Source organism: Streptomyces sp. I05A-00742 (genome assembly GCF_013055795.1).
Taxonomy (GTDB): domain Bacteria; phylum Actinomycetota; class Actinomycetes; order Streptomycetales; family Streptomycetaceae; genus Streptomyces.
Window position 1 is genome coordinate 1 of sequence record NZ_JABETO010000009.1, and the last position, 111,057, is coordinate 111,057.

General features: G+C 71.1%; 103 protein-coding genes, 1 tRNA gene and 14 pseudogenes (1 of these 118 only partly in view). 47 read left to right on the top strand and 71 right to left on the bottom strand.

Annotation, left to right across the window (positions count from 1 at the left end; translation table 11 throughout):
* Nucleotides 1-725: SbcC/MukB-like Walker B domain-containing protein (locus HN013_RS11145; protein ID WP_283247545.1), on the top strand; the 725-nt coding region annotated here is incomplete at its 5' end.
* Here the strand turns inward: HN013_RS11145 and HN013_RS11150 are convergent.
* The gene (locus HN013_RS11150; protein WP_171165758.1) at nt 670-1,161 is read right to left on the bottom strand and encodes an Lrp/AsnC family transcriptional regulator; all 492 of its coding nucleotides are present in this window, start codon (nt 1,159-1,161) and stop codon (nt 670-672) included. The genes HN013_RS11145 and HN013_RS11150 overlap by 56 nt on opposite strands.
* 234 nt (nt 1,162-1,395) lie before the next feature.
* On the opposite strand from HN013_RS11150, the gene HN013_RS11155 reads away from it, so the two are divergent.
* Nucleotides 1,396-1,872, top strand: a complete 477-nt coding sequence (locus HN013_RS11155; protein WP_171166073.1) for a rhodanese-like domain-containing protein — start codon at nt 1,396-1,398, stop codon at nt 1,870-1,872.
* Nucleotides 1,873-1,923: 51 nt separating this feature from the next.
* Here the strand turns inward: HN013_RS11155 and HN013_RS11160 are convergent.
* From HN013_RS11160 to HN013_RS11170, 3 genes and pseudogenes are all read right to left on the bottom strand, one after another.
* A pseudogene (locus HN013_RS11160) lies at nt 1,924-2,766 on the bottom strand (ATP-grasp domain-containing protein); the annotation flags it as partial.
* Nucleotides 2,767-2,781: 15 nt separating this feature from the next.
* Nucleotides 2,782-4,467, bottom strand: a complete 1,686-nt coding sequence (locus HN013_RS11165; protein ID WP_171165760.1) for a DUF885 domain-containing protein — start codon at nt 4,465-4,467, stop codon at nt 2,782-2,784.
* Nucleotides 4,468-4,513: 46 nt separating this feature from the next.
* On the bottom strand, nt 4,514-5,884 hold the full coding sequence (locus HN013_RS11170) for a GNAT family N-acetyltransferase (protein WP_171165762.1): 1,371 nt from the start codon (nt 5,882-5,884) through the stop codon (nt 4,514-4,516).
* A gap of 196 nt (nt 5,885-6,080) precedes the next feature.
* Between HN013_RS11170 and HN013_RS11175 the strand changes: the two genes are divergently transcribed.
* On the top strand, nt 6,081-6,698 hold the full coding sequence (locus tag HN013_RS11175; protein WP_171165764.1) for a flavin reductase family protein: 618 nt from the start codon (nt 6,081-6,083) through the stop codon (nt 6,696-6,698).
* Nucleotides 6,699-6,719: 21 nt separating this feature from the next.
* Here the strand turns inward: HN013_RS11175 and HN013_RS11180 are convergent, their stop codons facing one another.
* Nucleotides 6,720-8,096 carry an NAD(P)/FAD-dependent oxidoreductase gene (locus HN013_RS11180; RefSeq protein WP_171165767.1) on the bottom strand — a complete coding sequence of 459 codons (1,377 nt, stop codon included), beginning with the start codon at nt 8,094-8,096 and terminating at the stop codon, nt 6,720-6,722.
* 132 nt (nt 8,097-8,228) lie between these two features.
* Here HN013_RS11180 and HN013_RS11185 point away from each other — a divergent pair, with 132 nt between their 5' ends.
* Both HN013_RS11185 and HN013_RS11190 read left to right on the top strand, forming a co-directional pair.
* The gene (locus HN013_RS11185; protein ID WP_171165769.1) at nt 8,229-8,774 is read left to right on the top strand and encodes an AAA family ATPase; all 546 of its coding nucleotides are present in this window, start codon (nt 8,229-8,231) and stop codon (nt 8,772-8,774) included.
* A 128-nt stretch (nt 8,775-8,902) separates the two neighbouring features.
* Nucleotides 8,903-9,439, top strand: coding sequence for a hypothetical protein (locus HN013_RS11190; protein ID WP_212764231.1), 537 nt, complete (start codon nt 8,903-8,905; stop codon nt 9,437-9,439).
* Between the two features lie 47 nt (nt 9,440-9,486).
* On the opposite strand, the gene HN013_RS11195 is transcribed toward HN013_RS11190, so the two are convergent.
* Entirely contained in the window at nt 9,487-10,890 is a 1,404-nt protein-coding gene (locus HN013_RS11195) for a hypothetical protein (protein WP_171165771.1), read from the bottom strand.
* Nucleotides 10,891-10,983: 93 nt separating this feature from the next.
* The gene (locus tag HN013_RS11200; RefSeq protein ID WP_171165773.1) at nt 10,984-11,823 is read right to left on the bottom strand and encodes an alpha/beta fold hydrolase; all 840 of its coding nucleotides are present in this window, start codon (nt 11,821-11,823) and stop codon (nt 10,984-10,986) included.
* Between the two features lie 368 nt (nt 11,824-12,191).
* Between HN013_RS11200 and HN013_RS11205 the strand changes: the two genes are divergently transcribed.
* Nucleotides 12,192-12,932, top strand: coding sequence for a GntR family transcriptional regulator (locus HN013_RS11205; protein WP_171165775.1), 741 nt, complete (start codon nt 12,192-12,194; stop codon nt 12,930-12,932).
* A gap of 18 nt (nt 12,933-12,950) precedes the next feature.
* On the opposite strand, the gene HN013_RS11210 is transcribed toward HN013_RS11205, so the two are convergent.
* Nucleotides 12,951-14,114, bottom strand: a complete 1,164-nt coding sequence (locus tag HN013_RS11210) for an ROK family protein (protein WP_171165777.1) — start codon at nt 14,112-14,114, stop codon at nt 12,951-12,953.
* 217 nt (nt 14,115-14,331) lie between these two features.
* On the opposite strand from HN013_RS11210, the gene HN013_RS11215 reads away from it, so the two are divergent.
* The gene (locus tag HN013_RS11215; RefSeq protein ID WP_171165779.1) at nt 14,332-14,871 is read left to right on the top strand and encodes an EF-hand domain-containing protein; all 540 of its coding nucleotides are present in this window, start codon (nt 14,332-14,334) and stop codon (nt 14,869-14,871) included.
* Between the two features lie 22 nt (nt 14,872-14,893).
* Here the strand turns inward: HN013_RS11215 and mug are convergent, their stop codons facing one another.
* The 5 genes from mug to HN013_RS11240 form a co-directional block, all read right to left on the bottom strand.
* On the bottom strand, nt 14,894-15,433 hold the full coding sequence (mug, locus tag HN013_RS11220) for a G/U mismatch-specific DNA glycosylase (protein ID WP_171165781.1): 540 nt from the start codon (nt 15,431-15,433) through the stop codon (nt 14,894-14,896).
* A 26-nt stretch (nt 15,434-15,459) separates the two neighbouring features.
* Nucleotides 15,460-16,893 (bottom strand): adenylosuccinate lyase, encoded by a 1,434-nt coding sequence (gene purB / locus HN013_RS11225; RefSeq protein ID WP_171166078.1) that lies wholly within the window; start codon nt 16,891-16,893, stop codon nt 15,460-15,462.
* A gap of 71 nt (nt 16,894-16,964) precedes the next feature.
* On the bottom strand, nt 16,965-17,852 hold the full coding sequence (locus HN013_RS11230; RefSeq protein ID WP_171165783.1) for an SGNH/GDSL hydrolase family protein: 888 nt from the start codon (nt 17,850-17,852) through the stop codon (nt 16,965-16,967).
* A gap of 56 nt (nt 17,853-17,908) precedes the next feature.
* Complete coding sequence (locus HN013_RS11235) at nt 17,909-18,922, bottom strand: hemolysin family protein (RefSeq protein ID WP_171165785.1); 1,014 nt, start codon at nt 18,920-18,922, stop codon at nt 17,909-17,911.
* Nucleotides 18,919-20,262, bottom strand: a complete 1,344-nt coding sequence (locus HN013_RS11240) for a hemolysin family protein (RefSeq protein WP_171165787.1) — start codon at nt 20,260-20,262, stop codon at nt 18,919-18,921. Before HN013_RS11240 ends, HN013_RS11235 begins: the two co-directional genes overlap by 4 nt.
* A gap of 268 nt (nt 20,263-20,530) precedes the next feature.
* Between HN013_RS11240 and HN013_RS11245 the strand changes: the two genes are divergently transcribed.
* Nucleotides 20,531-20,602, top strand: a tRNA-Gln gene (locus tag HN013_RS11245).
* Between the two features lie 3 nt (nt 20,603-20,605).
* The gene (locus HN013_RS11250) at nt 20,606-22,885 is read left to right on the top strand and encodes a hypothetical protein (protein WP_171165789.1); all 2,280 of its coding nucleotides are present in this window, start codon (nt 20,606-20,608) and stop codon (nt 22,883-22,885) included.
* Between the two features lie 18 nt (nt 22,886-22,903).
* On the opposite strand, the pseudogene HN013_RS11255 reads toward HN013_RS11250, so the two are convergent.
* Nucleotides 22,904-23,258: pseudogene (locus HN013_RS11255) on the bottom strand (GNAT family N-acetyltransferase).
* 133 nt (nt 23,259-23,391) lie between these two features.
* Complete coding sequence (locus HN013_RS11260; protein ID WP_171165791.1) at nt 23,392-24,549, bottom strand: FAD-dependent monooxygenase; 1,158 nt, start codon at nt 24,547-24,549, stop codon at nt 23,392-23,394.
* A gap of 96 nt (nt 24,550-24,645) precedes the next feature.
* On the opposite strand from HN013_RS11260, the gene HN013_RS11265 reads away from it, so the two are divergent.
* Nucleotides 24,646-25,218, top strand: coding sequence for a TetR/AcrR family transcriptional regulator (locus HN013_RS11265; protein ID WP_171165793.1), 573 nt, complete (start codon nt 24,646-24,648; stop codon nt 25,216-25,218).
* Between the two features lie 18 nt (nt 25,219-25,236).
* Here the strand turns inward: HN013_RS11265 and HN013_RS11270 are convergent, their stop codons facing one another.
* The 4 genes from HN013_RS11270 to bioB all read right to left on the bottom strand — a co-directional run bounded on the left by HN013_RS11270 (nt 25,237) and on the right by bioB (nt 29,370).
* Entirely contained in the window at nt 25,237-25,899 is a 663-nt protein-coding gene (locus tag HN013_RS11270; RefSeq protein WP_171165795.1) for a class I SAM-dependent methyltransferase, read from the bottom strand.
* Nucleotides 25,900-26,170: 271 nt separating this feature from the next.
* Nucleotides 26,171-26,872 (bottom strand): dethiobiotin synthase, encoded by a 702-nt coding sequence (gene bioD, locus HN013_RS11275; protein ID WP_171165797.1) that lies wholly within the window; start codon nt 26,870-26,872, stop codon nt 26,171-26,173.
* Between the two features lie 10 nt (nt 26,873-26,882).
* Nucleotides 26,883-28,208: an adenosylmethionine--8-amino-7-oxononanoate transaminase gene (locus HN013_RS11280; protein WP_171165799.1), complete on the bottom strand. Its 1,326-nt coding sequence runs from the start codon at nt 28,206-28,208 to the stop codon at nt 26,883-26,885.
* Nucleotides 28,201-29,370 carry a biotin synthase BioB gene (gene bioB, locus HN013_RS11285; protein ID WP_171165802.1) on the bottom strand — a complete coding sequence of 390 codons (1,170 nt, stop codon included), beginning with the start codon at nt 29,368-29,370 and terminating at the stop codon, nt 28,201-28,203. Before bioB ends, HN013_RS11280 begins: the two co-directional genes overlap by 8 nt.
* A 250-nt stretch (nt 29,371-29,620) precedes the next feature.
* Between bioB and HN013_RS11290 the strand changes: the two genes are divergently transcribed.
* Complete coding sequence (locus HN013_RS11290) at nt 29,621-30,829, top strand: 8-amino-7-oxononanoate synthase (RefSeq protein WP_171165803.1); 1,209 nt, start codon at nt 29,621-29,623, stop codon at nt 30,827-30,829.
* On the opposite strand, the gene HN013_RS11295 is transcribed toward HN013_RS11290, so the two are convergent.
* Both HN013_RS11295 and HN013_RS11300 read right to left on the bottom strand, forming a co-directional pair.
* Nucleotides 30,816-31,061, bottom strand: a complete 246-nt coding sequence (locus tag HN013_RS11295) for a DUF397 domain-containing protein (protein WP_171165806.1) — start codon at nt 31,059-31,061, stop codon at nt 30,816-30,818. The two genes, HN013_RS11290 and HN013_RS11295, sit on opposite strands and share 14 nt — an antisense overlap.
* 39 nt (nt 31,062-31,100) lie before the next feature.
* Nucleotides 31,101-31,991: a helix-turn-helix transcriptional regulator gene (locus HN013_RS11300; RefSeq protein WP_171165807.1), complete on the bottom strand. Its 891-nt coding sequence runs from the start codon at nt 31,989-31,991 to the stop codon at nt 31,101-31,103.
* A 308-nt stretch (nt 31,992-32,299) separates the two neighbouring features.
* Here HN013_RS11300 and HN013_RS11305 point away from each other — a divergent pair, with 308 nt between their 5' ends.
* Complete coding sequence (locus tag HN013_RS11305) at nt 32,300-32,728, top strand: ATP-binding protein (RefSeq protein ID WP_171165809.1); 429 nt, start codon at nt 32,300-32,302, stop codon at nt 32,726-32,728.
* Between the two features lie 93 nt (nt 32,729-32,821).
* On the opposite strand, the gene HN013_RS11310 is transcribed toward HN013_RS11305, so the two are convergent.
* The 5 genes from HN013_RS11310 to HN013_RS11330 all read right to left on the bottom strand — a co-directional run bounded on the left by HN013_RS11310 (nt 32,822) and on the right by HN013_RS11330 (nt 35,492).
* Nucleotides 32,822-33,295 (bottom strand): C40 family peptidase, encoded by a 474-nt coding sequence (locus HN013_RS11310; protein WP_171165811.1) that lies wholly within the window; start codon nt 33,293-33,295, stop codon nt 32,822-32,824.
* A 482-nt stretch (nt 33,296-33,777) separates the two neighbouring features.
* Nucleotides 33,778-34,083, bottom strand: coding sequence for a hypothetical protein (locus tag HN013_RS11315; protein WP_171166080.1), 306 nt, complete (start codon nt 34,081-34,083; stop codon nt 33,778-33,780).
* Between the two features lie 5 nt (nt 34,084-34,088).
* Entirely contained in the window at nt 34,089-34,724 is a 636-nt protein-coding gene (locus tag HN013_RS11320) for an ATP-dependent Clp protease proteolytic subunit (RefSeq protein ID WP_312018568.1), read from the bottom strand.
* Nucleotides 34,725-34,926: 202 nt separating this feature from the next.
* Nucleotides 34,927-35,238, bottom strand: a complete 312-nt coding sequence (locus HN013_RS11325; RefSeq protein WP_171165815.1) for a hypothetical protein — start codon at nt 35,236-35,238, stop codon at nt 34,927-34,929.
* Entirely contained in the window at nt 35,235-35,492 is a 258-nt protein-coding gene (locus tag HN013_RS11330) for a hypothetical protein (protein WP_249374941.1), read from the bottom strand. The genes HN013_RS11325 and HN013_RS11330 overlap by 4 nt, the downstream gene beginning before the upstream one ends.
* Here HN013_RS11330 and HN013_RS11335 point away from each other — a divergent pair.
* A pseudogene (locus HN013_RS11335) lies at nt 35,455-35,886 on the top strand (transposase family protein); the annotation flags it as partial. The gene HN013_RS11330 and the pseudogene HN013_RS11335 sit on opposite strands and share 38 nt — an antisense overlap.
* Nucleotides 35,887-36,451: 565 nt before the next feature.
* On the opposite strand, the gene HN013_RS11340 reads toward HN013_RS11335, so the two are convergent.
* Nucleotides 36,452-37,738, bottom strand: coding sequence for a hypothetical protein (locus HN013_RS11340; RefSeq protein ID WP_171165820.1), 1,287 nt, complete (start codon nt 37,736-37,738; stop codon nt 36,452-36,454).
* A 222-nt stretch (nt 37,739-37,960) separates the two neighbouring features.
* Here HN013_RS11340 and HN013_RS11345 point away from each other — a divergent pair, with 222 nt between their 5' ends.
* Nucleotides 37,961-38,674: a hypothetical protein gene (locus HN013_RS11345; RefSeq protein ID WP_171165822.1), complete on the top strand. Its 714-nt coding sequence runs from the start codon at nt 37,961-37,963 to the stop codon at nt 38,672-38,674.
* A 14-nt stretch (nt 38,675-38,688) separates the two neighbouring features.
* Here the strand turns inward: HN013_RS11345 and HN013_RS11350 are convergent, their stop codons facing one another.
* The 8 genes from HN013_RS11350 to HN013_RS11385 all read right to left on the bottom strand — a co-directional run bounded on the left by HN013_RS11350 (nt 38,689) and on the right by HN013_RS11385 (nt 54,077).
* Nucleotides 38,689-39,819 carry a hypothetical protein gene (locus HN013_RS11350; RefSeq protein ID WP_171165824.1) on the bottom strand — a complete coding sequence of 377 codons (1,131 nt, stop codon included), beginning with the start codon at nt 39,817-39,819 and terminating at the stop codon, nt 38,689-38,691.
* A gap of 30 nt (nt 39,820-39,849) precedes the next feature.
* Nucleotides 39,850-40,875, bottom strand: coding sequence for a hypothetical protein (locus HN013_RS11355; RefSeq protein WP_171165825.1), 1,026 nt, complete (start codon nt 40,873-40,875; stop codon nt 39,850-39,852).
* Entirely contained in the window at nt 40,872-44,660 is a 3,789-nt protein-coding gene (locus HN013_RS11360; RefSeq protein WP_171165828.1) for a hypothetical protein, read from the bottom strand. Before HN013_RS11360 ends, HN013_RS11355 begins: the two co-directional genes overlap by 4 nt.
* Nucleotides 44,661-44,820: 160 nt before the next feature.
* Entirely contained in the window at nt 44,821-47,079 is a 2,259-nt protein-coding gene (locus tag HN013_RS11365) for a hypothetical protein (RefSeq protein ID WP_171165830.1), read from the bottom strand.
* Between the two features lie 25 nt (nt 47,080-47,104).
* A complete protein-coding gene (locus tag HN013_RS11370; RefSeq protein ID WP_171165832.1) occupies nt 47,105-49,831 on the bottom strand; it encodes a DUF6603 domain-containing protein in 2,727 nt (908 codons plus the stop codon).
* Between the two features lie 44 nt (nt 49,832-49,875).
* On the bottom strand, nt 49,876-50,955 hold the full coding sequence (locus tag HN013_RS11375) for a hypothetical protein (RefSeq protein ID WP_171165834.1): 1,080 nt from the start codon (nt 50,953-50,955) through the stop codon (nt 49,876-49,878).
* A 205-nt stretch (nt 50,956-51,160) separates the two neighbouring features.
* The gene (locus tag HN013_RS33900; RefSeq protein WP_171165836.1) at nt 51,161-52,918 is read right to left on the bottom strand and encodes a DUF11 domain-containing protein; all 1,758 of its coding nucleotides are present in this window, start codon (nt 52,916-52,918) and stop codon (nt 51,161-51,163) included.
* Between the two features lie 622 nt (nt 52,919-53,540).
* Complete coding sequence (locus HN013_RS11385; RefSeq protein WP_171165837.1) at nt 53,541-54,077, bottom strand: helix-turn-helix domain-containing protein; 537 nt, start codon at nt 54,075-54,077, stop codon at nt 53,541-53,543.
* Between the two features lie 69 nt (nt 54,078-54,146).
* Between HN013_RS11385 and HN013_RS11390 the strand changes: the two genes are divergently transcribed.
* Entirely contained in the window at nt 54,147-55,571 is a 1,425-nt protein-coding gene (locus tag HN013_RS11390) for an MFS transporter (protein ID WP_171165839.1), read from the top strand.
* Between the two features lie 183 nt (nt 55,572-55,754).
* A complete protein-coding gene (locus HN013_RS11395; protein WP_312018569.1) occupies nt 55,755-56,174 on the top strand; it encodes an MFS transporter in 420 nt (139 codons plus the stop codon).
* A gap of 834 nt (nt 56,175-57,008) precedes the next feature.
* On the opposite strand, the pseudogene HN013_RS34105 reads toward HN013_RS11395, so the two are convergent.
* Nucleotides 57,009-57,140, bottom strand: a pseudogene (locus HN013_RS34105) (hypothetical protein); the annotation flags it as partial.
* A gap of 145 nt (nt 57,141-57,285) precedes the next feature.
* Complete coding sequence (locus HN013_RS11405) at nt 57,286-58,245, bottom strand: heme o synthase (RefSeq protein WP_171165843.1); 960 nt, start codon at nt 58,243-58,245, stop codon at nt 57,286-57,288.
* 654 nt (nt 58,246-58,899) lie between these two features.
* Between HN013_RS11405 and HN013_RS11410 the strand changes: the two genes are divergently transcribed.
* Nucleotides 58,900-59,100 (top strand): transposase, encoded by a 201-nt coding sequence (locus HN013_RS11410; RefSeq protein WP_171165844.1) that lies wholly within the window; start codon nt 58,900-58,902, stop codon nt 59,098-59,100.
* Between the two features lie 257 nt (nt 59,101-59,357).
* Here the strand turns inward: HN013_RS11410 and HN013_RS11415 are convergent.
* Nucleotides 59,358-59,719, bottom strand: a pseudogene (locus HN013_RS11415) (hypothetical protein).
* A gap of 372 nt (nt 59,720-60,091) precedes the next feature.
* On the opposite strand from HN013_RS11415, the gene HN013_RS11420 reads away from it, so the two are divergent.
* Entirely contained in the window at nt 60,092-60,292 is a 201-nt protein-coding gene (locus HN013_RS11420) for a ferredoxin (RefSeq protein ID WP_171166082.1), read from the top strand.
* A gap of 48 nt (nt 60,293-60,340) precedes the next feature.
* Nucleotides 60,341-60,478, top strand: coding sequence for a hypothetical protein (locus tag HN013_RS32330; RefSeq protein ID WP_212764233.1), 138 nt, complete (start codon nt 60,341-60,343; stop codon nt 60,476-60,478).
* A gap of 153 nt (nt 60,479-60,631) precedes the next feature.
* Here the strand turns inward: HN013_RS32330 and HN013_RS11425 are convergent, their stop codons facing one another.
* From HN013_RS11425 to vanH, 7 genes are all read right to left on the bottom strand, one after another.
* The gene (locus tag HN013_RS11425) at nt 60,632-61,798 is read right to left on the bottom strand and encodes a peptidoglycan bridge formation glycyltransferase FemA/FemB family protein (protein ID WP_171165846.1); all 1,167 of its coding nucleotides are present in this window, start codon (nt 61,796-61,798) and stop codon (nt 60,632-60,634) included.
* A gap of 8 nt (nt 61,799-61,806) precedes the next feature.
* The gene (locus tag HN013_RS32335; RefSeq protein ID WP_212764234.1) at nt 61,807-62,196 is read right to left on the bottom strand and encodes a hypothetical protein; all 390 of its coding nucleotides are present in this window, start codon (nt 62,194-62,196) and stop codon (nt 61,807-61,809) included.
* Nucleotides 62,193-62,939 carry a hypothetical protein gene (locus HN013_RS11430; RefSeq protein ID WP_212764235.1) on the bottom strand — a complete coding sequence of 249 codons (747 nt, stop codon included), beginning with the start codon at nt 62,937-62,939 and terminating at the stop codon, nt 62,193-62,195. The genes HN013_RS32335 and HN013_RS11430 overlap by 4 nt, the downstream gene beginning before the upstream one ends.
* A gap of 351 nt (nt 62,940-63,290) precedes the next feature.
* Nucleotides 63,291-63,962: a hypothetical protein gene (locus HN013_RS11435; protein ID WP_171165848.1), complete on the bottom strand. Its 672-nt coding sequence runs from the start codon at nt 63,960-63,962 to the stop codon at nt 63,291-63,293.
* Nucleotides 63,934-64,542: a D-Ala-D-Ala dipeptidase VanX gene (gene vanX, locus HN013_RS11440; protein ID WP_171165849.1), complete on the bottom strand. Its 609-nt coding sequence runs from the start codon at nt 64,540-64,542 to the stop codon at nt 63,934-63,936. The genes HN013_RS11435 and vanX overlap by 29 nt, the downstream gene beginning before the upstream one ends.
* Entirely contained in the window at nt 64,539-65,579 is a 1,041-nt protein-coding gene (vanA, locus tag HN013_RS11445; protein WP_171165852.1) for a D-alanine--(R)-lactate ligase, read from the bottom strand. Before vanA ends, vanX begins: the two co-directional genes overlap by 4 nt.
* On the bottom strand, nt 65,576-66,607 hold the full coding sequence (gene vanH / locus HN013_RS11450) for a D-lactate dehydrogenase VanH (RefSeq protein WP_171165854.1): 1,032 nt from the start codon (nt 66,605-66,607) through the stop codon (nt 65,576-65,578). Before vanH ends, vanA begins: the two co-directional genes overlap by 4 nt.
* 459 nt (nt 66,608-67,066) lie before the next feature.
* On the opposite strand from vanH, the gene murF reads away from it, so the two are divergent.
* Complete coding sequence (gene murF, locus HN013_RS11455; RefSeq protein WP_171165856.1) at nt 67,067-68,422, top strand: UDP-N-acetylmuramoyl-tripeptide--D-alanyl-D-alanine ligase; 1,356 nt, start codon at nt 67,067-67,069, stop codon at nt 68,420-68,422.
* A 151-nt stretch (nt 68,423-68,573) separates the two neighbouring features.
* Here murF and HN013_RS11460 read toward each other — a convergent pair whose 3' ends face one another.
* Both HN013_RS11460 and HN013_RS11465 read right to left on the bottom strand, forming a co-directional pair.
* Complete coding sequence (locus HN013_RS11460; protein WP_171166084.1) at nt 68,574-69,695, bottom strand: HAMP domain-containing sensor histidine kinase; 1,122 nt, start codon at nt 69,693-69,695, stop codon at nt 68,574-68,576.
* The gene (locus HN013_RS11465; protein WP_171165857.1) at nt 69,688-70,383 is read right to left on the bottom strand and encodes a response regulator transcription factor; all 696 of its coding nucleotides are present in this window, start codon (nt 70,381-70,383) and stop codon (nt 69,688-69,690) included. Before HN013_RS11465 ends, HN013_RS11460 begins: the two co-directional genes overlap by 8 nt.
* A gap of 86 nt (nt 70,384-70,469) precedes the next feature.
* Here HN013_RS11465 and HN013_RS11470 point away from each other — a divergent pair, with 86 nt between their 5' ends.
* The 4 genes from HN013_RS11470 to HN013_RS11480 all read left to right on the top strand — a co-directional run bounded on the left by HN013_RS11470 (nt 70,470) and on the right by HN013_RS11480 (nt 72,756).
* Nucleotides 70,470-70,688, top strand: a complete 219-nt coding sequence (locus tag HN013_RS11470; protein ID WP_212764237.1) for a hypothetical protein — start codon at nt 70,470-70,472, stop codon at nt 70,686-70,688.
* Nucleotides 70,689-70,758: 70 nt separating this feature from the next.
* Nucleotides 70,759-71,361, top strand: coding sequence for a hypothetical protein (locus HN013_RS32340; RefSeq protein ID WP_212764238.1), 603 nt, complete (start codon nt 70,759-70,761; stop codon nt 71,359-71,361).
* An 11-nt stretch (nt 71,362-71,372) separates the two neighbouring features.
* Nucleotides 71,373-71,681, top strand: a complete 309-nt coding sequence (locus tag HN013_RS11475) for a hypothetical protein (protein WP_249374943.1) — start codon at nt 71,373-71,375, stop codon at nt 71,679-71,681.
* Nucleotides 71,682-72,456: 775 nt separating this feature from the next.
* Nucleotides 72,457-72,756 carry a type II toxin-antitoxin system Phd/YefM family antitoxin gene (locus HN013_RS11480; protein ID WP_171165859.1) on the top strand — a complete coding sequence of 100 codons (300 nt, stop codon included), beginning with the start codon at nt 72,457-72,459 and terminating at the stop codon, nt 72,754-72,756.
* Nucleotides 72,757-73,556: 800 nt separating this feature from the next.
* Here the strand turns inward: HN013_RS11480 and HN013_RS11485 are convergent.
* Both HN013_RS11485 and HN013_RS11490 read right to left on the bottom strand, forming a co-directional pair.
* A complete protein-coding gene (locus tag HN013_RS11485; RefSeq protein ID WP_171165861.1) occupies nt 73,557-73,889 on the bottom strand; it encodes a branched-chain amino acid transporter permease in 333 nt (110 codons plus the stop codon).
* A complete protein-coding gene (locus tag HN013_RS11490) occupies nt 73,882-74,628 on the bottom strand; it encodes an AzlC family ABC transporter permease (protein ID WP_171165862.1) in 747 nt (248 codons plus the stop codon). The genes HN013_RS11485 and HN013_RS11490 overlap by 8 nt, the downstream gene beginning before the upstream one ends.
* A gap of 63 nt (nt 74,629-74,691) precedes the next feature.
* On the opposite strand from HN013_RS11490, the gene HN013_RS11495 reads away from it, so the two are divergent.
* From HN013_RS11495 to HN013_RS32910, 10 genes and pseudogenes are all read left to right on the top strand, one after another.
* Complete coding sequence (locus HN013_RS11495) at nt 74,692-75,150, top strand: Lrp/AsnC family transcriptional regulator (protein ID WP_171165864.1); 459 nt, start codon at nt 74,692-74,694, stop codon at nt 75,148-75,150.
* A 187-nt stretch (nt 75,151-75,337) separates the two neighbouring features.
* Nucleotides 75,338-75,640: an urease subunit gamma gene (locus HN013_RS11500; RefSeq protein WP_171165866.1), complete on the top strand. Its 303-nt coding sequence runs from the start codon at nt 75,338-75,340 to the stop codon at nt 75,638-75,640.
* A gap of 14 nt (nt 75,641-75,654) precedes the next feature.
* Nucleotides 75,655-75,981, top strand: coding sequence for an urease subunit beta (locus HN013_RS11505; protein ID WP_171165868.1), 327 nt, complete (start codon nt 75,655-75,657; stop codon nt 75,979-75,981).
* Nucleotides 75,974-77,752 (top strand): urease subunit alpha, encoded by a 1,779-nt coding sequence (locus tag HN013_RS11510; protein ID WP_249374944.1) that lies wholly within the window; start codon nt 75,974-75,976, stop codon nt 77,750-77,752. The genes HN013_RS11505 and HN013_RS11510 overlap by 8 nt, the downstream gene beginning before the upstream one ends.
* Nucleotides 77,752-78,426 carry an urease accessory protein UreF gene (locus HN013_RS11515; RefSeq protein WP_171165870.1) on the top strand — a complete coding sequence of 225 codons (675 nt, stop codon included), beginning with the start codon at nt 77,752-77,754 and terminating at the stop codon, nt 78,424-78,426. The genes HN013_RS11510 and HN013_RS11515 overlap by 1 nt, the downstream gene beginning before the upstream one ends.
* Nucleotides 78,427-78,677: 251 nt before the next feature.
* Nucleotides 78,678-79,382, top strand: coding sequence for an urease accessory protein UreG (gene ureG, locus HN013_RS11520; protein WP_171165872.1), 705 nt, complete (start codon nt 78,678-78,680; stop codon nt 79,380-79,382).
* A complete protein-coding gene (locus HN013_RS11525) occupies nt 79,349-80,209 on the top strand; it encodes an urease accessory protein UreD (protein WP_171165874.1) in 861 nt (286 codons plus the stop codon). Before ureG ends, HN013_RS11525 begins: the two co-directional genes overlap by 34 nt.
* Before the next feature lie 162 nt (nt 80,210-80,371).
* A complete protein-coding gene (locus tag HN013_RS11530) occupies nt 80,372-81,916 on the top strand; it encodes an alpha/beta hydrolase (RefSeq protein ID WP_171166089.1) in 1,545 nt (514 codons plus the stop codon).
* Nucleotides 81,917-82,004: 88 nt separating this feature from the next.
* The gene (locus HN013_RS11535; RefSeq protein ID WP_171165876.1) at nt 82,005-82,877 is read left to right on the top strand and encodes an MOSC N-terminal beta barrel domain-containing protein; all 873 of its coding nucleotides are present in this window, start codon (nt 82,005-82,007) and stop codon (nt 82,875-82,877) included.
* Between the two features lie 97 nt (nt 82,878-82,974).
* Nucleotides 82,975-83,309, top strand: a pseudogene (locus HN013_RS32910) (glycosyltransferase family 2 protein); the annotation flags it as partial.
* 8 nt (nt 83,310-83,317) lie between these two features.
* Here HN013_RS32910 and HN013_RS33905 read toward each other — a convergent pair.
* From HN013_RS33905 to HN013_RS11565, 7 genes and pseudogenes are all read right to left on the bottom strand, one after another.
* Nucleotides 83,318-83,612, bottom strand: a pseudogene (locus HN013_RS33905) (helix-turn-helix domain-containing protein); the annotation flags it as partial.
* Nucleotides 83,613-83,698: 86 nt separating this feature from the next.
* A complete protein-coding gene (locus HN013_RS11545) occupies nt 83,699-84,340 on the bottom strand; it encodes a gamma carbonic anhydrase family protein (protein ID WP_171165877.1) in 642 nt (213 codons plus the stop codon).
* A gap of 252 nt (nt 84,341-84,592) precedes the next feature.
* The gene (locus tag HN013_RS11550; RefSeq protein ID WP_171165879.1) at nt 84,593-85,048 is read right to left on the bottom strand and encodes a GNAT family N-acetyltransferase; all 456 of its coding nucleotides are present in this window, start codon (nt 85,046-85,048) and stop codon (nt 84,593-84,595) included.
* A gap of 142 nt (nt 85,049-85,190) precedes the next feature.
* Nucleotides 85,191-85,514, bottom strand: a complete 324-nt coding sequence (locus tag HN013_RS11555; protein WP_249374945.1) for an MFS transporter — start codon at nt 85,512-85,514, stop codon at nt 85,191-85,193.
* Nucleotides 85,515-85,704: 190 nt separating this feature from the next.
* Nucleotides 85,705-86,172, bottom strand: a pseudogene (locus tag HN013_RS34110) (MFS transporter); the annotation flags it as partial.
* A pseudogene (locus HN013_RS34115) lies at nt 86,157-86,450 on the bottom strand (MFS transporter); the annotation flags it as partial. The pseudogenes HN013_RS34115 and HN013_RS34110, both read right to left, overlap by 16 nt.
* Nucleotides 86,451-86,605: 155 nt before the next feature.
* A complete protein-coding gene (locus HN013_RS11565; protein ID WP_171165883.1) occupies nt 86,606-87,187 on the bottom strand; it encodes a TetR/AcrR family transcriptional regulator in 582 nt (193 codons plus the stop codon).
* Nucleotides 87,188-87,352: 165 nt separating this feature from the next.
* On the opposite strand from HN013_RS11565, the gene HN013_RS11570 reads away from it, so the two are divergent.
* Together HN013_RS11570 and HN013_RS11575 are read left to right on the top strand one after the other, a co-directional pair.
* Nucleotides 87,353-88,279 carry an alpha/beta hydrolase gene (locus HN013_RS11570; protein ID WP_249374955.1) on the top strand — a complete coding sequence of 309 codons (927 nt, stop codon included), beginning with the start codon at nt 87,353-87,355 and terminating at the stop codon, nt 88,277-88,279.
* A 283-nt stretch (nt 88,280-88,562) separates the two neighbouring features.
* Nucleotides 88,563-88,868, top strand: a complete 306-nt coding sequence (locus HN013_RS11575; RefSeq protein WP_171165754.1) for a hypothetical protein — start codon at nt 88,563-88,565, stop codon at nt 88,866-88,868.
* Between the two features lie 21 nt (nt 88,869-88,889).
* Here the strand turns inward: HN013_RS11575 and HN013_RS32345 are convergent.
* Nucleotides 88,890-89,257, bottom strand: a pseudogene (locus tag HN013_RS32345) (IS630 family transposase); the annotation flags it as partial.
* A 46-nt stretch (nt 89,258-89,303) separates the two neighbouring features.
* Nucleotides 89,304-90,230 carry a class A beta-lactamase gene (gene bla, locus HN013_RS11580; RefSeq protein ID WP_171165887.1) on the bottom strand — a complete coding sequence of 309 codons (927 nt, stop codon included), beginning with the start codon at nt 90,228-90,230 and terminating at the stop codon, nt 89,304-89,306.
* A gap of 103 nt (nt 90,231-90,333) precedes the next feature.
* Between bla and HN013_RS11585 the strand changes: the two genes are divergently transcribed.
* Nucleotides 90,334-91,317: a BtrH N-terminal domain-containing protein gene (locus HN013_RS11585; RefSeq protein ID WP_171165889.1), complete on the top strand. Its 984-nt coding sequence runs from the start codon at nt 90,334-90,336 to the stop codon at nt 91,315-91,317.
* Between the two features lie 91 nt (nt 91,318-91,408).
* Nucleotides 91,409-91,756 carry a VOC family protein gene (locus tag HN013_RS11590; RefSeq protein ID WP_171165891.1) on the top strand — a complete coding sequence of 116 codons (348 nt, stop codon included), beginning with the start codon at nt 91,409-91,411 and terminating at the stop codon, nt 91,754-91,756.
* A gap of 156 nt (nt 91,757-91,912) precedes the next feature.
* Here HN013_RS11590 and HN013_RS11595 read toward each other — a convergent pair.
* Together HN013_RS11595 and HN013_RS11600 are read right to left on the bottom strand one after the other, a co-directional pair.
* A pseudogene (locus tag HN013_RS11595) lies at nt 91,913-92,326 on the bottom strand (TIGR02452 family protein); the annotation flags it as partial.
* Nucleotides 92,236-93,645: a transposase gene (locus HN013_RS11600; protein ID WP_312018572.1), complete on the bottom strand. Its 1,410-nt coding sequence runs from the start codon at nt 93,643-93,645 to the stop codon at nt 92,236-92,238. The gene HN013_RS11600 and the pseudogene HN013_RS11595, both read right to left, overlap by 91 nt.
* Before the next feature lie 23 nt (nt 93,646-93,668).
* Between HN013_RS11600 and HN013_RS33910 the strand changes: the two are divergent.
* Nucleotides 93,669-93,833 (top strand): annotated as a pseudogene (locus tag HN013_RS33910) (transposase); the annotation flags it as partial.
* A gap of 362 nt (nt 93,834-94,195) precedes the next feature.
* Nucleotides 94,196-94,585: an SSI family serine proteinase inhibitor gene (locus tag HN013_RS11610; protein WP_171165893.1), complete on the top strand. Its 390-nt coding sequence runs from the start codon at nt 94,196-94,198 to the stop codon at nt 94,583-94,585.
* A gap of 159 nt (nt 94,586-94,744) precedes the next feature.
* Here the strand turns inward: HN013_RS11610 and HN013_RS11615 are convergent, their stop codons facing one another.
* The 5 genes from HN013_RS11615 to HN013_RS11635 all read right to left on the bottom strand — a co-directional run bounded on the left by HN013_RS11615 (nt 94,745) and on the right by HN013_RS11635 (nt 99,299).
* A complete protein-coding gene (locus HN013_RS11615) occupies nt 94,745-94,882 on the bottom strand; it encodes a hypothetical protein (RefSeq protein ID WP_171165756.1) in 138 nt (45 codons plus the stop codon).
* 161 nt (nt 94,883-95,043) lie between these two features.
* The gene (locus HN013_RS11620; RefSeq protein WP_171165895.1) at nt 95,044-95,997 is read right to left on the bottom strand and encodes a cytochrome c oxidase assembly protein; all 954 of its coding nucleotides are present in this window, start codon (nt 95,995-95,997) and stop codon (nt 95,044-95,046) included.
* Between the two features lie 138 nt (nt 95,998-96,135).
* On the bottom strand, nt 96,136-97,161 hold the full coding sequence (locus tag HN013_RS11625; protein WP_171165898.1) for a 6-phosphofructokinase: 1,026 nt from the start codon (nt 97,159-97,161) through the stop codon (nt 96,136-96,138).
* Nucleotides 97,162-97,312: 151 nt separating this feature from the next.
* Nucleotides 97,313-98,041 carry a type 1 glutamine amidotransferase gene (locus HN013_RS11630; RefSeq protein ID WP_171165900.1) on the bottom strand — a complete coding sequence of 243 codons (729 nt, stop codon included), beginning with the start codon at nt 98,039-98,041 and terminating at the stop codon, nt 97,313-97,315.
* A gap of 19 nt (nt 98,042-98,060) precedes the next feature.
* Complete coding sequence (locus HN013_RS11635) at nt 98,061-99,299, bottom strand: MurT ligase domain-containing protein (RefSeq protein WP_171165901.1); 1,239 nt, start codon at nt 99,297-99,299, stop codon at nt 98,061-98,063.
* Between the two features lie 166 nt (nt 99,300-99,465).
* Between HN013_RS11635 and def the strand changes: the two genes are divergently transcribed.
* Nucleotides 99,466-100,053, top strand: coding sequence for a peptide deformylase (gene def, locus HN013_RS11640; RefSeq protein ID WP_171165903.1), 588 nt, complete (start codon nt 99,466-99,468; stop codon nt 100,051-100,053).
* Between the two features lie 29 nt (nt 100,054-100,082).
* Here the strand turns inward: def and HN013_RS11645 are convergent, their stop codons facing one another.
* The gene (locus HN013_RS11645; protein ID WP_171165905.1) at nt 100,083-100,721 is read right to left on the bottom strand and encodes a GNAT family N-acetyltransferase; all 639 of its coding nucleotides are present in this window, start codon (nt 100,719-100,721) and stop codon (nt 100,083-100,085) included.
* Nucleotides 100,722-100,869: 148 nt separating this feature from the next.
* Nucleotides 100,870-101,514, bottom strand: coding sequence for a TetR family transcriptional regulator (locus HN013_RS11650; RefSeq protein WP_171165907.1), 645 nt, complete (start codon nt 101,512-101,514; stop codon nt 100,870-100,872).
* Nucleotides 101,515-101,666: 152 nt separating this feature from the next.
* On the opposite strand from HN013_RS11650, the gene HN013_RS11655 reads away from it, so the two are divergent.
* Nucleotides 101,667-102,893, top strand: a complete 1,227-nt coding sequence (locus tag HN013_RS11655; RefSeq protein WP_171165909.1) for an acyl-CoA dehydrogenase family protein — start codon at nt 101,667-101,669, stop codon at nt 102,891-102,893.
* A gap of 1,113 nt (nt 102,894-104,006) precedes the next feature.
* Here HN013_RS11655 and HN013_RS11660 read toward each other — a convergent pair.
* Nucleotides 104,007-104,360, bottom strand: a complete 354-nt coding sequence (locus tag HN013_RS11660; RefSeq protein ID WP_171165910.1) for a hypothetical protein — start codon at nt 104,358-104,360, stop codon at nt 104,007-104,009.
* 110 nt (nt 104,361-104,470) lie between these two features.
* Between HN013_RS11660 and HN013_RS11665 the strand changes: the two are divergent.
* A pseudogene (locus HN013_RS11665) lies at nt 104,471-105,065 on the top strand (hypothetical protein).
* A 170-nt stretch (nt 105,066-105,235) separates the two neighbouring features.
* Here the strand turns inward: HN013_RS11665 and HN013_RS11670 are convergent.
* Complete coding sequence (locus HN013_RS11670; RefSeq protein ID WP_171165913.1) at nt 105,236-105,838, bottom strand: GNAT family N-acetyltransferase; 603 nt, start codon at nt 105,836-105,838, stop codon at nt 105,236-105,238.
* Nucleotides 105,839-106,076: 238 nt separating this feature from the next.
* On the opposite strand from HN013_RS11670, the pseudogene HN013_RS32925 reads away from it, so the two are divergent.
* Nucleotides 106,077-106,277, top strand: a pseudogene (locus HN013_RS32925) (transposase); the annotation flags it as partial.
* A gap of 506 nt (nt 106,278-106,783) precedes the next feature.
* The gene (locus HN013_RS11680) at nt 106,784-106,978 is read left to right on the top strand and encodes a hypothetical protein (protein WP_171165914.1); all 195 of its coding nucleotides are present in this window, start codon (nt 106,784-106,786) and stop codon (nt 106,976-106,978) included.
* A gap of 101 nt (nt 106,979-107,079) precedes the next feature.
* Here the strand turns inward: HN013_RS11680 and HN013_RS11685 are convergent, their stop codons facing one another.
* Complete coding sequence (locus HN013_RS11685) at nt 107,080-107,817, bottom strand: IS5 family transposase (RefSeq protein WP_312018582.1); 738 nt, start codon at nt 107,815-107,817, stop codon at nt 107,080-107,082.
* Nucleotides 107,818-107,903: 86 nt separating this feature from the next.
* Complete coding sequence (locus tag HN013_RS11690) at nt 107,904-109,211, bottom strand: ankyrin repeat domain-containing protein (RefSeq protein WP_171165916.1); 1,308 nt, start codon at nt 109,209-109,211, stop codon at nt 107,904-107,906.
* A 163-nt stretch (nt 109,212-109,374) separates the two neighbouring features.
* Between HN013_RS11690 and HN013_RS11695 the strand changes: the two genes are divergently transcribed.
* Nucleotides 109,375-109,866: a hypothetical protein gene (locus tag HN013_RS11695; RefSeq protein WP_171165919.1), complete on the top strand. Its 492-nt coding sequence runs from the start codon at nt 109,375-109,377 to the stop codon at nt 109,864-109,866.
* A gap of 449 nt (nt 109,867-110,315) precedes the next feature.
* Nucleotides 110,316-111,057: the 5' portion of an MFS transporter gene (locus HN013_RS11700; protein WP_171165921.1), read on the top strand. Its footprint extends 602 nt past the window's final position; the window shows 742 of its 1,344 coding nt (coding positions 1-742); its start codon is at nt 110,316-110,318; the stop codon falls past the right edge of the window.

Consider the following 111,057-nt stretch of genomic DNA (forward strand, 5'->3'; position numbering starts at 1 on the left):
CCGACCCGGAGGCGGCCGACGCCGCGGCGGACGCGGCGGTCCGCAGGCTGCGGGCCGCGTCGGCCCGCGACGCCGACGCCCGGCAGCGCCGCGACGCCCTCGCCCGGCTCTCCGCCGAGGCCGCGGCCGACGCGCTCCGGCTCGCCCCGCTGCGCGAGGAGTACCACCGGGTGGCGGACCTCGCCGCCCTCGCCGCGGGCACCTCCGCCCACAACGAGCGGAAGATGCGCCTGGAGTCGTACGTCCTCGCCGCCCGGCTGGAGCAGGTCGCCGCCGCCGCGACCGTCCGCCTGCGGCGTATGTCCGGCGGCCGCTACACCCTCGTCCACTCCGACGCCCGGGGTACCGGACGCGGCCGTTCCGGCCTGGGGCTGCACGTCATCGATGCCTGGACCGGCAGCGAACGCGACACCGCGACGCTCTCCGGCGGAGAGACCTTCTTCGCCTCCCTCGCCCTCGCCCTCGGCCTCGCGGACGTCGTCACCGAGGAGGCCGGCGGCACCCGCCTGGACACCCTCTTCATCGACGAGGGTTTCGGCAGCCTGGACGAGCAGACCCTCGACGAGGTCCTCGACGTCCTGGACTCCCTGCGCGAACGCGACCGCACCGTCGGCATCGTCAGCCACGTCGCCGACCTGCGGCAGCGCATCCCCGCGCAGCTCCGGGTCGTCAAGGAGCGGTCGGGCTCGGCCGTCCGGCACCGGACGGCGGCTCCGACGGGCTGAACGCCCGGCGGCTCAGCGGCGACGAGTACACGACGCTCGTGGTGACGGAGCCCAGCGCCCCGATCCGGCCCGCCACCTCCTCCAGGTGGCGCATCGACCGCGCGGCGACCTTGATGACGAAGCAGTCGTCACCGGTGACGTGGTGCGCCTCCAGGATCTCCGGCGTCGAGTCCACCAGGTCGTGGAAGGGCTTGTAGTTGCCGTTCGGATAGCGCAGCCGGACGAAGGCGAGCACGCTCAGGCCCAGCCGCTCGGGCCGTACCACCGCCGTGTACCCGTCGATCACCCCCGCCTCCTCCAGCCGCCGGACGCGCTCGGTCACCGCGCTGGAGGACATGTTCACGATCCGCGCCAACTCCGCGTACCCGACGCGGCCGTTGCTCTGCAGGGCGTCGAGTATGCGCCAGTCCGTGGCGTCGGGGGAATGATCGGTCATGAGCGGTGTCTAGCAGGTGGATCGCCGGTTGTTCAAGGGTCTTTGCCGGGGATCACACGCTTCGCTCCAGGCCGGATGCCCGAAATGTCACGCCTGTGGCCGCCCCTCGCTCCGCCCCGCCGGTCGTTCCGGGGAAAGGGCGGCCGTAGGGTGCTCATACCGGCGATTCACCGGTAGGGCGGCGTGACCCCCGTGGATCACGGGTTCGCACAGGCTTTTGGGCGCCGTAGATTCATGGTCATGACAGCGACTCCTTCCTCCGTCCTCGCCACCCCGCCGGCCGAACCCGCCGATGCCGCCGCCTACTTCGCCGCCCGCCTCGCCTTCCACACGGACGTCGCCGACGTCCACGCCGCGCTGGCCGCCGGGGCCGCCGACTTCACGGTCGTCGACTCGCGGACGACGCCCGGCTGGGACCAGGGGCACGTACCGGGCGCCGTCCACCTGCCCACGGCCCGGATCCCCCGGTCGGCCGCGGAACTCCTCGACCCGGCCCGGCCGGTCGTCGTCCACTGCTGGGGCCCCGGGTGCGACGGCGCGACCCGGGCGGCGCTGGCGCTCGCGCGCCTCGGGTACCGGGTGAAGGAGATGCTCGGCGGGATCGAGTACTGGATCCGCGAGGGGTACGAGGTGGAGACGTGGGAGGGGAAGCGGCGGCTTCCGCCGGACCCGCTGACCGCGCCCGAGGACGGCGGGGCCTGCGGTTGCTGAACAGCGGCAACGCCGGTCAGGGGGACGGAGTTCAGGCCCCGGCGAGCCCCCGAGCAGCGCCGCCGGATCCGCGCTCCGCGGCAGGCCGCTCACCTGGCCGTCCCCCACCTCCACCACCCGCCACACACCGTCCTCCCGGAGCGCCATGTCCGTGGTGACGAACCGGCAGCCCAGCGCGGCGACACACGGCGCCACCGCGTCGAGCACCGGTGCGGGGAGCCGGTCCGGGGTGTCCGGGTGCGCGGTCACCAGGACCGGACGGCCGTCCACCCACCACACCCGCGCCTCGCCCGCCGCCGTGAAGCGCTCGAAGGAGCGCAGCACCACACCGCCTGCCAGGAATGCGCCCTGGAGCTCCACGAACCGGCCGGCCACCGCCGCCAGCCGGTCCGTGTCCGCGAGGTCGGGCACGTAACATGCCTCGTCCCATTCGTGCTTGCGGGACTTCACATAGTCCTTGACGACCGCGGGGCCGACGCCGAGCCGGGCGGCCCCCGCCGCCAGCCGCGCCGCACCGGGAACCTGCCCCGGCTCGGCGGGGAACCAGACGCTCCGCGGGGTGACGTCGGCGAACGCCCCGTACCAGCCGGGCAGTTCATGGGCCCGCCGGTAGTCCCCGGCCGGGGTCAGCAGCGTCACACCGCGCCCGGCGAGGACGCCCGCCAGCTCCGCGTAGCGGCCGGCGGGCACCATCCAGCCCCGGTACCACGCCGTTCCCGCGTCCCGGGGCACGCCGGCGACCGCCCCCGCCGTGTCCCCGGCGAGGAGCGCGTCGTGGTCGATCCGGGCGACCCGCAGGCCCTGTTCACCGGCGGCCCGCGCCTCGGCGGCGAAGTGCGGGTCCGTGCGGCGGGGGGAGAGCGGGTCGCGGCAGAAGAGGATCACAGGTCCCATCCGGGGACCCTGACCTCACAGTGCCGACAGCTCCGCCACCAGGTCGTCCAGGCCCAGCGACCCCTGGGAGAGCGCCGCCATGTGCCACGCCTTGGCGTCGAACGCGTCGCCGTGGGCCTTGCGCGCCGCCTCGCGGCCGGTCAGCCAGGCGCGTTCGCCGAGCTTGTAGCCGATCGCCTGGCCCGGCATGCCCAGGTAGCGGACCAGCTCGCTCTCCACGAAGTCCGCCGGACGGCTGCTGTGCAGACCGAAGAACTCCTGGGCCAGCTCCGGCGTCCAGCGCTCCCCGGGGTGGTAGGGGGAGTCCGCGGGGATCACCAGCTCCAGGTGCATGCCGATGTCGACGATCACGCGGGCGGCCCGCATCATCTGGGCGTCCAGGTAGCCCAGCCGCCGCTCGGCGTCGGTCAGGTAGCCCAGTTCGTCCATGAGCCGCTCGGCGTACAGCGCCCAGCCCTCGCAGTTGGCGCTGACCTGGCCCAGGGTGGCCTGGTAGCGGGAGAGCCGGTCGGCCACGTGCACCCACTGGGCGAGCTGGAGGTGGTGGCCGGGCACGCCCTCGTGGTACCAGGTGGACACCAGGTCGTACACCGGGAAGCGGGTCAGGCCCATGGTCGGCAGCCAGGTGCGGCCCGGGCGGGAGAAGTCCTCCGACGGCGCCGTGTAGTACGGGGCCGCCGCGCCGCCGGGCGGGGCGATCCGGGACTCGACGCGCTTGACCCGCTCGGCCAGCTCGAAGTGGGTGCCGTCCAGCGCCTCGACGGCCTCGTCCATCAGATCCTGCAGCCACTTCCTGACCTCGTCCACGCCCTCGATGTGCGTGCCGTGCTCGTCGAGGTGGGCCAGCGCCTCCCAGGGCGTCCGGGCGTCCGGGAGGATCTTCTCGGCCTCGGTCCGCATCTCCGCCAGCAGGCGGTGGAACTCGGACCAGCCGTAGGCGTAGGCCTCCTCCAGGTCGAGGTCCGTGCCGTTCCAGTAGCGCGCCCAGCGGGCGTACCGCTCGCGGCCCACCACATCCGGGGCGCCCTCGACGCCGGGGGCGTAGACGTCGCGCAGCCAGTCGCGGACGTCGGTCAGGCCGCCGGTCGCCACCGCCGCCGCGGCGTCGAGCTCCGCCCGCAGCTCCTCGGGACCGGCGGCCGTGAAGTCGGCGAACCACCCTCCGTCGGTGCCGATCCACTCCGCGAGCTGCTCCAGCACGGTGGCCACCTGCCGCGGTCCGCCCGGCATCCCGCGCTTCAGCCCCTCCGCGAGCGAGGCCCGCCAGCCGTCCAGCGCCGCGGGCACGGCCCGCAGCCGCTCGGCGACCGCGGACCAGTCGTCCGCGGTCTCCACCGGCATGAGGGTGAAGACCTCGCGCACCGAGTGCAGCGGCGAGTGGAGGTTGCTGATCGCCCGCAGCGGCTCGCCCGCGTCGTGCACCGCGAGTTCGGCGGTCAGCCGCTCGCGCAGCAGCCGCCCGCACCGCCGCTCGGCGTCGCTGTCCGCGCCGGGCAGCTTCTCCGCCTCCGCCAGCCGCTCCAGCGTCGTACGGGCCAGACCGGCCAGGGCCTCCTGGCCCTCGGGCGAGAAGTCGGGCAGCCGGCGGGCGCTGGAGGCCACGCCGAGGTAGGTACCGGTGATCGGGTCGAGCTCGATGTAGGCGTCGACGTAGGCGTCGGCGACCTGGCGGGGCAGCTGGGTGCTGGTGGTGTTCGGCATGGGAGCATCCTCGTACGCCGGGGGCCTCCGCGTCACGGCGGTTTTGTCAGACGCCCGGGGTGGTGCGGGAGGCGAGGCCGGGCGCGCGGGGCACGGGAGCCCGGTCGAGCCGGGCCGTGACCACGAGCGTCCCCTCCTCGACCTGGTAGTCCAGCGGCAGGCCCAGCCCGCGCATCGCCGCCACCATGCCGGTGTTGGACGCCTGCGTGACCGCGTACACGCTCTCGCAGCCCGCCCCGGCCGCCATCGCCACCAGCCGGCCCAGCAGCTCACCGCCGATGCCGCGCCGCTGCCACGCGTCCTCGACGAGCAGCGCCACCTCCGTCTCCTCGCCGTCCCACAGCAGATGCCCGAGGGCGACGAGCCGGCCGGACGACGTGTACGCGCCCAGGGTCCGCCCGAACCGCGGGCCGAGCAGGTGGCCCAGATAGCGGTCGGCGGCCGCGACGTCCCGCACGGGGCCGTGGTAGCGCAGGGCGAGCGTCGCCGGGGAGCAGCGCTCGTGCATCGCCCGGGCCGCCGCGAGGTCGCCAGGACCGGCCCGCCGGACGGTCACCTCGTCCCCGGCGGGCAGCGTCAGCACGTCGCTGCGCTCCGGGACCCGCGGCCCCAGCCGTGCCTCCAGCTCGACGAGCGCGCGGGCGCGGGCGAACTCCGCCGGGGTGAACGGCAGGTACGGCCGTTCGACGGTGATGGTGCCGCCCGACGGGTCGCGCAGCCGCAGCACGGTCTCCTGCCACTCGCCCTCCGTCGGCACCGCCGGGGCGTCCGCCGTACCGGCCGGCACCGAGCGGATCGTGCACCGGCCGAGCAACTGCCGGAGCGCGAGCGGCAGTTCCGCGGTGTCCAGCGCGGTGCGGGTCGCCAGGCGCAGCACCCGGGTCGGGGCGTCCACCAGGTCGTGGGCGTCCGCCCGCTCCAGCCACGTCCCGCTGCCGCCGCCCTCGACGGCGGCCCGGACGAGCTCGTCGGAGGCGGTCGCGGCCGGGGCGCGCAGCAGCAGCTCGTCCACCGTCCCCTCGGCCAGCGGATGCGTCTGGAGGGCGAGGATGTCGACGCCCCGCCCCGCCAGGGCCAGGCAGAGGGCCGCCAGGCTGCCCGGCTCGTCCCGGACGGTCGTGCGCATGCGCCACAGCGCGGTGTCGTCGCCCCCGGGCGACGCGGCCGGGGCGACGGGGACGGGGGACGCGGCGCGGCGCCGCCGCCGGTGCCACCAGGTGTGGAACGCCGCCGTGGCCAGCAGCGCGGCGGCCGACCCGACCAGCAGGACCGGCCCGTCGGGGCCGTGCGCCACGGTGTCGGCCACGCAGTCCGCGGCGGCCACCGCGGTGAACAGGGCGGCCACTTCCGCCAGGTCGCGCCGCCAGTGGTGCGGGCGGCCGGGGCCGCTGCCGGGACTCGCGTCGGTGTCGGTCATGCCGTCCACAGTGCCGAACCGGTGTTGCGTGATCACGAACGCCTTGTGTCCGACGGGTAAAAGACGCGTCTGGTGAATTAAGGACGCTTTTGCTCCACTTGCCCCTCAAAAAGGTGTTCGAGAGGTTTGTCAACAGCGATCCGGGGAACAGGACCTGGCCGCCACCGCATGCGTCCCGGGCAGGGATACTGGCGGTATGCGCGTCGACTACGACATCGAGACCACCGACCCGGCCTCCGTCTACCGGCTCCTGACGGCGGTGGTGGTGCCCCGGCCGATCGCCTGGGTGTCCACGGTGTCCGCGAACGGCGAGGTGGCCAACCTCGCCCCGCACTCCTTCTTCACCATCGCCTGTGTGGAGCCGCCGATCGTGCAGTTCACCTCGGTCGGCCGCAAGGACACGCTCCGCAATGTCGAGGCGACCCGGGAGTTCGTCGTCAACCTGGCTCCGGAGGGGTCCTTCGGGCAGATCAACGACACGGCCACCGACTTCCCGCCCGGCATCGGCGAGTTCGAGGCCGTCGGCGTGGCCCCGGAGCCCAGCCTCCGGGTGAAGGCCCCCCGGGTCGCGGACTCGCCGGTCGCCCTCGAATGCGAGCTGCACAGCACCCTGTGCCTCGGCAACTCCACCGTCGTCCTCGGCCGGGTCGTGCACGCCGCGATCAGCGAGTCCGTCCTGGTCGACGGGCACCCGGAGATCACCCGTATGCGCCCGCTCTCCCGGCTCGGCAAGAACGAGTGGGGCACGCTCGGCGACGTGCGCGACCTCGCGCGCGTCCGGTACGCCGACCGGACGGCGCGCGAGGAGGGCTGAGGCACCCGGAGCCTCGCGCCCCTACCCGTCCGTCCGCAGCGCGCGCAGCGCGTCCTCGATGCCCCGGTGGAACGTCGGGTACGCGTAGATCATGTGCCGCAGTGTGTCGACCGGCACCTGCGCCTGGACCGCCACCGCCAGCCCGTACAGCATCTCGCCGCCCGCAGGACCGGCCGTCGTGGCCCCGACGAGGACACCGCGGTCCGCGTCCGCCACGAGCTTGACCAGCCCCTGGTTGCCGGCCTTGTGGATCCAGCCGCGTGCCGAGGACGGCAGTTGCGCGAGGCCGGTCCGCACCCGCAGGCCCCGGTCGCGGGCCTGCCGTTCGGTCAGCCCGACGGCGCCGATCTCGGGGTCGGTGAAGGTGACGCGGGGCAGCGCCCGGTAGTCGGCCTCGGGGCCGGGTTCCCCCAGCAGGTCCCGGGCGACGATCTCGCCCTCGTACATGGCCACATGGGTGAACGCGCCGTGCCCCGTCACGTCCCCCGCCGCCCACAGGTTGTCCCCGGCCCGCATCCGGCCGTCCGTCCGCAGCGACCGTGCCGTCGGGTCGAGGCCGACGGTGTCCAGGCCGAGGTCCGACAGGTCCGCCCGGCGGCCGGTCGCCACCAGCAGCCGTTCGCCCGTCAGTTCCTCGCCGTCCTCCAGGGTCAGCGTGAACTCCTCGCCGTCGTGCCGGGCCGCGGTCACCCGCGCGCCCGTCCGCACGGTCAGGCCCTCGGCCTCCAGCACCTCGGCGAGCAGCCCCGCGGACTCCGGCTCGTCCGCCGGGACGAGGGAGTCCATCGCCTCCACCACGGTGACGCGGGTCCCGAAACGGGCGTACACCTGGGCGAGTTCGACACCGATCGAGCCGCCGCCCAGCACCAGCAGCGACCGCGGCGGCTCCTTGGCGGCGACGGCATCCCGGTTGGTCCAGTACGGCACGCCGTCCAGCCCGGGAACCGGCGGGATCTGCGGTGTGGTGCCGGTGGCGATCACCACACCGCGCGCGGCCTCGAAGACACCGCCCCGCGGCCCGTCCACCTCCACCCGCCCGGGCCCGGCGAGCCGCCCCCGGCCGCGCGCCAGCCTGCCGCCCTTGTCCGTGAACCGGTCGGCGGCGACCTGGTCGTTCCAGTCGTCGGTGGCCTCGTCGCGGATCCGCGAGGCGACCGGCGCCCAGTCGGGGACCACTTGGGCCGTGCCCGCCATGCCGGGGATCCGGCGGCCCTCGGCCAGCAGGTTGCCGGCCCGGATCATCATCTTGCTGGGCACACAGCCCCAGTACGGGCACTCGCCGCCGACGAGCTCCGCCTCCACCCCCACCACCCGCAGCCCCGCGTCCGCCAGCCGGCCCGCGATGTGCTCACCGCCCGGGCCCATGCCGATGACGACGACGTCCACCTGCTCGGCCATGACACCGCACCCCACTTCCGTCGAGTCCGTCGAGGTCCGTCCACCCTGCCAGCCGCGGGGGTGCCCGTCACGGGCGACGCGCCCCGGGGGTACGGTCGGACGGACTGTGATCGGCAGGGGAGGCGGGGGCGGATGGATTCCGGACGTTTCGTCGTGGTGACCGGAGGGCCGGGCGCCGGCAAGAGCACACTGATCGACGCCCTGGAGAACGTGGGCTTCGACCGCTCCCGGGAGGCTGGGCGGGGCGTCATCCAGGACCAGGTCGCCATCGGAGGCCGGGGCCTGCCCTGGACGGACCCCGGCCTCTTCGCGGAACTGATGCTCTGCTGGGAACTGCGCTCGTACCACGACGCGGCGGCCCGCCCCGGCACCGTCCTCTTCGACCGGGGCGTCCCCGACATCGTGGGCTACCTCCGCCTGGAGGGCCGCCCCGTGCCCGGCCACATGGTCACCGCCGCGCACCGCCACCGGTACCACCACCGCGTCTTCGTCGCGCCACCCTGGCCCGAGATTTACGAGCGCGACACGGAACGGAAGCAGTCCTACGAGGAGGCGGTCCGCACTCACGAGGCGATGGTGACCGCGTACGCGGAGTTCGGCTACGAGACGGTCGAACTGCCCCGGACGACGGTGGGGGAGCGGGCACGGTTCGTGACCCGCGCCCTGGGACGGCTCTGACGCCCGGCTGTTCCGCGGGGAGCGGGCGGGGTGGTGTCCGGTTCTCCCCTTGGAGGTTCTGTGAAGGGCGTGGAGAATTCCCGACCGTACCGCCATGCGTCTCATGTCACGGCAGTGAAGGAGAAGTCATGCGCTCGGTGAAGACGGTCCTTGCCCTCGGAGCGGCGGCCCTGGCCGCGGCCGGGGCACTGGCGGGCCCCGCGACGGCCGCCCCGCCCGCCCCCGCCTCCAACGGCAAGGCCATGACCTGGACCCTGCTCGCCGACGGCCCCGGCGGCACGGTCCAGGTGGGCGGCGGCCCCCTGAGCAACCCGTACCAGGGCGACACCGCCACGACCTCCGCGCTCCCGCTCCTGTGCCTCAAGGTCGACGGCCGTCCCGTCCCCGCCGGCATCACCCCCGGCTTCTACGCGGGCTGGGCCCGCGGCACCGTCGCGGCCACAGGACCGATCCGCGGCACCCGCCTGACCAGCCGCGCGGTCGCCGACGGCGTCTGCGCGAACAACTTCGGGGCCGGCTGGCGCATGGCCGAGTTCCACGACGGGAGATACGGAACCAACTTGGAGAACTCCGGCGGCTGGAGCTACTGGGCCGCCGGGGACGTACCCGCCGGCACCCGCTTCTGGACGGCGATCAACGACCAGCCGGCCAATCCCTGGAACTGACCCGGTGAGATCCGGGGCGCGGGACCCGGCCCCGCGCCCCGCCCGGTTCAGGCGCGCGGGAAGACGAACACGCCCCGCTCCACGGAGACCGCGCCGTGCCCGTCGGTGCTGAAGACCGGGACCTGGTTGTTGTCGAGCGTCTTCGCCAGGACCTTCTTGGTCTTCACGTCGACGGCGATCGGGTCCGAGTACGGCCCTGGGCCGACGTCGGTGTAGCCGTAGACGACGCCGTCGCCGGAGGTCAGGATCGCGAAGGTCTTCTCGTCCTTCGCCTGGGACCAGAGCCGCCGGCCGCTGTTGAGGTCCCAGGCGGTGGCCAGCCACGGCTGTCCCATCCCCGACTGGCCCGCTGTGACGACGGTGCCGGTGGACGTGTCGTGGGTGACCAGGAAGGTGGGGTTGGTGACGGGGTCGCCGAAGTCCCGCATGGAGCCGGGGGCGTCCGCCTCGACGACCGGGCCGGTGGTCAGCAGGCGGCCGGACTTGAGGTCGTTCACCGACATGACCCAGGGCTCGAAGGAGGAGCGATCCTCGCCCTTGGTCTGCCAGGCCAGGACGATCCGGTCGCCGACGACCGTCACCGGGACGACGTTGACGTCGTGGGACTTGTTCTCCGGGATGGCCTGGTCCGGGCGGCCGGCCTCGCTGGACGTCCACGCCTTCTTGCCGGTCGCCAGGTCGGTGACCACCAGGCGCTTCATGTGGTTGAAGGTGCCGCGCTCCACCTCCTCGTAGGAGAAGGCGTGGTCGCCCCCGAACGTCCGCTGCCGCTGGGCGAAGTGGAAGAGGTCCTTGGACGGCGCGGCTCCCTGGAGGGCACGGGGCTCACCGGGCGCGTCGAGCTTGTTCGTCGCGCCGCTTCCGATCCGTCCGACGGTGTCGCCCTTGACGGCCCAGCCGTCCGAGACCGGGGCGCCGGTGACGGGGGTGCTGCCGAGCTTCTTGCCCTGCCCGTCGTAGATCTCGGCGACCGTGGTGCTCTTGTCCGAGGTCATCCCGTCGGAGGCGGTCTTCGAGGTGGTGTCCACGCGGAGGGCCGGGGCGCCGTGCCAGGTGTCCGCCGAGACCCGGGCGTCGGGCACCTTGACGGTCCGGCGGACGGCGCCGTTCTTCGCGTCCCGGAATGTGATGGTCTTGGCGCCCTCCCGCTGCGACGGGGACTCGTCGTCCTTGCCCCGCGCCCCGGCGTTGTCGGTCACCACGGCGAAGGCGTCGCCGACGGCGAACACCGACGCGCCGCCCGGCGCCGGCGGAACGGTCCACGCCGGCTTCGCCGCCAGGCCCGGTATCGCCGCCCCCTGCCAGGCGATCTGCTCGGACTTCTCCGCCTTCTTCTTCGTCTGCTCGTCGTCCTTGCCGGAACCGGAATCGGAGCCGCAGGCCGTGAGGCCGGCGATCAGCGTCACGGCCACGGCGGCCGGGACGAGGACGGTGCGCGCGGTGGAAGCCACTGCGAATCCCCCAAGTTCGTGCTGTGCTGGTCCGGAGATCCTATGACGCAACGGAAAGGGCTTCCCGTCCGGCTCCCGCCCCGGCCCGCCGCGTCAGCGCGCGGTGTCCAGCACGACGCGTGCCACGAGCGCCGGGTCGTCGCTCATCGGCACATGACCGCAGTCCGGCAGCCGCACCAGCCGGGCGCCGGGGATCACCTGCCGGGCGCGGATCCCCTGGCGGCGCAGCAGCACCCGGTCGCGGGTGCCCCAGGCGATGGTGACCGGCAGGTCCGGGACCTCGTGTGTGAACAGGACCGTACGTCCCGCGGCGAGGGTGGCCTCGAAGCCCACGGCGTCCCGCAGCGCGCTCGCCTCGGCGATCACGGCGTCGACCGGACGGCGGCCGGGGTGCGCGTACACCAGGCTGACGAGCGCCGCCCGCCCGGCCGAGGTGGCGGCCAGCCGGGCGAGGCGCTCGGGCGGCAGCCGCCGGGCGCCGTTGCGCAGCCCGCCGAGCACGCCGAAGGCGTAGCGGCGCTCGGACTCCGTCCAGAACCCGGCGGGGGAGAGGGCCGTGACGGTCCGTACGAGCTTCTCGTGCCCGAGTTGCAGGGCGATCAGGCCGCCCAGGGAGTTGCCGGCGACGTGCGGCCGGTCCAGGCCGAGGGTTTCGAAGAACGCGCGCAGGACCGCGGCCGTGCTCGGCAGGTCGTACGGCACGCCCGCGGGGAGGGCGGGGGAGCGGCCGAAGCCGGGCAGGTCCAGGGCGACGACGTCGTGTTCGGCCGCGAGGATGTCGAACACCGGGTCCCAGGCCTGGAGGTGGTGCCCGATGCCGTGCAGCAGGACGAGGGGGTCGCCCTCGCCGGCGCGCCGGTAGACCACCTCGGCTCCGCGCTGCCCGGAGGGGGTGTCGAGGGAGAACGTCGCGGTCTGCAAGGGTGCGCCCATGAGGTCGGCTCCTGCTGCTCCTCGGGAATCTTTTAGACAGGATGTCAGCAACGGTTACTCCGGGGTAGACCCGTGCATGCACCACCGTGCTGCCGGAACCGCCCCGGCGCCCCGGCCGGCCCGCGTGCGCCCCCCGCGCGCCGCTCACACCCCTTTCTTCCCGCCTTCGACGACTGTTCGTCACCGGACTTCCGTACGCGGCCGGGCGCGGCCCGCCGACGGTCACCGAGGGTGCCCAAAGGTCCGCACCAGCTCCGACGGGACATCGCATTGGTCTTGACCAAGTTCGCACACCGTCCTATGGTCACAGGCATACTGCAACAACCTTTAATAAAGAAGCGCGCGAAAAGCCTTTGCGGAGGATGAGGGTGGGGACGACGCAGCTGGAAACGGCGCCCGAGCCGAAGTACTGGCACCTGAAAACGGTGCTCAGCGACGCGCTCGACTCGGAGTTCGCGGTGGGGGAGATCCTGCCCAACGAGCGTGATCTGGCCGCCCGTTTCGGGGTCGCCCGCGCCACCCTCCGCCAGGCGCTCGAACAACTGGAGCTGGAAGGACGCCTCCAGCGCCGCCGCGGCGTCGGCACCACCGTCGCCCCGCCGCGCGTGGGCGTCGCCGCCGACGCAGAGCACGCCTGGCCCGGCACCACCGCCGACGACTGGCAGCCGGTGGGCAGCGCCGAGGCCGTCCCGCCCGCGGCCGTCGCCCTGCTCCTGGGCACCGGCCGCGACGAGGTGGTGCACACCGTCCGCCGCACCCGCAGCAGCAACGGCCAGCCCGTCGCCGCGGAACTGCTCTACGTCCCCGCCGCCGGCGTCCCCGGACTCGACCTCCCCGAGACGGCCTCCGGGCCGGCCCGCGCCCTCGCCGTCCTGGGCGCGCTCCAGGAGCTCCGGCTGGAGGGCCACGACCGCGCCGTCGAGCTCGGCTCGGCCCGCGCCGAGGACGCCAAGCAGCTCGACCGGCTGCCGGGCGCGCCCGTCCTCGTGGTCACCACCCGCTACTTCGCGGACGGCCGCACCGCCGCCGTGTCCGTCGCCACCTACCGGGCCGACACCTGCCGGCTCACCTTCGGCGAGGGGGACCCGGTCGGCCTGCTGGCGAGCTGACGCCCGCCGGCTCCCGGATCAGCGCGCGGTGGCCGTCCGCTCGACCGCGAAGAGCTCGCCCTCGACATGGTCGAGCGCCAGCCGCAGCGCGCCCGTCGCCACCGCCGAGTCGCCCAGCAGCGACAGCGCCACCCGCGGCGGACGGAGGCAGTAGCGCGCCAGCTCGGTGCGCAGCGGGTCCAGGACCCCGCCGACCCCCGCGGCCCAGCCGCCCACCACCACCAGCTCCGGGTCGAGCGCCAGCACCAGCGCCGCCACGTCGTGCACCAGCCGGCGCAGATAGCGCTCCACCGCGGCCCGCGCCCGCTCGTCACCATCCCTGGCCAGCGCGAACACCCGGACCACCTGGGCCTCGTCCAGCGGGTGCAGCGGCTCGTCCGTCGGCGAGAGCACCTCCTCCGGCGTCGCCTCGCGGCCCAGCAGGTGCAGCGCCCCGATCTCCCCGGCCGCGCCCCCGAACCCGCGGTGCAGCCGGCCGCCGATCAGCGAACCGGCGCCCGGACTGAGCCCCGCCAGCACGAAGACGACGTCGTCCACACCCCGCGCCGCGCCCTTCCAGTGCTCCGCCACGGCGGCCGCGTTCGCGTCGTTCTCCACCAGCACCGGACAGCGGAACGACCGGCGCAGCCGCTCCCCGAGCGGCAGACCCGTCCACTCCGGCAGCGCCGTCCCCAGCCGGACCGTCCCGTCCGCCTCCACAATGCCCGGACTGGCCACCCCCACCGCCCGCAGCGCACCGCGCGGCACACCCGAGCTCCGCAGCAGCTCGGCGACGGAGGTCCGTACCCGCTCCAGCCGCTCGTCGGCCGACGCCGTCTCCGTGACCTCCGCCGACGCGGACCCGGTCACCCGGCCGCTCAGGTCGGACAGCACCACGGCCACCCGGTGCGCCCCGATCTCGATGCCCAGCAGGTGCCCGGCCTCCACCCGGAACCGGAACCGCCGCGCGGGACGCCCCTGGCGCCGCGCCTCACCCTCCGCCGCGGCGGCCTCCGCCACCAGACCCGACTCGATCAGCCCCTCGACCACGCCCTCCACCGTCGGCCGGGACAGGCCCGTGGCCTTGACGAGGTCCGTGAACGTGGGGGACGCGGCGGGCGCGGCGGCCCGGAGGGCGTGCAGGACCACGGCCGAATTGATCCGACGCAGCAGGGACGGGTCCCCGCCGGTGAGCCGCCCCAACGTCGCCGCCTCCTGCCCTTCGTTCTTTTGCTCGCCCTTTGCCGCACCGGATCGTAGCCGGTGCGCCCGGGGGCGGCGAGGTCCGGTGCCGCCCGGCCGTGCTCCACCCGGGCACCTTTGACGGCGGTTCACGCGGCCGCGCCCCCGTCGGTCCGGGGCCGCGCCCCCACAGTGGAGGCAGGTCAGGACCCCGGCCCGCGAGAGGGAGGCACGCGACGTGAGTGATGTGCTGAGACAGAAGTACGAGCACCGGTTCCGTCAGCTCGACGTGGACGATGACGGGTTCATCAGCCAGGACGACGTCCGGGGCCGGGCCAGACAGCTGGCCGACGCCTTCGGCGTACCGGCGCACGACCCGCTGACCCGGAACGCCGAGGACGCCGCCGACGTCTACTGGAAGGGCATCGTCTCGCACACGCCCGACGGCGGGGTCCGCCGGGTGGACTGCCCGGCGTTCGTGGCCGCGCTGGACGCCGCGCGGGAGGACGGCACGCTGCGGTCGATGGTGAAACCGGCGGTCAGGGCACATCTGGCCGTCACCGACCAGGACGGCGACGGCACCGTGGACGCCGACGAGTTCACCGCGGCCCAGCAGGCGGTCGGCATCCCGCAGGACCAGGCGCTGGCCGCGTTCTCCCTGCTGGACGTGGACGGCGACGGCCGGCTGACGCTGGCCGAGTGGGAGAACGCCGTCTGGGAGTTCTACACCAGCACCGATCCCGAGGCCCCGGGCAACCGGGTCCTCGGCCACGGCTGAGGGATCCCGTCCGCCCGGCGGCTCACCGGCCGTCGGCCGCCGCCCGCAACCGCCCGTACTCCTCGGCCATCGTCGTGAGCGACCAGTGCGCGTTGAGACCGCTGGGATTGGGCAGGGCCCAGATCCTGGTGGTGCCTATGGTCCGGTCCTGCGGCCCTATCCGGGCCCGCTTGTCGCCGAACGCCGTCCGGTAGGCGGTGACCCCGGCGACTGCCAGCCAGCGGGGCCGCAGCCGCTCCACCTTCTCGACGAGCAGCCGGCCGCCCTCGCGGAACTCCTCGTCGCTCAGCTCGTCGGCCCGTGCCGTCGCCCTGGCCACCACGTTGGTGATGCCCAGGCCGTACTCGGGCAGCAGGTGCTGCTCCGACGGGTGCAGCCGGCGCGGCGTGAAGCCGGAGGTGTGCAGCACGGGCCAGAACCGGTTGCCCGGCCGGGCGAAGTGATGGCCGGTGGCGGCGGACATCAGCCCGGGGTTGATGCCGCAGAAGAGGACGTGGAGACCGTCCGCGACCACATCGGGGACGAGGCGGTCGCGGGCGGCTTCGAGCTCTTCGGGTGTCATGCGTCGGAGTTCTCAGGTTTCGTGTGTCAGAGGATGGAGCCCGGCGCGTACGCCGCGGCCTCCGGGCGGGCCTTGACGATCTCCTCGACGCGGGCGACCACGGACGCCACCTGATCGGCGGCGGCACCGGTGAACGACAGCTTGTCCGCCATCAGCGCGTCCAGCGCGGCCCGGTCCAGCGGGATCCGCTCGTCGGCGGCCAGCTTGTCCAGCAGCTCGTTCCGCTCGGCCCCCCGCTCGCGCATGGCCAGTGCGGAGGCCACCGCGTGCTCCTTGATCGCCTCGTGGGCGACCTCGCGGCCGACCCCCGCGCGCACCGCGCCCATCAGCACCTTGGTGGTGGCGAGGAACGGCAGATAACGGTCCAGCTCCCGGGCGACGACGGCGGGGAACGCGCCGAACTCGTCGAGGACGGTCAGGAACGTCTCCAGCAGGCCGTCGAGCGCGAAGAACGCGTCCGGCAGCGCGACGCGGCGCACCACCGAGCACGAGACGTCGCCCTCGTTCCACTGGTCGCCCGCCAGCTCACCGGTCATCGAGGCGTAGCCGCGCAGGATGACCATGAGGCCGTTGACGCGCTCGCAGGAGCGGGTGTTCATCTTGTGCGGCATCGCCGACGAGCCGACCTGGCCCGGCTTGAAGCCCTCGGTGACCAGCTCGTGCCCGGCCATCAGCCGGATGGTTTTGGCGAGCGAGGACGGCGCGGCGGCCAGCTGCACCAGCGCGGTGACCACGTCGTAGTCCAGTGACCGCGGGTAGACCTGCCCGACGGAGGTGAAGGCGTGCCCGAAGCCGAGGTGCCCCGCGATCCGCCGCTCCAGCTCCGCCAGCTTCCCGGCGTCGCCGCCGAGGAGGTCCAGCATGTCCTGGGCGGTGCCGACCGGGCCCTTGATCCCGCGCAGCGGGTAGCGGGCCAGCAGGTCCTCGACCCGGCCGAAGGCGACGAGGAGTTCGTCGGCGGTGGTGGCGAAGCGCTTGCCCAGCGTGGTGGCCTGGGCGGCGACGTTGTGCGAGCGGCCGGCCATGACGAGCTCGGCGTGGCCGGCGGCCAGCTTCCCGAGCCGGGCCAGGACCGCGACCGTGCGGTCGCGCATCAGCTCCAGGGAGAGCCGGACCTGCAGCTGCTCGACGTTCTCGGTGAGGTCGCGCGAGGTCATGCCCTTGTGCACGTGCTCGTGCCCGGCGAGGGCGTTGAACTCCTCGATGCGGGCCTTGACGTCGTGCCGGGTGACCTTCTCCCGCTCGGCGATCGAGGCGAGGTCGACCTGGTCGAGCACCCGCTCGTAGTCGGCGAGGGCGGCGTCCGGCACCTCGATCCCCAGGTCCTTCTGGGCGCGGAGCACGGCGAGCCACAGCTTCCGCTCCAGGGTCACCTTGTACTCGGGGGACCACAGGACGGCGAGCTCGGCGGAGGCGTAGCGGCCGGCGAGCACGTTCGGGATGCGGGGCTTAGAAGACACAGGAGCAGTCACGTGACGTAAGTCTACTGGCGGAACGCGCAGACCCATGCGGTGGTCCGGGTGGTGCGTTCCTACGAGGGCCGGCCGGTACGGGGCGTCGTGTCCGCCGACGGCATCCAGCGCTGCCACCCGGTGACACAGCCCGGCGGGTCCGCGGCGGGCGTGACGAAGAACGCCTCCCCGAGCTCGGTGCCGAAGTGCGCCCCCGCCCGGCCGTCCCCCGACGAACGGCCGGTGAGCCGGCGGCCGATCCACGGCCCCAGGTGCTCGCGGGCGAAGCGCAGGTCGGCACCGCGGCGCGTGGTCCAGCCGGGGCGGACGGCCGGCGGCAGGGGCTCCCGCCAGTCGGTCTCCGCCGGGTGGCCGAGCGCCTGCCAGACGGCCTCGGCGACCCGGCGGTGCCCCTCGGCGTTCAGATGGAGGCGGTCCTCGGCCCACAGCCGCGGATCGCCCAGCACCTCGGCGCCGAAGAGGTCGACGACCACGGCACCGTGCCGCCCGGCCAGCTCGTCGATGAAGCCGAACAGCCGCTCCATGCGGGGGCGGAACCGCTCCAGGACCGGGCCGCGCCGCCCCGGGCTGCGCATCAGCACCAGCTGCCGGCAGCTCGGCGCGAGCCGTTCCACCGCCTCGGCCAGCCGGGCGCAGACGAGGTCGACGTCGCACTTGGGCCGCAGGACGTCGTTGAGCCCGCCGACCAGCGTCACCAGGTCGGCGCCCAGCGCCGCGGCGGGCGCCGCCTGCTCGTCGGCGATCTGCCCGATGAGCTTCCCGCGCACCGCGAGGTTCGCGTACCGGAAACCGGGGGTGCGAGCGGCGAGCCGGCCGGCGAGCAGGTCGGCCCAGCCCCGGTAGGAACCGTCCGGCAGCACGTCCGACATGCCCTCGGTGAAGGAGTCGCCGACCGCGACGAAACTGGTGAACTCGGGGGGCTCGGTGTACATGGCATTCGTCCGCATCGCGCGGTGATCCTACGCTGTGTCCTTCTCCGCCCGCACCCCTCTTCCCGCCCGTCTCAGACCCGGCGGCCCACCAACTGGCGGAGCACGTCCTCCAGCGTGACCAGCCCGGCCAGCCGGTCGTCGGCGCCGAGCACGGCCGCGAGGTGGGCGCCGGTGCCGCTCATCGCGGTGATGACGTCGTCGAGCGGGGTGTCCGCCCGTACCTGGGCGATGGTCCGCATCCGCCGCAGCGGGAACGGGACGTCGCGGGGCGTCGCGTCCAGGGCGTCCTTCACATGCAGGTAGCCGAGGATCCGGCCGCTGTCGTCGATCACCGGGAAACGGGAGAAACCGGACCGCGCGGCCAGCTGTTCCAGCTGTTCCGGGGTCACCCCGAAGCGGGCCGCGACCACCCGCTCGACCGGCAGCACCACATCGGCGACCGGCCGCTTGCCCAGCTCCAGCGCGTCCCGCAGCCGTTCCGTGGACCGCTCGTCCAGCAGCCCGGCCGCGCTCGCGTCGGCCACCATGCGGGCCAGCTGGTCGTCCGAGAAGACCGCCGCCACCTCGTCCTTCGGCTCCACCCTGAGCAGCTTCAGGGCGCCGTTGGCCAGCTGGTTGATGGCGAAGACCACCGGCCGCAGCGTTCGCGACAGTGCCACCAGCTGAGGGCCCAGGAAGAGGGCCGTGCGCACCGGCTCGGCGAGCGCGATGTTCTTGGGCACCATCTCGCCGAAGAGCATGTGGAGATAGGTCGAGACCGCCAGCGCGATCACGAACGACACCGCGTGGATGCCCCCGGACGGCAGTCCCGCCGCGTGCAGGACCGGCTCCAGCAGGGTGGCGATGGCCGGTTCGGCGACCACGCCGAGGACCAGCGTGCACAGCGTGATGCCCAGCTGCGCCGCCGCCATCAGGGCCGAGATGTGCTCCAGCCCCCACAGGACCCGGCGGGCCCGGCGGTCGCCCCGGTCGGCGTACGGCTCGATCTGGCCGCGGCGCACCGAGATCAGGGCGAACTCGGCGCCCACGAAGAAGGCGTTGGCGACCAGCGTCGCCAGGCCGATCAGCAACTGCACCCCGGTCATCGGCCGGCCTCCGCGCCGCCCGTTTTACCGTCGGGCGGTGGGGCGGTCAGCCGCACCCGGGCCGCGCGCCGGCCCGACGCGTCGGTCACCTCGATCCGCCAGCCGGCCACCTCCAGGGTGTCCCCGACGGCCGGGATCCGGCCGAGCTCGGTGGCGATCAGCCCGGCCAGCGTCTCGTACGGGCCCTCGGGCACCCGCAGTCCGATGGCGTCCAGCTGATCGTCGGTACGGGTCGCTCCGTCGGCGTCGTACCGCGTCCTGCCCTCCGGATCGGTGCCGGCCGGGGCCAGGTCGGGCCGTTCGACGGGGTCGTGCTCGTCGCGCACCTCGCCCACGACCTCCTCGACGATGTCCTCCAGCGTCACCACGCCGGCCGTGCCGCCGTACTCGTCGATCACCACGGCCATGCTCCGCTTGGCCGACAGCCGGTCCAGCAGCCGGTCCACGGTCAGCGACGCCGGGACGAGCAGCGGCTCGCGCAGGAGGGCGGCCACCGGGCGCTGGGGGCGCTGGTCGGCCGGGACGGCGAGCACGTCCTTGATGTGCGCGACGCCGACGACGGCGTCGAGGCTGCCCCGGTAGACGGGGAAGCGGGACAGGCCGGTCGCCCGGGTGGCGTTCGCCACGTCCTCGACGGTGGCGCGCTCGTCCAGCGCCGTGACCTGCACCCGCGGGGTCATCACGTTCTCCGCCGTCAGGTCGGCGAGGTTGAGGGTGCGGATGAACAGCTCGGCGGTGTCCGGCTCCAGTACACCCTCGCGGGCCGAGTGGCGGGCGAGGGCGGCGAGCTCCCGGGGGCCGCGCGCGGTGGCCAGTTCCTCGGCGGGCTCCACGCCCATCCGGCGCAGCACCCGGTTCGCGGACTCGTTCAGGTGCCGGATCAGCGGCCGGAAGAGGGCGGAGAAGGCGCGCTGCGGCCCGGCCACGGTCCGGGCCACCGGCAGCGGACGGGAGATCGCCCAGTTCTTGGGGATCAGCTCGCCGACGACCATCAGCACCACGGTGGAGAGCAGGGTCCCGAGGGCCAGCGCCACCGAGGACGCCACCGAGCGCGACAGCCCGAGCGCCTCGACCGGGCCGGTCAGCAGGGTCGCCAGGGACGGCTTGGAGATCATGCCGATGACCAGACCGGTGACGGTGATGCCGAGCTGGGCGCCCGACAGCTGGAAGGTGAGGCCCCGGACGGCCCGCAGCGCACCCTGCGCGCGCCGGTCCCCGCCCTCGGCGGCCCGCTCCAGTTCACCGCGCTCGACCGTGGTGAGCGAGAACTCGGCGGCGACGAAGACGGCGCAGGCGAGGGTCAGCACCACGGTGAGCACCAGCAGGAGCACTTCGGTCATCGGGTCACCTCCGTCCCATGATCATGCACAGGCCGGACGGGCGCGCGATGTCGGACGCCGGAACCACTGGGAGGCTCGCCCATGGGAGGACGCTCACACCTTTCACGTTTCACGAGGAGACGGGCACTGCGGGTCACGGGGAAGCGGATTCCCCGAAAAGCAGATGAACCGCCCATGGTAAAGGAAAGGCAAAGCATTCGATGATGGTCCGATGTCCCGGGGAAAGCGTTTGTTCCCGCCCCGCACGGACGTCTAATCTGCCGCCTGACGACGTGTAGCTCAGCAGGAGAGCACCGGGCTCTGGTCCCGGAGGGCACGGGGGCAGAACCCGTCACGTCGGCTTATGAACGACGACGTCGAACAGCAGCTTTCCCCGGCCTATCCGCGGGCACGGCTCGCCGAGGCCCTGCTCACCTCGCGGACGCACGGCGACGCCGACACCCGGCGCCGTGCCGCGCACCGCGCCGACCGCTGGCGGGCGGTGATCGCCGGGATGACCGACGGCAGCCTGACCGTAGGCTCCCGCACGCCGGTGGCCGGGCTGCCCGCCTGGGTGACTCCCGAGGTCGTCCGGGGCGGGTTCGCCACCTCCGCCGCGAGTGCGGAGGGCCCGCTCCAGCCGTACGAGCGCGAGGCGGCGGACCTGGCGGGGGTGCCCGCGGAGCGCGGGGCGCTCTTCGCGCACGGCCTGACCGAGCCGGGCCTCGCCCGCCTGTACGCGCTGCTCGACAGCGGCCGGTACGAGATCGCCGTCCCCGAGGAGGCCGCGCTGCTGACCGTGGCGTGGCTGGTCCGGGCCGGGGACACGGCCGGGGCGCTCGAACTCGTCGAGACTCTGGCGCCGTTCGCCGGCCGGCTGCGCTTCACGCCCCGCCCGTCCGCCCTGCCCGCACCGGACGTCCGGGCGGTCCACCGGCGCACGGTCGGCGACGCCGGAGCGTCCCTGGCCCGGCGCAAGCCCCACGCCGCCGTCGAGACCCAGCGCGAGGCGCTCACCGTCTGGCAGCCGTTCGGCGACGAACTGCTCACCCACTGGCTGGAGGCCGCCGGATCCGGCCGTGTCCCGGAGCACGTGCCCGACGACGCCTGGCGGGAGCGCGGCGCCGAACTCCTGCGCCGCTACCGGGAACTCGCCGCCGCCCACACCCGCTGCACCAAGCACCGCGACCCGAAGGAGAACCTGGGCATCCTGCTCGGCGCCCTGGAGGAGGCCGCGGCCGGACGGCCGCTGGACGCCCGGCGGCTGGGTCTGCTGCGACACGCGGTGGAGTCCATGGTGCGCCGGCGCGGCCGCCCGGGTTCCGTACCGCACACGCGGCTGCGCGCCCGGCAGGCGGCGGAGGCGGCCGTGCCCTCGCACCACGCCCTCGCCCAGCTCGTGCTGCGCCGGCTGTCCGCGCTCCCGCAGGAGTCGGGGGCGGCCGACGTGGCACCCCTGGTCGCCGACGTCTCCGCCGCCGAGGCACGGGAAAGCGGGCTGCCGGCCGGAGCGGCGATACCCCCGGCCGTCCGGCTCGTCGTGGAGACCGCCCTGAGCGCCCCCGTCGGCACGCTCGTCGAACGCGGCGTCGTGCCCTCGGCCGAGGTCCTGGCCGAACTGGTGCCGCAACTGGTCGCCGTCACCTCCGCGCAGGCGTACCCCGACGAGGCGCTGCGCACCCTGATGGCCGCCAACTACCGGGCGTTCCGCAGGCGCCGCTCGCTCCTCCTGCGCAACCTCGCGGGACAGGTGCGGGCCGACGAACTGCCCTGGGTGGCGGCGGTCGCCCGGCACCGCGTCGAAGGAGTGGGCCAGGAGCCGGCGCACGCCGTGCTGCGCCAGCTCGGTGAGCTGGCCGTGCAGGCGTTCCCCGGCACGATCCTGCCCAACCCGCTGGTCCGTGAACTCGGCGTGCTGGCCCGGCAGGCCGACCTGGGCGCGCCGTTCGTGGCGGAGCTGGCCGCCGACATCTTCGAGGGCACCTTCTCGCCCACGTACCTGGTGGCGGCGAGGATCGCCGCGGAACTGCTCGCCGGCTCGCTGTACGAGCGTTACTACGGCATCGACTACGCGGCGGTCCGTGACCTCGCGATCGCCGAGGCGGCCGAGGCGCAGGGCTGCTCCCGGCCGCCGCGCAGCTCACCCGGATTCATGAAGCTGTGCTTCGAGCGGGTCGGCGACGGGGGCGACGCCTGGTCGACGGCGGCCAACGGCAGGGTCATCGAGCAGGCCCAGATCCTCACCACCCACAACCTGGCCACCCTGGCCGGCCCGGTCGGCATCCGCCCCGAGCCCGGCTGGGAGGACCTGGCCCGGCGCTCCTTCACCACCGTGTGCCGGCTGGCGGCCCGCGTGCACGGCAATCCCAGGCCGGCGCCCACGATCAAGGACGCGGCGTACGCGTGGCGTCAGATGGTGTTCTTCCTGTCCCTCTGCTCTCCGGCCGCGCAGGCGAGGACGATCGCGTGGCTGGAGGACGAGGCGGACCGCCACCCCCGCCACGTCGCCCCCCGCCTGGCCCCGGCCCTGACCGGCCTGCGCCGGGCCGCGGACGGCGGACCGGCGGACTCGGACGGCGGGCGGCGCTTCCTCGGTTGGACCTCGCGGGGCTCCCACTGGCTGCTGGCAGATTCCGATAAGTGACGGTCTCGGGCCCGGGTTTCACAGGTGCTTGACCCAGCGGCTCCACTGCGGCTCGGGCGCGTGGCCCGCGGCGCGCCACGCCGGGTGGGCCGACTCGTTGCGGGCTGGCACCATCACGTCGCCTCGCCTTCCGCCGAGTGCGGCGAACCGCTCCTCGGCGGCCGTCAGCAAGGCCCTCGCCACATTCCGGCGGGTGGACGGCGAGCCGGTAGAGATGGCAGCGGCAGCCGGCGAAGCCCGCGCTGGGCGTGCCCACCAGCTCGCCGCCGGAGTGGGCCGGCAGCAGGGCGTCCGGGTCGCGGGTGACCGGGCGGGCGATCCCGTTGTGGTCGTGCCTCCTTCCAGAAGTGCAGGACGTCGTCGCGGGGCGTATGCGGAGGTCGATCAGGGTGGCCGTCCCACCGTTTCCGTTGCCGGTCCGGTAACGGGTGGTCTGGACGGAACAGTTGAGTCCGGGCTTCGGGTGCTCCGGTGGTCAGCCCTGCCGCAGGAGAGCCCTCGGGTCGTCAGCCCAGCCGCGGCGGCGTCCAGGCGGCGTGCCGCAGCACCGCGCGCACCGCGGTGCCCGACGGGGCCAGCCGGAACGCCGTGTTGCGCAGGGCGATCGCGAGCGGCCGGTCCAGCTGCTGTCCGAGGCGTCCGGCCTGCCGGGCGGCGCGGGCCACGGCCTGGCTCCGGGGGCGCCGCGCGGCGTCGTAACGGGTCAGCGCGGAGACGACCGTGGGCGCGTCGCCCAGGGCGGCGGCCAGGGTGACCGCGTCCTCCAGCGCCTGGCAGGCGCCCTGTCCGAGGTGGGGCGTCATTGCGTGGGCGGCGTCGCCGAGGAGGGCGACGCGGCCCGCGGTGTACGAGGGGAGCGGGGACGCGATCTCGTGGATGTCGTGGTGCAGGACGTCGTCCGGCCGGGTGGCGTCCAGCAGGGCGGGGACCGGGTCGTGCCAGCCGCCGAACCGCCGCCGCAGCGCCGCGAGGGGGTCCGCGGGGCGCAGGCCCGCGGGGGAGTTGAGCACCGCGTGCCACTCGGCCCGGCCGTCGGCGAACGCGATATGGCCGAACTCGGCGCCCCGGCCCCAGGTCAGCTCGAAGTCGGTCCGGAGGCCGACCGGACGCTCGGTGATCGCGCGCAGCACCGTCGACCCGCTGTAGGCGGGGCCGGGGTGGGAGGGGAACAGCAGGCCGCGCAGGCGGCTGCCGACGCCGTCGGCGGCCACGACCACGTCCGCCTCCAGGACCTCGTCCCCGTACGTGACCCGCGCGCGGGACGGGCCGGACCCGTCGACGCCCGTCACCTCGGCGCCGATGACCAGGCACTCGCGCGGCAGCGCGGAGCGCAGGATCTCGTGCAGCGCGGCGCGGGGAATGCCGACGATCGGCGTGCCCAGCTCGCGTTCCAGCGCCGCGCCGTCCATCCGGGCCAGCCACCTCCCGTCGGGGGTGCGCGTCCCGCCGGTGTACTGGAAGCGGGCCGCGGCGCGCACCGCTTCGCCGACGCCGAGGGCGTCCAGGGCGCGTATGCCGTTGGCCGCCAGGGAGATGCCCGCGCCCGCGTCGCCGAGGACGGGGGCGCGTTCGACGACCGTCACCTCCCAGCCGACGCGGCGCAGTCCGACGGCCGCCGCCAGCCCGCCGATTCCCCCGCCGACGACCACCGCGCTGCTGCCCATGTCCGTCCCCTTCCGTACCCGAATGCGATCCGGCTGTGTTTTCTACAGCTGTAGAAGGATCATAGGGCAGGGCTTCACCTGCGGTAGAAAGGGGTGGTGGCCACCGAACGACGCACCGTCCTCGCCGACGCGGCCCTCGCCGTCCTGGCCGACGAGGGGATGCGCGGCCTCACCCACCGCGCCGTCGACCGGGCCGCGGACCTCCCGCTCGGCACCACCTCGGCGTACTTCCGTACCCGCCGGGCGCTGCTCGACGCCCTGGTCCGCCGGCTCGTCGCCCTCGACCAGGCGGAACTGCAGGAGCTCGGCGCAGCCCTGCCGACGGTCCGGGACGACGGTGAACTGACCGACGCCATCGCCGCGTTCACCGCACTCCGCCTCACCGGCCCGGGACGGCGGCGCACCCTCGCGCGGTACACCTGCGCCGTCGAGAGCGTGCGCCACCCCGAACTGCGGGAGATCCTCGTGCCCCGCGACAACGCGGCGCGGGAAGCGGTACGCGCATTCCTGGCCGCCCGTGGCGTCCCGGACCCCGAGGGACGCACCCTCACCCTGCTGGCCTGCGTCGACGGGCTGGTCTTCGACGGGCTGGTCTCCGGGCGGAGCGTGCGGCGCGAGCACATCCTGGGCGTGGTGGCCGCGGCGGTCCGGGGGCCCGACGAAGGCTGACGGCGCGCCCGGGCCGCCTCAGTCCGTCCCGGCGCCGGGACGGACGGCGACTCCCGTGACGCACGAGGACGTCGGCAGCCGCAGGCCCTTTGGGGGAACCCGCAGCCGGTGCCAGGAGCGGACGGTGAAGCCGGCCCCGGCCATCGCGCCCAGCGGGTCCCGGGCGGTGCGGCAGCCGCCGAACAGCAGGGGCCAGAGCGTGCGGTCGGCGGCGTGCTGGATGGCGGCCATGGTCCGTTCCTCGGCGCGGCCGTGCTCGAAGAAGCGCAGTTCCGCGCCCGGGCGCAGCACCCGGCGGAGCTCGCCGAGGGCGCGTGACACGTCCCGCACCGAGCAGAGGACGAGACACACGACCGCCGCGTCGAACGCCTCGCTCTTCAGCGGCAGCGCCTCGGCCGTGGCCGGGACCACGTCCACCGGCACCCCCGCCCGCACCGCGGCCTCCGCCGCGAGCCGGCGCAGCTGCCGCTCCGGCTCGATCGCCACCACCTCCGAGACGGCGTCCGGGTAGTGCGGGAAGTTGAGGCCCTGTCCGGCGCCGATCTCGACGACCCGCCCGGAGAGGCCGGCCAGCAACTCCTGGCGGTGGGCGGTCATGCCCGCCCGGCGTTCCAGGGTGGGGGCGGTGCGGGCGTAGAAGCGGGCGAAGAGGGGGTGGTGGACGGGGTCGTGCGGTGGCATGGCATACCCCTTTCCGGGGACACGTCGGCTAACGCGATTGTTCCCCGTGACGGGGGGAGTGAGCCCCGGTCCCGCCCTTTCACCGTTTCTTGCGGGGGCAGGCCCCCGCACCCCCTGAGCGCGCCTGCGGCGCGCGTCCTCAAACGCCGGACGGGCTGTTCAGCCCGTCCGGCGTTTGAGGACAACCGCGCGGAGCGCGGTTTCAAAGGGGGCGCGGGGCACCCCCCGCAGAAACGGTGAAAGGGAGGGACCGGGGCACACCCCCCCCGGATCAGCCGAGCACCCCCGGCGACCACGTCCCCGCCAGCTCCGGCCCCAGCCAACCCCCCGCCCGCGTCCGGAAGGCGTCCGGCGGCAGCCCCCCCGCCCCGGCGGGCACCGCCCCCACCAGCGGCACCCCGGCCGACTCCGGAAAGTCGGACACATTGCACCGCATCGCGAGATCCGGCTCCGCCGGCCAGCTGCCGATCACCACCCCCGCGCACTTGAGGCCCCGCGCGCGCAGCGCCTCCGCGGTGAGCGCGGTGACGTTCAGCGTGCCGAGCCCGGCCGCGGCCACCACCAGCACGGGCGCGTCCAGCAGCCGGGCCGCGTCGGCGAGCGTGCTGCCCTCGTCGTCGAGGCGGACGAGGAGGCCGCCCGCGCCCTCGACGAGGACGAGGTCGTGCTCCCGGGCCAGCCGTTCCGCCGCCGCCGCGATCTCCGGCGGTCGCACGGGTGCCCGCCCGGAGCGCCGGGCGGCCGTCGCGGGTGCCAACGGCTCGGGGAAGCGCGCGAGTTCGACTCCGGTGACCGGCCCGGCGAGCCGCTGTACCTCGGCCACGTCGCCCGGCTCGCCCTCGGCGACGCCGGTCTGTGCCGGCTTGAGGACGGCCACCGACCGGCCCCGCGCCAGCGCGACCGCGGCGATCGCCGCGGTGGTCACCGTCTTGCCCAGCTCGGTACCCGTGCCCGAGACGAACAGCACTGTCATATCGGCTCCTTCACGCCGTCCGCCCGGCGGCAGCCGCCGCGGCGCACGCCGCACGGCAGATCCGGGCCAGGTCCGCGTCACCGGTGATGTAGGGCGGCATGGTGTAGACGAGGTCGCCGAACGGCCGCAGCCAGACGCCCTCGCGCACCGCGGCCTCGGTGGCCGCCGCCATCCCCGCCGCGTCGAGCGGCGCGGCGAGCTGGACGACGCCGATGGCGCCCAGGACGCGTACGTCACTCACCCCCGGCAGCCCGGCCGCCTCCGCGAGACCGTCCCGCAGGCCGGACTCGATCCGCTTGACCTCCGCCTGCCAGTCCTGACCCAGCAACAGGTCCACCGAAGCGCACGCGATGGCCGCTGCCAGCGGGTTGCCCATGAACGTCGGGCCGTGCGCGAGCACCGGGACCTCGCCGCGCGAGATCCCGTCGGCCATCCGGGGCGTGCACAGCGTCGCGGCCATCGTCACATAACCGCCGGTCAGTGCCTTGCCCACACAGAGCACATCGGGGGTGACCCCCGCGTGGTCCGCCGCGAACAGCGCGCCCGTGCGGCCGAACCCGGTGGCGATCTCGTCGAAGACCAGCAGTACGCCGTGCTCGTCGCACAGCCGGCGCAGCAGCCGCAGATAGGCGGGGGAGTGGAAGCGCATCCCGCCCGCGTTCTGCACCACCGGCTCGACGATCACCGCGGCCACCTCGTGCGCGTGCCGCTCCACCAGCTCCCGCAGGTGCGCCTCGTACGCGGGGTCGGGCTCCGCGTCGAAGCCGGTCGGCGGCGCGTCCGCGAACACCTGCTCGGGGAGCACCCCCGACCAGAGGCTGTGCATCCCGCCGTCCGGGTCGCAGACGGACATCGGCGTCCAGGTGTCCCCGTGGTAGCCGCCGCGCCAGGTCAGCAGCCGGTGCTTCTCCGGGCGGCCGGACGAACGCCAGTACTGGAGGCACATCTTGACCGCGACCTCGACCGAGACCGAGCCGGAGTCGGAGAGGAAGACGTGTTCCAGACCGTCCGGCGTGATCTCCACCAGCCGGGCGGCCAGTCGGACGGCGGGCTCGTGGGTGAGCCCGCCGAACATGACATGGCTCATCCGGTCGAGCTGGGCGTGCGCGGCCTCGTTGAGCACCGGGTGGTTGTAGCCGTGCAGCGCCGACCACCAGGACGCCATGCCGTCCACGAGTTCGCGCGAGCCGTGCGCCGGCCGGGCCAGCCGCAGCCGGACGCCGGACGCCGACTCGACGACCAGCGGCTCCTGGCGGCCGGGCATCGGACCGTAGGGGTGCCAGACGTGCTGCCGGTCGAGGGCCAGCAGCCGGTCCGGGGCCATGGGCTCAGGCATTGGGCGGCAGGTCCGTTCCCGCGCCCCGGCGGCGCACGGCGACCAGGTCCGTCCTGGCCTCGCCGTCACCGGCGGCCTCCACCGCCCCGGCGTCCCCCGTCCCCGCGTCCCCGCACGGGCCGCAGCCCCCGCCGGAGCTGCCGCAGCCGGCGGACTCCACCCGGTGCGCGGGCAGCGTCGTGGTGTCCGCGCCCTCCACCTCGAACCCCGCGTCCGCGATCATGTCGAGGTCGGCCCGGCCCTCCTGGCCCTCACTGGTCAGATAGTCGCCCAGGAAGATCGAGTTGGCCAGGTGCAGCGCCAGCGGCTGGAGCGTGCGCAGATGGATCTCCCGGCCGCCCGCCAGCCGCACCTCCACGTCCGGGTGGACGAAACGCACCATCGCCAGGATGCGCAGGGCGCGCTGCGGGGTGAGGTTCCACTCCTTGGCCAGCGGCGTCCCCTCGAACGGGATGAGGAAGTTGACCGGCACCGAGTCCACGTTCAGCTCGCGCAGCGAGAAGACCACGTCGACCAGGTCCTCGTCGCTCTCGCCCATGCCCGAGATCAGCCCGGAGCACGCCGAAAGACCGGCTCCCTGCGCCTGTCGCACGGTGTCCTCGCGGTCGGCGAAGGTGTGCGTGGTGGTGATGTCGCCGTACGTGGCCTCGGAGGTGTTGAGGTTGTGGTTGTACGCGTGGACGCCCGCCGCGCGCAGCCGCTCCGCCTGGCCCTCGGAGAGCAGTCCGAGGCAGGCGCACACCTCCACCTGCTCGTTCTGCTCCTTGATCGCCTCGATGGTCCGGGAGACCCGGTCGATGTCCCGGTCCGTCGGGCCGCGGCCGCTGGCGACCAGGCAGACCCGCTTGGCGCCGCCCGCGACCCCCGCGGCCGCCGCCTTCGACGCCTCCTCCGGCTTCAGCCAGGTGTACTTGAGGATCCCGGTGTCGGATCCGAGCCGCTGCGAGCAGTACGAACAGTCCTCGGGGCAGAGCCCGGACTTGAGGTTGACGAGATAGTTGAGCTTCACCCGCCGCCCGAACCACTTCCGGCGTACCCGGCCCGCCGCGGCCACCACATCCAACAGCTCGTCGTCGGAGGTCGCCAGCACGGCCAGCGCCTCGTCACGGGTCGGCGATTCGCGCCGCAACCCCTTCTCCACCAACGTGTTGAGCAGGTCCATGGCCAATGATCCTCGCCCACCGGACCGCTTGCGGCCAAGGTAGGGATCTCACAACACGAGCTCTCCGACGTGGGTGGATCACGACATGCTGATCATGTGGCCGAGAAGGCTAGTTTGAGGGTCGGCCGTCCATGGCCCGGTGAACGGCCCTCACGGCGATTTATGCGATTCCCACAGATGGGCCCCGGGACCGGTCCTGAACGGCCGCGGACAGACCCACCCAGGGAACCACAGGAACCGGGACGGCCCGATGCCCCACGACAGCGTCCACGACAGCGTCTTCGACTGGATCGACGAGCAGCACCGGGTGCGCCGGGAGGCCGGTCTCGTCCGGACCCTGCGCCCACGCCCCGACCGACCCGTCGGAGACACCTCCGTCACCGATCTGGCGGGCAACGACTACCTGGGGCTCTGCCGCGACCCGCGGGTCACCGGGGCCGCGGCGGAGGCCGCGCACCGCTGGGGCGCCGGCGCCACCGGCTCCCGCCTGGTCAGCGGCAGTACGGAGCTCCACACCGAGCTGGAACGGAGCCTCGCCGCGTTCTGCGGATTCGAGGCCGCGCTCGTCCTCGCCTCCGGGTACGCCGCCAACCTGGCCGCCGTCACCGCGCTGGCCGCGCCGCCGGACCCGTCCGGGACGCCCTCCCTGCTGGTCTCCGACGAGGGCAACCACGCCTCGCTGATCGACGGCTGCCGGCTCGCGCGCGCCGGCCGGGCCGTCGTCCCGCACACCGACCCGGAGGCCGTCCGGAAGGCCCTGGCCACCCACTCGGGCCGGGCCCTGGTCATCACCGACTCCGTGTTCTCCGTCGACGGCGACGCCGCGCCGCTCGGGGAACTCGCACGGGTGTGCCGCGAGAGCGGGGCGGGGCTGCTGGTGGACGATGCGCACGGGCTCGGGGTGCTGGGCGCGGGCGGCCGCGGCGCGGTGCACGCCGCGGGGCTCGCGGGGGACGCCGACGTGGTCGCCACCGTCACCCTCTCCAAGTCCCTGGGCAGCCAGGGCGGTGCCGTGCTCGGCCCCGCACGGGTCATCGACCACCTCCTCAACACCGCCCGCACCTTTATCTTCGACACCGGGCTCGCCCCCGCCGCCGCGGCGGCGGCCCTGGCGAGCCTGGAGGTGCTGCGCGCCGAGCCGGACCGCGCCGACCGCGTCCGCGCGGTGGCCGCCGGCCTCCACCGGCGGCTGACCGGCGCGGGGTTCACGGCCGCACGCCCCGACGCGGCCGTCGTCTCGGTCCGCGCCCCCTCGCCGGAGGCGGCGGTGCGCTGGCAGGCCGCCTGCCGGGCGGAGGGTCTCGCGGTGGGCTGCTTCCGCCCGCCGTCCGTACCGGACGGCGTCTCGCGGCTGCGGCTCACCGCCCGCGCGGACCTCTCGGACCGCGAGGTCGAGCGGGCGGTCGCCACAATCGTCAGGACCGCCCCGGAGGAGGCCCGCGGGCTCACCCCGTCCTGACGGGAGGGGCCTCGCCCGTCGCCCGGACCAGAGTGACGAACGGGGCCCAGGAGGCGGGTCGGAACAGCAGGACGGGGCCCGTCGTCCGTTTGGAGTCGCGCACGGCCAGCCATCCGGGGGCCGGCGCGGCCGTCTCGACGCAATTGTTCATTCCGGTGCTGTGGCTGCTGCGTCGCCACTCGGCCTCACGCAGAGCCGAACGAGAAGGTACGTACCGCGGCCGTGCGGACATGGCGCCTCCTGCGCGTCATCGCGTGTCGGGGGGTGTTCATCAGGTGCGGCGGCGGATCCCCGCGATTCCCGCGATGTAGTCCAGGGACTGCTCGTGCGGGAGGGCGTGCGCCCGGAGCGTGGTGAAAGCGGCTCCGTACGCCCGGAGGTCTTCTTTCCGCTCCAGATAGAGGCTACTCGTCAAGTGGTCGAGAACAACCACGTCCAGATCGGCAATGCGCGGAAAAGAGAAAATAACAAAAGGCCCCGTGATGCCGATGTGGTTGCCATGGGAAAAAGGCAGAACATGAAGTCTCACCTGCGGCAGTGACCCCGTGGCCAGCAGATGCCGCAGCTGCCCGGCCATCACCTCGGGCCCGCCCACTTCATGGCGCAGCACCGCCTCGTCCAGGATCGCGCAGAGCTCCAGCGGACGCTGCCGGTGCAGCACCGACTGCCGTGCCATGCGCACCAGTACGAGCTCCTCGACCTGGTGGTCGGGCGGGTCGCCCAGGGCGGCCCGGGTCACCGCCCGGGCGTACTCCGGGGTCTGGAGCAGGCCGGGCACCACCGTGGTCTCCAGGGTGCGCGAGCGCGAGGCCTCCGACTCCAGGCTGATGAAGTCCAGATAGGCGGAGGGCAGCAGATCGCGGTAGGCGTACCACCAGCCGCGCCGCGAGCCGGACCGGCCGTCGCCCGGCCCCGCGGAGTCCGCCCCGCACAACGCCCCGAGCAGGGCCCGGAGCTCGGGGTCCGAGACCTGGTAGGCGTCCAGCAGCCGGGCCACGTCGGCGGGTTTGGCCCCGCTGCTGCCGGTCTCGATACGGCTCACCTTCGACTGGTGCCAGCCGACCACGTCGGCCGCCTGCCGGCTCGTCATCCCCGTCAGCTCGCGCTGGCGGCGCAGCTCGGCCCCGAGTTTGCGGCGGCGTACCGCCGGTCCGTACCGCAACGGCGGTCCCTCCCTCGTGCGTCGTACGTCCCGGGGCGCGCGGGCGGCCGCGTTCCGTACGTCCTCATCCGCGTACGTCAGAGTCAATAGACCATGGAGCTGCTCAAATACGGTCTACCGTCGCAGAGTTCACCGCTTCGAGCGACAGATATATGCATATCTCGGTGGATCGCTCCCATCCCGGGCGTTATCAGTGGCACTCTGACGTGAAGAGCCGCCCGTGGGCCTCTCCCGACCGGTCTTGTGTACGCCGCGTTCCTTCGCGCACCGCTCAGGGAGCCCCGCCCCGGTGGGAAAGGTGCAGCGTCATGGCAGACCTCCAGGCAGCATCCGTCACTCTGCCGAGCGCCCCGGCCTCGGTGTCCTCGGCCCGCCGCTACGTCACGTCCGTGCTGGCGGAGTGGGGCCTGCCGGACGGTACGGAGGCCGCCGAGACGGTGCGGCTGATCGTCTCCGAACTCGCCACCAACGCCGTGCAGCACACCCGCGGCCAGTCGCCCACCTTCACCGTGGATGTGCTGCTCGAACGGGACGAGGAGCTGCGCATCGGGGTCACCGACAGTCACCCTCGTCACCCCCGACGGCTGCCGGCCGCGGTCCAGCAGGACAACGGGCGGGGGTTGGTGATCATCCGCTGGCTCACCGCGGAGTGCGGCGGCCGGTTCGCCGTCACACCGACCCCGGAGGGCGGCAAGACGGTGTGGATCTGTCTGCCGTGGACGGTGCCGGTGCGCTGAGCGCACGGGCACGGGCGGGCCCCGATGGTCCGCCGGGCGGTGGGATCCGCACCGCCCGGTCGTCGCACCCGTAGGAGGCCGTGAGTCGGTCGCTCAGTCGGTCACTCGGCCGTACCAGACGCTGTTCGTCCAGATCCGCTCCAGGCGGACGACGGAACCGGTCTTGGGAGCGTGCCACATCTTGCCGTTCCCGGCGTATATCCCGACGTGGTAGACGCCGCGCCCGGAGTGGAAGAACACCAGGTCGCCGCGTTCGCGGGAGGAGCGGGAGATGTGGTGGGTGCGGTTGTACTGGGCCGCGGCGGTGCGGGGCAGCTGCTTGCCGGCCCGCTTGAAGGAGTAGAGAGTCAGCCCCGAGCAGTCGAAGCGGTACGGGCCCGTGGCGCCCCATTGATAGGGCGAGCCCTGCTTGGATGCGGCGATCTGCAGTGCCCTGACCGAGACGGATGCCGCCTCCGCCTTGGAGGTGCCGCCCGGCGTCAGGAACGAGACGCCGACGGCGGCGAGGGTCAGGGCCGATGCGGCCTTGGCTTTGGACAGCCTTGCGGGACGTTTGTGCGCGCCCATGCGCATACCCTTCGTCAGCCGCCTGTGAAGGATTGCCTGTCGGGTTCGGGCAGGCGAAGAATGCCCGGCCGCCTGGGCGGCTTCACCCCAAGGGGCGGCTCCGTGGGGCCGCCCCGCCGTGCTCGGGTCCTCCATCCCTGCCGGTGCACTCCTCGTCGGACCAGTCCCGGCGGCGGCAGGGTTCGGCGTCCGCCAGGACCGCCCCACCGTGTGGCGGGGTCTTGTCGTCCCGAGGATCTTGACGCAGTCACGGCATCGTTTCCGAGCGGAACCAGGGTTATGTGAGCCTCGTCACCTGTGGGCAATTCGGGTGGACGCAGGGCGGTTTGACCCTCATGGAGATCGCGTGCTGAGGCCGCCACCTGCACGGGTCGTGGATCACTCAAGCGCGGAGTGCGCGCGCCGCTGAGAGTGATCACTGCGTGCCGTCTACGATCGCGTCCGCTGTCTGGAGGAATCTTGTTGAAAAGCGTTTCCGCTTCTCAACTCGCGGATGGCGGCGGCAACATCAGCCGCCGTGTGCGACGCTCCCCGTCGAGGACCCGCATCGCACGCGCCATTGTCCCCGTGTACACCTCGCGTTCACCCCGCTCGAACATGACCGCCAGTGCGTCGCGCAGCCCCGTGCTCGCGACCACCAGAGCCTGCGCGGCTCGTAGCCCTCCGTACGTGCCCTGTACGCGCGCCGGATTGATCCTGCCGAGGAGATCCAGTACTTCGAGGTACCGGTCCACCACCTCGCCCTCGGCCCGCGTCAGGGCGGGCAGCGGCGGGAGTTCGGGCAGCATGCCGGTCATCGCCCGTCCGTCCGGGTCAGGGCCTGGCCGCGGCTGCCGATGACCTGGTCGGCCAGGCCGTAGGCCACGGCCGCCTCGGCCTCGAAGATCGCGTCCCGGTCCGTGTCCGCCAGGATCCGTTCGGTGTCCCGGCCGGTGTACCGGGCCAGCAGCCCGGCCTGGACCGTCCGCCGGCGCAGCAGCTCCTCGGCGTGAAGGGCCAGGTCGGAGGGCTGCCCCCGCATCGGTTCCGCCAGGTACGGCTGCCCGATGAGCACCCGCGCGTGCGGCAGCACCGACCGCTTCCCCGGGGTTCCGGCCGCGAGCAGCACGGCCGCGGCCGAGGCGGCCTGGCCCAGACAGACCGTCTCGATGTCGCAGGAGATGAAGCGCATCGTGTCGTGGACGGCGCACAGGGCGGGGAAGGAGCCGCCGGGGGAGTTGATGTAGAGCGAGATGTCCTGATCGGGCGCCGTGTACTCCAAGTGCATCAGCTGTGCGATCACATCGGTCGCGGCGGTGTCGTCCACCGGCGAGCCCAGCATGACGATCCGCCCCGAGAGGAGCTTGGAGTAGGGGTCCAGGGTGCGGTGGCCGTAGCTGGTGCGCTCGGTGAACTCCGGCAGGACATAACGGGCCGTGTGCGGGCTCACGACTGACCTCCATGGGCTGCGGGTGCGGCGACGGGACGGCCGCCCAAGGGCGAGCCATCTGTAAAAAATGTACAGGACGTACGTCCCGACCATCGCGGGTGCCGGGACGACACCGGGACGACCCGCCCTGCGCCGTCCGCCCGCTCGGAGGTCTCCGACGACACGCCTCCGATGCCGCCGCGCTGTGTTCGGGAGCGGTGATTCACGACTCGGTGAGGGGCCCCGGCGCGTGCCGGGTGGCCGCCGCCTGGAAGAGGGACAGCTCGCCCCGGCCCGTCATGGGGCTCGCCCGGGCGACTTCGCACGCCAGGACAGCGGCGAGTACGTGGTAGGTGCGATCCCGCCCGGTGGCGGCGCCTCGTGCCAGGAAGCTGCCGCCGGCGCGCACGCCGTCCGCCAGTTCCGCCAGGGTGACAGGGCGGTGAAGAGCGGTGTCGTGGAGGGAACCGTCATGGTGCCGCCTCAGGTCGCGTGCCGCCGGCGTGCGGCTGGCAGGACGGTCTTCGGCCGTCACCCGACGGCTCGTCCGGGCTTCCCGGCGCCTGGCCGCCCGGTGGCCGTGCGGCCGGCCGGGACGGTGGTGGCGGCCTTGTTGCCAGTGTTCTTCTCCGGTCGGACGGCGTCGCTCACTGCCCTGCGGAGGTCGTGTTCCAGACCCGCCGCGCGGTCCAGGCAGTCGTCGGTGAAGAGTTTCACGTCGTCCATCACGTCACCGATCAACCGGAAGAGTCCGGTGCGGTGGCGGCAGATCGGCGCCTCGAGCCGCAACTACCGGTTGTCCGCGAACGTGAAGGTCATCATCGATGCCGACACTCGTCCGGTCGCAGCCGCCGCTCGGCCTGCCGCCGGCAACAGGGCTGACGCCCAGGTCTGGCGGAGCTCCGGTCCGGCGGAGCAATGCCAAGGAGCCACCGTGCTCGGCGACGGTGCCTGCATCAACACCGGCCTGGCCGCCCCGCACCGAAAACGCACCGGCCGACCCCTCCTGGCGGGCGAGGGGGAAGACAACACCGAGCACCGCAGGTTCCGTGCCGGCGTCGGGCACGCCTTCGCCCGCATGAAGAACTACAAGATCCTCCGCGACTGCCGACAGCGAGGCGTCGGTCTCCACCATGCCGTCCAAGCAGCCGCCCACTTGCACAACCTCACCATGGCTGTATGAGCAGAAGTGCTGGAAGCAGCTCTGACCTGCCCACTCACAGCCTTCTGCAACACGCTTTGGGCGGCGGCTCGTCGAGATCCGGCCGGAGGAGAGGCATCCGAACACTTCCGCCGGAGTCCTTTGGGGCGCAGGGCGTGGCCGATGCGCGACGATCCGTCGTCGAGTTGGCAGCGGATTGGCTCACGTGGCTGTGCCTGGCCGACGACCAGCTCGAGGAAGGCAACTACGGCACCAAGGACCAGTGGACGAGCGTGGCCAACGCCGTACGTGCGGTCGTGGAACACGGCGATACCGCAGGTCCGATGGGGCCGGACGCCGCTGATCCGTGCGCCGGCCGACCTTGTCCGCCGCCTCGACATCCTTTCCCCGCCTGCCTGGAATAGGCGCTTCACTACCCGCCTCATGGATGCGATGATCGAGGCGTTGCGCGAAATTCACTGGCGGGAGAACGGGGTACGAGGAGCCGAGGACGGCGTAGGGGCGGTCGCCGAGGTGCTTGCGCACGGTGCCGGCGTGCAGGTCCACGAGGGTCTCCCAGTCGCCCGGGGAACCCGGCTGTTCCTGCTCAAACGCCGGGAAGGTTCCCGCTTGAGAGACCCAGCGCGGTGGCGAGTTGGGGAAAGGTGATTCCTTGGCTGTCCGACCAAGTGGCCTGGAACTCCCAGCCGTTCCCTGCGGGATTCTTGGCGATGGACCCGGTGAACCACACGCGTGTGGGCTTGCCGTCGGCGACGGTATTGAAGCCGGCTTCGCCCGCGAGGGAGAAGTTCTTCCCGCCCGGGCCCTTTGAGTAGGCGAAGTGGACGATCCAGTTGACGGTCGCGCTGCCGATCTGCAGCTTGCTGGAGACGGAGAATTCCAGTTCCGTGGTGTCCTGGGTCGAGAGCGCTTCGAGCGCGATGGCGTCGATGGTGAGCTTTTCGACCTCTTCGGGGATCTCGCAGCCGGGCCAGTTCTTCCTGACCCAGCCGACCAGCTCCGTCATGCTGATGTTCTCGGCCCGGCCCCACTCGCGAACGTAGCCGTCGCCTTCCGCGGTAACGCCCAGGGCCAGGGTCTTCCCAGGAGATATCTCCAGGGAGCCGATCGGGTGGACGGACTGCACAGTACTCGTGGTGAATGCCTCGGAGGAGGGCCGCGAGGGCGGTTTGATGAAGTACTTGTACTTGTACTTCGGTTCGTCGGATTCCTTGTCCCATTTGAGTGCGTCGGCAGAGGTTTCAAGAGGCGTCGGCGATGCTTTGGAGCAGAGCGCCATGAGTGCGGCGAGTGCCCGCTCAGCCTCCTGCCGGAAGATGGTCGGGGAGAGCAAGTACGCCCTGATGAACAGGTATGTCTCCGCCCGTTTACCGAACTCGTTGCCGATGATGGGTTCGCATTCTACTTCGAATCCCTCCTTGGGATCGTCCCTGCGATGCTTGCCGCTGGGCCCTTCGAAGAGATTCCCGGGCAGCCAGGAGTACACCCTGCCGAGGTTGGCGAAACCGTTGGGTACTGGCGTCCCTTCGGCGTCCGACTGATGAAATTCTGTAGCGCTGCAGAATTTTGTGACGAAAGCTCCGATCGGCTTGAGAACCGCCTGGCTCATGTGGTAACCAGCCATGTTGGCGACCACTGTCTTGACCAGATCGCACAGCAACTTTCGAAGCTCTGAGCCGTGATCGTTGTACTCCCTCTCGATCAGAGAGTTCCAGAATTCCTTGAGCTTGTTCTTGGGAATGGTATGGTGCCGTGCCATCTCCACGCCATTGTTGTCGATCGTTTGCAGTGCGTCCCAGTTGCGTTTTGCGACGTCATTGAGGAATGGATGTTTGGGGCTGCTGGAGATCTTGAGATTTGCGTCGACTGCCACGAGATCCTCCATGTGACGGGTGGGAAGGCGTGGGTCTGGCGGCCCGGCTGGAGTCAGGCACCCTGGCCAGATCCTGCGCGTTCGGGGATGCTGCTGTCGGGCAGGGAGAGCTTGCGGCCGAATTCCTGCCGGACAGGGGAGCCCGGAAAGCCGTTGGGGGTAATGAGGGATTTGCTTCGCGTGCTCCGCAGTACGGCGTGACCGGAGACTTGAGGGGGAACGATGAAGGAAGCACCCACGGCCATGACGGCCGGCGAGGGGCCTGACGGGGAGCCATTGGTCTATGTGTTCTACGGCTCTCTGGTGCGGAGGATCTTGCAGGACGACGACGGCCGACCGATCGAGGAATGGTGTAACAAGGGCAACCGGTACCGCTATCCGTTCAAGGACGCACCAGCCCCTTACACCACTCTGTGGCCCAAGCTCGTGGGAACGCTCGGCAAGGACGGACCCTCGGGCGTCTTCAGCCGGGATGAGCAGGACCCGAGGCTGGACTACACCTTCCACGCGGTGATGTCGGCGGACGGGACGTACCGGAAGGTCAGTTGGAACCACCTGGACGGGATGCAGAAGCCGAAGCTGTCGGATGTTCCCCCGTTGCCGGCCGGCTTCACGGTGACAGCGTGCTGCGAGTTCCCCGACGCGGGCCTGGTTCTGTTGTTCGGAACCGGCGGAGGCAAGTCCGGGTACTGCGCGTGGAACCCGGTCGATGCGACGGTGGACGCGAAGATGACGGTCGGTCCGCTGGACACGGCGGTGACAGCGGCGTTCCTGGGATGGGACAGGGTGGACGGCCGGCGGGTGATGCGGCTGTACGCCGGTGCGGACGGGAAGCAGGAGACGGCCTACGTGGTGACGAGGAAGGGCTCGCAGCTGATCCTCACCGTGAAGGCGGTACCGAAGTTCCTGGAGGGCGCAGAACCCGGGGCCCGGTGATCGCCGGGGCGGGTTCATCGGTGGACCTGGGCGGTGCCGCTCGGCCGCAAGTGGCCGCGGCCGAGCGGGCGCCAGTCCAGAACGAGCAAGTACCAGGGGTCGGTGGGTGGTTCGGCGCCGGCGAATGTGGTGATGGTGACGGTGCTGTGGGCGGGGACGGGCAGGGTCAGCGTCTCGGGATGATGGCCGGCCGTCATGGTGAGGGGGTGATCGGTGCCGCCGGCGGTGAGGGTGAGCCGTACCGTCAAGGTGGGGGAACCGCCCTGGGTGAGTGCGGTCGCCAGCAGCAGCCCGTCGGTGTCGGCGGTGTACGGGTTCCCGTGGATGAGGTGGGCCCGCCAGTCCAGGGTGGTGTGGCCGGCCAGGGGGCCTCCGCCGGTCCGGGGGCGGTTGAGGAGGCGGACGGAGCCGCTCGCGGTGAGTTTCACGGCGTCGACGGCGGGCCGGGCCAGGAGCACGAGGGTGCTCAGGGCGGCTCGGGTGGTCGGTCCCTTCTCCGGTCGGAGGGTCGCCGTCAGGACGCAGACGGTGTCCTTGAAGGGACGGAAGAGGAAGCTGGTGTCCGTGACTTCCTTGGGCCGTGCGGCGCCGTAGTCGAGCAGGTAGGTGACCGTGGTCGCGGGGGGTTCCTGGGCCGTCCAGGTGAGGATGGCCTCGGGGTGGTCCGGGTCGACCATGTAGGGGTCGGGCCTGAAGTCCCGGAAGACGAAGCCGGGGGGATTCTTGTCGAGGGGCAACAGCGTGGTGCGGGTGGTCTCGTCGCCCTCCTCGCGGACGGTGAGGGTGACCGTTCCGATGTCCCCGTTCACGGTCAGACCGCTGAGGCGGAAGGCCGCTTCGCCGTTGTCGGGGATCACGGTTCCGCCGGCGTACTCCATTCCCAGTTCCAGGCGGTCGGGATGGGTCAGGTCGCCATGGCAGGGCTGCCAGTCGGGCTCGACGGCGAGGGTGATGTCGTCGCTGTGCTGAGTGGTGAGCTGTTCCGCCCCCTTGCCCTGGGGTACGAGCAGGGTGATGCGTGAACAGGAGACGTCCGTGCCGGTGCGGTTCGTCGCGGTGAGAGTGAGGACGGCGTCCTGTTCGGTGGCGCCGAGATGGCCGGGTGTGAGGGTGTAGGACAGCAGCGTGTTGTTGGATCCGGACATGGTGGCCACTTTTCTCCGCGTTCGCGGTCGCTACGATCCGGCCTTGCCGAGGTTCCCGCCGCCGAGCGGGAACCAGGTGGCGGTGGCGATGGGTTGGGCGCCGTCGCAGCGCAGGGTGAGAAGAGATCCGGCGGGCAGGGGGAGCTGGGCGGTGACGGGCCTGCCGGCCAGGGTGGCGGTGACGGAGCGTCGGATGGTGGGCTGGGCGTCGGCCCCCTGGGGAGCGATGGTGAGGGTCAGGGTGGCGGTGGACGACGAGGAGCCGGTGGTGACGGTGGCGGACAGGAAGCCGTCCGTGTCCGCCCGGTAGGTGCCGGGGATGTCCGGGACCTCCTGCGGGGCGTGCAGCAGTCGTGCGGTGCCGTCGACGGAGAGGGCGCCGGCGAGTACGTCCCCCTTGGTGGCGATCACGTAGGTGACCGCGCGGTCCTCCTGGTGATCGCGGCCGTTGACGACGAGGAGGAAGGCGGTGATGTCGCGCGTGAGGTCGTGGACGGTATACCGGCAGGCGCCGCCCTGGTCGTCGACGGTGATGGGGTGGCCGGTGGACGGTTCCTCGTCGGAGCGCCACAGGGTGTAGAAAGGCTTGCCGTCGGGTCCCTTCCAGGTCAGGTCGGCCGAACCGTGGTACTCCACATGGGACTTGGTGGGTGCGAGCCGGGTGATGGCGAACAGTTCGTCCTGTTGGAACAGCCGGTGCGTGGTGAGGTGTTCGCCGTCGTCGAGGGCGACACCGACGGCCAGGTCGACCGGGCCGGTGCGGGGGCTGGTGCGCAGCCCGGTCAGGTCCAGGTCGAACGGCGCACCGGCGGGTGGTGGTTCGGCGGGCTGCGCGTGCCAGGTGCCCGGTGCGGTCCCGCGTACGGTCCAGCCGGGGGCGGTCGCGTCCGCCGGTGTCGTGGACGGCCCGGGCGGGAGGGTGAGGTGGACGCCGTTCACGACGGCGTCGGGCCCGTGGGTGCCGATGGTGACGCGAAGGGTGGTGGTGATCTCCCCGGTGGGTGTGTACCGCAGAACGCGCGGGTGGACGCGGACTTGGGGGGCCTCGTGGGTCATCGGTCGGTCTCCGGTTGCTCGGGGGGCGGCGCGGGGCGGGAGCCGAGGGTGAGGTAGCCGCTGCGGGCGTCAGGGGTGGCCGGTTCCAGGCGGGCCTCGAACGTGCCTGCCGCCAGGGCGTAGTGGTCCCAGCCGTTCGGATCCGGTACGTCAGGTGTGGGGCGGGCGGGGGTGGCGAAACCCCAGTCCCCGGTGGCGTCGGGGGTGGGAAGGGTCAGCCGGGGCGGCCCGGGCACGGTGGTGGGGCCCGTCGAAGCCGGCAGGGTCCGGGCGAGGACGGGTCCGAGGGGGACGGCGAGGGTGAGCCGGGCGAGGTGTTCCTCCACGGTGGCCGGGGGCAGGGACCAGCGCAGGACGGGCTGGATGTCGGTGTGGGCGGACAGGGAGACACGGGGGTCGAGCAGGGCGGTGAAGTAGGCCGCGTCGTGCGGGTCGACCGTCGTGGCGGCGGGGCGGGCCGGAACGGCGAGGTCGCTGCCGTCGAGGATGGGGGTGGTGTAGTGGCCTGCGGGTGAGTGCGGGGAGTGGACGGCGTGGAAGGTCGCGTAGTCGGTGTCGCCGGGCCGGTCCGCCGGGCCGGTGTAGTAGCCGACGAGGCCGTCGGTGCGGTCGCCTCCGGTGCCCAGCCGTACCGGCCAGCGGCGGTCCCGGTAGTGGGGGTCGGTCGTGTCGATGGAGTCGAAGACGCTGTTCCAGTGGGGGTCGGTGAGCGGGGTGCCGTCGAGTTCGAGGTGCAGGCGCAGCCTGACCAGGGCGAGGGCCCGTCCGGCCGCCAGACCGGCCCCGATCGCGGCGGTGCCCGCGTGATGGGCGGTGGCCATCAGGGCGGTGTCGACGCTGGAGGCCAGATCGTCGAGGCGGGCGGGGCGGTCCGTACCGGGGGCGGTCCCGGCGGCGATGGCGTCGGGATCCTCGTCGACGAGGGCGGCGAGGAACCCCGCGAGCGCGGGGTGGGTGGCGGCGAAGGCGGCCTCCCGCAGGGAACGGGGTGTGGGGCAAGGCGAGTCGGGCAACGGGAGCCAGGTGACGGCGTCCCGGCTGCCGTCGGCGGCGGGCCCGGCGAGACGGCGCACCTCGCCCAGGGCGCGGCCCTCCGGGCCGTAGACCGCCAGGGCCCAGTGCGCGCTGGGGTGTTGGCCGGTTCCGGTACGGCGGACGACGAGCCATCCGGCGACCGGGGTGTCCTGTGTCAGGTACGGGTCGCTGTCGGTGTCGACGACCTTGTCCAGGCCGGTCGTGGTGGCGGTGCGGGACAGCGGGGTCAGGCACAGGGCCGCCGGCAGGCCGAGCCGGGGGCCGAGCTCGACGTACCGGTAGGCGTCCCGCTCCTGGCCCAGGACAGGGTGGTCGGGGGTCACGCTGTCGGCGCGGTGCGTGCGGTAGTTGTGCTCGTTGCCTTCGTCGACGACGAGGACGCCGCGCCCGAAGGAGTCGACGATGTTCAGCCGCCGGAGCCGGAAATGGACCGCCGGCACCGGCTGATACGCGCCCGAGCCCGGATCCGGGGCGGTCGGGGGCAACGGTGCGAGCCACGCGGGCGGGCCGGCTGTGGTCGACGCGGGGCAGCGGCGGGCGAGGGCGGCACGCAGCCCGGTCAGCCGCTGCGAGGCGAGGTTCCAGGTGCCGGCGAGCCGGCGGAACTCCTCGAAGTCGGGGCCGGGACGGTCGGGATAGGTGTCCAGGTGGGCATCGATACGGCGCTGGAGCGTCGTGACGGGGACGGCACTGATCAGGCTGCGCCCCTGGAACTGGAAGTGACCGGTGGCGGCCGTGACACCGTGCAGGTGCCTGCGGCTGCCGTCGAAGTCCCACACCGGCCCCGGGCCGTCGAACGGCAGGGTGTGGCACTCGGCCTGCCAGGCCAGGGTCAGGGGCCGCCAGGGCTGCTCCCAGACGACATCGGTGACCGGCCAGCGCTCCTTGGGCGGCGAGGCGACGCGGTCGCTGTCCGACAGCCGGGTGCCGCGCTTCAGCCGCGCCTCGTCGGTCTGCTGGAGGTGATGGACGATGGCGTGCAGGACGTACAGTTCGCCGGCGAGGCCCTTCAGTGCCGAACGGACCGGCTCCGGCAGACCGTCCGTGGCCTTGTCCCACTGCGGCGGGAGCGGTGGTGGTGCGGGGGCGGTGGCGGTGAAGCCGGGAGAGGATCCCTGGGCCCGGACCGAGGCGGTGGTGAGCAGGGCGAGCGGGGCCCGGCAGGGCAGGGCCGCGTTCTTGCCGAGGGAGTCACTGAGCGGCGTACCCGCCCCCCGGATCAGGAGCGTGGGATCGGCGGGCTCGTGGAACGGCGCGGCCGCGCCGCCGGTGAGCGTGTACCCCTTCGGGAGGACCGCTTCGACGGCCACCCTGGCCCGGTCGACGGCCCCACGCAGACCGGCGGCGGTGGCGACGGCGGCGCGCAGGTCCTGGGCGGGGCCGGACCGCTCCGGGTCGATGGCCTCCGCGCAGCGCGCGTCGTCGAAGACGGGCTTGTCGCGGGCCTCGGCGTACAGGCCGTGGAGCCACCACAGTTCGGCGGTGTGCCGCAGCAGGGAGGTGATGACGCACTGCTGGACGTCCAGGGCGTGCTGGGCGGTGTTGAGGCCGGCCAGCCGGGTCACCAGGTCCTCGTCCCGCTCGGGTGAGGGGGCCTCGTCGAGGCGAGGAGGGGAGGCGTCCTGGACGCGTGTGACCTTCCAGCGGGTGCCGCGTGGGGTGGGCGCGAACCAGTTCTCATGAGTGGCCGCTCGCAGGAGCTCGGCCTCGTGGTGTTCGTCGACGGCACGGTCGAGCGTGGACAGGTGACCGGTGTGGAAGGCGTGGAACGGCACTGTGGCGGTGTTGTCGGGGTGACCGGCGGTGACGTCCGCGTCAGGGTGATCGGCGGTGGCGTCTCCGTCAGGGCGACCGGCGGTGGCGTCCCCGAGCCCTGGAGCGGGGAGGGAGTCGCGGACGAGGGCGGCCATCGCGTCGGCCATGTCGTGGCCCACGGCGAGCTTGACGTCCTGATGCCCGTCGGGCTTGCGCGAACGCGGCGGCCGATCGGCGTCCTTGTCCCAGAACAGACCGAGGACGGTGCCCGCGTACACCGAGCGCTCGCCTCCGGTGAGGGGCGGGGGATCGGCCAGGTGCCAGCCCAGTCGGTTCAGGGCGTGCCGGGCCCGTTCCTCCGCGGTGGTGCGGGGGTCGCCGAAGAAGTCCAGCAGCCGATCGACCTGGTGCGTGTCGAGCGGGTCGTCGGCCGGGGCGGTGTGCCAGCCGGCGAGGAGGTAGCCGAGGTTGCCCCTGCCCAGAGCCGCCGGCGTTCCTCCGCTGTCGGTGAGGGGATCGTGGAAGGAGAACACGTCCTCGCAGTAGGGCTGGAACGCGGCGAAGGACGGCAGCCCGGGCCCGAGAGCCGTCAGGGGGCTGCACCACGGCCCCGTCTGCTCACTCCACACGGTGCCGTCCAGGGAGACGCTGCGCCCCATCCACCGGTCCTTGGCGACCCGCGAAGTGCCGCCGCCCTTGGCCTTGTTCCGGTCGGAGCAGTAGTCGCTGTACACCAGCCATCCCGTCGTCTGCGGAGCGGCGCCGGCGGGGGTCCCGTCGGGACGGAAGTGGCGCAGGACGAGCCACCGGTTGGGCACGGGCGGATACCACAGGGGGGCGGCGCGTCCGGCCGAGAGATCGGCCCGGCCCCTTCCCAGGGCGGCGGGCAGGTGCCAGTGCAGATACACGCCCTGCTGCTTGGCCTGGGTGCCGAAACCCTGGGTGAAGTCCAGGGGGAACGGCTCGGGGTCCCGGTAGCGGCTCGGGAACGCCAACGGAAGCCTCCAGAAAGCCTCGTTGGCGACCACTCGGGGAACGGACAGGGCATCGACGGCCAGGGGAACGACGACGGGAGGAGGGCCATTCACCGGTCAGGTCCTTCGGGTACGCACCTCGGTGGCCGACGGGCCCGGCAGGTGCAGCGGCGGAAGGGGGTCAGGGGATGTCCAGTTCCAGACATCCGGCGGAGTTGAGCAGTTGCAGGGCCAGGCCCGCCGGGGTCAGCCGGTAGGACGGATCGCCCAGGGCCTCGCGCAGGGCGTTCTCGACGGCGCCGGTCAGCGGGTGGGCACCCTCGGCGACGGTGAGGACTTCCGCGGCGCGGCCGGTGGAGCCGCGTACACAGGCGTTGAGCCCCGTCGCCTGCCGGCCCAGGGGACAGCCGGTCCCGGTCCCGGCCGGGGCCCGCAGATTCAACGCGCCGCCGCCGTCCGTGGTGTCGATGCCCATGCTCAGCCCGTGGGACGGCTCGCGCAGAACCACTCGTGCCGGCTGGACGTCCCAGAGCATCAGCAGCACATCCGGCAGGGGGCGGGCGACGTACGTGGGCGTCGGCTTGTCCTTCGCCGTGGCGGAGGCTGTGGAGGAGTACGCGTTCACGATCAGGTCGGGCCAATGGCGCACCAGCGGGGAGCGGACCAGACCGCCGAAGACCGGCAGCCGGGGATCGGAGATCTCGTCCACCCGCTGTCCCAGCAGATCGGCGAGGTGGGTGTCCAGGCGGCTGGCCGCACCCGTGGCGCGGACACCGGCGAACAGCGCGCTCATCCACTGCGCGTCGACGTGGAAGAACCGGGCGCCGCGCTCCGGGAGCATCGCCGCGTGCGGTACCAGATGGTCGAAGGGGACCCGCAACAGCCATTGGACCGCCGGGCCTTGCGCAAGGGCGAACAGCGGCGCGTGGCGGGCGGCGACCTGCCGCAGGGCGGCGGTGAGCGCCACGGCCCCGGGATCCCGGCCGCCGCCTTCCCCTTCGAGAAGGCCGTCCACGGCTCGTGCCAGTGACCCGGCGCCGCGCGCCTCGGCCAGGCGTGCCGTGTCCGGGGGTCGGATGGGGTCCGGCGCACCGGGCGGAGGGGTGTCCCTGGTGCGGAGACCGTCATCGATCTCCCGCGCCAACTGGTCGCCGACCAGGGCCTGGAAACGGGTCCGGGCGTCGGGTGGGGTGTCCGGCCCGGCCGGCCGTGAGGAGAGCCGATGGGTGCGCTGGGCAACAACCAGCGCGTCGGAGCGATAGTCCCGCAAGGCCTTCAGCAGGGCGGGGTCGGAGGCGGCGAGAAGCCGGCCGAAGGTGTGGGCGCAGGCATAGCCGACGTCCCAGATCCCTTCCCGCTCCAGGTAGATCAGCGCCGCGTCCGCGCCGGACGGCGGATTGCGGCTCTCGGGCAGGGGGCGGGCCGGGCGGGCCGTGAAGGGGCCCCGGTACCACGCCGGGGTCCATTCACCCGTGGGCAGCTGGTAGGAGACCGGAACGTGTCCGCCCTCCAGCCGGGTACGGAGGTCGCCGTCCGCCTTTCCGCAGCCGGTGGCGGCCAGGCGCAGCCGGTTCTCCTGCCGGGTGGCGTCGGCGAGTTCACGGGCCAGGGCGTGGAAGTCCGGCTCGGTCCCGCTCGCGCCGGTGGTGAAGCTCCAGGACCGGAGAACCGCCATGCGGACCGCCCGGGTCGCCGGAGGTACGGCCTTCTGCCCGCCGAGGTAGGTGTAGCCGGTGTGGCCCTCCACGGAGACGAGGACGGCGGTGTAAAGGGTCTTCGGGATACGGGGGAAGCGGTTGGCGGTGACGACGGCGCGCCTGCCGGGGGCGAACTCGTCCTTGCCCGACCGTGCCCGCAGGTCCAGGGAGACGTCCCGGACGTGGGCGAGCCAGCGCAGCTCCTCCAGGTGGGGCAGGACATCGGTGGCGGCCCCGATGGTGAGGTCCACGTACTGGCAGGGGAGTTTCGCCTCGTCGTGCGGCGCGTCCAGAGCCGGGCCCAGGACACCGGCCGGCGGGGTGAGCAGGTCCTGGACCGTCCCGGCGCGTACCGCCTCCCCGGTGGCCGGTTCCGTGAGGACGTCGGCGCCGGTGAGCACCACCAGGGCCATCCACGGGACCCCGGCCTCGGTGACGGTACGGGCCCACGGCAGCTCACTGTGGGTGAGGACGACGTGGGGCAGGGTCAGGGAACAGCCTCCGTCGGCACCCGGCGGCGGGTTGACGGCGGTGACGTCGGACGGCTCCAGGGCGAAGCGGGGGGCGCTGACGGTGAATTCGGCGTTGTCCGAGAGCGTGCCGAGCGTCTCGCTGCCGGCCCGGACCTCCTGGGTGGCGGTGAGGGTGTAGGTGCCCGCGCCCAGGGCGGGCCGGTCCTGGCCCACGAGGATCACTTGCAGCTGGGACGGCGAGAGCCGAAGAGTGAGGGGGGAAGAGGACATCACTGCCTGCCGGGGGAAGGGGACATCACTGCCTGCCGGGTGAGGGAACGAGCAGGGGATCGTCGGTGAGGAACGACCAGAGCCGACGGGTGTATCCGTCCAGGGGATCCAGGGGCGGTGCGCCCGGGTCACCGGGTGCCAGGCCGAGCTCCTTCCACCGCTCGTACAGCCGGTCGCGGGCCTGTGCGGTGCCCTCGGTGTCGATGGTGTCGGCGACCTTCCGGCGTGTGCCGGCAACCGGCACCTCCCCGAAGGGCGGCTCGCCCTGCTCCGGCAGGACGCCGTTCGGCCCGTGCTCGTCCTCCAGGCGGCCGGCGGGGATCGGGCCGATGTACGGGTCGGGGCAGGTGGGTGTGGGGGCTTCGAGCAGGGCTCCGGTCACCTGCCCCGTGAGCAGTTCCTCGCCGGGGGCCACCGGGGGTTTGGTCCCCGGGGCCAGGGGCGGGCCCCAGACTGCGGCCGGTACGTTGTCCTCGGTCCCGCTCACGTCCCACGTCCGCAGGTCGACGGTGGTGCCCGCCCCCTTGGCGCTCATGGTCAGGGCGCAGTGGGTCGTCACGGCGGCGCGGCTCATCGGACGCACGGGGACCGTGGCTGTCGCACTTCCCGTGATGTCCTTGTACGTGCTCTGCGTGCCCTCGACGCGCAGCCGGGTACACGGGACGGGAGTCCGTACCGACAGCGTGAGCTTCTGCAGCGTCACTTTCTGCGGCTGCCCGGACCCGGGGCCCTGTTGCTGTTGTTCCGGGAGCAGCCCGCCGGCCACCGCGGCCTCCAGGGAGCGGCTGCCGAGCACCCGGCCCCGGAACTCGTCCCAGGACAGAGCGGCGGCATCACTCGGGCGGCCGGGGCCGAAGCGGATCCAGAGGTCCGGCACCACGGGCAGTTCCAGCCGCGCCACCCCGCCGGTGGGCGGGCCCCACAAGGTCAGGTCGACGCCCAGCTCCAGGCGGTGCGTGCCGAGGAACCGGATCTCCACTCCCACGTGGACGCTGATCATCACCTCGAAGCGGAACGGTTCCCACTGCACGGTGGCGTTCATCTCGGCCCGCAGCCAGGCGGACACCACGTCGGAGTTGTACTCGACCCGCAGGGCGCCACCGACCTGCAGCATGGAAGGGGTGACCGCCGCGTACGCCTCGCCCCGGACGACCACCGCACTGCTGGGCTGCCACACCACACCGATGCGGTCCACGGCCTGCGGATAGTGGGACGGGGGCCGGTATCCCGGGTGGTAGCCGCCGAAGGTGATGACGAAGTCGCCGGCCCGGCCCGACGGCGGCACCCAGGTGCACAGCGCGAATCCGCCCTGGACCCGGCAGTCCCGGCTGACGAGATAGGACTGCGCCGGATCCAGTGCCCCTTGCAGGGACAGCTCACCGGTGGAGTAGCGGTAGACCGCGCTGAGGCCGAGCATCAGGGACACGTAGGGCGAGTCGTTCCGGGGGAACCGGACGCGTGCCGTACCCAGGACGGCGATCGTGAGATCCCCCGGGCTGATCTCCATGGCCACCACGACCGCGGCCTCCACGAGTTCGAAGACCGTGAACTGCGCCCCCGCGGCCACCCACACATGGTCCCCCGCCGGGATGATGAGCGCTTGGAGCTTCTTCAGCGCCGCGGCCGCGCCCTGGTGCACCGGCAGCACCGATTCGTCGCCGATCCCGGCGACCAGCGGGCAGCGGTCCACCTCCTGTGGTGTGGCAGGAAGGGCGAGGCTCGAGTTGTATCCGAAGCCCCCCAGCAGACCCGTCAGTTCCACGGGTCCGAGGGGCACGTGCAGGCCGGTGACGGAGCCGATGACGAACACCGACGCACGGCCGTCCCGCAACTGCCCGTACATCCCGGCGGCCAGGAACCCGATCCTCGGCGTCGTGACCGTCAGCATGCCACCGATCAGCAGCGTCAGCGGATCGGGCGGGCTGGAGTCGCGCACCAGCGCACCCGCCACCCGCACCGGCCCGGCCTCGAAGGTCAGCCCCAGTCCGTCCAGGGTGCCCGACACGGCGAACGAGCCGTCCAGCGCCACCCCCAGCCCCAGCCCGACGGCGTCGAAGACGAGGCCCATCGCGCCCAGGGAAGCGTCCACCAGCACCATCAGCCGCTTGCCCGCGGTGCTGTAGGACACCCCGACCCGGTGGAGCTGCAACGGGCCCAGCGCCCGGTTCACATCGGCCCACACCGCGATGCCCGTACCCGTCCGCCCGTCGGGCGGCGGATGCGTGGCCTCCGTGCCGGGACGGCCGACCGGTTCCGGGCCCGGCAGGCCGGCCTTCCCGCCGCCCAGGCCGAGCCACACCGGCACCTCGCCGCTCGCGACCGTGGCCTCGACACCGAGCACTGCCCGGTGTGCGACGACCTCCGGGCTCAGCCGCACGACGGGTCCCCGCACGCCGGTCAAGAGCTCCTGGAGACGCCGTGTCAGCTCGGCGCCCGGCGCTGTCCCGCCGGAGCGCACCAGCAGGGACAGCCGTGACAACGTTCCGGCATGCGCGGGCAGCCGCGGGCCCACGACCGGCAGCTGCGCCAGTGTCACCTGTGGATCGACCGAGGCGGCCACCAGGGTGGTACGGCCGGTACCGTCGTCGGCAGAGGCCGCTCCCACCTGCCAGTTCCACGTGTCCGCCGTTCCGGACAGGATGATCCCCATCGCGAACCCGCCCTTGCCGGCGGCGAGTTCCAGCCGCAGCGAAGCTGAAGTCAATTTGGGAACCAGCTCCACGGGCAGTTCGTCCCACACGTCCTCGCTCACGCGGCCCGCCTCCCCTCGGCCAGTGACGGTGTCCGGGCAGTGGCTTACGAGCCGGTCGCGTCCGTGCCCCGGACCAGCCGGAGGTTCCCGGTGAGAGTCCAGAGGTCACCCGGGTTCTGGATCTTGGCCAGGAAGCCCCCCACCTGCTTCATGCCGGGCAGGGTGAAGCCCACGACCCCCACCGTGGGCGGATTGAGATACCGGGGCCACACGAGGTACAGGTCCTGGGTCTGGGGATCGACGCTGAGGCTTGAGCAGAAGCAGTCGACCTGCAACTGCAGATCGGTCCGGCTCGCCGGATCGGTGGTCCGGTACGCGATGCCGAACATCGTCCCTTCGTTGAGATCGGCCTCCAGCGTGCAGCAGTAGACCGTCTCGCCCTGAACGCTGAAGACCGGCGGGGACATGAGCGCACCCCGGCCCATGAAGTTGACGAGCTCCCCCTTCGTGCTGTCGCGGTCGAGGCGCATCAGTGTGTGGCTGCCCGCGAGGAAGACGTACTGGTTCGTGGGGTCCACGACCACGTAGTTGACCTCGGGAGGCACCTCGAAGGTCGGGTTGATCACTCCGTCCCGCGCGTGGGGCGCCAGCGCGCCGGAGTACAGCAGGCGCTTCCCGCGGGCGTTCGTGTGCCCCGAGAGCGCGTACAGATGCAGACCGCCCCCTGCTTCCTGCGCCACGGCGACATCGATGACCCCCTCCGTCCAGTCGCCGGCGAAGGTGTATTCCTTGCCGGTCTTGCGGCCCCTGCGGGTGCCGTTCACCGGCGGGCCGTAGACGACCACCTGCCCCTTGTCACTTGCCCCGACGTACAGTTGCTGGTCCGTGGCACAGTACGTCGCGCTCCGGCAGTGGATGTCGTCGAGGAGCTTGCCCGAAGGGATCTCGAGGAGACAGTTGTTCGTCATGTGATGTGCGTAGGACAGGTTGTGCCCGGGATCCGTCACCAGGTATTCCTCCCAGGTGATCCCGCCGTCGCGGTCCGAGGAGCCCTGTGCGCCGCGGAGTTCGGGGGGCCCTTCGGGGGTCCCTTCGGGGATCAGCTTCTCCCTGTAGGAGACGAGCGTGGACTTCTTGGTGTTGGTGTCCACCCACTGGTTGCAGAGGTGCAGGAACACGTCCATGGGTACTCCCTGTTCAAGGATCCGGGGGTGGGCGGGAAACCGGCGGCAGCCGTGGCCGGTGCCGGGGCCGGGGGCGCCCGGTGGGGCCGGCACGGCGCAGGGCGCCAGGGCACTGCGGCCGTGCCGTTCCGCCGGGGGTGAGCTCTGTTCCGATGTCCGCTCGTCCGTGACGTGAGGTGTCACGCGTCGGCCGATGGAGCGACGGTCACAGGCCTTCGTGACCGGTCAGGTTGCGGAGGTTCTCGTAGGAGGTGCTCTGGCCCGGGCACAGGAGCTGGATGTCGATGTTCAGGGGTGTGCCCGGGTCGATGGTCTTGGTGAGATCGACGTTCTGGATGACGACCGTGCCGTCGGAGCCGTCCTTCGCGATGTGCCAGGTGAAGCCCTTGGCCCAGTCCGGATCCAGGATGACGCCCTTGTCCACGGCGAAGCTGACGGTCCACCCCTTGTCGATCCGGTGCTTCGAGGCGGCGATGGTCAGCTCGAACGAGTAGATGTAGTGGCCGCTGCTCTTCTGCCAGTGGCCGAGCAGCTTCTGGGTCACCACGAGGTTCGGGTCGGGAGCCGTGAAGTGGAGGGTGGCCGCGGCCGATACCCGGCCGCCCTTGTGCGCCACGGCCTTGATCTCATGCGAACCGACGGCCCAGTCCTGGCCGGGGGTGTACGACCACGTCGTGCCGGTGAGATGGGCGGGACCGAGGTCCTTGCCACGGTCGGTGAGGGTGACCTGGTCGGCCTCGGCGACCGTGCCCTTGACCGGCTGGCGCGGATCGGTGAGCACCGCTCCGTCCTTCGGCTCGGTGATGGCCGGAGGCGCCAGGATCTTCTGAACCGACGTGACGACCTTGGCGGTCGGTGTCTTGGACGTGTTGATCACGCCCACCGTCACGACGCTGACGGTGTCGGTGACGTTGCCCTCGTACTGGGCGTCCGTCGTACCGGTGATCTTGATTTCGGCGCCGCTGTTCACCGGCAGCTTCAGCGGCTGCTCGAAGGAGTTGCCCTGCTTGGCCGTCCCGTAGGTGGCGCCGCCGTGGGGGGTGACGGAGGCGATCTCGACGTTCTTGATGTGAGCGTCGAACGCGCCCTTGAGCGTGACGTCGTTCGCGGGGTTCGGCCCCTTGTTCTCGACCGTGGCCGTGAACTCCACCGGGCTTCCCGTGGCGGCCTGCTGCGGGCCGGTCAGCGTCGCCGGAATCTCGGCGGGCGGGAGCGGCTTGATGGATCCCGGTACCCGGTAGAGTTTGCCGCCCTCGTCGGTGACGTAGGCGTCGTTGCCGTCCGTCGCCATGCCATGGGTGGTTCCGAGCCCTTCGGCGGCCTTCTCCTTGGCCCCGGTCTTCAGGGTGATCCTCCACAGCACTCCGGTGTCCGCGTCCGGGGCGTAGAGCGATCCGCCGCCGTCCAGGGCAAGGTCGTAGAGGGTGGAGAAGCCGTCCGCGAGGGTGGTGCGGGTGTCGTTGGAGAGGTCGATCCGCACGATCTCGTGGTACTCCTTCACCACGTAGGCGAACCCCTCGATCCCGACCGTCACGCTGTGGTACTGGCCGCCGGTGGCCTTGTCGAAAGTCTTGACCAGCTTGCCGGAGGTGTCGAACTGGCTCAGCACCCCACTGACGCTCAGGACGTACACGGCGTCCTTCGCCGGGCTCATCGCCACTCCCCGGGAGCCCGGCAGGTTGCTGATGAAAACCGACTTGTTCCCGGTCGTGAGGTCCGACTTGTAGACGACGGAACCGTCGAACACCGGGGTGTAGGCGTGCCCTTGGCCGTCCAGGGCGATGGTGTGGGCCGTGCCGATGCCCTGCACAACGGATTTCGGGTCGGGGGCACCCTTGAGGTTCACCCTGACGATGTCGTTGTTCCCCGCGCACACATAGGCGATGGCCTTGTCGGCACTGATGGCCAGCCCTAACGGGTAGGCGAGTTTGTCGGTGACGAGTTCCTTATCCTTCGTCGGCACGATCGGCCTCCTCAGTCGTGCAGGTCAGCCGTACGCTGTCCCGCCCGGTGTCGGCAGCGTGTCAAGCAGGAGCGTTTCGGCAGAAGGAGGGCTTTGCGCCAGGTGCGGCCGGAGGGCTGTTCTCCGCCGTTTGTCGCGCCGCTCGCCCCGACCTCGGGCACCGCATATGCTCCGCGCCCATGCCTTCTGCCTCATGGCGCTGCCCTTTGCCGCCCCGTTGTTCGCGTCCGGTACTCCCTGTTCAGCCATTCACCCGCTCCGAGGGCCGCAGGTTGGCCGAGCCACGGTTCACTCACTCCTTTCACAGCCGGATGACAAAGCGGCCTGCAGGGAAGCACGGGCAGCCCGCAGACGTCTGCCCGGCTTCCTTTACGGGCTGGTCAGCCTTTTGCCGTTCGGTGAGTCCGCGGCAGGCGAAATCCCGGGGCGGGTCGTTGAAGGGCCACCGAGTGGGGATCACATATACGCCTGTCGCGCATTGTTCCGAATTCCCATGGAGCCGGAGCCATCCGGACATGGCTTTCGAAGGCTGTTGCGATGGCCGGGCAGGCCGTCCGGCGGCCCTTCGTCAGGCGATCCCCCCGGTCTCCTCTCATCGGCGACCCGCACGGCCGGGCACAGCTCAGGTGGCCGGCTCCGCTCGGCGGCGCGGGTCCGCTGCTCGGTCTTCTCCGGTGTCGACGAGGTGCCTCGGCCGCCGGTCGGGCGAGGTCGGACGGATCCAGGACACGGTGTCCGTGGTGAGCCTGCGGCCGCACGCGCTGCAGGTCCCGCCCTCGCTGCTCTCCTCTCCGCAGCCACGGCAGACGATCACCAGGCGTCGCGTCGGGCTGTCGGACGGGGTGTGCTTCTCGGCCCAGAGCGCATAGGCGTGCAGGATCGGCAGCGCGTCGGCCGCCGCGGCGGTCGGGATGTACTCGTACCGCGGCCGTTTGCCCTCCCGGTACGGCTCGCGCTCGGCCAGCCCCGCCTCGACCATGTAGGCCAGCCGCTTGGCGAGGATGTTGTCGGCGACCTCCAGCTGCTCGCGGATCTCGTCGAAACGCCTGGCCCCGGAGAGCAGTTCGCGGAGCACCAGGAGTACCCAGGGGTCCCCGAGCGCGTCGATGCCCCGTGCGATCGGGCACGGCCTGTCGGACCAGTCGGAACGTAGTGCCATGGCGGCATCATCTCTCATCACCGGGTACCTGACTTGCTTCAAGCAAGTCGCATACCTAGCCTAACCGCCATGGCTGACTTGTCTCAAGCAAGTAAGGGCTCGGACGGCAGGGGCCTCTCGGCCCTCGTGGCGATCGGTGCTGCCAGTGTGCTGGCGTCACTGGACCTGTTCGTGGTGAACCTGGCGTTCTCCTCGATCAGCGCGAGCTTTCCGTCCGCGTCACCACAGGCGATGACATGGGTGCTGAACGCCTACGGAGTGGTGTTCGCGGCGCTGCTCGTCCCGTCGGGGCGACTCGCGGACCGGTTCGGGCGCAAGCGCCTGTTCCGGCTCGGGCTGCTCGTGTTCGCCTGCGGTTCGCTCGGGGCCGCGATCGCGCCCGAGGCGGGGACGCTGATCGTCGCGCGGGGCACGCAAGGGGCCGGCGCCGCGCTGATCGTACCGACGAGCCTGGCGCTGCTCCTGTCGGCCTACCCACAAGAACGGCACAAGCGGATGGTGTCCCTCTGGGCCGCGACCGGCTCGGTGGCCGCGGCGGCCGGGCCCGTCCTGGGCGGAGTGCTGACCCGGTACGACTGGCGGTGGATCTTTGTGATCAATGTGCCGATCGCGATCACGGGCCTTGTCCTCGCCGCGAACCTGAAGGAGACGGCCACGCTGCGCACCAGGGTTCCGGACCTTCTCGGGTCGGCGCTGCTCGTCACAGGGGTCGGCGCGCTGGTGACCGCCGTTTCCTACGTCACCGAGTGGGGCCTTGCCGATCCATGGCTGTGGTCCGTGCTCGCGACGGGCCTTCTGGCGCTGGTCTGGTTTCTCCGCCGCTGCCTGACCCACGTGGCACCCGCGGTCGATCTGCGGGTCTTCCGGGCTCCCTCCTTCACGGTCGCGACGCTGGGCATGACGTGCTTCTACATCGGGTTCTCGATCATGCTCCTGGGCTGCAGCCTGTTCCTGACGGACGTGTGGGAGTGGGACCCGGTTCCGGCCGGGCTCGGCTTCGCGTCGGGGCCCGCGACAGCGGTGATCACCGCCGTGATCGCGGGAAGGGCGTCGCTGGAACCCCACCGCCTGGCCGGACTGGGCAGCACCTTCTTCGTCGCGGCCGGCGCCCTGTGGTTCTTCTTCCTGACCGAACGGACCGGCTACTTCCCGGTGTACTTCGCCGGCACGGTCCTCACCGGTGCCGGGGCGGGGATCGCGCAGACCGGGTTTCTGGCCGGAGGGGTCGGCGGTCTGCCCGCGCAGGAGTACGCGACCGGCACCGGGGTGCTCAACGCCTGCAGGCAGATCGGCGGCGCGATCGGCGTGGCGATCCTGATCGCCGTCACCGGCGGGGGACACGATGCGAACCGCTACCGGATCGCCTGGGCCGTCATGGCAGCGGCCGGCCTGATCGCCGCACTGTCCGCACTGGCCCTCCGCGAACCACCGGCGCCCTCCGCGCACGACGCGCCCCTGCCGTCCATGTCCCGGACGCCGCGGGGGCAGCGCTGACGGCCGGAGCCGGAACACCGGCCGTGTCGCTTCCCCCGGGCCTCCGGCCGCTCCGAGAACATCGGTCCGCCTCGCCGGGGCAGGCAAGGACGACGGCCGCGTCGGGAGATGGAAGTGCCTCGTACCGTCCGGGAACCCCGCCGCCGGAGCAGGCGGCTTGTGCCGGCGCTCTGCTGTACGGGCATGTTCATGGTCGTTCTCGACAGCACCGCGCTCAACGTCGCCCTGCCCTCGATGGAGCGAGAGCTGCACGCGTCCGTCTCCGGCATGCAATGGGCCGTCGCCTCGTACAGCGTGGTGGTCGCCTCGTTGCTGACGCTCGCGGGCTCGACCGCCGACCGGATCGGGCGGCGGTGCGTCTTCCGGGCCGGGCTGGCCGTCTTCACCGCGGGCTCGCTCGTCTCCGGTCTGGCCCCGGCCCTGGGCGCGCTCGTGGGCGGCCGCATGATCCAGGGCGTGGGCGGGGCCATGCTCGTCCCCGTCTCCTTGTCGATCATCGTCAACACCTTCTCCGACGGCCGGGAACGGGCCCGCGCGATCGGCGTGTGGACCAGCGTCACCGGGATCGGCGCGGCCTGCCCAGGTGGACGTCGTCGGGAGTGAACTGGGCAGCGAGGGCCGGCGACGCGGGGGAAGTAGCCCCCGAGTGCCAGGTCGGCGCCCAGGCCGCGGAGGGCTGCCTGCCACATGTGGCGGTGGGTGTCGATGAACCCGGGCAGGACGATCGCGCCGCCGGCCTCGATGATCCGTGCGCCCTCGGGGGCGTCGATGCCGGGGCGGATCTCCGTGATCACTCCGTCGCGGGCCAGGATGTCGGCCCGGCGAGTGCCGTGGGCGGGCTCCATGGTCAGCAGCAGTCCGCCGCGGATGAGCAGTGTCTCGGGCAAGTCGATGTCTTCCGTAACTCCCCCTGGGTGATCGCGTTCGGTCCTGGTTCCGTCGGCCGTCCCACAGGGTCTTCATCAGGTCCCAGTCGGGCGCCGGCCCCGGGAGTGCGGCCGTGGTGGGAGTACGCAGGGCGTCGAGCACCATGCGGGCGTAACGGCGCTGGAGCAGCAGGGCCTCGGGGTGGTCCAGCGGCAGGGACGGGCTGAGGTGGTCCAGGAGCAGCAGCAGGTCCGCTCCGGTGATCTCCGCACGCCGGGCGCCTCCCGCCTTCGCGTGCTCGGCGAGGGCGTCGATGGCCCGGTGCATCTCCTCCCGGACCGCGTCCAGGCCCGGGGTGGGTGCCTGGCGCCTGCCCAGGACCGGCAGCATGTGTCCGGCGCGGGCCTCGAGACAGGCGAACAGGAAGCGCTCCAGGGCCCGGGCGCCGTCCGGTTCCTCGTCCAGTGCCTGGTGGGCCCGGTCGGTGATGAAGGACATGCCCGCGAGGCGGACCGCTGTGACGAGATCGTTCTTGCTCGGGTAGAGCCGGTAGATCGCGCTCATCCCCATGCCCGCGCGGCGGGCGATCTCGGCCATCGACACGTCGTATCCCAGGTCGATGAAGGCGCTGCCGGCCGCGCTGATGAGGCGTTCCTCAGCCGTCGCGCCGCGCTCCCGGCGTTGGTTCTCCCCAGTCGCCATGCCTGAACCTCAGCAGAAAGGAACGTTCCATTCTGGCTCGTCTCGGGGCTGCCACGACGCGGTGGAACTCCCGGACCACGGCCGGAGGGGACGGTGGCGGAGAGGGGAGGGGGCCGCGATGCCCGGAACCACGGGCACCGGCCGGTCAGCGGAGGAACGGATCGATCGCGACGGCGGTGAACAGCAGGGAGATATAGCTGATCGACCAGTGGAAGAGACGCATCTCCCTCAGCTTCGCGCCACGGAGGCCGGCCTTGGCCCGGGCGTGGAGCGCGTGGGCCTCTCGAAGCCAGCAGCCGCCGAGCGCGACCGCCGCGCAGGTGTAGAACCAGCCCACCCGGCCGAGAGGCCACAGCGAGAGCGACAGGGCGACCATCAGCCAGCTGTACAGCAGGATTTGCCGGGTCACCACGGTGGTGCCGGCCACCACCGGCAGCATCGGCACACCCACGCGCTCGTAGTCGGCCCGGGTCTTGATGGACAGCGGCCAGTAGTGCGGCGGGGTCCAGCAGAAGACCACCAGGCACAGGGCCACGGCCGTCCAGGACACCGAGCCCGTCACGGCCGACCAGCCGGTCAGGACCGGCATGCCACCCGCGAGACCGCCCCAGACGATGTTCTGCGAGGTGCGCCTCTTGAGCAGCATGGTGTAGATCACCGTGTAGAAGAGCAGCGCGCCGGACGCGAGCAGTGCCGAGAGCGGATTGACCAGGAACCAGAGCCAGCCGGCCGAGGCGAGGGCGAGCGTGCTTGCGAAGATCAGGCACTCGCGCGGGGAGACCACTCCGGTGACCAGGGGGCGGCCCGCGGTGCGGTCCATCCGCGCGTCGATGTCCCGGTCGAGGTACATGTTGAACGCGCAGGCGCTGCCGGCGGACAGGTAGCCGCCGGCGCAGGTGGCCAGCACCAGCGTCAGGTCGGGGATGCCCCGGGCGGCCAGGAACATCACGGGGATGGTGGTCACCAGCAGCAGCTCGATGATCCGCGGCTTGGTCAGCGCGACGAACGCGGCCACCCGGGCCGCGGGGGCCGGGCGATCCGGGGTCGGGAACCTGCTGAGGTGCGAAGGGGAGGTGTGCGCGGTCCTGTCAAGGACGGGATCCATGATGCGGAACCTTGCGAGGAGAACCTGGTGGCCCCGACCGTCGTGCCGGGCCCCACGGCCGTCGAAGGGCAGTGGGCGGCAGGGGAGTTGAGGCGCGGCCACCCCGACCCGGGTTGCGTGGCGCAGTAGGTCGGATGCGCTCCAAGCTATCACTGCCCGGAACGGGGCCCGCCCCCCCGTGGACGAGCGGCCGCTCAACCGCGGCGTTCGGCACCCGGGCGTCATCGGCGGAACCGGCCTCGAACCGGGTCCGGATCCCGGATCCCTCCCGCCACACACCGGTCGAATTTTTGTGTGAGGCGTCAACGTCGTCGGGTCGGTGGACGTGGAGGTCGTCCAGGAGAACAACCGCCGTTCTCGTCCCGCCGCACGGGAGCGGTCCGCAGCGGGGACGCCTCGGCGCTCATGGACGTCTCGGTGCCCCAGACCACCGGGTCGAGGGCGGCGGGGAAGACGATCCGATCTTCCTCGGTGTTCCCGCGCTCTTCCAGGCCGCCGACTGCACCAAGGCCCTGGTTCGACGGCAGGGCCTTGGCGGCACCGCATCGAAAGGCTCTAAGAGCTCGTAACACGATCTTGTTGTGCGTGGCTGGTCAGCCGTGACGTGTAAGCCGTTGAGCCCGTTCGCGAGGTGTGAGCACCCGGCCATGGATCGTGGACGACGACTTGTGGGCGCTGATCGAGCCGCTGCTGCCGCCAATAGCCGGAGAAGTCGCCGGGCCCACGGCCGGTGGCGGACCGGCTGTGTCTGCAGGCATCCTGTACGTCCTGCACAACGACATAGCCTGGCAACTCCTGCCGCTGGAGCTGAGATTCGGTTCCGGGCAGACCTGTTGGCGCAGGCTCGGGCGGTGACACGACGCAGGCGTCTCCGACCGGCTGCACCGCATCCTGCTCGCCAAGCTGCACGCGGCTGGCGAACTGGACTGGACCCGGGTCTGCGTGGATGCCTCCCACATCCGCGCGAAAAAAAAGAGGGGCGAAGCAACCGGCCCGTCGCCGGTCGACCAGGCCGTGGGCTTGGACGGCGTACCCGCCGGTGATCACCAGCGGGTAGGGGGTGCCGATAGCGAGGACGTCGGCCAGGAGGCGGCGGTGCAGATCTGTCAGCTTCACGCGGCTGTCGCCGCGCTCGCGGAGGTGAGCTCCGGGAAGGTGGCTTCCCACACGTCCCGGATTGGGCGGCTGATCAACGTGCGCAGCACGGGCCACTGCGCGATGAGCAGATCCCGGTTCAGGAAGTCGATCAGGTCTTGGCGCCGGCCAGGACGGTGCGGTATAGACCCACCCGAGAGCGCGGCTGCTCCAGTCCGTACGAGCGGCGGCCCGACCACACCACGTGCAGCGGCGGGTCGACCGTGCCGTGGGCGGGGCCGGTCAGGTCCTCCAACTGGGCGGGTAGCCGCTTCGCGTACTGCGCGCACAGTAGCTCGAAGGCGTTCGGCAGCGGAAAGGAAGGGGACTGCACGTTCATACCCCCCCGTATCGCGCGGCGGACTACGCGGTTGCCAAGCCCTGACCGGCACCACCCGGGCGGTCAGGACCTCGTCTGCGCCGCCCGGACGCTCTCTTCCAGCCAGCCATCAACGCAACCACTGGTTGCAGAGCTTCCGGTGGTGCGACCGGTTCTGCTTGGCCTGCTTTGGCTGCGACGAGTTGCTCCAGGGCGTGCGTGTACTCGTCATGCACTGCCCGCTCCTCGATGCCCGTGAGCTCTTTGACCAGGACCTCGGAAAGTTGATCTTGAAGGCGTTTGACCGAGGTAAGGGCGACGCCCTGTGGCCCATGTGGGCGGCGTGGTAGCCGGTGAGGTGGACGTTCCACAGAGAAACAGGTAAGGACCATGATGCGCGTTAAGGTCGACGTTCCCAGCCGTGTTGCCTCGGGCCAGTGCGTGATGCTCGCCCCCGACGTCTTCGACCAGCGGGACGAGGACGGCACGGTCGAACTCCAAGATGACACTCCGCCCTCCGAACTTCACGACGCTGTACGCGAGTCGGCCACCATGTGCCCTGGGGCAGCGATCCAGGTCGGGGAGTCGTCGTAACCGCCGCACCTGATCAGTCGTCATCGTCCGTACCCTGGCTCGTCAGCGATGAGTGTGATGGTGCCGGTGTGGCGGACCGCTGCCACCTCGGCTTGCCTCGGGCTGCCGCTCCTGGGCGCGCGCCAGGCGCTCAACGCGTCGGCCGCCGCGGCGAACTCCCCCTCGCTGTGGCCGCGGCGGCGCTGACCACCGCCTCACCGCGCTGGACGCGCTGGCGGCGATCGGGGGCGGGCGGCGGCGGTCCGCTGGATACGCGGCCGCCTTGCCGCAAGCGATGTGACTGGTCAAGGCTCCCCTCGGGGCGCGTCCCGACGGCGTCCCCGGCCGCGGGTGTGCGGTTCAGCGGCCGCGCCGCCTCATATAGAGGTCGAAGGCCCGGTAGACCATCGGCCGCAGCGGCAGGTCCCACTCGCCGACGTACCGCGTCGCCTGACCGCCGGTGCCGACCTTGAACTGGACAAGGCCGACGTGCGGGTCGTCGGCGTCGAGGGTGGGGGTGATGCCACGCAGGTCGTAGACGTCGCAGCCGGCCGCGAGCGAGTCGCGGATCATCGCCCACTGGCAGGCGTTGGAGGCACGCACCTCGCGCTTCGCGGTGGAGGAGGCGCCATAGGCGTACACAGCGTGGGCGCCGACACGGACCATGACCGTGGCGGCGGCCAAGTCGCCCTGGTGGCGAGCCAGGTAAAGCTTGATCCGCTCGGGATCCTCGGCACTCAGCGCCGCGAACATGGTCTCGAAGTAGCGCAGCGGCCGGGGTGTGAAGTGGTCGCGCTCGGCGGTGTGGACGTAGAGGTCGTGGAACGCCTTGAGGTCCTCCGGGCCGCCGTCGCTGACCGTGACCTCGACTCCCTCCTTGGTCGACTTCTTGATGTTGCGGCGCCACTGCTGGTTCATGCCCTTGAGCAGTTCGTCCTCGGTCCTGCCCACCAGCGGGACCTCGTACTTGAACTGTGGGTGCCCGACCCCGAACCCGTCTTCCGGGCTCTGCGGCAGCCAGCCGGCGCCTCGGAGCCTGCTGGCCACGCGGGCACCGACCGGGTCGGTCCAGTGACCGGTGATGTCGGTGAGCCGTTTGCGGCCCGGGTCGGCGATGCCCTCCTTGACCTGGGCGGCGCTCCAGGTGTGGGTGCGCACCGGCGGGCCGAGCCGGATCGCGAACGCCCCGTGGGCCTTGAGGTAGGCCGCCAGCGGATCGAGCCAAGCACCGATGTCGCCGCTCCAGTCGATGATCGGGCCCTCGGGTAGATACGCCAGCGTGAAGCGGTCGAGCCTTGGCACTGGGCGGTGCAGTACGAGCCCAGCACCAACCAGGCGCCGCCCCTCGAACCAGCCGAGGGACTCGCTGCGCCACTCGGTCTTGACGCCGCCCCATGCCGGGGTCTGCAGAAAGCTGACCGACCGCTGGGCCCGTACGAACGCCATGTGCTCGGCGGCGGTGATCGGCATGACCACCGGTTTCACGGCTGTAGGTCGCATTGCTTCGCTGGCGGGGTTGAAGGACATGTCATCAGTCAATGGAGTGGGGTGTTGCCAGGATGTATGCGATTCTCGATATGCCGACGATATGTCACCACCCGGCGGCTCAGGAGCTGGTTCCGGCCGCCCCGGCCGGTGGCTCTACGGCGGGGAGCGGATTCCTGGATCAGCGGCTTCAGATCGAGCAGTTCGAAGACCCGGGAGAAGCTCACCACGACGGTCTGCGCGACCTGCTGCATCCCGGACAGCTGGGTGATCGGCCCGAACAGTCGCTCGAGCAGGGTGGCGATGGCGATCAGCGTGCCGAGCTGGAAGGCCCTGTCGAATACGAGTCCGCCACCGATCCCGTAGACGATAGCCGTGGCGAGCGAGGCCATCAGCGTCATCATCACGAAGGCCATCCGGCCCCAGACGGAAAGGTTCACACCGATCTTCCGGTCCTGTCGGCACGGTCCGCGAATTCGGCCACCTCCTCGTCCGGACGGCCGAAGAGCTTGGAGAGCATCGCCCCCCGCACGTTGAACCGCTCCTGCAGCCGCCCGCCGGGGCCGGTGTTCTCGTCCATCTGCCGTCGGGTGCGCCGCTGGATGACCCTCCCCAGGTGGACCCAGGGCACGATGAATATCGGAACCAGCGCCAGCGTGATGACGCCGACAAGCCAGACAGGTAGAACAGCTCGGCCAGCACCACCGCGACCATGACCGCACTGGTCACCGCCATCAGCAAACCGCTGAACTGCTGCTGCGCCGTGATCAGTTCGGTGTGCAGCCCGGCCGGCAAGCACCCCTGTCTGGGTGCGTGTGAGAACGCGAGCGGCAGCCGCCGGACGTGGTCGAGCGCCTGAACCCTCAGGTCGTAGGTGATCACCTGCCCGATCCGCCCGGAGATGTAGGCGGACACCAGCGACAGCCCGCGCGAGGACGGCGAGGCGGGCGGCCAGGCATGCCATCAAGATCACGACCCCGCGGTCGTTCTTGACGATGCCGTTGTCGACGAGCTCCCTCAGCAGCAAGGGAGTTGCGGCGACGGTAAGCGCCTCCATCGTGGCGACTACACCGAAGAGCGCCACGGTGCGGATGTGCGGGCGAAAGTAGGCGAGCACCCGGCGCACCGTGCCCGGGTGGATCGTGGTCTGCCAGGGATCGGGATCGTCATCGCTCTTCCTCACCCCTGGTAGCGCAATACCATTTCCACGCAGGTGCCCCTCTCACACGACTCACGAAGCCAGCGAAGCCCCATCGTGCTGAATCAAGTCGATGTTCTCGCCCTCAGCCCCGGCTGCCGACGAGCCCCGCGTCGCGCGGCGACTGCCCGCCGCTCAGCGATCGTCGGGGTGAGTGCGAGCCGAGCCGGGGGCTGGACTGAGCATGTGGTGCAGGCCGCGGACCGTGTCGAAGGCGGTGGTCTCCGCCGAGGGGTTCCTTCCCGACGCAACGCGTCGGGAAGGTTCATCGTGGGTTCCGTGCACCCCGCCGAGTGGCCGCCGTTGGCGACACGCGCGGTGCCAGTTCACCTGGCCTCACCGGCCGGCGCTGACCAGGATTCCTCGTCCTGCGTGGAACCGCTCGAAGACGCGCAGGGGCAGCGATGCGGATTCCGCGTTGTAAGAGTAGCCCGACGGATTGTGGAATCGCACGATCCCGCCGCGGACCGCATGAACCAGCACGAGGTGTCCTCCCCGACGCGGTTCGTGGGTGCTCGGGTCGCGAATCTCAGGAGACACCGAAGCGATCAGGACCTGCCCGGGGTGCACCGCTCGGGCGGATTCCCGAAGCGGTGTGTGTTCGACCAGTTGGCAGGTGAAGCCGAATTGTGAGCTGACCCAAGCCATGAAGGGTCGGTATATCAGTCCCTGGACCTTGCCCTGGGGTTCCACCACGTAGCAACCCCAGTCGAGGGCCCGCGCGAGGAGTTCACGCATCGGCAGACGGACATCCGTCCAGCCATGGAGCAGGGACTGTAAGCATGCCAAGCCGCAGATTTTGCGGGACCAGAACAGGTACTCCTCGCGCGAGTGGTATCCGTCGGAGGCCCAGCCGTGCAGTTGCGACGGATCGGTGCGCCTCAGGAAGACGTCGATACCCGATGGTGCGGCACGCCGGATGACGACCTCGTCGTTCCGGTCCAGGCTTCCCCACTGTGAGACGTAAGGGAGGCTTCTGTCATGTGATGGGAAAGTCGAAATAGACATCTGCAAACGGCTCGCTTTCCAGCGTGTAGTGCCACCACTCGCTGTCGTAGCGAGCAAATCCGCAGTCCTCCATGATGGAGCAAAGGTACTCGCGATTTTCCGCTTCGATGGGCCCTATTCCCTCTGCTCCATGATGCGAGATCGAGTCCATGAGGTCGTGGTCACCACCCATGCAAGCATTTTCCCCGGTGGCAAGGGTATAGAGCGTCAAGTCGACGGAACTGCCCCGGCTGTGGCCCGACTTGGCGGCCACATAGCCCTTGTCGAAAAGCTCGGACCTCTCGATGTTGGGGTAGTGGCGCTGCTTTGTCCGGCCGTCCTCCGGCTGTTTTGACCAGCGCAGGAAGCAGTCGACGGCACGTTGCGGACGGTATCCGTCCCAGACAAGCAAGCCGAAGCCGTGGGACGCGGCTTTTTCCTGCGCTCGCCCCAGGGCTGCGCACAAGGCTTTGGTGCCGACTATCCGATTCACCAGGTATCCGTCTACCGGCTGTCCGGTGAAGTTGTCCCGGGTGGCGTACTTGGCATCCCAGCGGATGCCGGGCACCAGCTCGTCCAGGTACACGAAGTCACCGTTCATCGCTTTTTCCGGTCCCGTGTTATTGACACGAGCCGGTCGAGGACGTCGGAGAGCGGCATCCCTGCGGCGGCCATCATCCGGGGGTAGCGACTGTAGGAGGTCATGCCGGGAAAGGTGTTGACTTCGTTGAGTACCACCTGGCCGTCGTCCTGGAGGAACATGTCCACGCGGGCAAGCCCCTGGCAGCCCAGTGTGCGGTAGATGGTCTTGGCACTCTCTTGGACGCGCCGACGCGATTCTTCGGAGATGTCGGCGGGAACGATGAACGCCGAGTTGTCCGAACCAGTCTCGGGTGAGGCCTCCTGGTGGATCCTGAAGAATCCGTGCGAGAGGGCTACACGGTCCACCTCGCCCGCGATCGGGGCGGAGGGGTCCCCCAGGATCGCGCAGCCGACCTCGCTCCCGGGCACAGCCTCTTCGATCAGGACCTTCGAGTCGTACTGCCGTGCGGCGTCCAGTGCACCCGGCAAGTCCTCCGCGCCGGCAACTTTGCTGACGCCGAAGGATGAGCCCGAACGGGCCGGCTTCACGAAGACCGGATAAAGAAGTTGGTCGGCGGCGACCTTCTCGTTCTCCGTGACTACCCAGAAGTTTGGCGTGGCGATGCCCGCGCTCTTGGCGACGGTATGGGTCAGGGATTTGTCCATGCAAATGGCAGAGCTCTGGATGTCGCAGCCGGCATAGGGAACGCCGGAGAGCTCCAACAGGCCCTGGATCGCGCCGTCTTCGCCGAGTGTGCCGTGCAGAACGGGCAACACGAGGTCCAGACGGACCACTTCGAATCGTTCCTGTTCCAGGACGAGCAGTCCGTGGACGCTTCGGTCGGGCGACAGCATGACCGGACGAGCCTCTGCGTCCTCCCAGCCTGCGTCAGGGGAGTCACAGAGCTGCCAGGCACCGGACTGCGTTATGCCGATCCAGTACGGTTCATATTTGTCGGTGTCAAGGTTCTTTGCGACCTCTTTGGCGGACTTGACGGAGACGGGGTGTTCTTCGGAAGAGCCCCCGAAGATGATTCCGATCTTCAACTTGTTCATGCTTTCCCGCTTTCAAAGTCAAGGCAGTTGAGGAGACTGTTCCTGATGGTGTCGCTCAGTGCGTGGTTGGTGTAATAGGCCGTGTGCGGGCTGATGAGAACATTCGGCAGCTTTTGTAGCCGCAACAGCGAGCGGTTCTCGATGGGCTTGCTCCGGCAGTCGGTGTAGAAGATTCCTTCCTCACCGTCGAGGACGTCCAACGCCGCGCCGCCCAGCCTGCCGCTCTCCAACGCCCACAGGAGAGCGTCGGTATCGATTAGTGGCCCGCGTCCGGTGTTGACGATGAACGCGCCGTGTTTCATCTGCTCGATGCGTCGGCGATCGATGAGATGGCGGGTTTTCGCGGTGAGCGGGGTATGGAGCGTGACAATGTCGCTGTGCCGAAGCAGCTCGTCGACCGACGTGTAATCGGCGGGGGCCTTGGGGCGATTGTCGTAGGCCAGCACACGGCAGCCGAAGCCTCGCAGTCGGTCGATGACTGCTGTGCCGATACGCCCTGTGCCGACCACTCCGACAGTCAAGTCGCGCAGCTCTTTGCCGCGTGTCTCACTCAGCCGGTAGTCATGAGCGTCGGTGCGACGGATGGTGTCCTTCGCGTGACGCACGGCCATGAGCATCAGCATGAGCGTGTAGTCGGCAACACTGTCGGGGGAATAAGCCACGTTCCCGACGGAGATACCGACGCTTTCCGCATGGCTCACGTCGATGTGGTTGTATCCGACGCTTCGAGTGGAGAGATACTCCACACCTACGCGGCTCAGTGCGCTGAGCGTGGCACGCGTGACGTGCGTCTTGTGGCCGATGCTGACGCATCGGTTCCCGACTGCCAGGTCGATATTGGCCTCGGATACCGCTGCCTTCGTGATGGTCGGCACCACGCCAAAGCGAGGCGCTATTTCTCGGAAGAGAAGAGCCTCGTCCTGATCGCACCCATAGACCGTGATTCCCGTTGTCGGGACAGTCCGTGAGGTCGCCACCGGCGCTCGGGTGCGGCACGTCGCCGCTCGTGTTGGTCCGCTGGAACTCATGCCTTCCAGTCAAGAGGACCTGGTGTTGCCGGCGCGTATGCATTTTTTGATATGCCGACGATATGTTGCCGGCCGCTACAAGCGCAGGCCGATGCTCGACCTGATCTGCAAAGGCGAGTCCCCAGCCCCTAGCGGATGCCGACGAGGCGAACGCGCAGGCCGGCAGCGCTGCTGTCGGACCTGGTGCTCACACTGTCGGAGGGCCCGGTCGATCCCATGAGCGAGCCGGCGCGGCCGCCCAGCCGCGGCCATGGCCCTCGCGGGATGTCGGTCGGCACCATATCGTCCGCGTATCGAAAACTGCATACATGCTGACAACATCACGCTCCTTTGACTGGAAGGCATGTTTTCCAGCGAACCAGCCTCTGCCATCCGCTACCTCGCCAGCCCGCCCCCGATCGCCGTCACAGCGACCGGACGGTTGTTGCCGCGCTTCACCGATCCTTGCGCGGTCCAGGCATGATCGCGCTCAGCCTCGGCGAGATCGCCACAGTAGTCGGTGGGACGGTCAAGGGCGACGACGCCGTGACAGTGACCGCCCCGGCCGTGCTCGACAGCCGCCAGGCCGAGCCGGGCGGCCTCTTCGTCGCCTTCGCCGGCGAACACGTCGACGGCCACGACTACGCCGTCCAGGCCGGCCGGGCCGGCGCGGTGGCCGTGCTCGGCTCCCGGCCCACGGCGCTGCCGACCGTCGTGGTCGAGGACGCCAAGGCCGCGTTGCAGGCGCTCGCCGCCCACGTCGTGGCACAGTTGCGCGACCGGCTGACCGTCGTCGGAGTGACCGGATCCCGCGGCAAGACCAGCACCAAGGACCTGCTGGCGGCCATCCTGTCGAGTTCCGCGCCGACGATCGCCACGATCGGCTCGCTCAACAACGAACTCGGCATGCCCCTCACCATGCTGCGTTCCACCGAGGCCACCCGGTTCCTCGTCCTTGAGATGGGCGTCCGCCGTATCGGTGACATCTCCAAACTCACCGGCCTGGTCGCACCCGACGTCAGTGTCGTCCTCAACGTCGGCCAGGCCCACCTCAGCCACCTCGGGTCGCGCGAGGCGATCGCCCGGGCCAAGGGTGAACTGGTGCAGGGTCTGGCGCCCGGCGGCACCGCGGTCCTGAACGCCGACGATCCCCGGGTGGCCGCGATGCGCTCGCTCACCGACCGCCCGGTGCTGACGTTCGGCCAAGCGGAACATGCCGACGTTCGCGTGCTCGACGTGGTCCTCGACCGGCTCGCCCGGCCGTCCTTCACCCTGCGGACCGCCGCCACCTGTGCTCCGGTCACGCTGCCGCTCGTGGGCACTCACCAGGCGCTCAACGCGTCGGCTGCCGCGGCGGCGGGGCTGGCGGCCGGCGTCTCCCTCGATGTGGCAGCGGCGGCGCTGCCCACGGTCTCGCTGTCGAAGTGGCGCTTGGAGCTACGCGACCTCGCCGACGGCGCGACGCTGCTCGACGACTCCTTCAACGCCGACCCCGACTCGACCCGTGCCGCCCTGGACACGCTGGCGGCAATCGAGGGCAAGCGCCGCATCGCCGTCCTCGGCGAGATGCTTGAACTCGGCGACGACAGCGAGGCCCAGCACCACGCCATCGGGGAGTACGCCGCCTTCCGTGCCGACGTGGTGCTCGCGGTCGGCGCCCGGCCGCTCGCTGACGGTGCCGGAGAGCGGGCGGTGGCGCTGTCCGACAACGCCGCGGCCGTCGAGTGGCTGCGCGGCCGGCTCACCGCCGGCGATGTGGTGCTCGTCAAGGCCTCCCGCGGGGCGCGCCTCGACGAGGTCGCCGCCGCGCTCACGTCCGGGCCCCATCCGCAATAGTTCCCTGCGATCCCAGCCTGGGCGTCGGTGAACAGTGAGTGGGGGTCGACGGCGGCGGCCCGCATCTCGTTGCCGCCGGCATCTGGGCCGGGGCGGAGGACACGCCTGGTACGGCTACGGCGCCTCCGCCACGGCCGAGAGGGAGGGTTCGTCAGGCCCGATCGTCATCTGCTGGGGTGTGCGCTGCCGCGGCGGGCAGTTGCACCGTGACGCGGAGGCCGCCGGCGGGGCGGGGGGTGAGGGTGAGGGTTCCGTCGTGTGCCTGGGTGATGGTCTTGACGATCGCCAGGCCGAGACCGACGCCCGCGTGGCTGCTGTGTATGCGTTCGGTACCGCGCTGGAATGGTTCGGTAAGGGTCGAGACCAGTTGTGGGGTGAGCTTCTCGCCGGTGTTCTCGACAGTGAGGACAACCGTATGGGAGCGGACGCTGGTATTCACCCATACGGCGCCCTTTTCAGGCAGGTTGTGGCCGATCGCGTTGTGCAGAAGATTCGTGGTCATCTGTAGCAGGAGCGCAGGTGAGCCGATGGTGGTGCCCACGTCGCCGGAGGTTTCGATGGTGACGCCCTGCTTTTCTGCCAGGGGGAGGAGCGTTTCAGTGGCTTCTTCCGCCAGGAGGGACAGGTCGACGCGTTCCCTGGAGAATGACTGCTGGTTGGCGCGGCTGAGCAGGAGCAGTGCTTCAGTGAGGTCGATGGCTCGGGTGTTGACCACGCGGAGGCGCTCGACAAGCTCGCCGGTGTCGTAGTGCGGATCGTTGCGGGCCACGTCGAGAAGCGCCTGCGTGACCGCCAGCGGGGTACGCAGTTCGTGAGAGGCGTTGGCCGCGAATCGCTGCTGTTCGGCGACGTGGGCTTCGAGCTGCGCGAGCATGGTGTCGAAGGAGTCGGCGAGTTCGCGGAACTCGTCCCGGCGGCCCGCCAGGCGGATCCGGTAGGAGAGCGGTCCGTTCGCCACCCTGCGTGTGGCGTCGGTGATGCGTATCAGCGGGGCGAGCATCCGGCCGGCCAGAATCCACCCGCCCACGAGGCCGAACACGAGTAGGAACGCCAGCGCCAGGATTCCCGCCGGGACGAAGACGACCGGGCCGAAATTGCTCGGGTCGAAGACGCGCAGGAAGTCGGACCGGTCGGGGACGTCCAGGCTGTTCGACCTGCCCCGCAGAAGGAACACCCACGCGGCGGCGAGCAGCAAGGCGCCCGCGATCACGAGGAACCCGGCGTAGCTGAGGGTGAACTTGAGGCGGACGCTCAACCCTTGACGCCTATCCACGCACCGCTCCCCGGTCATCGTCGTCGGCTCCTGCGTCGATGCGGTAGCCGACCCCGGGCACCGTGGCGATCAGCCAGGGCTCGCCGAGTCGTTTGCGCAGGGCCGAGACCGTGATGCGCACGGCGTTGGTGAACGGATCGGCGTTCTCATCCCACGCTCGCTCCAGCAGCTCCTCCGCGCTGACGGCACCGCCTTCAGCGGCGACGAGGACCTCGAGTACAGCGAACTGCTTCCTGGTCAGCGCGATGTAGCGGCCCTCGCGGTAGACCTCGCGGCGGAACGGATCCACACGCAAGCCCGCGATCTCCCGCACAGGGGGCCTGTTGTGGGCTCGCCTGCGGTTGAGAGCTCGCAGCCTGAGCGCGAGTTCGCGAAGTTCGAAGGGCTTGGTGAGGTAGTCGTCGGCGCCGATCTCGAACCCGGAGGCCTTGTCGTCGAGCCGGTCGGCGGCGGTCAGCATGAGGATCGGCATGCCGCTGCCGGAGGCGACGATGTGTTTGGCGATTTCGTCACCGGTGGGCCCGGGGATGTCCCGGTCGAGGACGGCGATGTCGTAAGTGTTGGTGCTCAGCATCTCCAGAGCGGTATCACCGTCCCCGGCGATGTCAGCCGCGATCGCTTCCAAGCGCAGCCCATCGCGGATGGCCTCTGCCATGTAGGGCTCGTCTTCGACGACTAATACACGCATAGCCTGATGCTACGAGCCGGCGCATATCGTCGGCATATGGAAAACCGGATACGGGCTGGCAACATCCCGCCCCCTTGACTGGAGGCATGAACGAGCCACACGTTATCCCACCTCGGCCCCGTGACCGGCTGTTCGCCGTACTCGCGGTGGTGCTCGCCGTGCTCCTGCTCCCCGTGGCGTTCGTCCGCGATCCCGGCCGCGCCCGTGAACTGGCCTGTGGCTGGGCGTTGGGGATCCGCTTTCCAGCCGAGGATCTCACCGGGCTCACCGAGGGTGCCAGGGCGGCGTTCACCGCTGCGCGCTGAGGCGCTCTGGCGTCATGGGCAGCTCATCGGCCTCACCTCCGGGTACCGCGATCCCCTCGTCCAGCAGCGGTTGTTCGACGAGGAGGTGCTGTGCACCGGCGCCCGGGTGCTGTTCGTTCATGGTCCCGGCGGTGTCGGCAAGTCGGCGCTGCTGGGACGCTTCGCCCAGCGGGCCAAGGAAGCGGATCGCAACGTACTGATGCCGGGCGGGCGGATTCTCGAGGACTCTCCCGCAGCCTTCGTCGCCGAGGCCGGGGCGGTGCTCGCCGACGAGCGCGCGGTGCTGCTGATCGGCACCTTCGAGCGGACGCGGGGCTCGGAGAGCCGGCTGCGCGAGCAGTTCCTGCCGGTGCTGCCGACCGGTGCGCTGGTGGTGATAGCTGATCGCATACCCCCGGACATGATGTGGCGGGCAGACCCCGGCTGGGCCGACATGGTGCGGATCACCGAGCTGGGTGGGCTGGGACGCGTGAACGCCGCCGCGCTGCTGGACTCTCGCGGTGTGGCCGGTGAGCCGCACGAGCCGCTGCTCGCCTTTGCCGGCGGGCACCCGTTTGCCCTGTCGCTCGGTGCCACGGCTGCTGGGGAGGGTGCCGTCAGCAGCACCGCGGTGGCGGTCCGTGACAGCGGCGCCGGCTCGCGCTGGAGGCCTCAGCCCTGCGCCGGGCGCTGAAGGCCGCGGGGTTGTCTGATCCGCTGCGGGTGATCGGCGTCGATGCCGTCGGCAGCGCCCTCTGCGGCCGGCCAGACCAGCCGGGACGCAAACAGAGCGGCATCGGCAACAGCCTGATCCCGGGCAACCTGGACTACGCGCAGATCGACGAGGTCCACTGGCTGAACGACCGGGAAGCCTTCGCCGCGACTCGCGCCCTCGCTCGGGACAAGGGCATTTTCGCTGGCAAGCGGTTCCGGAACGGCCTTCGCCGCGATCAGTGCGAACCACGACCGGATAGGCGAGCTGCCGGCCGGGGCCTTGCAGCCGGGGGGCTGTAGGAGCGCTTTCGAGGGAACTCCCACGACGCCCAAGGGCGTTCAGAAGGACCACATTCTCTACGGTCATGCGATGCGCCTGTTCACCACGACAGTAACGGCAACCGAGTCCGACCGCTTCTCTTGCCTCCTGGCCGACGCGCTCCCGAGAGGATAAGCGCGAAGCGCAGCATAAGGGTTTCGGCCCGGGGCAGACCTGCCGGCGGCGGCCGAAATGGTGGCCGGCGCGGCCGTGGGAGGAACCATCGCGGCCCCAGTCAAGGAAACGCCGTGACCGGGGTTCGAGCTGAGCTACCTGGAAGGTGCCGACCACCGCCAAGGACCCGCTCACCCCCGCCCACAGGTCCCAGCTCCGTGATCAGCTGAGCACCAACGGCCGCACCGCAACCATGATCGATCTCACCGATACCGGCTGTTCCGCTGGTCTCACAGGAGAGGCCACAGGCACCAGAGCTTCAAGATCAACTCGTTGCCCCTATGGGCCCGTATCTTCCAACGACCCAAGTGGAGGCTGGGCAGGACCCGCCCGGCCTCCGGTGCTTCGACGGGCAAGCCATCCGGCCGGCCGGAGTTCTGCGCAGGGCCGATCGGAGCGGGGCGTTCCGCTGCACCGGAGACCTGCCAGGGTTCAGTGCGTCCAGATAGCTCTTCGTCGCACCTCGTCTCACACATTTCTCACAGACGAGAGCGCACGGGAGCACACGGGAGTCCCTGACCTGGGCATTCGCTGTCGCCATGGACCACGGCGGACCAGGCGGACATTGCATACGCTAGGGGTATGGCCTACGAGATTCCTGTGACGCAAGCACGAGCCGAGCTGGCGGAGCTGATCAACCGAGTCGTCTACGGTGGCGAACGGGTGGTCGTCACGCGCCACGGGAAGCCCCTGGTCGCCCTGGTGTCCGCCGCCGACCTGCGGCGACTCGAAGAGACTGCGGCGGAGCGGGACGCGCCGGAGGACGACCCGGTGATCAGCACGGTCTCGACGGTGCGCCACCTGCCGTCCGCTCCCGGCGAACCCGGACGCTTCGGCATCGCGGCCGAGCACCGCGGGCCGGGGGGTACGGAGCGGCGCTGAGCGGCCGGACGATCGGCGCCCGGCGGGTGTTCGGTGTGTCCGAACCATCGCCCGGCGTGAAGACGTCGCGTTACGCCTGTTCGCCTTCCCGCACGCCGGCGGAAATCACCACGGTTTCCGCACCTGGTCCTCCGGGCTCCCCGAGGACGTCGAGATCGTCTCGTACTCCCTGCCCGTCCGGGGCCTCCGGCAGGACGTACCGCACCGGCGCGCACGCCGGCGCACGATTATCCGTCCCGTGCGTCGTGTACGGCGGAGCCGCGGACCGGACGGTGGGCGCCGACGAACTGTGGGCCTGGCGCGAGCACTTCGACGACGCGGCACCCTTCGACATGGAGATCTTCCCCGGCGGGCACTTCTGACCCTCGACTCGGAGGCCGCCCTCCTCGACAGCGTCAGGGGACACCTCGACCGGGTGCGCGACCGGGCCGCACCGTCCGTTGTCCTGCCGGAGAAGACGTTCCCGGCCCCCGGCCGCGGCCTCTGGACCCGCTTCCAGGGCCAAGTGAAGGAAGACCCGGACGCGTTGGCGCTCGTCGACGGGGGACGACGCTGGTCCTACCGCCAACTCCGCGACAGTGCCACCGCGCTCGCCGCTCCGGCACCCCGAGGTCTTCTTCAACGCCGCCCGGTTCGACCGGACCATCGCGCTGGACACGGAGGACTACCGGTCGATCGCCCGGCCCCCGGGCCGAGCCGATCACCCAGCCCTGAGGCGGCGGCCCGTCGTCACCCGTCCGTCGTCACCATTCCGTCGTCACCCGCCCGGCGGGTGACGACGAGCGGCGCGCCGCGGTCGGTCAGGGGGCGAAGACGGTGCTGGCGAGCACGACGTGGACGACGGTGCCGCCGAGTATGGACAGCAGGATGTTCCGCCGCCACAGGTGCAGGGCCACGGTGAAGGCGAGCGCCAGGACCGTCGGCCACGCCCGGTCGGGCACGCGCGGGCTGAAGTCGCGCAGGGTGTGGACGGCGAGGATGACCATCACCCCGACCGGCATCGCCTTGTTGAGGTGGACGACGAGTGGGCTGGACCGCAGCGGCGCCAGGGCGGCGAACGGCAGGGCCCGCAGGGCCCAGGTGACGGCGACGGCGGTGGCGACCGCGGCGATCAGATATCCGGTGTCAGGCACGGGCACGCTCCTTGCGCGTCACGGCGTAGCGGGTCAGCAGGCCGGCGGTGAACAGGGCGAAGGCGGTCAGCAGCAGCTGGCCGGGGAGGACGAAGCGCGCGACGAGCGCGCACGCCAGGGCCAGGAGGGGAGCGGGTATGTCGCGGCGGGCGCGGAAGGCGCCGATGGCCAGCACGATGAACAGGGCCGTCACCGCGAAGTCCAGCCCTCTGATCCCGTCGGGGATGACCGAGCCGAGCAGCGCGCCGGTCCTCGCCCCGCCGGCCCAGTAGAAGTGGATGAACACCTGGAGCCACAGGACACGGCGGCTCGGGAAGGACTGGGCGGCCTCGCCGACGGTGACCGCGTACGCCTCGTCGGACAGCGCGAAGGTGCTGTACGCCTTGCCGAGCCGCCCCCGGACCCGGTGCAGGGGGAACGACAGCGCGTAGAAGACGTGCCGGAAGTTGACCAGGAACGCCGTCACCGCGATCGAGGCGAGCGGCGCCGAGGCCGGCACCAGCCCGAGGAACAGGAATTCGAGGGAACCGGCGTAGACGAAGCCGGAGAAGACGCTCGCCCACCACCACGCGAAGCCGGAGTGGGCGACGAGGGCGCCGAAGGCGACGCCCATCGGGTACGCCCCCAGGCCCACGGAGCCGGAGTCCCGTAACGCGCGTCGCAGGTCGGAGCGGAGTCGTTGGCGGGGGGCAGGGGGAGCGGGAGGAACGCCGACATGTTTGGCCGGAAGTGTCGCCATGCCGGCAATCCTAGGAAGGTTGCCGACTTATATGGTTTCGAAATGTGACCCTAGAATTGGCATATGGGCAATGAACGTAAAGTCGACCGGATCGATCGTGACATCTTGTTCCACCTCCAGCAGGACGGCCGGCTGACCAACGTCGAACTCGCCAAGCGCGTCGGGCTGACGCCCCCGCCCTGCCTGCGGCGGGTCAGACGCCTGGAGGAGGCCGGGATCATCACCGGCTACCGGGCCCGCGTCAACCACGAGGCGGCGGGCCGGGGTTTGGAGGTCATGGTCTCCATCGAGGTCTCGGTCAGCGACCTGAAGACCCTGGAGGGGCTGGAGACCACCATCGCCGCCTACGAGGAAGTCGTCGAGTTCCGCCGCGCCTTCGGCACCCCGGACTACTACCTGCGTGTTCTGGTCGCCGACTACGCCGCCTACGAGGAGTTCCAGACCGGCAAAATCATCGGGATCCCCGGCGTCGCCCGGGTGATCTCCCAGCCGACCATGAAGAAGATCAAGGTGATCGACTGAGCCGCCCTCCGGATTCGCGCCGGATTCGCGCCGGATGTCCATGGCGACGCAAAGCGCCGGTTAACACGGTGGAAAAGCTTGCGCAGTAAGTTGCAATCACCGGTCTCCGGAGGGACCTGCCCACCTCGGCACCGTGCTGAACTGGGGTAACGTCCCGCTGCGTTCGAACGACAGTGAGGTGGGGCCCGTGCAACTGACACCGCACGAACAGGAGCGGCTGCTGATCCACGTGGCCGCCGATGTGGCCGAGAAGCGCCGGGCCCGCGGGCTGCTGCTGAACCATCCCGAAGCCGTGGCCCTGATCACCGCGCACATCCTCGAAGGCGCACGCGACGGCCGCTCGGTGGCCGAACTCATGTCCTCCGGACGGAAGGTGCTCACCCGCGACGAGGTCATGACGGGCATCCCCGAGATGATCCCGGACGTCCAGGTGGAGGCCACGTTCCCGGACGGGACCAAGCTCGTCACCGTCCACGAGCCCATAGTCTGACGGAGGGGATCCCCATGGCCACCGACTCCCTCGTACCGGGGCAGATCCTCTGCGCGGACGAACCCGTCCGCCTCAACGAGGGCCTGCACCGCACCAGGATCACCGTGCTGAACACCGCCGACCGGCCCGTCCAGGTGGGCTCGCACTACCACTTCGCCGAGGCCAACCCGGGCCTGGAGTTCGACCGGGCGGCCGCCCACGGCAAGCGGCTCGACATCGCCGCCGGCACCGCCGTCCGCTTCGAACCGGGCATCCCGGTCGCGGTGGACCTCGTCCCCCTCGCCGGCAAGCGGATCGTGCCGGGGCTGCGCGGGGCGTGCGGGGGACAGCTCGATGGCTGAGCCGAGGGATGACCGGAGGGATGCCCCGAGGGATGACCCGAGGGGCGAACCGTCCCGGCTCGACCGGGCCGTGTACGTCGCCCTCTACGGGCCGACCACCGGCGACCGGATCCGGCTCGCCGACACCGACCTGCTGATCGAGGTGGAGGAGGACCGGTCCGGCGGCCCCGGACGGGCGGGCGACGAGGCCGTGTTCGGCGGCGGCAAGGTCATCCGGGAGTCCATGGGCCAGTCCCGGGTCACCCGGGCCGAGGGCGCCCCCGACACGGTCGTCACCGGAGCCGTCGTCCTCGACCACTGGGGGATCGTCAAGGCCGACGTCGGGATCCGCGACGGCCGGATCACCGGCGTCGGCAAAGCGGGCAACCCCGACACCATGGACGGCGTCCACCCCGACCTGGTGATCGGCCCCGAGACCGAGGTCATCTCCGGCAACGGCCGCGTCCTCACCGCCGGAGCCGTCGACGCCCACGTCCACTTCATCTGCCCGCAGTCCGTCGAGACCGCCCTCGCCTCCGGCGTCACCACCCTCGTCGGAGGCGGCACCGGTCCCGCCGAGGGAAGCAAGGCCACCACCATCACCCCGGGCGCCTGGCACCTCGCCCGGATGTTCGAGGCGCTGGAGGCGTACCCCGTCAACATCGGCCTGCTCGGCAAGGGCAACACCGTCTCGTACGACGCGATGCGCGCCCAACTGCGCGCCGGAGCCGTCGGATTCAAGATCCACGAGGACTGGGGGGCGACCCCCGCCGCCATCGACGCCTGCCTGGCCGTCTGCGAGGAGAGCGGCGCCCAGCTCGCCATCCACACCGACACCCTCAACGAGGCCGGATTCGTCGGCGACACCCTCGCCGCCATCGCCGGACGCTCGATCCACGCCTACCACACCGAGGGCGCCGGCGGCGGGCACGCGCCCGACATCATCACCGTCGTCTCCGAGCCCAACGTCCTCCCCAGCTCCACCAACCCCACCCGCCCGCACACCGTCAACACCGTCGAGGAACACCTCGACATGCTGATGGTCTGCCACCACCTCAACCCCGCGGTCCCCGAGGACCTGGCCTTCGCCGAGTCCCGCATCCGCCCCGGCACCATCGCCGCCGAGGACCACCTCCACGACCTCGGCGCCATCTCGATCGTCTCCTCGGACTCCCAGGCCATGGGACGCATCGGCGAGACCGTGCTGCGCACCTGGCAGACCGCCCACGTCATGAAGGCCCGGCGCGGCCCCCTGCCCGGCGACGGCCCGGCCGACAACCGGCGGGCCCGGCGCTACATCGCCAAGTACACGATCAACCCGGCCGCGGCCCAGGGGCTCGACCACGAGATCGGCTCGGTGGAGGAGGGCAAGCTCGCCGACCTGGTGCTCTGGGAGCCCGCCTTCTTCGGCGTCAAACCGCTGCTCGTACTCAAGGGCGGCCAGATCGCCTGGGCCCAGATGGGCGACGCCAACGCCTCCATCCCCACCCCCCAACCCGTCCTGCCCCGCCCGATGTTCGGCGCCAAGGGGCGGGCCCCCGCCGCCACCTCCCTCAACTTCGTCACCCAGTGGGCCCTGGACGACGGCCTCCCCGAACGCCTCGGCCTCGGCAAACGGTTCGTGCCCATCCGGGACACCCGCGGCGTCACCAAGGCCGACATGCGCAACAACGACGCCCGTCCCCGCGTCGAGGTCGATCCCGACACCTTCACGGTCACCATCGACGGCGACCCCGTGGAACCCCGGCCCGCCGTGGAACTCCCCATGGCCCAACGGTACTTCCTCTTCTGATGACCCTGGCTTCCTTGCTGGTCCTCGCCGACGGGCGCTTCCCCGCCGGCGGCCACGCCCACTCCGGCGGGGCGGAGGCGGCCGTCGCGGCGGGGCGGATCCATGACGCCGCCGACCTGGAGGAGTTCTGCCGCGGGCGCCTGCACACCACCGGCCTGACCGCCGCCGCTCTCGCCGCCGCCGCTGCCGCCGGCGCCGACCCGCTCACCCTCGACGACGCGGCCGACGCCCGCACCCCGTCCCCCGCCCTGCGCGCCGTCGCCCGGCGGCTCGGCCGCCAGATGATGCGCGCCGCCCGCGCGGCCTGGGGGTCACCCTCCCTGGACGCCCTCGCCACGGCCCGGCCGCGCGGTGCCCACCAGCCCGTCGTCCTGGGGCTCGCCGCCCGCGCGGCCGGGCTCGGCCCCGGGGAGGCGGCGTACGCCGCGGGCTACGAGGCGATCGGCGGGCCCGCGACGGCGGTTGTCCGGCTGCTCGGGCTCGATCCGTTCGAGGCGACGGGGGTGTTGGCGCGGTTGGCGCCGGAGCTGGACGCGGTTGCGGGGCGGGCGGCGGAGGCTGCTCGGGATGTGTTCCACGACGGGGTGGATGCGCTGCCGGCTGCGTCGGCGCCGCTGCTGGACGTCATGGCGGAGGGGCATGCGGCGTGGCCGGTTCGCCTCTTCGCCTCGTAGGAGGGGGTGGTGCCCCGGGCCCGCCCCTTCACCGTTTCTTGCAGGGGCTGCGCCCCCGCACCCCCAGAGCGCGCCTGCGGCGCGCGTCCTCAATCGCCGGACGGGCTGACTTCAGCCCGTCCGGCGATTGAGGACAACCGCGCGAAGCGCGGTTTCAAGGGGCCGCGGGGCACCCCCCGCAGAAACGGTGAAAGGGCGGGCCCGGGGCACCCCCAAAAGACCGCCACCACCCACCACCCAAGGAGCCCCCAGTGCACCTCGACCACCCCACCACCCCCTACCCCCACCGCCACACCTACAGCGCGGCGACCCGCCCCGACGGCACCCGCCGTGCCCTCCGCATCGGCCTCGGCGGCCCCGTAGGCTCCGGAAAGACGGCAACCGTAGCCGCCCTCTGCCGCGCCCTGCGCGACGACCTGTCGATCGCCGTCGTGACGAACGACATCTACACCCGCGAGGACGCGGAGTTCCTGCTCCGCAACGCCGTCCTGCCCCCGGAGCGCATCTCCGCCGTAGAGACGGGAGCCTGCCCCCACACCGCGATCCGCGACGACATCTCCGCCAACCTCGAAGCGGTCGAGGACCTTGAGGACGCGGTGGGCCCGCTCGACCTCGTACTCGTCGAATCGGGCGGCGACAACCTCACCGCGACCTTCTCGAAGGGCCTCGTCGACGCACAGGTGTTCGTCATCGACGTGGCGGGCGGCGACGACATCCCACGCAAGGGCGGGCCGGGCATCACGACCGCCGACCTCCTGGTCGTCAACAAGACGGACCTCGCCCCGTACGTCGGCGTGGACCTCGCGGGGATGGCCCGCGACGCCAAGGCGCAGCGCGGCGACCTGCCGGTGGCCTTCACCTCGCTGACCACGGAGGACGGCGTGGCGCCGGTGCGGGACTGGGTGCGCGAACGGCTCGCCGCATGGGCCGGGGCCGCGGCCGCCGCCGCGTCGTGACGGGCGTGCGGGCCGCGGCCCGCATCGTCGCCGCCCCGGACGGGCGGGGCGGCACGGCCCTGCCGGTGCTGGAGGGTGAGGCACCGTTCGCGCTCCGCCGGACGGGGGAGAGGGGCGGCGAGGCCCACGTCACGCTGGTGGGTGCGATGAGCGCGCCGCTCGGCGGCGACCGGCTGACGCTGAGTGTCACCGTGGCGGCCGGCGCCGCCCTGCGCTTCACCACCACGGCCGCCACCCTCGCGCTGCCCGGCCGGACGGGCGCCCCGGCCACGTACGACACACGGATCACCGTCGGGGACGGCGCGACGTTGCACTGGCTCCCCGAGCCGCTGATCTCCGCCGCGGGCAGCGACCTCCGCACGACCACCCGCGTCGAACTGGCCCCCACAGCCCGGCTGGTGCTCAGGGAGGAGCAGGTCCTCGGCCGCACGGGCGAACGGCCCGGCCGGCTCACCTCCCGGCTGACCGTCCGCCGCGCCGGACGCCCGCTCCTCGACCAGGAGCTCGCCTACGGGCCGGGGGTGCCCGGCTGGGACGGCGGAGCCGTGCTCGGGGGTCATCGGGCCATGGGGCAACTCCTGGTCGTCGACCCGTCCTTCGGCGACCGCCCGCCGATGCTGCCCCCGCCCGGGCCCACGGCGGCCGTCATGGCGCTCGCGGGACCGGCCGCCGTGGTGAGCGCGGTGGCGTCCGACGCGCTGCGGCTGCGCGGACTGCTGCGGGAGGGGGAGTCCGCGGTGAGGGACGGGGGCCGTGAAAGAGCGGGTACGGCCGTGACGCACGGTGTCGCAGGAGACGTCCATGCTGACGTCATTCTTACGGATTAGTAAAGATTCACCCGAACAACCTGTCCATCTTGGTACGGGAGGCGGAATTATCCCTGGTGCAGCTCTGTGATCATCGCTGCCCCGATCCGAGGGCGGCGTTCCCAGCAGGGGGATTCCCACGTGAGACCTAAAGCGATACTCGGCGCGGCCACCGGCACCGTGATGACCGGCGCCCTCGTCGCGGGCTTCCTGGCCGCTCCGTCGGCCGGTGCCACCGAGCGCGTGCCCGGTGGCGCAGCCGAGGCCAAGGGCGTGCAGGTCGCCGCCGAGAGGGCGGCGAAGAAGGGCATCAAGTGGCAGGACTGCCCTGCCGCCTGGGGCCTGGAGAAGCCCATCCAGTGCGGTTGGGTGACCGTCCCGGTCGACTACGCCAAGCCCAACGGCCCGACGATCAAGATCGCCGTGGACCGGGTGCGTTCCACCGGCACGGCCAAGGAGCGCCAGGGATCGCTGGTCTACAACCCGGGCGGCCCCGGTGGCTCCGGCCTGAAGTTCCCGCGCAAGGTCACGACGAAGAACCCCATCTACGCCAAGACGTCCAAGGCGTACGACTTCGTCGGGTTCGACCCGCGCGGTGTGGGCAAGTCCGCCCCGATCTCCTGCGTCGACCCCAAGCAGTTCGTCGCCGCGCCCAAGGCCGACCCGGTGCCGGACAGCAAGGCCGACAAGCTGGCCCAGCGCAAGCTCGCCAAGCAGTACGCGGACGGCTGCGCCAAGCGCAGCGGCAAGCTGCTGCCGTACCTCACGACGATGAACACCGCCCGTGACATCGACGTCGTGCGCGCCGCCCTCGGCGACAAGAAGCTCAACTACCTCGGCGTCTCCTACGGCACCTACATCGGCGCCGTCTACGGCACGCTCTTCCCGAACCACGTCCGCCGGATGATCGTGGACAGCGTCGTCAACCCGGCGCAGAGCAACATCTGGTACCAGGCCAACCTGGAGCAGGACACCGCCTTCGAGGGCCGGTTCAAGGACTGGGAGAAGTGGGTCGCCCAGCACGACTCGGTCTTCCACATCGGCAACAGCCAGGCCAAGGTGCACGCCCAGTGGCTGAAGCTGCGCGCCGAGGCGAAGAAGAAGCCCATCGGCGGCCTCGTCGGCCCGGCCGAGCTGATCAACTTCTTCCAGAGCGCCGCGTACTACGACTCCTCCTGGATCCCCGTCGCCGACACCTGGGCCAAGTACCGCTCCGGTGACAAGAAGGCCCTCGTCGAGGCCGCCGGCCCGGACCTGGCGGGCGCCGTGGCCGCCGAGAACGGCAACGCCGTCTACACGGCCGTCGAGTGCGCCGACGCCAAGTGGCCCACCAGCTGGGCCAAGTGGGACCGGGACAACACCCGCATCCACCGCCAGGCCCCGTTCATGACCTGGTCGAACGCCTGGATGAACCTCCCCTGCGCCACCTGGAAGGCCCCGCAGGGCAACCCGCTCGAGGTCAAGACCCGCAAGGGCCTGCCGCAGACCCTGATCGTGCAGTCCACCCGTGACGCCGCCACCCCGTACTCCGGCGCCGTCGAGCTGCACAAGCGCTTCCGGGGCTCGCGCCTGATCACCGAGAAGGGCGCCGGTTCGCACGGTGTGACCGGCCTGGTCAACCCGTGCATCAACGACCGATTCGACGCCTACCTGCTCACCGGCAAGGTCGACGCCAAGGACGTGACGTGCGCCCCGCACGCCGTCCCGGCGCCGAAGGCCGCCAAGTAGCGGACAGCGTCAGGAGCCGCCGCACCCCGGGCCGGACCGCCCGGGGTGCGGTCTTTTGACAGCGAAATGAACAGGGGGACGGGCACAGATGACTGAAACGGCAGGCACGGCAGATGTGGCAGGCACAGCAGGGACCGCCACGGTCGTCGAGCTGTGGTACTACCCGGTCAAGGGATGTGCCGGGACGGCGGTGGGCGAGGCGGTGCTGACACCCGCCGGTCCCGCCCACGACCGCAGCTTCATGGTCGTCGACGAGGAGGGCGTCTTCCGGAGCCAGCGCAAGGACCCGCGCCTGGCGACGATCCGTCCCGAAGTCACCGCCGACGGCGCGCTGCTGACCCTGCGGGCCCCCGGCGCGGACGCGGTGACCGTCGAGGTGGACACCACCGCCCCCCGGCGCGGGGTCGAGCTGTTCGGCGTGCCCTACCGGGGCATCGACCAGGGCGGAACGGCCGCCGCCTGGCTGTCCGACGTACTCGGCGCCCCCAGCAGACTGGTACGCGTCCCACCGGAGCACGACCGCGTCACCGACGGCCGGACCCCGGGCACCTCCGGCTGGGCCGACAGCTCCGCCCTCCACCTCCTCTCCCGCTCCAGCCTCACCCTGCTCAACACCAAGCTGGCCGAACGCGGCCTGCCGCCCCTGCCCATGAACCGCTTCCGCCCCAACGTCGTCATCGACGGCTGGGACGACCCCCACACCGAGGACCGGCTCCGCCACCTCACCATCGGCGACACCGAACTCGCCTACACCAAGCTCGCCGTCCGCTGCGCCGTCACCATGGTCGCCCAGGAGTCCGGCGCGAAAGCCGGCCCGGAACCCCTCCGCACCCTCGCCACCTACCGCCGGGCGGCCGCCGGCGGCGTCGTCTTCGGCACCAAGTTCTCCGTACTCCGGCCGGGCAAGCTCTCCCTTGGCGACGAACTGACCGTCGGCGAGTGGGGCGAGCCCGAGGGGTGAGGGCCCGGGCTGGCGTGGCGAGTGCGATGCCCTCCTGTTCACTCTGGGCTCGGAGCCCTCGGCATGCCGAATGACGTGGGACAGCACGTCGCGGACGTGTGCATGGCGTGCGCTTGATGCGGAGTGGAAGACCCTCTACGAACCCGAGCTCGTCCTCCAACATCCGAGGACGTCCCCTGCTCGGCACGCGGTCTACTACCGGTTCACCGCCCGAATCCGTGTCTGGCTTGCCCGCCGCCGACTCCCGATCCCTCTGTCCCGGTTTATCTCGGCGTATGGGTCCTCCTCGCCATGGTGCGGATGCGGTCCCTGGAGGGCGCGAAAGCATGGTGGGGCGGCTTCATCGAGGGAGTGCGAACACCGTGCGGGCCGCGCAAGCCGATGAAGTGGCGCACGGTTTGGCGTATGACCCGGCTGGGGCGCCCGCCGATCAAGGTCCAAAGCCTCCCGCATTCCCGGCGCTCGGGCAGGGTGAAGGTCCTCGCCCGCTCGCCCGCGTACTTCGGACAGAGGGAGCCGAAACCGTCAGCGTTGAAGTTGTGGATCACATCCCGGACCCGGTCCGCGCTGGTGAACGTCTCCTCGGCGGTCTTCGCCACGGGCATGCCCTGGGCCGGCAGCAGCACCGTCTGCGCCCGGCGCAGGTCACCACCGACCGGTGCCCCTGCGGATGATCCGGAGCAGCCGTCTGCCCTCGTCGTCATCGATCTCACGGAGCCGCACTCGCTCTGCCACCGGCACAGCTTGCCGGACGCGCGCCGCCGGAGTGGAATCCGGGCGGCGCGTCACTTCACCACAGCACAAGGGCCGTTGATGCGGCGCTAGCCGAGATTCTGAACCTCATCGTCCGCGTGCGCGCCGAACTCGGCGACGCGCACCTCCGCGATGTGCTCGTACCGGCTGATCCGGTCGGTCCACTCCGCGTCGACGCCGAACGCCACCTGCGCGAAGCCCACCCGCCCCACGGCCTCGGCCAGGCCCGGATCGCCAGGGGCCAGCAGCCGCACCGGCTCGTCGAGCGCCACCGTCTGCGGCGGCACGAAGTACTCGTCCGGCAGAACGGTGCGCGCATGGACGAGCGCGCCGACAGCGACGACCGAGCCGGCCCCCAACCGCGCGCTCTGCAGGACCGTCGCCGCGGTCGCCACGTAGGCGCACCTGCCGACCTCGCAGCCCAGCAGTGTGGCATGCGGCCCCACGAAGACATGGTCGCCGACAAGCACCGGCTGGTCGCCGGCGACCGCAGACCCGCGCAACACCGCGTTCTCGCAGATCACCGCCGCCTCCCCGACCTCGATCCGAGACCCCTCGGCATCGAGCACCGCACCGTACATCACCCGCGCCCTCGGCCCCACCCGGACATCACCGACGAGCGTGGCCGTCGGGGCGACGTAGGCGGTGGGATGGACCTGCGGTTCATGCCCGCGATGCCGGATGCGGATTCCCTGCGTTTCAGCGATCATGAGCGGATTCTCGCCGACCGACCGCGAGCACGCTGGCGGATTTCCGACATCGCGTTCGCCGAGACTTTTGCCGTCCGCGATCTGAGGCACTACAGGGCGAACGTTGGCCGGGCGGCGCCTGGCGGTTGGCTGGAGCACCCACCCGCCTGATCGGGCAGCGAGCCGCAGGACCCCGGCCCAGTTCGCGATTCTTCCAATGCTCGCGTTCATGACTACAGTGAGTAATGGTCAAGACCTGTGGACCAAGATCTTCTAAAGCTTCTTCGTCATAAACGTGTTGTTCGGGTCGGGCCGATATTCCGCGAACGGTTCGCAGTACTCGAACCCGAACTTCTCGTAGAGCTTCCTGGCCGGTAGGAAGAACTCGTTCGCGCCGGTTTCGAGACTCAGCTTGGTGAAGCCCATGCGCCGGGCCTCGGTGACGATGTGGTCCAGCAGACGGGACGCGATCCCACTCCGCTTCCGGGCCGGCGCTGCACGCATCGACTTCAACTCGCCATGGACGGCGTCCAGTCTCTTGATTGCGCCGCAGCCCACCACGGTGTCGCCGTCCATGACCGACCAGAAGGTGACCTGAGGGCCGCGAAGGCTGTCGAGGTCGAGGGCGTGTTTGCTCTCCGGCGGCGTGATGGACCGCATCTCCTGCACATGCTCGTCGAGGAACTCGGCGATCTGCCGGCCGGAGAGGTCATCGACCACGATCTTCACTTCTGCTCGCCTCTCTTCGGAACCTCCGGCGCCCTGGCTGCCACGCCTTTCCTTACTGTAGTGGTCGGTTCCGGAAGTCCTTCGGGGGTTGACTCCGGGTGGCTGCGTGACGTCGCGCAGCCGGCGTCTTGACCGGTGTTGGTCAGCGTCGCAGGTTGGGTGCAGCCACTGGCTTGGTCGACCTGCGCTCCCTTGACGCGCGACGTTGCGGTGACCGGGCCGGCTCCGGTGTCACCCGAAGGTGCAGTGCGGCGAGCAGTGGGCAGAGCGCGGCCATTGCCGACCACAGTGCGGTCGTCCCCGCGTGGGCGAGCAGCCGGGTGCCGAGGACGGGTGTGAGCGTCAAGGCGATCCCCCAGCCGGTACCGAAGATGACCAGGTAGCGGCCGCTTGCGCCGGGTGGCGCGAGGTCGGTGACGAGCGCGTGGATGCGGCCCATGACCAGGAGATCGCCGAGGCTCTTCATGGCGGCCGAGCCGAGCAGCGCCGGCAGGGTGCGGGTGAGGGCGTAGCCGGTCAGCCCCGCGGCCGGGAAGAGATGGGCGAGGGCGAGTGCGACGGGCGTGGTGAGCCGGGTCGCGCATAGGGCAGCGGATCAGCGGCTGGGCGAGCACGGTGGTGGCCGCGGCGGCGGTGAACGACAGCCCGGCGTCGGCGGCGGGCAGGCCCTGCCGTGCGAGTGCGAGCGGCAGGGTGCAACGTCTGTTGGTGATCAGGGCGTAGGCGGTGCCGGTGGCCAGGACGCTCAGCAGGGCTCGGTCGCGCAGTGGTCGTACGGCGGTGTCGTCCTGGCCCTCTCCGGGTGGTTCGGGACGGTCGCGGGGGAGGGCCAGCCGGATCAGCAGTGCGCAGGCCAGGCAGGTGGCGGCGTCGGTGGCGAAGAGCCGGCGCAGGTCCCAGCGGCCGAGCAGGGCGGCGAGCAGTCCGGCGCCCATGGCGCCCGCCGCGAGCGCGGCGCTGAACAGGCTGAACGCGCGTACACGGTGCTGCTCCGGTCCGGACTCGCCGATGATCGCCTGGCTCGGGGCTCGTAGAGCTCGAAGGCCGGCCCGAGCAGCACAGCCCCGGCGACCGCCCAGGTGAGCGACGCGGAGGCCGCGATCGCCAGCTGTGCGACGGCGCATCCGCAGAGCCCGAGCACGATGGTCGTGCGCCGGCCGATTCGGTCGGCCAAGTGTCCCCCGGCCAGCCGCGAGGGGATCGTCGCGAGCCCGAAGGCGGCGCCGACCGGCCCGGCGCCGACCGGCCCGGCGCCGACCAGCCCGGCGGCGGTCAGGCTCGCGCTGTGGTCGGTGCTGATCAGCGCGGTGAGAAAGGGCAGTGAGAAGGCCCCGAGTTGGTTGACGACCTGGGCGAGTAACAGCAGGCGGACGGTGCGGGGCAGTGGTTCGGAGCACGACACGGCGCCTCCTGTTCTCGTGAATCGTCAATGTCAGCGATCAGCGGGGGGTACGTGCACCCATGTCCGGCTCGTCCTCGTGTGACCTGCGAGCCCTGCCCGACGCCGTCTGCGCCGGCCGTAGCATCGGTCTGCGCTGCCGGGCCGGCGATCCACCGTCAGGTCGGACCCACGCCGCGGGCGAAGTGCGGCAGCATCATCGCGACCAGGGCGTCGACATCGGCATCGACCATGGGTTCGCCGGTCATGCCCATCCGGTGGAGCAGGGTGCCGACGACGACGTCGATGAAGAACAGGACCCTGTTCTCCGGCTCGTCGAGGGCGTCCTGGAGGGCGAGGCGGTAGGGGTCCTGCAACCGTGCGGAGAGGATCTCGCGCAGGGCCGGGTCGCTGACGGCGTCGCTGAACACGCCCGCGAACGCGTCGCCCACCCCGGGCTCGCCGATCTTCGCCGCGATCCAGCGGATGGTCGAGGACATGAGCTCGGCCCGGTCGGCGCCCTCCTTCAGCGGAACCGGGCCGAACGCGTCGAGGAGGCAGTCCACGATCAGCGCGCCCTTCGACGGCCAGCGGCGGTAGACCGTCGACTTCGCGATGCCGGCCGCGGCGGCGATGCGCTCGACCGTGGCGCGCGCGTAGCCGATTTCGCGGACCGTGCTCAGGGTGGCGGTGAAGACCTTGGCGTCGAGGCCGGCGCGCGGGCGTCCGGGCGGTCGGGCGGGAGGAGGCGTTCGAGTCATTCCCTCACCATAGCTAGTTACGCTACCTTGGGTATCGATACCTGAGGTAGCGTAATCATTCGGGGAGGAGAAGGCATGAGAGGGAACAACGGTGCGCGGCAGCCGTCGGCGAGCAGTAGCGGCTTGCGGCAGCAGGCACTGGGGGGTGAGCCGGACTGGGCGGCGATGACCACCGAGGAACTGGCTGCCTACCGCGAGGCGGAGAACCGCAGGCGGGCGTCGCCTGCGATGCGGGCGATCACGGGGATGCCGGACCCCGGTGCCGCGATCGACTGGCAGTCGCTGGCGCTGCCCGGCCGCCGCCTGCCGGTCCGGGTCCACCGGCCGGTGCGCGAAGGCGGCGCCGGCTCCGCCGACCGGGCGGCGGCCCTGCCCCTCGTACTCCACGTCCACGGCGGCGGGTTCGTGGGCACGGCGGTGCAGAGCGACTGGATCAACAGCCATCTCGCCGCCCAGTTGCCGGCCCTTGTCGTCTCGGTCGAGCACCGCCTCCTCGCCCCGGACACTCCACTGTCGGCCGCCGCCGACGACGGCTGGGACGCGCTCGACCACCTGGTGCGGCACGCCGCCGACTGGGGCATCGACCCGGCGCGCATCGCTGTGTTCGGCGAGAGCTGCGGCGCACTGATCACCGCCCTGGCCGCCATCCGCGCCAGGCAGGCCGACCTGCAACTGCGGGCGCAGGTGCTGGTCAACCCCCTCGCGGACGTGACCGGGACGATGTTCGACCACCCCTCGGTCACCGAGCACGCCCACAGTCCGACCCTGACCGTTCCTCAACTGAGGCTGTTGCACCGGCTCGCCGTCCCCTCGGGAACCGATCCCCGTACGGTGTCTCCGCTGCACGCCGGCAGTCTCACCGGGCTCGCCCCGGCGCTGGTGGTGGTGCCGAGCCATGACCCGCTGGCCGACCACGGCCGCCGCTACGCCGAGCGCCTGCGTGCGGCCGGGACACCCGCGAGGCTGACCGAGTTCCCCGAGGCCACACACGCCTTCGTCAGCATGCCGACCGTAGTGCCGCAGGCCGAGGCGGCACGGGCGGAGATCACCGGGTTCCTCCGCGACGCCCTCGGCCACCCCGGCGGTCGCTGACCAAGCAAGTCCGACGGACGGGCCGCGGCACCCGCCGACGACCCGCGCCCCGAACCGAGCGGTCAACGTCACCTGCCGAACGGTCAAGATCACCCGTCGGAGGACAAGCGGTACCCCAGGCGGACACACCCTGTGGGCCTTCGCGGCATGCTGGGATCACGTGCAGGTATTCGGCTGCGGCCAAGCGGTGCGGGCGTGTTCACATCCTGTCGGACGGGCCGGGAAGAGGACACGGCAGGCTACGGCCTGTCGTGATCCACTTCTCCCGATCGGCCCTTGCCCCATGCCCGTTGCCCCGGCCCGTCCGATAGCCCCAACTGCCGCCGAGCGCGAGCGGCTGAAGAAGTTGGCCTACGGCCACAAGACCGAGTACGGGCTGCGTGTCCGGGCGCAGGTCGTGCTGCACGCGTCTCGCGGGCGCCCCAACGCGCGCATCGGGGCATCCCTGGCCACGATCTCGGGCTTCGGCTTTGTCGAGGTCGGAGAGCAGTGGGATGAGGAGGACGGTCGTGAACTCGTCTTCGAGGTTCCTGCCCGCCGGATTCCACTCACTCGACGGGACGGTTCACGGCATAACACCGAGCCATGACCGGGGCGTCCGGCGCGGTCGTCACGCCGCGGCGGCGAGTGGGCGCCCGCCCCAGCGGATGCCTGTCTCGCTGCGGATGCGGGCGCGTTCCGGTGTTGAGCGGCCAGGACGTAGGGGTGGCGGGCACTGACGTTGCGCCGGCGTAGATAAGCCTGCAGGGATCAGGTCTGGATGGTGTGGCTCGCATGGTGGGAGTTGGCCACGGTGGACTGCCGCAGCGGTCCGAAGCGTGCCTCGATCGGGTTCGCCCAGGAAGCGTTGGTCGGGGTGAAGCACGGCTCGACCTTGTTCTTATTCGCTCAGGAGCGGATCTTCGCTCCCTTGCGGGCGGAGAGAATGTCCAGGACCACGTAGATCGGGGCGTCGTCCGGTCGGGCAGCCTGGATCGACGAGCTGAAGTGGGTGGAGTCCGGGACGGCGAGGGTCACCGCCGCCTCACGCGGACCGGCAGACACACCCCGGCCCCGCGCAGGACGACGGGACGAGGGAGCAGCGGACCAGACCCGCGGTCCGCGCGACGATCGCGTCGTCGCCATCCTCCGTGCTGCCGACGCGCGTGGTGTAGACGGCGATGACGAGCGGGGCGCGGCCGGGCGGGCGGACGATCGCGATGTCGTTGTTCGCCCCGCGCTCGCCCTTGCCGGTCTTGTCCCCGACGCGCCAGCCGGCTGGCATGGCCTTGCGGATGCGGGTGTCGCCGGTGTGGCAGTCCTCCAGCCAGCGCGTCAGCTGCTCCCGGTCGGGCGCGGCGAGGGCCGGGCCCAGGGTGAGGGCGTACAGGTCGCGGGCCATGGACGCGGGAGTCGTGGTGTCACGGGGGTCGCCGGGGAAATTGGTGTTGAGTTCGGGCTCGGTGCGGTCCAGTCGGGTGCGGTGGTCGCCGAGTGTCCGAGCGAACGCGCCGATCGTCCGCGGGCCGCCGAGCAGGCCCAGCAGGAGGTTGCCCGCGGTGTTGTCGCTCCAGGTGAGGGTCGCGTCGCACAACTCGCGTACGGTCATGGAGCCCTTGGGCAGGTTCTCCTTGGTGACGGGGGAGCCCGCGATGACCTCGGTGTAGTGCACCGCACGGTCCAGGAGCCCCGGGTCCTCCCGGCGCGCCGTGCGCAGGATCGCGGCGGCGGCGAGGAGTTTGAACGTCGAGCACATCGCGAAGCGTTCGTGCGCCCGGTAGGCAACGGACCGGCCGGAGCCGGTGTCGAACGCCGCCACGCCGATGCGGCCGCCGTACGTCTCCTCCATCGCGCGCAGGCGCTCCGTCACCCCGCTTCCGGCGGCGTGCGCGGACGGGCCGGGCAGGGCGGCCGCCAGCGGGGCCGCGGCGGTCGCGATCAGTAATCCTCTGCGGGACATGCGTGTCGTCATGATCGGCAGAATAGGCCCTGTCCGGTGGACCGTGCCGGGGGTGGGACGGTCCGGCACGTCCATCTGCGGCGCTGTGGTCGGGTGAAGGAGGAGAATCAGCCGCATGACCATGGTGAAGGACATCGACGTCCGCGGTATGCAGCACTGCGAGACGACGGCGCTGGGCGTACTGCTGCGCCATGAGGGGCTCGACTTGTCCGAGCCCATGCTGTTCGGGCTCGGCTCCGGGCTGTCCTTCATCTACTGGGACAGCAAAGCCATGGCCTTCCCCTTCCTGGGAGGCCGGGTCAAGCCGTTCGAGCTCACCAGGAACCTGGCCGCCGTACTCGGGCTTGAGTTACTGGTCGAGGAGACCACCTCCCCGCGCAAGGCGTGGCAGAACGTGGCGGCGTCCATCGACGCCGGCCGGCCGGTCGGCCTTCAGCTCGACAGCTACCACCTGGACTACTTGAGCACCAAGGTGCATTTCGGCGGGCACGTCGTGGCCATGTACGGCTACGACGAACAGGACGCCTACCTGGTGGACACCGGCTCGCAGGGCGGAGCCGTATCGACCGGCCTCATCGGCCTGGCCAGGGCCAGAGCCGAGCGTGGTCCCATGACGGCCAGGCACCGCTCCTTCACCATCACAGCGCCCGGCAACCTGACGTCACCGCAGGACCGGATCATCCCCGCGATCAAGACCTGCGCCGACGCCTTCCTGAACCCGCCCATCGCGAACCTGGGCCACCGGGGTATCGAGAAGACCGCCAAGCAAGTGCCGAAGTGGCTGCAGCGCAGCGACAATCCGCGGGAGGACCTGCCACAGGCCGCCGTCCTCATGGAGAGGGCCGGCACCGGCGGCGCCCTGTTCCGCAATCTCTACCGGGACTTCCTCGCCGAATGTGCCCAGTTGATCGACAGCCGTCACCTGCGTACTGGTCACAGCCTGTACACCGAGGCCGCCACTCTCTGGACACAGGTGGCCGCACTCATCGGGACAGCAGGCGAATCCGGCGACGCGAAGAACCTCATGCAGGCCGGCTCCATCCTCCACGAGCTCTCGCGCATAGAACGCGATGCGATGCGGGCACTCAGCATGCTCTAGGAGGCGTGTTGCGAAAGTGTGTGCGGTAGTGGACGTGGCGTAGTACTCCTGAGAGACGTAGAGACACGTTTGTTCTGACTTGGAGTCGTCAATGACTGTTCGCCGTGTCGTGCCCAACATCCAGTCGGAAGCCACGCAGGAGAGCCGGGAGTTCTATGGCCTGCTGGGCTTCGAGGAGGTCATGAACCACGGCTGGATCATGACACTGGCCTCCCCGTCCGTCCCTGCGGCGCAGATCAGCGTTATGACCGGTGACAAGACCGCGCCTGTCGCCCCCGACATGAGCGTTGAGGTGGACGACGTGGATGCGGCTTATGCGGTCATGCGGGAGAGCGGTGCGGAGATCGTCCACCCCTTGCAGGACGAGGAGTGGGGCGTGCGGCGGTTCTTCGTCCGCGATCCCGGCGGACGGGTGGTCAATGTGCTGGGCCACCGCTGACGGCCTCTCCGGCACCCCTCGCAGGCAGGTCCCGCCACGGCACCCGGTCCGGTTCCGGTTCACGGATCCCGTTGGTGATCCCGCGGTGGCCGGCCCAACACCCGCCACGCCAACCGGACCGCGGTGGATTCCGGCTTCGGCGGGACCCGTTCCTCGTCAGCCGTGGCCTCCGAAGACGCCGGCGAACGCGGCCCGCGTCGGCCAGTCCGCGCGCCGGTCCAGCACCGCGAAGGTGACACGCTTGAAGTACCCGGTGAAGCGGCCCGTACCCGTCAGATGGGCGGCGAACGCCTCGGCCACCTGCTCCGGTTCGTTGCGGAAGACGCCGCAGCCCCAGGCGCCGAGCACCAGTTGACGGTAGCCGTGCGCCGCCGCGACCTCCAGCACTCGCCCGGCGCGCGACATGAGTGCGGCGGGGAACCGGTCCGTCCTGTCGGGTGTCCGTTGGGCGATCACACCCGCGTTGGGGGCCGCCGAGGTCAGGAAGCCCACGCGGAACGAGGAGTCGAGCAACGCGCCCCGGTCGTCGCGGAGGACCGGCACACCGGGGGAGTGGATGACCCGGTCGCTTTGAAGTGCTCTCCTGGCTGAGGCCGGGAGATTCCTGCTTGCCTTGCGGCAGCGGGCTTGACGCGCTTCGCGCGCCTGACGACTGCCCTTCCGGCAGCCGGGATGAGCGCGAGGCCCATTCGGTACAGGTGCAAGACGTTGCGGGCTGCGTTGTGGTCGGCATTGCCCGACCAGCCGCAGTCTGGGTTCTTGCACACGAACGCGGCCTGGGACTCCCGGCTGCCGGGCATGGTGAAGCCGCAGGCCGAGCAGCGCCGGGAGGTGCCGGGAGCAGGAACCTTGACCAAGGTGCCGCCGAGCTGAGCGGTCTTGTACGCCAGCATGGTGACGGTGCGGCCCCAAGCCTCCTGGCTGATGGAGCGGTTCAGTCCGGCTTTCTGGGCAACGTTCTTCCCTGGCTCTTCCATCGTTCCCTTGGCAGACTTGACCATGTTCGTGATGGCGAGTGCTTCGACCACGACCGTGCCGTATGTGCGGGCGATGGTGGTGGTCGTTTGATGCTGCCAGTCCAGGGCCCGGCGCTTGGCTTTCGCGCGCAGTCCTGCGATCTGGTCGTAGGTGCGGTGCAGGCGGCGGCTGGTGCGCTCGCCGGGCCTGCGGTGCCGCTTACGCTGCGCGGCACGCTGCTCCAAGTGCAGGAGCTTGGCCTTCTCCTTGCCGGTCAGCCATTCGCCGTGCTCGTAGGTTTCGCCGTCCGAGAGGGCGATGGGCACGGTGATGCCCACGTCGATTCCGATGTCCGGCCCCTGGTGGGGCTCGGGCTTGCCCTGAAGGGTCTGGACACGGAAGGCGATGTGCCAGCCGAGCGCATCCTTGATCAATCGTGCCCCGGTGATCCGGTTCTCCGTGTTGGCGTGCTTGCCCACGGGCAGGTCCTTGGTCCATCGGAACCGGACCCGGCCCACCTTGGGAATGCTGACCATGCCCCACCGGCGGTGCACACGGGTGATGTTCAGGTCCCGCCCTTGCGGAATGTCCACGGACATCACCGTGCGGAACCGACCCTTGAAGTTCGGGGCCTCGGCGCGGCCCTCCCAGCAGTTCTTCCACGCCTGAAAGTACGTCTTGAGCACCGCTTGCGCGGCCTGCGCGGGCAGAACGGCGAGGAAGCCGATGTCCTTACGGGCCTGGCGGATCGCGGCATCGGCGTTCGCGAGAGTCCGCTTATCCTTCGGCATCATCAGCCACCACGCGTGCAGCAGGTTCCACAACGCGCGGGCCGCGTGCGCCTGATCATCCACTGCGCGAACCCGGTCAGGAGACAGCGCAAGCCGGGCACGATGCCCGAACTGCCGCTTGATCAGGGTGGCTTGACTCACAAATGAGAGCCTAGCGTTGATCTGTGCCACCACACTGGAATCCTCACCCCGATGCCAGAAGGGGGCGCCATGTTGTTTACAACCTGCACATTCACTTGGTTTTTGTCACTAGATACAGGCGGAAGGCGTTCACCGGCGCCATGCTGACCTACACCGACGAGATCATGCAGAAGGTCTGCACCGACTTCGAGGTACGACAGCCCCGTCCGCCGGTTTCCGTGGGGCGGACACCTTCGGTCCGGTTCTTACTTCGCCGGATCGTGCCGTGGGATATCCCTGAGCATTGTCAAGCAGTACATCGAAACCAGCAGCGCCTCGTCCGACCGTCACCCCGGAGGCACAGAGCGCTCCGGCACTCCGCGCCTCCGACCCAAGGATCCCCCTAGGGGCGTGGGCGCGCCCGTGACCACGGGTTTTCCCGGCCGGCACGGCGTCCGGCCGAGTGGTGGGGCGCGTCCGCCCGGGCGACACGGCCGGTGCGGCCGCTTGCGGGGCGCGCACCCGCGCGGTGCCGTGGCCCGCGCACCCCCGCGCCCCAGGAGGCACCGAGATGTCCGTACGCGCCCTCGCCGCCACGGCGGTCACCGTCGTGCTCGCCCTGCCGCCCACCCCGGCGGCGGGCGCGGATCCCGACCGGGGACAGGGAGAGCTGCTGCTCACTCTCTCCGGTTCCGAGAACACCTGGATCCGCGGCGTCCGGCTCCAGTGCCCCGGGCCGGGCGGCCCCCACCCCCACGCCGCCGAGGCGTGCGCGAGCCTGGCCGCGGTCCACGGGCGGCCGGACGCGCTGCCCCGCGGCGACCGGCCGTGCCCCGCCGAGGAGGAGCCGGTCACCGCGACGGCCGACGGCCGCTGGGAGACGGCCGACGTGCACTGGAAGGGCACGTACCCGGGCGCCTGCGCGCTCGACGCGGCGACCGGGTCCGTGTTCCGGTTCTGAGCCGGCGGGGACGGGTACCCGGTCGGACGCCGCCGAAAGACGTCGGAGAGGCGCGCGCTCCCCGGCCCGGCCGTACACCCGGCGTCCCCATACGCCCGCCTGATTACGTCCGCCTGATTACGTCCGCCTGATTACGTCCGCCTGGTTACGTCCGCCTGGTTACGTCCCCCTGGCCACCAGAGCCCCTATCGTCGCCAACCCCAGCACCACCCACGCGAACCAGAGCCAGCCGTTGCTGCCCATCGTCACCGTATAGGCGGTCACGGCCACCAGGCCGCCCACGGTGAGCCAAGCCATCGTCTTCGTCGATCCGGGCACCCCGCACCTCCTCACGGCGGCCCGGCACACATATGAGGCGCACATATGCGCGGGCCGCGGCCGGAGACCATCGTCCCCGGCCGCGGCCGTCAATGCCACAGCGCTGAAGGTGCCCGTCGGCTACCGCCGTCCGCGCCGATTCACCTTCCGCGCGCCTGGAGCGAGGCCAGGTACGCGTTGTAGGCCGCCAGCTCCTTCTCGCCGTCCCGGTCCGCCTGCCGGTCGGTGCGGCGCGCCTGCCGCTGCTCCGAGCGGTACCACTGGTACGCGAGCGCCAGCAGCACCACGACCGACGGGATCTCGCTGAAGGCCCAGGCGATCCCGCCGCCCGCCTTCTGGTCGTCGAGCGCGTCGATGCCCAGGGAGGCCATCGGGTGCTTGTACGTACCGATCATCGGCTCCGACGCCATCATCAGCGCGATGCCGAAGAACGCGTGGAACGGCATGCCCGCGAACAGCTCCAGCATCCGCATCACATAACCCGGCCGGTGCGGGCCCGGGTCCACGCCCATGATCGGCCAGAAGAACACCAGGCCCACCGCGAGGAAGTGGATCATCATCGCGATATGGCCGGTCCGGCTCTCCATGAGGAAGTCGAAGATCGGGGTGAAGTAGAGCGCGTACAGGCTCGCGATGAACATCGGGATGGTGAACGCCGGGTGCGTGATGATGCGCATATAGCGGCTGTGCAGCAGCATCACGAGCCACTCGCGTGGGCCCTTGCGGCCCCGGCCCGCCGCCGGCAGCGCCCGCAGGGTGAGCGACACCGGCGCGCCCAGCAGGATCAGGATGGGGGAGAGCATGCTGATCACCATGTGCTGGACCATGTGCACGCTAAACATGACCATGCCGTAGTCGTTCAGCTTGGTGCACATCACCAGCGCCACCGACAGCACGCCGAGGGTGAACGCCACGATCCGGCTCACCGGCCACTTGTCGCCCCGGCGCAGCAGCCGCACCACGGCCCAGCCGTAGAGGGCCAGGCCCAGGAGACAGCCGGTCATGAAGAACGGGTCACCGCTGAACTCCAGCCCCCGTCCGAGGGTGAACGGTGGCATGTCCATCATGTCCATGCCGTGCCCGCTGTGATCCATCCGCTCTCTCCCGATTCGGACCAATGCGCCGGATCCAGAGTAGAGGCGCCCCCGCCGTGACCTGCGGCCGGGGGCGTCCTCGAAGCGGCTGGGGGCGCTGTCGCAGCGGCCGGGGGAGCCGTCCCGCCCTTGAGCGGATCAGAGCACGCAGTCGACCTCGCCGTACCGGCCGTCCGGCACGGTCTTCAGCCGCTCCACCGCCTCGGCCAGCGGCACCAGTGTGATCTCCGTGCCGCGCAGCGCCGTCATCATCCCGAAGTCGCCGCGGTGGACGGCCTCGACGGCGTGCCAGCCGAAGCGGGTGGCGAGGACCCGGTCGTACGCGGTGGGCGTGCCACCGCGCTGGACGTGCCCGAGGATCACCGGACGGGCCTCCTTGCCGAGCCGCCGCTCCAGCTCGACGGCCAGCTGCCGGGCCACCCCGGCGAAGCGCTCGTGCCCGTAGACGTCCGTGCCGCCGGTTTCGAACGCCATCGAGCCCTCCCGCGGCTTCGCCCCCTCCGCGACCACCACGATCGCGAACCGCTTGCCCGCCTCGAAGCGCTTGCCGACCACGGCGGTCAGCTCGTCGATGTCGAAGGGGCGCTCCGGCACGACGATCGCGTGGGCTCCGGCGGCCATGCCCGAGTGCAGGGCGATCCAGCCGGTGTGCCGGCCCATCACCTCGACGATCAGCACCCGTTGGTGCGATTCGGCCGTCGTCTTCAGCCGGTCCAGTGCCTCGGTGGCCACCCCGACGGCCGTGTCGAACCCGAAGGTCACATCGGTGGACGCGATGTCGTTGTCGATCGTCTTGGGCACGCCGACGATCGGGATGCCGCCGTCCGACAGCAGCCGGGCCGCCTTGAGCGTGCCCTCGCCACCGATCGGGATCACGGCGTCCAGCCGCAGCGCCGCGACGTGCTCCCGCGCCCGCTCGACGCCGTCCCGCAGTTGTTCGGGGCGGACCCGGGAGGAGCCGAGGATGGTGCCGCCGGCGGCCAGGATGCCGGCCACCGCGTCCAGGTCGAGCGGGCGGTGGTCGCCTTCGAGGAGGCCGCGCCAGCCGTCGTGGAAGCCGATGACCTCGTCGCCGTGGTCGGCGACCGCCCGGTGCACGACGGAACGTATGACGGCGTTGAGACCGGGGCAGTCGCCGCCGGAGGTGAGAACACCGATGCGCATGGCAGGGGAAACCTTCACAACAGGGCCGGGAACCGGACCCCGTCGTCCGGTGGAATCCCCGTCACCCTACCCATGGGGGGTGACGGGGAACACCGGCGTCCGCGAGGCGGACGGCCCGGACGCGCCGGACCGGCCGGACGCGCCAGGGGCGCTACGCCGGCTGCGTCGCCGCGGCGATCCGCTCGTTGCGGAGGGCGTCGTACCACCGGTCGTCCACCGGCGGCAGGGCGTTGACGTCCAGCGCCAGCTTCAGCAGCAGGTCCGCGATGTGCGGGTTGCGGGCCATGACCGGGCCGTGCATGTACGTACCGAAGACCGTCTCGTTGAACGCGCCCTCGGTGCCGTCGCCGGTGCCGTTGCCCTTGCCCAGGCGGACCCGGGCGAACGGGCGCGCGCCCGGACCGACGTGGGTGACGCCCTGGTGGTTCTCGAACCCGGTCAGCGGCGGCAGGCCGAGCTGCGGGTCGATGTCGGCGAGCACGTCGCCGACGCACCGCTCGGCCTCGCCGCGGGTGCTGTAGACGTCCAGCAGGCCCAGGCCCTGCTCGCGCTGGCCCAGGTCGTTGATGAACTCGTGGCCCAGGATCTGGTACCCGGCGCAGACCGAGAAGACGATCGCGCCGTTGGCGACCGCCCGGTTGAGGCCGCCGTCGCGGCGCAGCCGCTCCGCCGCCAGCCGCTGCGGCCGGTCCTCGCCGCCGCCGATCAGGTAGATGTCGCCCGAGGTGGGGATCTGCTGGTCGGAACGGACGTCCAGGCGCTGGACGTCCAGCCGGCGCTGATGGGCGCGCCGCTCCAGGACCAGGACGTTGCCCTGGTCCCCGTAGGTGCTGAGCAGGTCGGGGTAGACCCACACCACACGCAGACTGTTCTGGCTCATGCTGATGGTCCTTCGTGGGTCAGTTGCCGACGCGGCGGCGGAGGTCCTGGAACGCGGTGTAGTTGGCGATCACCTCGATACGGCCGGGCGGCGCCGACTGCACGGCCTCGTCCACCGTCTCGCAGACCCGGAAGTCCAGGCCGGCGACCTCCAGGCGCACCGCCAGGTCGAGCTTGCGGTCACCGATCACGAAGATCGGGTGGCCGGCGAGCCGGGTGTAGTCCACGTCCCACAGCCAGGAGGTGTCCGTACCGTCCGCGCCGCGCGCGTTCACCGACAGCAGCACCGGCGCCGGCGGCCCGTCGATCAGCGAGAAGGTCTCCAGCCAGCCGGCCGGGTTCTTCGCCAGCAGCAGCCGCAGCTCGCGGTTCATGAACGTCACCACGTCGTACCGGCCGGCGACCGCCTGCACCTGGTACATCCGCTCCAGCGCCACCTGCGGCGGCACCCCGAAGGTGGCGGCCACGGCGGCCGAGGTGGTGGCGTTGGCCTTGTTGGCCCGGCCCGGCAGCTGGAGGTGGATCGGCCACGCCGACCCGTGCGGGTCCAGTACGTAGTCGCCGGACAGCGCCCAGCTCGGCGTCGGCCGGCGGAAACCGCACTCGCCGCAGAACCAGTCGTCGCCCGGGCGCTGCATCACACCGCCGCAGGACGGGCAGGACCAGGCGTCGTCCTTCCACTCCTGGCCTGCCGCCACCCACACCACGTTCGGCGAGGAGGAGGCGGCCCACACGATCAGCGGGTCGTCGGCGTTGGCGATGATCACCGCCTTGGTGCCGGCCAGACCCTCCCGCCACTTCTCGGCCAGCATGCGGGTTTCCGCGGCGCGGTCGAGCTGGTCGCGGGAGAGGTTGAGCAGCGCTATGGCCTTCGGCGAGACATCCCGGGCGACCATCGCCAGGTACTTCTCGTCCACCTCGATCACACCGAAGCGCGCGTCCGAGCCACCGGCCAGGGCGGAGGTGATGCCCGCGGGCATGTTCGCGCCCAGCGCGTTCGACACCACCGGTCCGCTGGCGCGCAGCGCCTCGGCGATCAGCCGGGTCGTGGTCGTCTTGCCGTTCGTGGCCGAGACGAGGACCACATCGAGGTGGGTCGCCAGCCGGGCCAGCAGATCAGGGTCGAGCTTGAGCGCGACCTTGCCGCCGATCACCGATCCGCTGCCGCGCCCCGCGGCCCGCGACACCGCTGCCGCGGCCTTGCCCGCTGTCACGGCCAGCTTGGCCCGTGGGGACAGCGGCCCCGAGTTGCCTGCCATCGTCCTAGATCCTCCTTGTTCGGCGCCGTCGCCTGTTCCCTGGTCCGCCGGTGGAACGCCCCCTCCGCGCCGAATCGTCAGCCAGGAGGCTTCGGTCGGGGATCAGCCTATCGAGATCCGCCCGTGGGCCCGAAACCTGTCGTCCACGGGCCCGTAGGCTGGGCCTATGCGAAGACGTGCCATTCCCGGAAGTTCTGGACGCGTGCGGCCCGTGCGGCTGCTCGGGGACCCGGTGCTCGGCGCACCCTGCGCCGTCGTCGAGGACTTCGGCGCCACCGTGGAACTTGACGGAGGACACACCGACCTGGCCGGTCTCGTCGAGTCGATGTTCGCCACGATGTACGCCTTCGAGGGCGTCGGCCTCGCCGCCAACCAGATCGGCGTCCCGCTGCGGGTCTTCGTCTACGACTGCCCCGACGACGAGGACGTCCGGCACCTCGGCCACCTCGTCAACCCCCGGCTGGTGGAGACCGGCGGCGTCGAGGTCCGGGGCCCCGAGGGGTGTCTGTCGCTGCCCGGCATCGAGGCCCCCACCCCGCGCGCCGACGAAGCGGTGGTGGAGGGTTTCACGGTGGACGGCACCCCGGTCCGGGTCACCGGCACCGGCTTCTTCGCCCGCTGCCTCCAGCACGAGTGCGCCCACCTCGACGGGGGCCTCTACGTCGACCGGCTGACCGGGGCCGCCCGCCGCCGCGTCCTGCGCGCGGCACGGCGGGCGCCGTGGGCGGGGGCGGAGGTACGGACGGCGCCGTAGGGGTCGTGGAGGCTGAAGGGGATCGGCTTTTACGGGCGGTAGGCGCACGCCGTCAGCGGGGCGTGGAGCTTCCAGCCCATCGACTCGTACAGGGCACGCCCTTCGTCGGTGGCGCCCAGCACCCCCAGGACGACGCCCGCGTCCGCGGCGCGGTCGGTGAGGGTACGCATCACGACGCTGCCGAGGCCGCGCCGGCGGTGGGCCTCTTCCGTCACGACGCGGTCGACGACCGTCATCTCGCCGACGACCGCCATCTGCCCCTTGGCGGCGGGTTCGCCCGCGGGGCCGGACACCCGGACAACGGTGACGCCGTCGACGTCCGTCACGGACACCGCGTAGCCCGGGGGTGCCACCACCGGGCCGTCGGAGGGCCGGAGGTCCACGGCCATCAGATGCCCGGTGTCCTCCTCGTCCACCACCCAGCCCCCGGGGAGCCAGCGCCGCACCTCGTCCGGGTCCGCGGGCACCTTGAGCCAGGTGTGCGGCACGGTGGCGGAGAGGGCCGCCGCGCGGACCGAGGAGGCGTCGGGGTCGAACACGACGTGGCGCGTCGACTGGTCCGGCAGGCCGACGTCTATGGAGCAGCCCCAGGGCTGCTCGGCCGGCGGGGGCGTGGCGCGGGAAGCGGCCCAGCCGGTGGCCCAGGTGCTGACGAGTTCCGGAATCATGCGTCCCTCCCGGGTAATGGCTGATGATCGTCAGCGCACATTACGTCGGGGCGGGGGCGAGGTCATCCCTTTTCTTGCTTGTCTGCCGGCTTTCTGTCGGGCCGCATGCGCGCCCTCCTCAGAAACCGGGGCGCAGAAACCGGGGCCGTCAGAAGCCGGGCCCGTCCGCTCGGTTCCCGGCCGTGGCCAGCCGGCCCCAGAGCAGATCGGCGAGGTGGCGCACCAGGCGTTCACGGGGGAAGGGCTGTTCGCGCAGCCACCAGTCCCCGGCGGCGTGCATCATCCCGACGATGCCGTGCCCCCAGGCACGGGCCAGTTCCGTGCCCTCCGGCCCCAGCTCCACCCGCTCGGCTATGACCACCGCCAGCTCCTCGCCCAGCCGCCGCAGCAGGGGAGCGGAATGCCGTCCCACGTCGAAGCTCCGCTCCGACGTGTTGCTCTCCTCGGCCGGGTGCATCAGGAACCGGTACACCTGGGGCCGCGCCTCTATCGCCGCGAGATAGGTGTCGAGGGTCGCCTCGACCCGACGGCGCCGCTCGGCCGGGGCGTCCAGCGCGGCCCGCAGCCCTTCCAGCAGCGCGTCGGTGTGCCGGACGGCGAGCGCGCGGTAGAGACCTCCCTTGTCGCCGAAGTGCCGGTAGAGAATCGGCTTGGTGATTCCCGCCTCGGCCGCGATGGCGTTCATCGACGCCCCCGGCCCGTCCCTGAGCACCACCCGGTCCGCGGCCTCCAGCAACTCCCTGCGCCGCTGCTCCGCCGCACGCTGCTGATCCACCCGCTGACTGGTCGTCATGGCTGCGCCTCCCGCCCCCGTGTCTTCTCAAATGCCTGCGCAACGTAACACCCGCGGCACGCACCGGATCGGCGGGGAGAGGGGAGTTGACACCGCCTACTGACCGGTAACAGACTCATGTTACCGCTGGTAAGCAACGCTCGGGAGGGGTCATGGCGGAGTTCGGGCTGGAACTCGACGACGAACAGAAGGCCGTACGGGACTGGGTCCACGGCTTCGCCGCCGACGTCATGCGCCCCGCGGCGGCGGAGTGGGACGAGCGCGAGGAATTCCCCTGGCCCGTCGTCCAGGAAGCGGCGAAAATCGGCCTGTATTCGCTGGACTTCTACGCGAAGCAGTTCTTCGACCCCACGGGCCTGGGCATACCCGTGGCCATCGAGGAGCTCTTCTGGGGCGACGCCGGCCTGGGCCTCGCCATCACCGGCACCGGCCTGGCCGCCGTCGGCGTCCTCACCAACGGGACGGACGAGCAGATCGGCACCTGGATCCCGCAGATGTACGGCACCCCCGACGACGTCAAGGTCGCCGCCTTCTGCTCCTCCGAACCCGACGCCGGCTCCGACGTCTCCGCGATGCGCACCCGGGCCGTCTACGACGAGGCCAAGGACGAATGGGTGCTCAACGGCACCAAGACCTGGGCCACCAACGGCGGCATCGCCAACGTCCACGTCGTCGTGGCCGTCGTCGAGCCCGGTCTCGGCGCCCGCGGCCACGCCTCGTTCATCATCCCGCCGGGCACGGCCGGGCTCTCCCAGGGCCAGAAGTTCAAGAAGCACGGCATCCGCGCCTCCCACACCGCCGAGGTCGTCCTCGACGCCGTCCGCGTCCCCGGCCACTGCCTCCTCGGCGGCAAGGAGAAGCTCGACGAGCGCCTCGCCCGCGCCCGCGAAGGCAAGCGCAAAGGTGCCGACCGCGGCGGCAACGCCGCCATGGCCACCTTCGAGGCCTCCCGCCCCGCTGTCGGCGCCCAGGCCGTCGGCATCGCCCGCGCCGCCTACGAGACCGCCCTCGACTACGCCAAGACCCGCGTGCAGTTCGGCCGGCCCATCATCGACAACCAAGGCGTTGCTTTCCAGCTTGCCGACATGCGCACTCGTATTGATGCTGCCCGCTTGCTGGTCTGGCGTGCTTCGTGGATGGCGGCCGCCGGTAAGCGCTTTACGTCGGCCGAGGGGTCGATGAGCAAGCTCTTCGCCGGGGAGACGGCGAAGGCGGTTACTGCGCAGGCGATGCAGATCCTTGGGGGGAACGGGTACACGCGTGAGTACCCGGTTGAGCGGATGCATCGCGATGCTGCTATTTACACCATCTTTGAGGGGACGAGTGAGATTCAGCGGTTGGTGATTGCTCGGGCGGTTTCGGGGGTGCAGGTGAGGTAGGGGGCTCAGCCCCGCGCGCGGGGACCGTTCCGCCGTCGGCGAAGTCGAACAGCCCTTTGGTGGGGCCATCCCCGCGCGGGGACCAAGTCTTGTCGCTGGTGAAGGTGGCGGCGTAGTAGGGGCCATCCCCGCGTGCGCGGGGACCACGAACGCCCGTCAGTTCGAAGGCCAGTGGAACGGGGACCACCCCCGCGTGCGCGGGGACCACTCCGGTGGCAGGCCGTCGCGGAGCACCGCAGCGGGACCACCCCCGCGTGCGCGGGGACCACAGACGTTGACATGCGACTTCGTCCCCAGCGGCAGCGCTTTTTACTCACTTCCGCAGATTCCGGCGAATACCGCATACGCGGCAGAAGCGACACCCCATCACCCCCTCCAACCGCACCGCCGAGCCTATCCCCTCAGCCCAAGGTCTCGCCGCCCGGAACAGCACACCCACCCGCAAGGGCAGTTGCACCACAACCCACCCGGACACCGCTCAAGCCGCGCCCCCAGCACTCGCGCAAGCATCCGAGCAGCCCGGCCCGTTGCCACGCTGAAAGCGCCTGCGGCGCGACCCGTCGCAAGGACCCGTGGCAGCACATGCGACGGGTGGGGCCCGAGAAGGCATCAGGGAACGCCGCGCCAGGGATCCGGGATGCCGGTCATGTGCCGGCCCATTGCGTGGTGCCGCATTTGCGGCAGCGGCTGGCGCCGCTCCAGAGGACCCACTCGTGGTCGCACTCGTCACTCATCGCACTCTCCACCTCTCCTGAAGACGCGGCATCCTCCGTTGACCGTGAACCCCACGCCACCCACCAGTACCACCAGCCTGCACCAGTACGGGCCCGGTCGTGGCCGGCTTCGGCCCACGGCGCGGTGGGCGGACGGGCCTCGCCCGGCGTATTGCCCGCCCCCCTGCACTGACTCCCCGCAGGCCGGAGTGGTTTACCGCCGGAGCGAGAACTCCGTCGCATCAGGAACCGAGGGGGCGCGAGGGGCGCAGATGCGCCAGAAGCCCGACAGGGGGTGAGGTTCGCGGCGCGGAGGCGGAACGGGGGCTCGATCCGGGCCGAGCGGCCCGGACGGGCCATTCAGCTCAAGGTACGTCTACTTGTGTAAGGGTACGCAGGCTCAGACCCGTACGTGATCGATTTCCAGGAGACGGCGGAGGCGCCGGATCTCCGCGACCAGCCGGGGGACGTCCTGACGTGCGGCGGCGATGAACCGCGCGTTCTCGTCCCAGCGTTCGTCGGCGACGTCGACGTAGCGCGGGTGTTGCACGAGGGTGGCGGCCACGAGCCGTTGATGGTCGAACTGTGGCCAACGTTCGCCGAGGCCGGTGTCGGGCACTGTGCTGACCGCGACGAGGCCCATGGCCCGGTCGTCGTCGAGTTGGCGCACGTGCCAGGGGCCGGGAGTCGCGGCCGCCGCGAGCTCCTCGATATCCGAAAGTTCCTGACCGGACAGCGCATCGGGTACCTTCATCGGGCTGTGGGCTCCTCGCGTTGCGACTGCCGCGCGCCGACGGATAAGGACGAGGGCGAGAGTGAGGGCGAAGCGTCATGGCGCCCCGAACGATCGCAACGAGGCGAGAAGTGATCACGAAGTATCAAGAGACGCTGCGTGAGCGCTATATCGCCGCCCCTGTCATGCCCGCCCCGGATCCGTGGCAGTCGGTCCTGGACGGCAGAGTACCCGTCGGAGGCCTGCTCGGCGTCGGCTTTGCCGCTCACCCGGGACACGGCCCGCGATCTCGACATGGTCGTGTCGAGCAGTGGCCACGGTCTCTTCGACGCGGTCACCGGCGAAAAGATCGCACGCGACCGGGATCCCGCCCCCGAGGTCAGTACCCCCGACGGACATCCGGACCTCACCTGCCCCGGACTCGGTCCGGTGGCGGGAACCCCCGTCCGCATCGCCGGCCTCTTCGGCGGCGGCCTGCACCGCACCACCCCGGACGGCTGGACCCTGGACGTCGTCAGCCCCGAGTGGCCTCACCATCGCGTCCTGCTCTCCGCCGACGGCGGGCTGAACCGAGAGACGCCCGGAGGGACCTGGTGGCACATCCTCCACTCCGACTACTCGGAGCTCCGCACGGCGGGATTCTCGCCTTCCGGCCGCACTCTCGCGGTCGCCACGAGCAGCGACCTCACGCTCTGGACCCGTCCGGGGCTCCGGTTCGACGGCTGAACGAACCGCCCGGAGCGGCCAGTGGGATGCTCGTCGGTGAACTCCGAGCATCCCGTGGTGGCATGCAGTGATCTCCGTCCCGTCCCCGGGGGCGGTGGGCGCGGCAGTCAAACCCGACCGGCGTCACTCGAACGGCGGACGACGTCATCTGCCGAAGGCCCGCGCCGACTCTAGGAGTCGGCCGGGCGGCGCGGCTCGCGCCACATCCCCCACAGCACCGGCCCGCCCCCGGGCAGCTGCAGCTCCTCGCGCACGGCGAAGCCGAAGTGCTCGTAGACGGGGATGTTGGACGCCTTGGAGGACTCCAGATAGACGGGCAGACCCGCCGCGTCGGCCTTGGCCAGCCCCGAGCGGAGCAGGGCGCCCCCCTGCCCCTGGCCCTGGGCGGCCGGGTCGGCGCCGATGAGCGCCAGGGACCAGTGCGGTTCCTGGGGGGTGTGCTTGGAGGCCGTCTCGACGGCCTCCCCGAACAGCTGGGCCCGGTCGCCGAGAATGTCCGTGAGCTCCTGGACGGTCTCCGCGTCGGGAACGCCCTGCGCCTCCGGGGGCGCCCAGAACGCGGCCGCCGCGTCGGTGCGTTCGCACACGCCCTGGCGGACGTACTGCCGGGTGAAGATCGTGGTGAAGTAGCGGCCGAGCGCCGTCTCGCGCGAGGCGTCGTCGGGGAAGAACCAGCGCATCATCGGGTCGTCGTCGAAGGCGTGGGCCAGGATGCGGCTGATCACCGGAGCGTCGTCGACCGTCGCCGTCTGCGGCGTGTTCGTTATCGGCATACGGGTCATTCTGCACCCGATGATCTTGGGGTGACGGGCGGGGTCCCGGTCCTCGCGTGCCGGAGGCGCCGTTGCGACCGTAGGGCGGTGGTCGGCGTCGACACGGCGACCATGAGGTCTTGGCCACGATCGTGTTCGTGGCGGCCTCGGGCTGCACATGGCAGCAGCTGCCCGCGGCGTCGTTCGGGCCGTCCGACGCGACGGCACACCGCCGGTTCGCCGAGTTGCACATGCACACCGCATCGCCCGCAAGGGCGTCGAAACCTCACAGCGACTCGGTCGACACCGTTGGGCCATCGAACGGACCGTGGCATGGCTGGCCGGCTGCCGCCGCCTCCACCGCCGCTACGAGCGCAAGGCCGAGCACTTCCTCGCCTTCACCAGCCTTGCCTGCACCCTCATCTGTACCGCCGGCTCACCAAATGCGATGGCTTATTAGTCGTACACCGAGGGCCCCTCTGACATCGTGCGCCCCTTCACTTCGAGAACGTTCACGGAAATCTTTCAATAGGGGGCCTGTACATGGCGGTCGGCGCTCAGAGAAACGCGAGCGAAGAAGACGCCGGGACGCTTGGCATTGTTTCGCTACCGCAGTCTGAAAAGGTCGGGTTCCGGTGGCTGGTGAGCCTTGTTGTATCGCAGGTAGTTCCAGGTGCTATTCGATTACGATTACCCGACTGTTCGTCAAGACGGGTGAACCCTTGAATCCCTATTGACCGGCTTGACTTTGGTGCCTACTTTTAGTTCCACCGAAGGGTAAAAAGCCCAATGGGGGAGTCTTTCTGCCGGCCCCGAACTATCGGCGAGTGTTATGGGGTTCGTGAACCCTCTCGTCTTGGTCTCCGACCATGGTCCCAACGGTTCGGTAGCTGACGTCTGATTTCCGCCGCTGTGTCAAGTTCCGCTCATCAGCGGCCCGTTCACTCGCGAGGGGTTGTGATCCTCATGTCCGCAAGTCTCCAGGACCTGAAGAATCTCAGGGAGTCGGCGAAACTGGCCGCTGGCCCTTGGTTCCTTGCTGTCCTCGTAACGGCCGACGAAGTTACCGACTTCGCCAATATCGATCCTCCGCTTCCCGCCGGTGGACTGGTCGTCAGCCGGCGTTCCGACGGGCAGTTCGACGTGTGGTGGCGTCTGTAGGGCACGGTCGGCCCTGGACGGTGGTGCGCCGCTGTCCAGGGTCTCGTGCGTTGTCGGAGCAGGTGGTCGGCCGGCCTTGATATCGCGGATAAGGCCGTGTCCTATGTGGTGAGGCGAACGAGCCGCTTGCAGCAGCACAGGGCGGCGGCGAGGCCGAGAAAGGCCAGGTAGTTGCGGGAATCGCGTTCGTAGCGAGGATTCAAGCGGCGGTAGCCGGACAGCCAGGACACCGTCCGCTCGATGACCCAGCGGCGTCGCCCTAATCGTTCGCCGGATTCGATTCCCTTGCGGGCGATGCGTACGCCGATGCGCTTCCCGCGCAGCCATCTGCGTAGGTCAGCACGGTCGTAGGCGTTGTCCGCGTGCAGCCGCTGCGGCTTGAAGTACCGGCCGCGGTGGGGGTCTTCAGCCCTTCGCTGTCGTGGGTGTGCCGGCCGAGACGCCGACGAGAAGGGGCAGTCCGTTCGCGTCCGACAGGACGTGCATCTTGGAACCCGGCTTGCCCCGGTCCACGGGGCTCGGGCCTGTGTGTTCGCCCCTTTTTTTGCCCGGACGCGGGCGGTGTCCAGGACGACGCGGGTGACGTCGACGAGGCCGGCATCGTCGAGGCGGTGCAGCACGGCTTCGTGCAGCCGCCCCCAGACGCCGGCTCTCGACCAGATCAGGAACCGGCGGTGGGCGGTCGACTTCGATATTCCGAAGCAGGGCGGCAGTTGGCGCCAGGCGCAACCGCTGACCAGCACGTAGACGATCGCCGCGAACAGCGTCTCATCAGGCGTGTCCTGTGTCCTGCCGCCCTGCGGACGCACCCTCGACGGAGGGATCAGCGGCTTCGCAATCTTCTACAGCCCGTCCGGAACAATCCAACTCCACGTACCCCGCCCCATGAACGGGCCAACGACCGCCTCACCACATAGGCCACGGTCTAAGGGGCTTCGAGGTCGCCAGCGCCCGGGTCGAAGCGGTACGTTCCGGCGCGCAACCGGTCGAGGTAGCGCCGCAGGTAGTCCTCGATCGAAGGCAGTACCGGTCCGGCCGGGCCTGCGTGGACTTCCCAGGAGATGACCTGGCCCACCGTGCCGCGCTCCGCCGGGTCGAGGTCGATGCAGAACAGGTTGCCACCGCCGTCCTGGGCGAAGGGCAGCCAGCCCGGGTGCCACCAGGCGAAGCGCACGTACCCGTTGTCGGCCTCGGCGTCCTTCGGCACCGAGGCGGCAAAGACGCCTCCGGTGCGCAGTTTCTCCAGCCCCTGCCATCTGCTGAGCGCGTCGCGCAGGGACAGCCCGTCATATTCGGCGATGTCCAGCCCATCGGCACCGCCGAACAGGCGTAGGTATGCCCGGAACCCGGCGGGCAGGCGAACCCCGAGCGCAGCCTCTGCGGTGGTGATCTCCGCCGGGTCGGCGCCGCCTCGGGCTGCTTCCAGCCGGGAGGCGACGGGCGGGGCGTTCACGGCGAACCAGGCGACGATGTCGTCCACGATTCCGGCCAGCCGTCCGGCGCAGGCGTCGACCTCGGCATCGTCGCCGAGCGTCGACGGTCCGGGCAGGACGCCGCGCGGGTGGGCGGCCGGCCACTCGTCCAGGTCGGTCCGGGACCGTGTGAGGCGCACGACGTCCGGGTCGACTGCTTCTGTCGCACCGCGGTCCAGCAGTAGCCGGACCATGTCCTCACGCCGGCCGTGCCGGGCGGCGGACAGCGCGTTGAGCCCACCGTCGTGCGCGCCGGCGTTCAGGTCGGCGCCGGCTTCGAGCAGTCGGCGCACCACCGACTCGTGGCCGTGGAAGGCGGCGAGCACAAGGGGGGTCCAGCCGTCCGGGCGTGCCAGGTTCGGGTCCGCGCCGGCGTCGAGGAGAATCGCTACGACAGAGGCGGGATCGGGAAAGTCCATCGCCAGGGTCAGGGCCGTGCCGGGCTCGATGCCGCCACGCTCGACCACATTCGGGTCCGCCCCGCGTGCGAGCAAGAACTCGGCGAGCCGCCAATGGCCCTCTTGCACCGCGCAGATCAACGCAGTGGTGCCACGTTCGTGGCCGCAGCCGGTATCGACATGCAGCCCGGCATCGAGGAATGCCCGCACGAGCGCGATTTCGCCACTGTCGGCCGCGGACAGCAGGAACGGGCTGCCGTCCTCGTCGCGCGACGCAGGGTCAAGGCCCTCGGCGAACAGACGGACAAGCGCGCCCGCATCGCGCGCGGCGATTGCTTGCGCCAGGGCGGATGTGGGGTCCATCAGAGCACTTTACAAGTCCCGATACGGGCTCCTGCGTGGCTGGAGATCTTCAACGGTGAGGGTTGCCGGCCTGTCGGCAAGATCTCCCACAGGACCGCGGAACGATCCGGGCCTGCCCGAAGCCGTTGGACAGCCCGTCGCCGCGGATGACAGGCTCCGCCTCATGGAGCTGCTCGACGTCCTGGCGGAACTCGCCCGGTCGGGACACCTTGGGCCGGTCGAGAACGGCGCGGCCTGGGACCAGGTCACCGCGGCGCTCGGTGAGCCCTGGGAAGTGGAGGTCGGGAAGCGCCGGTCATGGCCGCGTTTGTGCGCTTACGGCGACCTCGAACTCAGTGTCTGCCGCTGCCGGAAGATCGCCATGATCTGCCTCCAGACCTGGCGTGATGTCATCGACCTGCCAGCCGGCCTGGTCGGCAGGGAGAAGTTCCCCGGCCAACCCCAGTACGCCGACGTGACCGCTGCCCTCGACCGCGCCGGTTGCGCCTGGCAGCCTTACCCACCCCTCACCTTCGACAACCAATGCGCTGTCCGGGCCACCTCCTCCGGCGTCGTCTTCGTCTTCGAAATCCTGGACGGAGAAGGCCCGATCCTCAATGTCGTGGGACCCCCGCCCCATCGGCATGAGTGCTCCGCGACCCACGCGACACCGTGAGGGGGAAGCCGAGGCGGAGTTCACGACATGCTTCCCGATGCCTTTCGTGGCGAACGTCGGCGCACAGGCGAACACGGCGGCGAGTTGGGCTGGTTCGGACAAGCTTGTATCAGATGCTCACCTCTGCGACTGGACCCGGCCCAACGGGTACGGCAGGGTCACCGGCCCCCGCGGCCACTACGTGACCGACGGCGCCCCTGATCCCCGGCTCGCTCGGCGTCAATCCGTTCCGCCCGGAGGTACCCGGTGAGTGACCGTACGGTCTCTCTCCGCGAGGCCGCAGGGCCGGTAACAGGACCGCGGTGCTTCCGTCCCATGAGTGGGCGACCGATATCTCTTCACCATCGCGAACGACGTTCGAATCCCCTTGTCGGGGGGCGGGTGCGACTGGATGATCGTGCGACGGGTGCCGTGGCGCCCTGACCAGGAGAAGCGGGGGAACGGACGACATGAGCGAGGCACGGGCCGGGGACGACCGGCCGAGACGGGGACTCTGGCAGGACGCGGACTTCCTGAAGTTCTGGTCCGCGGAGAGTCTGTCGATGTTCGGCGCGCAGATCTCCCTGCTGGCGATTCCCCTGCTGGCCGCCACCACGCTCGACGCGACGCCGTTCGAGATGGGCGTCGTGAACGCCGCGCAGTTCGCTCCCTACATGCTGTTCACCCTGCTCGCCGGCGTGTGGATCGACCGGAGCAGACGTCGTCCGATCATGATCGGCGCCAACTTCGGCCGGGCGGTGATCCTGGGGCTCGTTCCGGTCCTCACGGCGCTGGACGTAATGGGGATCGGGCTGCTGAGCGCCATCGTCTTCCTCGCCGCCACGCTCACCGTCCTGTTCGACCTCGCCTACCAGGCGTACATCCCGTCCCTGGTCGGCCGGGACCAGCTGATCGAGGGCAACGGCAAGCTCGAAGGGAGCCGTTCGCTCGCCCAGGCGAGCGGGCCCGGGCTGGGCGGTGTGCTCGTCGGGCTGGTCACCGCACCCGTCGCGGTCCTCGTCAACGCCGGGACGTACCTGGTCTCCGCGATATCCCTGCTGTTCATCCGCCGTGCCGAGGCGCCCCCGCCGCCGTCGGCGGCCGAGGGCTCGGTGCTCTCCCGTATCGGCACCGGCCTGCGCCTGGTCGGCGGCAACCCCTACCTGCGCGCCATCGCGGGCGAGGCCGCCACCTACAACCTCTTCAACCAGG

What these genes read in the sequence shown, in the direction of transcription:
- HN013_RS11150 (WP_171165758.1), bottom strand. Translation starts at nt 1,161, where the DNA reads ATGACCGATCATTCCCCCGACGCCACGGACTGGCGCATACTCGACGCC.
- HN013_RS11155 (WP_171166073.1), top strand. Translation starts at nt 1,396, where the DNA reads ATGGTCATGACAGCGACTCCTTCCTCCGTCCTCGCCACCCCGCCGGCC.
- HN013_RS11165 (WP_171165760.1), bottom strand. Translation starts at nt 4,467, where the DNA reads ATGCCGAACACCACCAGCACCCAGCTGCCCCGCCAGGTCGCCGACGCC.
- HN013_RS11170 (WP_171165762.1), bottom strand. Translation starts at nt 5,884, where the DNA reads ATGACCGACACCGACGCGAGTCCCGGCAGCGGCCCCGGCCGCCCGCAC.
- HN013_RS11175 (WP_171165764.1), top strand. Translation starts at nt 6,081, where the DNA reads ATGCGCGTCGACTACGACATCGAGACCACCGACCCGGCCTCCGTCTAC.
- HN013_RS11180 (WP_171165767.1), bottom strand. Translation starts at nt 8,096, where the DNA reads ATGGCCGAGCAGGTGGACGTCGTCGTCATCGGCATGGGCCCGGGCGGT.
- HN013_RS11185 (WP_171165769.1), top strand. Translation starts at nt 8,229, where the DNA reads ATGGATTCCGGACGTTTCGTCGTGGTGACCGGAGGGCCGGGCGCCGGC.
- HN013_RS11190 (WP_212764231.1), top strand. Translation starts at nt 8,903, where the DNA reads ATGCGCTCGGTGAAGACGGTCCTTGCCCTCGGAGCGGCGGCCCTGGCC.
- HN013_RS11200 (WP_171165773.1), bottom strand. Translation starts at nt 11,823, where the DNA reads ATGGGCGCACCCTTGCAGACCGCGACGTTCTCCCTCGACACCCCCTCC.
- mug (WP_171165781.1), bottom strand. Translation starts at nt 15,433, where the DNA reads ATGACACCCGAAGAGCTCGAAGCCGCCCGCGACCGCCTCGTCCCCGAT.
- HN013_RS11230 (WP_171165783.1), bottom strand. Translation starts at nt 17,852, where the DNA reads ATGCGGACGAATGCCATGTACACCGAGCCCCCCGAGTTCACCAGTTTC.
- HN013_RS11235 (WP_171165785.1), bottom strand. Translation starts at nt 18,922, where the DNA reads ATGACCGGGGTGCAGTTGCTGATCGGCCTGGCGACGCTGGTCGCCAAC.
- HN013_RS11240 (WP_171165787.1), bottom strand. Translation starts at nt 20,262, where the DNA reads ATGACCGAAGTGCTCCTGCTGGTGCTCACCGTGGTGCTGACCCTCGCC.
- HN013_RS11250 (WP_171165789.1), top strand. Translation starts at nt 20,606, where the DNA reads ATGAACGACGACGTCGAACAGCAGCTTTCCCCGGCCTATCCGCGGGCA.
- HN013_RS11260 (WP_171165791.1), bottom strand. Translation starts at nt 24,549, where the DNA reads ATGGGCAGCAGCGCGGTGGTCGTCGGCGGGGGAATCGGCGGGCTGGCG.
- HN013_RS11270 (WP_171165795.1), bottom strand. Translation starts at nt 25,899, where the DNA reads ATGCCACCGCACGACCCCGTCCACCACCCCCTCTTCGCCCGCTTCTAC.
- bioD (WP_171165797.1), bottom strand. Translation starts at nt 26,872, where the DNA reads ATGACAGTGCTGTTCGTCTCGGGCACGGGTACCGAGCTGGGCAAGACG.
- HN013_RS11280 (WP_171165799.1), bottom strand. Translation starts at nt 28,208, where the DNA reads ATGCCTGAGCCCATGGCCCCGGACCGGCTGCTGGCCCTCGACCGGCAG.
- bioB (WP_171165802.1), bottom strand. Translation starts at nt 29,370, where the DNA reads ATGGACCTGCTCAACACGTTGGTGGAGAAGGGGTTGCGGCGCGAATCG.
- HN013_RS11290 (WP_171165803.1), top strand. Translation starts at nt 29,621, where the DNA reads ATGCCCCACGACAGCGTCCACGACAGCGTCTTCGACTGGATCGACGAG.
- HN013_RS11295 (WP_171165806.1), bottom strand. Translation starts at nt 31,061, where the DNA reads ATGTCCGCACGGCCGCGGTACGTACCTTCTCGTTCGGCTCTGCGTGAG.
- HN013_RS11305 (WP_171165809.1), top strand. Translation starts at nt 32,300, where the DNA reads ATGGCAGACCTCCAGGCAGCATCCGTCACTCTGCCGAGCGCCCCGGCC.
- HN013_RS11310 (WP_171165811.1), bottom strand. Translation starts at nt 33,295, where the DNA reads ATGGGCGCGCACAAACGTCCCGCAAGGCTGTCCAAAGCCAAGGCCGCA.
- HN013_RS11315 (WP_171166080.1), bottom strand. Translation starts at nt 34,083, where the DNA reads ATGCTGCCCGAACTCCCGCCGCTGCCCGCCCTGACGCGGGCCGAGGGC.
- HN013_RS11345 (WP_171165822.1), top strand. Translation starts at nt 37,961, where the DNA reads ATGAAGGAAGCACCCACGGCCATGACGGCCGGCGAGGGGCCTGACGGG.
- HN013_RS11350 (WP_171165824.1), bottom strand. Translation starts at nt 39,819, where the DNA reads ATGTCCGGATCCAACAACACGCTGCTGTCCTACACCCTCACACCCGGC.
- HN013_RS11355 (WP_171165825.1), bottom strand. Translation starts at nt 40,875, where the DNA reads ATGACCCACGAGGCCCCCCAAGTCCGCGTCCACCCGCGCGTTCTGCGG.
- HN013_RS11365 (WP_171165830.1), bottom strand. Translation starts at nt 47,079, where the DNA reads ATGTCCTCTTCCCCCCTCACTCTTCGGCTCTCGCCGTCCCAGCTGCAA.
- HN013_RS11375 (WP_171165834.1), bottom strand. Translation starts at nt 50,955, where the DNA reads ATGGACGTGTTCCTGCACCTCTGCAACCAGTGGGTGGACACCAACACC.
- HN013_RS11385 (WP_171165837.1), bottom strand. Translation starts at nt 54,077, where the DNA reads ATGGCACTACGTTCCGACTGGTCCGACAGGCCGTGCCCGATCGCACGG.
- HN013_RS11390 (WP_171165839.1), top strand. Translation starts at nt 54,147, where the DNA reads ATGGCTGACTTGTCTCAAGCAAGTAAGGGCTCGGACGGCAGGGGCCTC.
- HN013_RS11395 (WP_312018569.1), top strand. Translation starts at nt 55,755, where the DNA reads ATGTTCATGGTCGTTCTCGACAGCACCGCGCTCAACGTCGCCCTGCCC.
- HN013_RS11405 (WP_171165843.1), bottom strand. Translation starts at nt 58,245, where the DNA reads ATGGATCCCGTCCTTGACAGGACCGCGCACACCTCCCCTTCGCACCTC.
- HN013_RS11420 (WP_171166082.1), top strand. Translation starts at nt 60,092, where the DNA reads ATGCGCGTTAAGGTCGACGTTCCCAGCCGTGTTGCCTCGGGCCAGTGC.
- HN013_RS32330 (WP_212764233.1), top strand. Translation starts at nt 60,341, where the DNA reads ATGAGTGTGATGGTGCCGGTGTGGCGGACCGCTGCCACCTCGGCTTGC.
- HN013_RS11425 (WP_171165846.1), bottom strand. Translation starts at nt 61,798, where the DNA reads ATGTCCTTCAACCCCGCCAGCGAAGCAATGCGACCTACAGCCGTGAAA.
- HN013_RS11435 (WP_171165848.1), bottom strand. Translation starts at nt 63,962, where the DNA reads ATGTCTATTTCGACTTTCCCATCACATGACAGAAGCCTCCCTTACGTC.
- vanX (WP_171165849.1), bottom strand. Translation starts at nt 64,542, where the DNA reads ATGAACGGTGACTTCGTGTACCTGGACGAGCTGGTGCCCGGCATCCGC.
- vanA (WP_171165852.1), bottom strand. Translation starts at nt 65,579, where the DNA reads ATGAACAAGTTGAAGATCGGAATCATCTTCGGGGGCTCTTCCGAAGAA.
- vanH (WP_171165854.1), bottom strand. Translation starts at nt 66,607, where the DNA reads ATGAGTTCCAGCGGACCAACACGAGCGGCGACGTGCCGCACCCGAGCG.
- murF (WP_171165856.1), top strand. Translation starts at nt 67,067, where the DNA reads ATGATCGCGCTCAGCCTCGGCGAGATCGCCACAGTAGTCGGTGGGACG.
- HN013_RS11465 (WP_171165857.1), bottom strand. Translation starts at nt 70,383, where the DNA reads ATGCGTGTATTAGTCGTCGAAGACGAGCCCTACATGGCAGAGGCCATC.
- HN013_RS11470 (WP_212764237.1), top strand. Translation starts at nt 70,470, where the DNA reads ATGAACGAGCCACACGTTATCCCACCTCGGCCCCGTGACCGGCTGTTC.
- HN013_RS11480 (WP_171165859.1), top strand. Translation starts at nt 72,457, where the DNA reads ATGGCCTACGAGATTCCTGTGACGCAAGCACGAGCCGAGCTGGCGGAG.
- HN013_RS11490 (WP_171165862.1), bottom strand. Translation starts at nt 74,628, where the DNA reads ATGGCGACACTTCCGGCCAAACATGTCGGCGTTCCTCCCGCTCCCCCT.
- HN013_RS11495 (WP_171165864.1), top strand. Translation starts at nt 74,692, where the DNA reads ATGGGCAATGAACGTAAAGTCGACCGGATCGATCGTGACATCTTGTTC.
- HN013_RS11505 (WP_171165868.1), top strand. Translation starts at nt 75,655, where the DNA reads ATGGCCACCGACTCCCTCGTACCGGGGCAGATCCTCTGCGCGGACGAA.
- HN013_RS11510 (WP_249374944.1), top strand. Translation starts at nt 75,974, where the DNA reads ATGGCTGAGCCGAGGGATGACCGGAGGGATGCCCCGAGGGATGACCCG.
- HN013_RS11515 (WP_171165870.1), top strand. Translation starts at nt 77,752, where the DNA reads ATGACCCTGGCTTCCTTGCTGGTCCTCGCCGACGGGCGCTTCCCCGCC.
- HN013_RS11525 (WP_171165874.1), top strand. Translation starts at nt 79,349, where the DNA reads ATGGGCCGGGGCCGCGGCCGCCGCCGCGTCGTGACGGGCGTGCGGGCC.
- HN013_RS11530 (WP_171166089.1), top strand. Translation starts at nt 80,372, where the DNA reads ATGACCGGCGCCCTCGTCGCGGGCTTCCTGGCCGCTCCGTCGGCCGGT.
- HN013_RS11535 (WP_171165876.1), top strand. Translation starts at nt 82,005, where the DNA reads ATGACTGAAACGGCAGGCACGGCAGATGTGGCAGGCACAGCAGGGACC.
- HN013_RS11545 (WP_171165877.1), bottom strand. Translation starts at nt 84,340, where the DNA reads ATGATCGCTGAAACGCAGGGAATCCGCATCCGGCATCGCGGGCATGAA.
- HN013_RS11555 (WP_249374945.1), bottom strand. Translation starts at nt 85,514, where the DNA reads ATGAAGAGCCTCGGCGATCTCCTGGTCATGGGCCGCATCCACGCGCTC.
- HN013_RS11565 (WP_171165883.1), bottom strand. Translation starts at nt 87,187, where the DNA reads ATGACTCGAACGCCTCCTCCCGCCCGACCGCCCGGACGCCCGCGCGCC.
- HN013_RS11570 (WP_249374955.1), top strand. Translation starts at nt 87,353, where the DNA reads ATGACCACCGAGGAACTGGCTGCCTACCGCGAGGCGGAGAACCGCAGG.
- HN013_RS11575 (WP_171165754.1), top strand. Translation starts at nt 88,563, where the DNA reads ATGCCCGTTGCCCCGGCCCGTCCGATAGCCCCAACTGCCGCCGAGCGC.
- bla (WP_171165887.1), bottom strand. Translation starts at nt 90,230, where the DNA reads ATGACGACACGCATGTCCCGCAGAGGATTACTGATCGCGACCGCCGCG.
- HN013_RS11585 (WP_171165889.1), top strand. Translation starts at nt 90,334, where the DNA reads ATGACCATGGTGAAGGACATCGACGTCCGCGGTATGCAGCACTGCGAG.
- HN013_RS11590 (WP_171165891.1), top strand. Translation starts at nt 91,409, where the DNA reads ATGACTGTTCGCCGTGTCGTGCCCAACATCCAGTCGGAAGCCACGCAG.
- HN013_RS11610 (WP_171165893.1), top strand. Translation starts at nt 94,196, where the DNA reads ATGTCCGTACGCGCCCTCGCCGCCACGGCGGTCACCGTCGTGCTCGCC.
- HN013_RS11615 (WP_171165756.1), bottom strand. Translation starts at nt 94,882, where the DNA reads ATGGCTTGGCTCACCGTGGGCGGCCTGGTGGCCGTGACCGCCTATACG.
- HN013_RS11620 (WP_171165895.1), bottom strand. Translation starts at nt 95,997, where the DNA reads ATGGATCACAGCGGGCACGGCATGGACATGATGGACATGCCACCGTTC.
- HN013_RS11625 (WP_171165898.1), bottom strand. Translation starts at nt 97,161, where the DNA reads ATGCGCATCGGTGTTCTCACCTCCGGCGGCGACTGCCCCGGTCTCAAC.
- HN013_RS11630 (WP_171165900.1), bottom strand. Translation starts at nt 98,041, where the DNA reads ATGAGCCAGAACAGTCTGCGTGTGGTGTGGGTCTACCCCGACCTGCTC.
- HN013_RS11635 (WP_171165901.1), bottom strand. Translation starts at nt 99,299, where the DNA reads ATGGCAGGCAACTCGGGGCCGCTGTCCCCACGGGCCAAGCTGGCCGTG.
- def (WP_171165903.1), top strand. Translation starts at nt 99,466, where the DNA reads ATGCGAAGACGTGCCATTCCCGGAAGTTCTGGACGCGTGCGGCCCGTG.
- HN013_RS11645 (WP_171165905.1), bottom strand. Translation starts at nt 100,721, where the DNA reads ATGATTCCGGAACTCGTCAGCACCTGGGCCACCGGCTGGGCCGCTTCC.
- HN013_RS11650 (WP_171165907.1), bottom strand. Translation starts at nt 101,514, where the DNA reads ATGACGACCAGTCAGCGGGTGGATCAGCAGCGTGCGGCGGAGCAGCGG.
- HN013_RS11655 (WP_171165909.1), top strand. Translation starts at nt 101,667, where the DNA reads ATGGCGGAGTTCGGGCTGGAACTCGACGACGAACAGAAGGCCGTACGG.
- HN013_RS11660 (WP_171165910.1), bottom strand. Translation starts at nt 104,360, where the DNA reads ATGAAGGTACCCGATGCGCTGTCCGGTCAGGAACTTTCGGATATCGAG.
- HN013_RS11670 (WP_171165913.1), bottom strand. Translation starts at nt 105,838, where the DNA reads ATGCCGATAACGAACACGCCGCAGACGGCGACGGTCGACGACGCTCCG.
- HN013_RS11680 (WP_171165914.1), top strand. Translation starts at nt 106,784, where the DNA reads ATGTCCGCAAGTCTCCAGGACCTGAAGAATCTCAGGGAGTCGGCGAAA.
- HN013_RS11690 (WP_171165916.1), bottom strand. Translation starts at nt 109,211, where the DNA reads ATGGACCCCACATCCGCCCTGGCGCAAGCAATCGCCGCGCGCGATGCG.
- HN013_RS11695 (WP_171165919.1), top strand. Translation starts at nt 109,375, where the DNA reads ATGGAGCTGCTCGACGTCCTGGCGGAACTCGCCCGGTCGGGACACCTT.